This window comes from Shimazuella sp. NTD247, assembly GCF_059510415.1.
The window spans coordinates 288,358-403,265 of sequence record NZ_JCAJZU010000003.1; the positions used below are offsets into that span (position 1 = coordinate 288,358).

The window sequence follows — 114,908 nt, forward strand, 5'->3', positions numbered from 1 at the left end:
ACTAGAAGGAATGAAAGGTGTGCATATATTGGAACTTCTACAGCTGGAGTACTTTCGCACGGTAGCTCGTTTGGAGCATATGACAGAAGCCGCAGGAGTATTGCATGTTACGCAGTCATCGTTAAGTAAGACGATCCAACGATTGGAGGAGGACTTGGGTGTTCCCCTCTTTGATAGAAGCGGACGCAAGTTACGGTTAAACGAGTTCGGTCGTTCATTTCTGCAACGTGTAGAGAGGGCTTTATTTGAATTGGAAGAAGGGAAACGGGAAATTGCTGATTTGACTAGTAGCGAAAATGGGAAGTTGGCTCTGGGTGTTAACACGGCTTATATGGTGGCAGAAATTCTTCATCAATTTCGAGAAATCCGACCCAAAGTCCAGTTTCATGTTCATCAGCTCAGAACCCATGAAATGGAAATTCAAATGAAGAAGGGGGAGCTGGATTTTTGTTTGTCTTCCCCGCCAATTCAAGGAAGTGAATTAGTTTATGATATCGTTTGCCGGGAGGAAATTTATGTTGTTGTTCCAAATACCCATCGATTGGCGAACAGAGAACGAGTTCCTTTATCCGAACTGAAAGAAGAGCGGTTTGTTAGTTTAAAAAAAGGTTATGGAATTCGTGATTTAATGGATCTTTATTGTGAAAAAGCTGGATTTGTACCTGAAAATACGTATGAAGGGGATGAACCAGCAGCATTAAGTCCTCTCGTTCAAGCAGGACTAGGTATTTCCTTTATACCTCAATCTGCACTAGCCCTGTCACCAGAAAATATTGTCTGTTTGCAAATTGAAGAACCAGTGTGTATACGGGAAGTTGGACTATCAAGATATAAGAGTCGCTACTTATCTAATGTAGCAAAGGAATTTCGTCAAGTAATCATCGAGCACTTTCAGAAAATTGCTCAAAGGAATGATTTGTAGTATCTTTTTTCGTTTAGGGGATTGATGAAAGGATTAATTGAAAAACTGTCTCTTTTTATGAATAAATATCAGACAGCAAATTTATTTGATGTGAAAAAGAAAGATGATAGAAGAGTAATTAGTAATTACCTTCTAATCATCTTTCTTTGTTTTTTCGCTTTCTAATCGCTGCATGAGTGTAGAAGCAGAAGGTATATGTTTGAAAGATTCACTTGTGTAAAAATGCTCAGTCTGAAGTAGCCCCAATGTGCATACTAATCATTCCTTCTAGTCAATTTTATTATTGATAAAAATGGATTGGTATAAATGTATATTACCATTTAAAATGAAAGATGACAGTGAAGATAGCAATGAATGATGAATTTTACGAACAGCACAATTGAATTTGTTTGTCAGACGACAGCATGCAAATCGTTTAAAAAATGAACAGGAGCTGATCTTTGTGAGAACTTCTTTAAAATTACAGAATTGCATTTTCGCTAGTGATTTCGCCGAAAACCGGATTGGAGGAGGAAAACAATGAGCAACTTACAAAGCATTGTTGATCGTTTCGAGATCGAAGCGCTGCGCAGCGAGTTCACCGACACAGTGATGATGCGCGACCCCGACCGACTTGCATCGCTTTTCATGGAGGACGGCGTTTGGCGGATTCCTGAAGGCAACATCGAATTTGTCGGACGGGAGCAGATTCGCGCTGGGAGCAAGAAGTTACAGAGTCAGTGGGATTTTTTCGTGCAAACCACGCATCCGGGCACGATTCAGCTCGAGGGCGATACCGCAGTCGGCCGCGCCTACATTTCAGAGCTCATGCGCCTGCTCAACGGTAAGGGCGGGCTGAACTATGCCGTCTACCATGATCGTTACCAGCGCACAAAGGATGGCTGGAAGTTCGCAGAGCGCGTCTACGAGATCAGATACCTCGACACCACACCGCTTTCGGGCACAGCGAAGATCGATTCACATAAATAAGAGCAGATCTTCGGTGCCCTGTAGATTATCATGAATTCAATAAATAAGATTCAGATGATAAAGATAGAGTCTGAAAATATGTGTGAATATTGAGAATTATATTAATATTTAAAACTTATATTCTGCTGCTCCTTTATTTAGATCATCGGTAGATAAAAAACCTTGGCAACAATGAAGGGATGATAAATAATGTCTAATAGGAACAAAGCTGTAGTTATTGGAGCAGGAATTGCTGGACTGTTAACGGCAAGAATGCTGTCTGATTATTATAAAGAAGTATATGTTGTAGAACGCGATGAATTGCCGACTGCACCATCTAATAGGCAAGGCACTCCACAGGCTTTCCATCCTCATCGTGTACTGCCGCGCGGTCACATGATATTGGAGCGTTACTTCCCTGGTTATACAAATGATTTATTAGATCATGGTGCTTTTCCCTCGACCGCCGAAGAATATATGGTTGTCAATCCATTTGGTACCATTGTAAACCGTTCTTTAGTCGTGACTGCTTCAGGCAGCAGGGCTTTACTAGAATGGGTGCTTCGTCAACGTGTACAAAATATCCAGCATGTTCACTTCCTGTCAAATACAGAAGTTACAGGTCTCATAACTTCTGATGACCATCAAACGATTACTGGCATTTATACAAAAAAACGTAGCAAGAATAAAGAGAAAAGTATGCTTACAGCAGATATGGTTATTGATACTGCCGGACGCTCTTCAAAGGTCATCAAATGGTTAAAATTGCTCGGTCATACTGTACCAGATCCAGAGGTATTAAAGGTTTCCCTTGGTTATAGTACACAGTACTACAAAATACCAGAGGGCATGGGAGATAATTGGAAATCGATTATATCGGAAGCACAGCCTGCTAAAGGAATAAGTACTGGTATGTTGTTGCGTATTGAAGATAATATAGCTGGAACATTACTGTTTAGCGCAGGTGGAGAACATTATCCTTCCACGAAATCGGATGAATTTCTAGCGGAACTCAAAAATATCAATGCTTCTGAAATTGCTGAGATGGTGAGTAACTTAGAACCGTTGCAAGGACCTCGCGAATATCGTACACCAGAATCGATACGGCAGCATTTCGAGAAAATGGAGACTTGGCCGTCGGGACTGCTTGTTCTGGGAGATGCATTCTGTAACTTTGATCCCATTTATGGACAAGGAATGACGGTAGCTGCAATTGAAGCGGAAACGGTTGGGAATTGTCTGGAAGAGCAGAAACGCAATCCATTGCCATATTTTGAGCGGCATGTGCTAAAACGGATGCAGGAAGCCATTGAACCAGCATGGTGGCTGAGCTCTATTGCTGATTTGCGATGGAAAGGTGTCGAGCATATTGGCGTAACACCTTTAAAGGGAGTTACATTTGCTCAGAAATACATCGACTTGTTCACTAAAAAGGTGACAGAATTAGCCATGGATGGTAACGGAAAATTTTATCTAACACAGTTCTTGATGAATTCCTTAACGCTGCCTCCTAGCAAGTTCTTTAATGCGGAAATACTGACCAAGTTATTGGATGATAATGGTTCGTCAGAAGAAGAACAATTAAGAGCGGAGCTGGGTGTTCAGGATCCGAAACTATTTCAGCAACGAATTAATGAATTAATTCCGTCGTTTGATGCTGCATTTGATGAGCGTTTGAAGAACGTTCTTACATCTATCGAAGAGTAAACTAAAGTCTTGGTACAAAAAAATCCAGTTCCTCTATAGAAGAATAACAAAGACCGAGCATTTTTACTCGGTTTTTGTTTGTCGCTAGTTTAAAATGGGACTTTTGACATTCCAAACGGCTAATACCGTAGGATTCTTGGGACGTTAGACTCCTAGTTCTTCATTACCAAGTTAAACCATGAGTCCCACGGTTCTCTAAACCACACGAAATAGTTTTGACTCACAATCGATTTGTTCGGATTTCAAGTAATCCGAAAATTGTAAGTAAAAGTAGTTATCAGTAGAATGAGTTTGTAAAAAGCGTTGAACTTATTAGAGAGACAAATCATCCTTTTATTCAACTTTCTTTTTCATCTCACGATTCAAACTGAGGATTTTCTCACTCGAAATCATATAAAAATTAAGTACATCAATTTCACTAAATACAGTCTGATGAGTCACATCCGTGTTGAACCTTCTTCCAATCCACATAGAGAACTTGTTCCTCTGCTTAATCAGCTATTTATTCATAGAAAGCAAACCAGCCATAGGAAAGTTAGCATACTAGGATCAATCTTCTTTGCATTTAGCAGTTTACATGGTGAATGATGGAAGGAAAATTGAAGAGGACTATCCCGTTTTAATGAAATAGTCCTAAATTTTGTTAGATCAATCGTTCATTCTGGCTGGTTGGCAGTTTTCTTTCCTGTTTCAAAAAGAGTAGTGATTCCTTCATAGGATAAGTGCATCGTCATTCCCATTGCTGCATGCAATAAATTATGACAATGATCCATCCATATCCCAGGATTATCTGCTTTAAAAGCAACTTCATAAACTTCACCGGGACCCACATCTAATGAATCCGTCCACCAAGGGCTTCCTGTAGTTGGTTTCCCATTTTTACTCAGAACGAGCATAACATGACCATGAAGATGCATGGGATGATGATCCATACCACGATTGATAAAAGTTGTTTTTACAAGATCGCCTTCTTTGACCTTTAACATAGGAGTATTAGGAAAAACTTGTCCATTAATGGTATACAAAAGATATAACTTACCATTATAGAACCCTGCTCGACTATCTAAGACAATCTTGAAGTTTCGGTCAAATTTACTATGAAGACTGAAAGGTGTTTTTTGTTTTTTTCCATATATGCTCGGATCAAATATTGGATTGTTTTCATTTATAGCAGGAATTACATTTGTTTTCTTCTCACGAAAGACGATCCCAGGAGTTAAACCTGCATCACTTTGGCTAGTGAGCCTTACGGCTGTTTTTGGCATGGTGAATAAAATATCATAGCGTCCGCCGCCAGCGACAAAAAGGTTCTGATTTTTTATGAATGTAGGAGACACAATATTGTTTCCATCGATTGCAGCCACTTTAAAGGGAACTCCTGATAATTGGAAAGATTGTGGGGAGTTTTGAGCATTAATTAGTCGCAATCTGACAAGTGTACCAGATGGAATTGTTTGTCGATCGAGTGTGTCTTTTAATCCATATGTGGGAGTTAATGAGCCGTCATTTGACAATTGCCAAGCATGACTTAATACGGTGATGTCTTTTGTATTAGGCTGTGGCATAACTTTTGGTTCTACAATGAGGGAACCAAATAATCCTTTGATTACTTGTTTCGCTGATTGTTGGTGGGAATGGTACCAATACGTTCCTACTTGTTTTGCTTGAAAACGGTAGACGTGTGTTCCCCCAGGCGGTACCGAATCTTGTGTCACTCCTGCAACTCCATCTTCTGCATTTGGTACATTATAACCATGCCAATGTATTGTAACTCCATCTTTAATATCTTTATTTTTCAAAACAACTTCAACTATGTCCCCTTGTTTTACCCGTAATTCTGGGCCAGGAGTGATTCCATTAAAGGTCCAGGCTTCTAGGCTCTTACCAGAACTTAATTTTACTTGTTTTTTTTGTGCAACCAATTCAAAACGATGATCTACTTTCTTGGTTTGAGGACCTGTTAATGTTGATACACTTATTTCTTTATTATTCATGGAATGGTTCATCATTTGCATATTCATTTCTTTATGATGCATGCTTCCCATATTTATATGATCAGGAAGAACAGATGCATTTAAGGATACGGTGTACCAGCCACCTATGAGGATGGCAATGCAAACAAAGGAGATCACGGCGTGTAAGAGCCTTGTAGATGGATTTATGACATAATGGTTTTGTTTTAGTTTTATACTGCGTCTGTTTTGTCGAAACCATAAAGCAACTAGAACCAAAGCGAATATACTCCATAGGAGAATAGCATTTGAAATATTCAATTCAAATGGATAAACAAAATAGAAAGAATAACAATCTATGATCGCACTAATCAGTGCAGCTTGAATAGGAAGAACGAATTTAGGTGAGGTAAGCAACTTTCGATCCGAATCATCTGCGTAAGATTGTAAATCGTCTGACATTTCACTGGTGATCTTTCGCGAGATCGAAAGAGTAACAAGTGTTGAGAATGCGGACGGAATAAATATTGGCATAGACAGTAATACTTTTTCCTTCATAAATTCCCATCCATACGTTCCGAGTAAGCCTAGGATGACTAACTCTGCAATTCCCATCACTTGAGCCAAAACGTATAATATTGTAAAGCGTTTTATACTTTGTCTCAACTTCTTTTTCGTTGATCGGAAGGGAAGGCGACCCAAACGATTAGCTGTAATCGCCCATAAAACAACTAATAGAAATAAAACTGTAAAATCAGTCAAGTATAGTTGTTGATACATGATTAAAACTCCTTTCACTATATAGACAGCGAAATATTTATAGATTTCAAATCAATCTTAAGGAATAAATTACATTTATTCAAACGCATTTAAATTCATAAATTAATCGATTCAAAGGAATGGTATCTTGCTTAATTAGATAAAAAAATAGAAGGATGGATAAACAACCTTCTATTTGTTATTTTTTGGCACTCTTAACGAATCGGCGTAAATGAACTTTTACAAATCTAGGCAAATAAAATCTTGTTGATTAATTATATTTTCATACTAAAATAGTATAGGTTAGAATAAATGAGACAGAGGTATTTATTTCCTTGGCTTCTAATTTACAAAAGAATGACCTTTTTGTTCTTTATTGCAGTCTTTTTTATAGAAGAATGAATATCTCTAGGAAGAAACAAATGGGTAAGGAGAAAGAAAAATGGGAAAATGGATTATGTGTGTGTTATTGTTCACTTCCTTTTTTGTTATTTGCCTTTTTGCGTCCAGTTATTTAGATATAGATCATGTAAGAAAGGGACACGTATCAGCTAGAAGTAATTCACCTCAAAAAACACCATCAAATTCATTGAATAGTAGTTTCCAGAAAATTCGACTTGAGGCCCAAAAACTGAAACGAAAACATATTTCTGTTTACTATGTTCCTCATCCAGATGACGAACTTTTAACCTATGGAGTTCCGATTCGTAACGATTTGCATGCTGGAAAAGTTGTTTATCTTGTGTTGTTTACACATGGTGAAACATCATCTATTATAAAAAAATTAAACCAAATGGTTTATCCAAAACTAACTCCATATGAGCTTGGTTTGGCTCGGGTGAAAGAATTTAACCTTTCCAGCCAGGATTTAGGAATTGGTAATAACCATAAAGATGTTTTTGATCCTCAAAAAGAGAAACAGAGAATCGAATTGATTCGTAAAACAGCACTGTTTTTTGAACAGACTTTTCCTTATGTAACGCAAAATGGACTAAGCAGGTATGATGTCATACCTGATCATGCAATAACTGGTATGGTATTGGATCAACTATATAAACAAGGTAAAATCAAGCATAAGAAAATTTATGCTTCCATCTACATGTCTCGCTTTGCAAAACATCGACTGAAAGGTGTACAAATCTTCCTGAAAAACCAAAAAGATAGCCATGCTCTTAATAAAGCGATTCGTGATTATGACCGTTGGGACCCTCAGCATAGATGGTATGCGTGTGGCTTTATGAGTGTACGTCCTCAATTTAACAGCTTTTTTAAACATAAGTATGCTGTTTTAGTTAAAGCATAACAAGAAAACAGAGATAATCATATAAAAGAGCCTTGGGTTTGATACCAAGGCTTTTTTCAGTTTTTTAGAGGTTTATATTTCTGTTTCGTTCTCCGTTTTTCCTCCGCTGGTAAAGATAAAATCCAATTCCATTCACTATTATCAATCCAAAGAGAATTGTTCCTAATGGTCCCCAACCATTTTCACCGGTGAACAACAGGGAAAGCACTAGTTTACCTATAAGTCCCGCATTGCAAACAATCAATCCTAGTTTTAAGGATCGTTTCCAAAAAACAAAGCATAATAAGGCTACACTTACCAATATCGCCAAAATTGCGAGTATTCCTGATACGGGATGGGCAAATAATTGTTTTTCGAACATGAGTACTTCATACATTTGCGGGTCTATTTTATCAGGTGCGGGAAACCATACCATACTGCTCATCAATAAAAGAAATGTAATGACTATTCCTATCCAACTTCGTCTGTATGCAACATAAGCGAGCAGGATCATAAAAACGGGTCGAATATACCAACTCAATGGATTTAGATGCCGTTCAAACGCCCAACCAATCAATTCTTGGAAATCCATTATTCATCCCTCCTGAGTAACAAATGAAACAAAATTATAAATTCGTTTCATTTGTTATCGAATATGATACACTAACAAACAATAGGATGCAATTGATTTTAAAGAAGGTGTTAATGATGATTAAAGAACAACAAAGCAACAAAAAGAGAAATACTATCTTGGCTGCTGCTATTCGTCTCTTTAAGCAATATCACCCTAACAAAGTGAATATTCGTGATATAGCATCGGAAGCAAATGTATCTGTAGTTACGATTTATAATCACTTTCAAAACAAAGATGGACTTATTTTGGAGGTAGTAAAATTAGTGGTTTCTAAACAAGTAGATTTGTTAAAACGCATAGCTAGTGGGGATTATACATTTGAAGAAAAAATCGAGGCGATTATCTTTAAGCAAACACAATTGATAACCGAGTTTCACCCTGACTTTTTTAAACATGTTGTAATGGAAAACACTGATATCGCCGGGTATCTACAAAATACTTATAAAGATCAATTAACTGACTTGCTCTTGGAAATTATTCACCAAGGAAGGGAGGAAATGAGAGTTGACTCAGATGTACCAGATTCCTTTATTATCAGCATTTTGAATTTATTTAACCAAGATATTCAATCAGGCAATAGCCTGTTATTAGCAAATCACTCCATTGAGGAGGTACATAACAAAATTATCGAAATTGTTATTTACGGGTTATCAGGGAAAAGATGAATAATCTTTGTAATACCGTGTAGCGGGTACATGAAAAAGTGATTCCCGGAAGAAAGAAAAATGGAAAATTGATGGTATCAACCTTCCATTTTTTCTCTACAGGTCATCACATTCTAATTTACTAGTTACCTTGTGTGATTAGATCTTCCTGTTGACAACTCCATACGGCTAAAGCCGTTGGATTCTTAGGACTATAGTGGTTTTAAATGAATTATTCACTCGTTTTTTAAAAAACCTTCGTTTTGAATGTCTACATTTACATGAAATTTCATGTTTAAGTGAGGATAGTACTCTGTTCTCCAGTTTTTTAATTTTTCTCGGGGAATTTCGTTTCGGAAAAATTGACCTAAACCAAAAATATCAGCTTGCTCTTTTTTGGTTAAAGATAGTATTCGATAAAATCTATTAGTTAGAAGAGTTGCAAGTTCTTTTTTTATCTGTTTAACAGACGGATTTCCTTTTGTCTCTAAAATCGTCACTTTTAAATGAAGTTGACTATCGATGTAGGGTTTACCTTGAAGGAACTTATTCCTATTACTTCGGTTATCACTTACGATTAAAACTGTTGCACGATTCATTACTTCGACTTTTCCATTTAGTCCTTCTCCGTTAAATAAATTGAACACAAGCGATTCGTCAGGGTTAATCTGATTGACCATTTTTCCATTTTTAATGATTGCTGAACCAAGGTATTCAACCTTATTAAGTTTTCCTGATTGGAGTATGGGGACTGCAACATCTCGTGTATAGGAATGAATGCTGCGGTACATTTGCCATATACGGGTAACGGCAATTTCCGGAGTCCAACCGGCATTTTTTTCAAAAAAATGAAGTAGAGTTACACCGGTTGGCGTTTTTGAATGTTTAATGGTGTCAAAAAAATGATCTAAATTTTCGTTACATATTACAAGTTGAGTTTTAGGGGGTATATCACGCGATCTCATAAATCCAGTAATGATGTCTTTTAAACCCTCTTTTGCAAACTGTTTGTCTATTACGATCACTTCAACATGAAGCAAGTCAGTAGTCCGTTCCATATTCATGCTTAGTTTGTCGACTGCGTCTGCGATTGATTTACCTGTTCCTTTTACGAGCTGAATATCCACTTTATCTTCTTTTAGTACTGGTATTTCAAGAATGATTTTGTATTCTTCTTGTTGCTTGGAGATGCCTAGAACTCCAGGCAACAAGCGATGGTTAATATCTTTATTGTTCCAACAACCGCATAAGAAGAGTTCCAAACTCATGATAAGAAATAGTATGAATTTCCTAAGCATGGTTAGATTGTCCTCCTCTTTTAGAGCGCAGTCCTAGAAAAAGAATGGAGATAGGAACAAATAGTAAACAAAAAAATCGAAACGGAATGTTAAACAAGAATAATTTTTCTACACCATCCCAATTTGGGATTAGCAAGCAGATCAAATAGGTAATAATCGATACACTAATCGTAAGATAGAAAGGGGAAATAGTGGGAAGTACTCTATGTATGATTTGAATAAGCATCCACTCTATTAATGAAAGATAGAGAATACCAAAAGTAATTAGGCTTAATAAAAAAAACAAGGTTACTCGATCAAACATCGTCCAATTCATATGGATAGAGTCGACTGCTTCTACAAAGGGAAAATACATAGTAGAGGCTGTAGACTCGCCAAAAGTTAGGATAGGAATATAAACAGATAGCACAAAAAATGGCAGGAGAGCTAATGTAGAAAGAAAAATTTTTTTACGGTTAAATGAAAAAAGTGGTTGAATAAACCCAAGAAACAAAAAAACTCCAGCAACTGGATAAAAGCTTTCCAAGTAGGAAGGTTTATGCAGAAATAAAAAGTTGTTTTCCCCGATGAAAGGGAAGAGATAGCGCCAATCAACATTTTGAAAAGAGGCTGAACAAACGAATAGAAATAAGGGAAGAAATAAAATTCCAATTAAGATTCCTGTACGTAAAATCACTTTTATGCCTTTTAACGACAGTATAGTAGAAGTCGTTAGTAGTAAGATTTCCATTGCCCAAAGAGGAGTATTGGATAAAAAAATGATGGTAATGATTTCGGAATAAGCACGGATGGCAGTAAAAAGACTACTGAAGAAGTAAATAGCAAGAAGTGATAAAAAAAGAAAGGAAACGATTTTATTGGTTTCCAGATAAATATCGATAATATTTTTATTAGGGAAATAGCTTAGTCCTTTCATGTAAATAGAAACAAAGATGATATGAATAGCAACACCAATTAGTATTGCGATCCAATGACTTTCATTCGTGCTAGAGATAATATCATTGGGATACATAAAAAATATTAATCCTAAGTGGGTGAGGTAATAAGTAGTTATGACAGGTAAACTTTTATTCATGGTTACAATCATCCTTTAAAAATGGGAAATCAACAAATGGAATTCCATATATCTCAATACTGGCAAAATAAATGCAGATCACTACAATCCCTATTAATAGACCTAATACACCATATATAGCAGCAAGGATGACGATGAAATACTTCATTAATCGAATTACTAGGTAGTTTTGGATACCAACCACTGTGGAATTTGCAATGGTAGCAGTTGCTACTACTATCGTTAAAAGATTACTGACTAATTTTGCAGATATTACAGCTTGTCCTAAGATAATTCCACCAACCATTGTAACAGTTGGACCAATACTTTTTGGCAATCGAATACTAGCTTCTAAGATTAATTCAAGGATGATCAGCATGAGTAAGACTTCAATAAGAGCGGGGTAAGGAATCCCTTCCCGGCTTTTTGCAATCGATAGAGCTAGTTCTATTCTTAAAACTTCTGGGTTTACAGATACAAGGGCAACATATAACCCAGGAATTAGTGTGGCAGTTATGCCTCCTATAATGCGTGTCAAACGAATAAACAACATAAGGGGAATTGGGAAACTCCGGTCATTTTCTATTGCAAACATATCTAATAATGAATTAGGCAGAATAAGTCCAGATGAAAATCCATCAACAAGTAAGATTACTTTCCCTTTCTGAATAGCATGTACAATGTCGATGGGAAGTTCAGTGACTTTATATTTTGATATGATATCCCATGAATTGAAACCTAATATTTCCCCAAAATCTTGGGAGTTGTACATATCTTTATCCTTATTACTTTGCAACTGGTTTACAATTTTTTTGAGTAGTTTTTTGTTCACTTGATTCTCCATAAAAAGCAAAGAAATATTCTTTTTGTGTTCTGTTCCAATGGAAAAACTTTTTGTGTGCAAGAACTCTGTATGAAGATATTTTCGAATAAGCCCAATATTCGTTTCCAAATCCTCTATGAAGGAATTGTGAGGCCCTTGTATCACATTTTCGTTACTAGGTAAGTCAATAGACCGATTTAATGGTTTAGAAATGGGTTCTATAAGAAAGTATTTTTTATCAAAGGGATGGAAGAGAATCACTTTCCCCTCGGTGATGGCTTGTATTATTTGTTTTTTGTCTTTTGCCATGGTACTGGTTTCTATCATGTGTAGTTCTTTTGAGGTATCTATAGATATCCTTGTAGTTGTAATGTATGTTTCCAAGGCATGTTTTGTTTGTGGAAGATCAATTAAGGTTCGAATACCCAATAAAATTACAGGTTGGTCCAGAAGATAGTCTTTTTGCAGAAAAAAATCATCACTTTCCGCAAAGATTTCTTTGATCTCTTTTAGCCAATCGTCCATTTCGATAAGTCTCCTCATAACATAGCCTTTATTATCAACTTATCCATAAATAGATGTGCTTTATACTCTTGAAATGAATGTATAGAAGAAAAGAAATTATCAACTAGTTTATTTAGAACGTGGGGGAGAATGAGCAATAAATAGGTTTACTTTGATCATAGAGAGTTGAAATTCAGTGTAGAATGAGTGGGAAAAAAGCGTGTTGACGATGATTATATGTCAACACGCCTTTGAAGTTTAGTTGTTTTCATTTGAAATACTTTTTGATGTTTGCTCATCACTTACCACTTGATAAGTTGGCAGAGCACTTTTGATACCCCAGAAATAAAAGATCAATGAACATACTGTAATTAAGAGCATATCCCAACCGTAATGAATGACATTGATTCCGCCAAATTTTTCACTTCCAAGGTAAGATACTCCGATCATAAAGATCAAGTAAATAAGAAGCCATAGACCCGCTTTGAAATTTGCACCGAAACCTTGCCAATTATTTTTCGCTTGATAGTAAAAGTAAATAGGTAAACCAAGAATCATGATAAAGGTGACTTCACCTGTTAATGGCCACTTTGCCCAGTAAAGAATGAGAGAAGCAATAATAAACGCAATTGGAGCAATGATAGACATACCTTTGATTCTGAGAGGCCGTTTTAATGTATCATCTTTTATACTGCGAAATGCCATGACAGAAACTGGACCAGTAACGTAAGAGATCAATGTAGCGACAGATATGACTTCTGCCAATGTTCCCCAACCACGAAACATGAACAAGAAAATAAAAGAGACTACAAGGTTAAAGCACATTGCAGCACGAGGAACTCCGTACAGGGGATGGAGTTTTCCAAATATATGAGGGAAGTAGCCGTTACGCTCCATTCCATAAATCATTCGTGCTGTTGTTGCTGTGTACGTGATTCCCGTACCTGATGGAGAAATAAATGCATCTGCAAATAATAAGATCGCTAACCAATTCAAGTTTATTGCTAATGCTAAATCGGCAAAAGGAGAACTAAAATTAAGGACACTCCAACCGTGCTGGAGCATATCGCTTGGAACAGTACCAATATAAGCAACTTGCAGTAAAACATAAATGATTCCCGCGATGATTATAGCCCCTGTGACAGCAATGGGGACGGAGCGGCTGGGGTTTTTTGCTTCTCCTGCCATATTGATAGGACTTTGAAATCCATTAAATGCGAATACGATACCAGAAGTAGCTACAGCAGTTAACACGCTTGCCCAACCGTTAGGAGCAAATCCACCTGGAGCATGAGTGAAGTTATCTGCGTGAAATCCGGTAATGATAAGGCCCAAGATGGTTAGACCAGGGATAAGAAATTTAAAGACAGTAATGGCAGTGTTGACTCTAGCAAATAATTGAACAGTCCAAAAGTTGATGAAAAAGTAAACAATAACGAGAATGGCTGCGAGAAATAAACCAGTAGTGGTAAGTACTTCCCCATTATAGAGTTTATGTGCCCATTCCCAAGGCCAAGAACTCATATATTGGATAGATGCAATCGCTTCTACAGGAATAACAGATACAATCGCAATCCAGTTTGCCCAGCCTGAGATAAAACCGACAAAGCTGCCATGAGAGTAATGGCCATAGCGTACCATTCCGCCTGATTTTGGGAACATCGCTCCAAGTTCAGCATATGTCAAGCCAATGAACAAAATAGCGATCATTCCAACAACCCAAGCCCACACCGCTGCTGGTCCTGCGACTTTAGCAGCCTTCCAAGCACCAAATAGCCATCCTGATCCAATAATAGATCCTAGTCCTGTCATCATAAGAGCAAATGTACCGATATTCCTCTTCATTTGTCCCATCTTTTCAACTCCAATTCTTAGTTGTCTCATTTTAAAACACTGTATGACAGCGTTTTCGTTTTGAAGTCATTAAAAAATACTTAAATCACACTCACTAACGAGGTGTTCGAGCAACCTCACTCCAGCTACACTATTTCCAAGGTCATCAATGGCTGGACTATAGATTCCAATTCCACATCCTTCTGGAAATAGAGTTCGTTTCCTAGCTGGTGAAAGTGCCATGATCCCTCCAGATACTCCACTTTTAGCTGGTATTCCAACAAAAGCAGCGAATTTACCAGAAGCGTTATACATGCCACAAGTGAGCATTAAACTTTTTGTCAATCTAGCTACTTTTTTGGGAATGATTTGTTCGTCTAAAATAGGATTGTATCCATCATTCGCTAATACTAATCCTATCAAGGAAATATCTTCTGCTGTAACTTCTATGGAACACTGCTTTAAGTAAACTTCTAATGTCGCTTCGACCTCAGATTCTAAATATCCCATTTCTTTTAAGTAATAGGCGAGAGCCCTGTTTCGATTAGCTGTATGCCATTCTGATTGAAAAACACGCTCATTTATATCAGGACGTTTTCCAACCAATTTTTCTAGTAATTTATACAAAGATTCTAACTTCGTTTGAGGAGTATCTCCTTTGAGAAGGGAGGCAACTGTGATGGCGCCAGCGTTGATCATGGGATTAAATGGCTTTCCTGGTTTATGCATTTCTAGACGAATGATAGAGTTAAAGGGATCGCCAGTCGGCTCAACATCTACTCGTTCCATGACATAGGAAATACCATGTTCGATACATACAGTTATAAAGCTGATGACTTTGGAAATGCTCTGCATCGTAAAAGGAATATTCCAATCCCCTGCTTGTATCTTCGATCCAGTGGGTTCTATGATCGAAATTCCCAAGTGGGATGGATTAGCTTTTTCTAGAGCAGGGATATAGCTGGCACATTTGCCTGTTGAAGTATAGGGTTTGAAATGGGAAATTAAGTGATCTAAATATTGGAAGGTAATTTGGTTATTATTTGCTTTTTCCTCTACAATAATAGGTAGCACCTCCTTTTTACTTGAGATGGTTTTTATTCATTTTTGCAGTTAGATCCATGAAAATGAAAAGGTTTTCAACTTGTTATCTAGATAGATATGTCTTATTCTAAAACATGATCTATATAATCTGACAAAAACCTACAAAAAACCCCACAGAAAATATTTTGATGAGCAAATGAAAAAATGAAAAGTGGATTAAGGTAGTGAAGATAATGAATATCAGTGGATTATTGAAAAAAGATAATTTTATCCTCATTCTCATGATCGTGACAGTTCCATTAGCTAGCGAATTGAATTTTTATCCATTTAACGAATCGTTCCGCATAAGTTTTGCAGCACCGACCTTTTTCTTCTTTTTGTTATTGTTCCGCAAAATGCCTGTCATCTTACCTGGGTTTTTAACTGCTATATTAATTGTTGGATTTCGAATTGTTATTGATTTCTTGACCCTGCCACACTTTGATTGGACATCATCTTTGCAAAATCAATTCTCTGCTTTTTTCTATTACTTTACTTACTCTTTACTTTTTTATTTGTTTAAGGTAAATCGCTTTTATGAACGACCTTTAATTGTTGGTATGATGGGATTTTTCATCGAAATTTTTTCAGATTTATTAGAGATGACAGTACAGTATGTTGTACTAGGTACAATGATTAGTTGGACAGCATTTTATCAAGTAATGATTATTGCTATATCTCATAGTTTTATGGTTCTTAGCTTTTTTAGTATGTGGAAATTATATGAAGCACAAGTAAAATCCAAACAGATTGCAAAACAAAATGAACATATGCTAATGCTTATTTCCAATTTATATGAAGAAGCTATTCATCTGAAAAAAACATTGCAAACGATTGAGAATACAACCAAAAAATCATATGACCTATATAAAAGCCTTCATAATGTAAAAGAAGAAGGCAGCAGAGTCCAAATGGAGGAATGGAGGAGACAAGCTTTAAAGATAGCAGGAGATATTCATGAAGTAAAAAAAGATAACCAGCGTATTTATGCTGGTCTTGCGAAACTTATTTCGGATGAAGGTATGACCGATTTTTTGCATGTTCGTGAACTTCTTGAAATTATTATACGGATTAATAGGAAATATGCAGCATTGAAAGAGAAAATCATTCAATTTGATTACCAGATAGAGGGAGAGCATCCTCGCTATCACGTGTTTACGGTTTTATCGATTATCAATAACCTTGTGGCCAATGCGGTGGAAGCGATCTTTAAAAAAGGGACAATAACCCTTTGTGTTAGCCGAAATGGTGAGTTTGTTGAATTTCAGGTAATCGATGATGGACCAGGGATAGCTCCAAAGCATTCCAGTTTAATTTATCGACCAGGGTTTACCACGAAATATGATGATCTAGGAAACTCTTCTACAGGCATTGGATTGTTTTATGTAAAGGAAACGGTAGAAGAGTTAGGTGGTTCGATTCATGTTCAGTCGACTCAGGGATGTAACTTTCATATAAGATTGCCAATACAGCGTTTGATGAAGAAAGGATGATCCTATGCTATTTTATATTGTGGATGATGACGAAGCTGTTCGATCGATGTTGGATCATATTATTGAGGATGAGGATCTAGGGAGATTGGTAGGAGAAGCAGAGGATGGCTCTCAGATTGATGGACCATTATTAAATGCAAAGACCATTGATATTTTAATCATTGATATGTTAATGCCAAATCAAGATGGTATACAAACCATTCGAAAAATAAAACCCTCCTTTAAAGGGAAAATCATTATGCTTTCCCAAGTAGAGTCAAAAGAGTTAATCGGAGAGGCTTATTCACTAGGACTTGATTACTATATAACGAAGCCAATCAACAAAATGGAAGTAGTTTCCGTCATTCAAAAAGTGATGGAGCGTATTCGATTAGAAAAGTCTATCCAAGATATTCGCAAATCCCTTGGTGTTCTAGGCATGGAGCAAGTCCAAGTTCCAAAAGCCGATTTGAGAGTTTCCGGGAATAATCTTTTGTCCGAATTGGGATTAGCAGGTAAAAGTGGCAGTACGGATTTACTCGATATCATCGATTATCTCTATTACAACCACAAGGATGAATCATTGAAACAAGGGTTTCCAGCTCTTAAAGAAATTTTTCTTCATGTAGCAAAACATAAGCTGGGGGATGCTGCTCTGGATCAAGATATCAAAAAGGAAGTCAAAGCTTCTGAACAAAGGGTACGCCGGGCTATTTATCAATCTTTAAAGCATATTGCATCTTTAGGTCTTACTGACTTTTCAAATTGGAAATTTGAAAATTATGCTTCCAAGTTTTTTGATTTTGCCAGTGTACGGGAGATGATGACAGCAGAGCAAAGAAGTCAGACATTATCGAATTCAATCGTTCGAGTGAATACAAAAAAGTTTATTCAAGTTTTTTATTTTGAAGTAGTACGTTTGTATGCAGAAAGTTAGTCAAACTTAGAAAAGACTAAGTTTGACTAATATTATCGAAATCTGGAGTAAATGTAATGATAGTTTCTTTTGTGGAATTGGTGAGTAAGGAAACAGGGTATAAGTGACCGTTAATTGCAAACGTTATCTTACCTGTTTCTTCTGAAACAACTAGAACAAGCGCATCACTTTTTTCTGTCAATCCTAAAGCTGCTCGGTGACGAGTTCCTAGTTTTCTTCCATTTCCTTTTGTATGGGAAAGAGGTAACACATTTGCCGCTGAAACAATATGGTCAGAACGAATAAGGATCGCACCGTCATGAAGCGGGTTGCCTGGATAGAAAATAGATTCGATTAAGGAGTGATTGACGGATGCCCCAACATGAATACCTGGCCGAATAAGTGGAATCAATGAATCTTGTCTTTCAATGACAATCAGTGCTCCATGTCTGCGTTTGGCAAGATTTTGAATAGATAGAGATATATCATTGTAGTTTTTTGTATAAGGAGATAAGTAGCAATTTAAATAAAAAGTTGCAGCTAATGTTTCGATTTGTAAAAATTTTTCTCTTAATTCTTCCAGATGCCCCAAAAGACAATAATTATCTTCGTCTAACAAATGTATACCTTTTTGTATATCAACCGTTATATCTTGCAATTCATTGGATAATTGATTTTTTAATGGAGAAAAATCACAATTTGTTTCTTGCATTAATGAACCTCACTTTCCAGTTGAACTTTCTGCCATCTTTGTTATTATTCCCAGAAAATGGTGATTCTATTTTTTATGTGTGAAAAGAAATAACACACAAGTGAAATATAAATACTTGTGTGTTTCTATAGGAAAGATTTCTCTTTATGGACTTGGACTGAATCGAGCGATTCAGTCTCGTGATGGGGGTTTATTAGGCACCGGATGAACGGATACCCAAACCTACATCGCTTAGTTTTTCCCAGAGAAGATGCAGATCTCCGTACTCCGTTGAGAGATGACCGTCACTCCTCATTCGAATTTCATTCAACTGCATGGAAATGTCTCGAAGAAGAGAGCTGATCAGCATCTCCGCACGGTGCAGCTTGTTCAATGAAAGAGCAGAGACGATCTTCTTCAGCTTTTCCCTGAACAACTTGCGTGCCTCCTCAGGTGCACCCAAGATGTAAACGATCCGTGTCGAGGATCGGGTAGAACTTGTCATCTTTTACTCCTTAGGAATGTACATCAATTATATCAGATCCAACTGGTCTTCAAGAAGTGCGAAGCAGTTTTTTGGATTTATTCTTGTATTTCCCACTGTGGATTCCATACTACCTCCCACAAATGACCATCAGGATCTTGAAAGTAGCCGGAGTATCCACCCCAGAAGGTATCATGTGCTGTGGTAACGATGGTTGCTCCAGCTTTTTTTGCCTGCTCCATAACTATATCCACTTCTTCTTTGCTGTTAACATTATGACCAATCGTAAATTCCGTCGGATTTGGTGCAGTTAGTGGTATTTGAGTATCATAAGAGATATCTTTTCGAGTCCAAATAGCAAGCCTTAAACCTGCTTGTAGGTCAAAAAATGCTACTGCACCATGCTCAAACTCTTTCCCGATTATACCTTGTGAAGGGAAGCCTAATCCCTCTCGATAAAATTTCAATGATCTCTCCAGATCATCAACTCCAAGTGTTATGACGGTAATTCGTGGTTTCATAAGATAATGATTCCTCCAGCGTAGTTAGTATTAATTAGAAACGTTTGTTTGTATTGTAACTATTGAATTCAATTTTATCAAGGAGGAGAACCAGCTGTTTAATAGAATCTTGCTGACCGAGAGTTATGAATAAATCGTATGATAAAAGGTTATCGTTGGACTCCCTTTGAAGATGCTTAGAGAAACAATCATATAATAGACGCAACTAAAATTTTTATTTATGAAAATATATAACTATTCTGGGATATATTACTTGTATCTTTTTTCTAAAATTAAGAGATATAATTATTTAAATCAGAAGTGATAACCGAATCATCTGAATATTGCTTCTGTTATTTTAAATTTATTTTATTATTTTATTAATGGAGGGGTATGGATGAATTTGAAAAAAATTGGTGCTTCTCTCTTGCTTTCTGCTATTGCAATTGTGACACCCTTAACATCCGTATTTGCAGGTTCTTGGGATTACTTAGGTGACTTTTCTTTTCATTATAATTCGTCTGCGGGTAGGTATGTAACAAATATTGTTTATTCAACTGGAGGATATTTTAAATTTTGTACAAGTCAATGGGGAACTTCAGTAAAATCTTATACTGTATGGGAGTATGACCCAGACAATGCAGACGACAAAATAGCAAGTTTTGACTTTTTATCCAATGGCGACTGTAAAACGATTTACGTGGATAAGTATGTAGATGGAAGTAATAAAAGAGCCGAAATTTATATTTCTACAGACAGCTATTTAGCAAGTTCAACTTACGTTGAAATGTGGGATTGATAATTTTTATAATAGATATAATGACAGCGCTCTCAAGAGCCTGTCTTTTTATTATTTGAGTTATTCACTGAGTTATTTTAAAAGATGAAAAGGATTCTAGAAACGATTTTTGTAAGTAATTACAAGTTTACTTTTTCTTCTATTTTCTTGTTTTTTCTAGTTATTCAATTATATAATATTCATAATCTGAACAAATATCTTACGATATGAAATTCCGATTGAATTATGAATAGTATAAATGAAGTGGAGGAGTGAATGGATGAGCATAAAAAAACTAGCAGCTACCTTATTTCTCTCTGCTGCAACACTTTTAGTCCCCTTGTCCTCAGCATTTGCCGCAGCTGGGTGGCAAGATTTGGGTTTCGATTATTTTCATAAAAATTCAGCAGGTTACTACGTTTCTGATGTATATACTTCTGATGGCGGCTATATGAGGATTTGTGCATCTACGGTTAAATCGGTTATTTACCGAGCGTATGAGTATGATCCAGATAATGCAGATGATTATATCGGCGGAGTCGAATTGGCAAGTGGTCAATGCTATAATTTTTATGTAGAAAACTTTAGAGATGGCAGCAATAACAAACCAGAAGTATATTTTAGTGTTGGAACATATAGTTTGGCTGGCGGTCATATCTACGATTGATAAAGTTTACTAATTAAAATAGAAAGCGTTTTTATTTTATGCATAATAACATCTAATTTTTATGTATATGACTTCGAGTCACTTCCAAGTCATGAGAAAATCTTTCCTGATTGCAAGATTTACTGGTCTACCAGTTTTTCTATTAGGGAGGATTTTTTTATGTTATCAGATAGGAAGAGTTAACATATACCTGAGGAAATGAGAAGCATCACTTAGTAAACATTTGAATATTACCAGCTAAGGGATATGTCGAAAAAGGAATAAATAAAAAAGCCTTGGTGATAAACCAAGACTTTTACATGCTTTCTACATGTTTTAGCAATTTTACTTTCTGAAAAAAGCGGATCAATTTATTCCCCATAGGCAGCATCCGCAATTCGTTGTGACTTACCGTTTTGGTAACGAGCAGCAATAAGAAGTAGATGACCATCGCTACGATAATATAGATAAGGCTGATCCACATGTATCCCCAACGGTCCATGTGTTCCGCTGCGAACCAACCTTTCATTGCTTGATATGATACATAAAGTATCCCAGACATTACAACAGAAGCAAACGTTGGTTTCACAAATACATTTTTTATAGAAACTTTAATATTTGTTTTTCTGTATACCATCCAGACATTGAGTACACATACAACAATATAGGCTATGACCATCGCGATAGCAGAACCTGCGATGCCATAAATCGGAACGAAGATAAAATTGGAAATAAATTTTACCACTGCACCGATTAATAAATGGCGAACTGGAAGTTTATTGTATCCAAGACCTTGCAATATCCCAGAGCTGGTAACAGCTAATGTGCTAAAAACAGAAGAGAAAGCAAGAATCGCAAGCGTCGGAGTTCCTTTTGCATCCATGTACATGGCAATGTTAAATGGTTCTGCAAGTATACTGAGTCCCATACTCGCAGGAAGACTGATAACAAGAGTCATCATCCATGCTTGTGATATTTTATTGTTTACAGCTTCCATATTATTTTTTGCCACATATGCTCCAATTGCTGGTATAAGTGCCAAGGTCAATGAAGACGAGAAGGTGGAAATGATGTTTACAAAGGGTTCTCCTCGTGCATATATCCCATAGAGGGTACCCGTCATTGATGCCGAATTACCCATACTCATCAAGATTCTTGGAATAGTAAGAGAATCTACTAAACCAATCAAAGGCAGTACCAAGGTAGCAAGTGAAATGGGAATAGCATAAGCAATAATGGATTTGGATAATCCCCAAATCGTTTCTGTTGACGGGGTATGAACTGTTAGTGCTGGTTTTTTTTCTCTGGCATTGTACCAGAGTACAACCAAAAGTCCTGCAACCGCACCGAAAAGAGCACCAGCAGTAGCACCAGCAGCTAATATTTCTGCACCAAAACCAGTTACTTTTAACCAATAAACGAGTCCAATTACCGTTACAACCCGAACCACTTGCTCAATGACTTGTGAGATTCCGGTTGGCATCATTTGTTGATGTCCTTGGAAATAGCCGCGATATGCACCCATCACAGGGACAAATAAAATCGCGACAGCTAGTACTTGGATTGGTAAGGTATTTTGTGGACTATTTAACATGACATTGGCAACGAAATGAGCTCCAAAAAATAGGAAGAGTCCAAAGACAATCCCTGTTAAAGAAAGTATAATGGCAGCTGCTTTCTTTACTTTTTGAGCGCCTTCATAATCGTCGCGAGCAAGGCGTTCGGCGACAAATTTGGATACAGTGATCGGAATACCGGCAGATGCGATCATGAGTAGGATCGAGTAAAACGGAAAAGAAATCCGATATATTCCTACAATTTTGTCACCTGCAATGTTTTGTAAGGGGGCCCAAAAAAGACTTCCCAGTATTTTTGTGAGCAGTGTAGCAACACTGAGAATAAGGGTTCCTTTCACGATTTTGTTTGACATGAATCAAGCTTCCTTTAACCCATTATTAAAATATCTCCTCCATTCTAACAGTTTCCTGCATAAAAAACGATTAACAATGGGTGACAAATCAAAAATCATGACATTTAGCAAGTTGTGAGTAAAATATGGTGAAGTTCGTTGTAAAAACATTTTGAAAACATTATAATAGAAAATGTCCATGATAACACCTGCTCTGAAGGAGAGAGATGGAGTTTAAAGTCGTTAAAAAGGGCAATAATTTCTCACTTAAAATCACCTGCAATGGACGGGAAGTACCATCAACCTTGCAGCGGATTCCTGGTAGTCTTTCTCCAGTGACCATTGAAGCAGAGCCACATGAGGAAAGGCCGAATGGAATTCGAATTCGTGGAGGTCAGCTTTACTTGAATAGAGGAAAAGGTTTGGAACCGGTTGGTCCTAGTCAAGCTCCTCGTCAATATTCTTATCGAGATTATTTTCTGTATAATTGGGTTGATGGCAGTCTCTGGTATGAGCCTGTTGGAGCAACAGGTAATGAGTGTTTCTGTCTGAATGAGTGGATGGTAGGTAAAGAGTAAGTGAGAGGTGGGCTGGGATGATGTCTCTAGCCCACTATCCATATAGAGATAGAATAGTTATTCTTTATTATGAGCCAGTTGGAGCTACAGGTGATGAGAGTATCTGCCTAAATGAGTGGATAGCCTCACTTAGATTCGTCTACGGTGGACAGGTAATCGACTCATCATTGAACAGTATTGATCGTTCTCATCCAATCCGAATTGATGATTACAGAAGGAATGGAATAAAAATCAGCAATGGCGAACTCTGCCTGAATAGGGGAAAAGGTTTGGAACCGGTTGTTCCTAGTCAGGAAGCCTCACGCGATTATCTTTTGTTGAAGAGCGGTAATCGTTTCGAGCGAGAAAACCCACGGTTTAAATCGTGGGATGAAAGCGAGCGTTGAACGAGGGTAAGGAATTTTCCTTCACTAGTTCAACCTTTGGAAAAAAGCAAGTTTACAAACAAACATTCCCATGGTAATAGATGTATAGTTGTGACAGACGAAAACCAAGTTTGCTCGCTGCAAAGAAGAAATCAACAAACATAAACCGTGGGGCGCACGGGGTTAGCTTGGTAATGAAATAGTCATGAGGCTATCGTCCCAAGAATCCAACGGCTTTAGCCGTATGGAGTTGTCAAAGTGATTCCTATTTGTTTACGGGTCGTGACGGTCGGCTTTGGCATGAGACTAGAACTGTACCTCTTGAGTCTGTTTGTATTAATCTTTGGCTGCAAGGTAAAAGCAGGTAAGTGAGAGTTGGGCTAGGGACAATGTCTCTAGCCTGTCATTCATTTTGTTGGGCATGAGTGTTACTTGCTCCTATAGAAGAAGACATTTTAGAAATATTTTGCTATAGTAATAGGAGAAGACATATCCATCATGTAGGGGTGTGTCTCTTATTCCAAGGAGTTAACATGGCAAAAGATAAGAAGAACCCGCAGGGGAAGATAGCCAGGCGAGGAACTCGCACAGGTAAGCTGAATCTACTTCAGCCGGTTTATAAAGCATGTGATTCGTGTACCAAAGCAGGTGTGAGGTGTAATCACAGCGTTGGTGGATGAGTCCTTGGAGAAATGGCCGCAAGTGGTAACACTTGCGGCCCCGCGCATTTTTATCTTGATTATTCGCTTCTTTCTATTTACTTCCCGCGATTTTGTTGCGTCTTTTTCCAAAACCAACTACAATAGCATAGAGAGAAATATCAGCGATATTCCCAGCATGGGTGAGGAGGCGCAACATTTTGGGCATTAAATTGATTAATATAGGTTTTGGAAACATCGTATCAGCAAATCGAATCGTGTCGATTGTGAGTCCAGATTCTGCTCCAATTAAACGAATTATTCAAGAGGCACGTGATCGAGGGGTATTGATCGATGCTACATATGGACGACGAACCCGTGCAGTTATCATAACCGATAGTGATCATGTGATTCTTTCCGCAGTACAACCAGAAACAGTCGCTCAACGTCTTGCGAATGTGACGAAAGAAAGTACAGAAGAATTGGTAGATTAATTGAATTATAATTGGTAATAATTACTAAAAGATGTTACATTAGGAAGGGTAACGATGTTCATGACGAACCCCAGTTATCAAGAACGCGGTCTACTCATTGTTGTATCAGGTCCATCTGGTGTGGGAAAAGGTACAGTCTGTGGGATGCTGCGTAAACGAAATCCTGAGTTGATTTACTCTGTCTCTGCAACAACGCGTTCACCTAGACAGGGAGAGAAGCATGGAGTAAATTATTTTTTCCATACTCGGGACGAATTCTACTCCATGATAGAAAATGGTCAATTGATCGAGTGGGCAGAGTATGTTGGCAATTACTATGGAACTCCTCGACAATTTGTAGAAGATAAATTAAATGCAGGTGAAAATGTCATCTTAGAGATTGAAGTTCAAGGTGCAAAGCAAGTAAAAGAACAATTCCCTGAAGGGATTTTTATTTTTCTACTCCCACCATCCATGGATGAATTAAAACGGAGAATTATGGGAAGAGGAACAGAAAATGTTTCTACGATCCAACGCCGTCTCCACGTCGCATCTAGTGAATGCAGAGAATTAACGATGTATGACTATGCTGTAATCAATGATCAATTGGAAAGTGCATGTGAAAAGATTGAAGCGATTTTGATAGCAGAACATTGCCATACTTCTCGAGTTATTATTGATGATGATATGTAAGATATAGGAGGAATGGGTTGTGTTATATCCATCCATTGATAAGTTAATGGCAAAAGTAGACAGCAAATATTCTTTGGTAGTACTTGCTGCAAAACGTGCACGCGGACTATTAGAAGGCCAGAATGCACATATTAAAGCACACTCACACAAATTTGTAGGAGTTGCTTTAGAAGAAATCTCTTCTAATATTGTGGTAACTCCAGCAAGAGCAAGAAGACAAGTGGAAGATAAGTAAGATTTCATACCGTTATTGAAAAAATAAACAACCTGTTTGTAGGTTGTTATTTTTTTCGAGATAGGTTTAAGATGTACAAATACAATGCCGGTATTGGAGAGGGATGGAGATGGAGACAAAACGCATCTTACTGGGTATTACTGGAGGTATCGCTGCATATAAATCGGCTATTATTGCAAGTAAGCTGACACAACTTGGTATGGATGTACGTACGATTATGACAAAATCAGCAACGGAATTCATCACGCCACTGACATTACAAACACTTACTCGTAATCCAGTAGCAATAGACACTTTTGATGAGCGTGATCCCTCTCGTGTGATGCATATTGATTTGGCAGATCATGCTGATTTGGTGTTAGTAGCTCCAGCAACAGCAAATATTATTGGGAAACTTGCAAATGGATTAGCTGATGATATGCTCTCTACAACTATATTGGCGACACAATCACCCATTGTCCTCGCTCCTGCTATGAACGTTCACATGTATGACAATAAAATTGTCCAAGAAAATATGCAGAAATTAGCCTCTCATGGTGTAAAATACATCGAACCAAATGAAGGTCAATTGGCTTGTGGGTATGTAGGCAAAGGCAGATTAGCAGAACCAGAAGAAATTATTGGATGGGTACAATCTTATTTTGCTCATCAACAGGCATTAAGAGGAAAAAAAATACTTATTACGGCAGGTCCTACGGTTGAAGCGGTTGATCCAGTCCGATATTTGTCCAATCATTCTTCAGGAAAAATGGGTTATGCTTTAGCCGAAGCAGCGCTTGCTGCTGGGGCCGAAGTAATATTAATTAGTGGTCCAGTCACAATAAATCCACCGGATGGTGCGACAGTAATAAAAGTGACTAGTGCTGAACAAATGCAAGAAGCAGTGCTCACTAACCTCGATCAAGCAGATGTAATCATGAAAGCTGCTGCTGTATCTGATTATCGACCACGTGAAATATTGACACAGAAGCGGAAAAAACATACAGATAGTTGGGAAATAGAGTTAGTTAAAAATCCCGATATTGCATATGAGGTAGGGAGACGGAAACGTGCAGATCAACTTTTGATTGGATTTGCAGCAGAGACGGAAAAGTTAGAAACATATGCTAAAGAAAAGTTAGAAAAGAAAAACATGGATTTTATCATTGCCAATAATGTGCTAGAGAAAGGCGCAGGCTTTTCTATTGATACGAATGCAGTAAGCGTTTATGGCAGAGATGGATGGGTGACTTCTTATCCAGTAATGTCAAAAAAAACATTGGCTGAACAATTGATAAAATGGGTCGGAGAATTATTATGATTCAAGTTGCTAAAATAGTGGTGGATGTTCCGAGTAAAGGAACAGATCGACCATTTGATTATTTGGTTCCAGAAGATCTTATTGGAGAAGTGCAGCTAGGAAGTCGAGTAGAAGTTCCTTTTGGACCAAGAAAGATTTTAGGATATGTAATTGGGCTAAGTTTATCTTCAGCTACCCAAAAATTGAAAAGTATTATTGATGTGAAGGATATTCTTCCTCCTTTAACACAAGAGCTATTGCAACTTGGACAAGCAATGGCAGAAGAGTATTTTTGCCATACCATTACTGCCTTTCAATCGATGATCCCAGCGGTGTTAAAGGGAAAATATCAAAAAAAAGTATATATAGGAAAAACAGATACACCATTTGGCAAAGAAGCAGAAGCATTGCAACAGCTTTTGCTTGATAAAACAGTATGCAGTTGGGAAGAAGCTCAGGAATTAGTTAGTAGAGCAGCTCTGAGAAAACTGATTCAAAATGAACAAGTTCGAGTGGAAGAACAGGTGGGAGATCGGGTAACCAAAGATCGAATCGCTTGGGTGGAAATTACGGATCAAGTCAACTTACATGTTATTTCAGAACGTGCAAAAAAACAAAAAGAAGTCATACAATACTTATTAAATGAATCACAAGAAATTCCATTACCAACATTATTAGCTGCAACAGGAGCAAATCGGCAAACAGTAAAAGCGCTGGAAGAAAAGGGTATGGTTAAAATCGAGGAAAGAGAACAATATCGAGATCCTTACCGGAACACTTCTTTTGCTGCTACACAGCCGCTTGCACTTACACAAGAACAGCAAAGTGCTTATGCGACAATTGTGAAGCCGATTCAAAACGAACAGTACCAAACTATTCTATTACACGGGGTAACAGGCAGCGGAAAAACGGAAATTTACTTGCAATCGATCGAAGAGGTCTTAAAACAGGGGAAAGAAGCGATTGTCCTCGTGCCTGAAATTTCCCTGACTCCGCAAATGGTTGATCGGTTTAAGGGCCGTTTTGGAGATAAGGTAGCTGTGCTCCATAGTCGATTATCTGCAGGAGAACGATACGACGAATGGCGAAAAATTCGACGCGGGGAAGTACAAGTAGCAATAGGCGCAAGGTCCGCTATTTTTGCTCCATTCACTAAATTAGGTTTGATCATCATTGATGAAGAACATGAATCATCTTATAAACAAGAAGAAAGTCCTAGATATCATGCGAGAGAAATCGCACGATGGAGAGCGCAATTCCATCAGGCAACAGTTGTTTTAGGTTCTGCTACCCCTTCTTTAGAGAGTTATTATCATGCCAGAACAAACATTTATGATTGGGTAACCTTGCAGGAACGAGTCCAAGGCAGACCGTTTCCGACAATAGAAACAGTAGATATGAGAGAAGAACTAAAATCGGGGAACCGAACAATGTTCAGCTCTAAACTTACCAAATCCATTCAAGAAACAATCACACGTGGGGAACAAGTCGTATTATTTTTAAATCGTCGTGGTTATGCTACTTTTGTTTTATGTCGTTCATGCGGGGAAGTAGCGACTTGTGAACATTGTGATATTGCTTTGACCTACCATCATACCAATCGTACTGTCCGTTGTCATTATTGTGGGTACACAGAAAAAGTACCGACATCTTGCCCACATTGTCAAAGTGAACATATTCGTCATTTTGGGACAGGAACACAGAAAGTGGAAGAAGAATTGATGAAACATTTTCCTGGTGTTCGAGTCATTCGGATGGATATGGATACAACGAGTAAAAAAGGTTCACATGAGCGATTGCTTCGAGCATTCGGAGATGAAGAAGCAGACATTTTGCTTGGTACACAGATGATTGCAAAGGGTCTGGATTTTCCAAAGGTAACTTTAGTTGGGGTAATTGCAGCAGATAGTATGCTCCATTTACCAGATTTTCGTTCTGTTGAAAGGACTTTTCAACTGCTGACACAAGTCAGCGGTCGTGCGGGCAGGCATGAACAACCAGGTAAAGTGATCATTCAAACATATCAAGAAGATCATTATAGTATTCAAATGGTTGCCAACCATGAGTCAGAAGCTTTTTATCGAAAAGAACTGCTGCTTCGAAAACAACATCTTTATCCGCCGTTTTGTGGTTTGTTTACGATTACAGTAAGCCACACGGATCGGGTTCTGGCGATGAAGCGGGCAGTGGATATTGCAAATGAATTAAAAGGGAATAATGGGTATGAAGTACTTGGACCAGTAGCACCAGCTGTTTCTAAAATAAAGGATCGACATCGTATTCAAGTAATGGTGAAATATAATCCAAGTGTAGAGATAATACGTGAGATTCAAACGAAATGGAAGATAATAGAGGATTGGCCAAGAGATAAAGAATTACGTATACAAATAGATCGTGATGGTGAGATTGGAGTGAAGAATAATGTCCGTACGCAATATCGTGAAATATCCCGATCCCATTCTTAGAGAAAGGGCAAAAGAAGTAAAGCGATTTAATGATCGACTGGCAAAATTACTCGATGATATGGCAGAAACGATGTATGATGCACATGGTGTTGGGTTAGCAGCGCCTCAAGTAGGAATAGGGAAACGAGTAATTGTAGTCGATGTAGGGGAAGGCTTGATCGAAATCGTTAATCCAGAAATAATCGAAAAATCAGGGGAACAAATCGAACCGCCGGAAGGTTGTCTTAGTATTCCTGGATTGTTAGGTTATGTGAAAAGGGCAAATGAGCTGCGTATTAAAGGGCAAGATCGTCATGGGAACCCTATGGAAATAGAAGCTGAGGGATACTTAGCACGGGCTTTTCAACATGAAATAGATCATTTGAATGGTGTCTTATTTATTGACATAGCCGAAAAAGTGTTTCGACCGGAGGAGGAACTGGAGCAATGAGAGTGATTTTTATGGGCACCCCAGCTTTTGCGGTGCCTTCTTTACTTACTCTAATCGAGGAAGGTTATAACATTGTTTCTGTTATAACACAGCCGGATCGTCCTGTCGGAAGAAAAAAAGTGTTGACACCGCCACCAGTAAAAGAAGTTGCATTACAGCATAATTTATCTGTTTATCAGCCAGAAAAAATCCGTCTGTCAGAAGGTATTGAATATGTGAAATCACTGGAGCCAGATCTTATTGTTACTGCTGCTTTTGGACAGATATTACCCAATGAAATTTTAGAGATTCCAAAACATGGTTGTATCAATGTTCATGCATCGTTATTGCCTAAATATCGAGGAGGTGCACCCATTCACCAAGCTCTTATTAATGGAGAAAAAGAAATAGGTGTAACTCTGATGTATATGGTAGAGGCCCTAGATGCTGGAGATATGATCAACAGTAAGCGGATTCCGATTACTGAGGAAGATCACGTTGGAACCTTATTTGAAAAGCTTTCCCACATAGGGGCTGGCTTGATAAAAGAGACTCTTCCTGCGCTGATACAAGGAAAGATCACACCGATCCCCCAAGATGAAAGTCAAGCAACCTATGCACCAAATATCAAGAGAGAGCAAGAGCAGATTGATTGGCATCGCAGCGCGGAAGAAATTCGCAATCAAATACGAGGAATGCATCCATGGCCAGTAGCATTCACCTATTGGAATGGACAACCTTTTAAAATATGGTGGGCAGAATTAGAAGATGAAACAGGAAAAGCAAGTGTTCCTGGTCAAGTAATAGAGTTGAATGACTATGGAATTATTGTTGCTGCGGCTTCTGGTTATCTTCGGTTAACAGATATTCAACCGGCAGGGAAAAAACGTATGTTAGCAAGTGATTTTGTACGAGGTAGACAGATGAATGAAGGGGAAATTCTTGGAGTGGATCAGGGTGAGATAAAACAGTAATATTGCTATCATAGTCAACAAAATAGTATAGTACACACTGACATTCAGATAAATAACGAAATGTACACAAAACAACCATCTTCATGGTTGTTTTCATTTTTGAACGGATTGAATGGGATATTTGAAATTGTCTTCATTAGAAAGGGATGGAAAATAAAATGAATCGAAAAATTGTTTTATATATTGCCATGTCTATTGATGGACATATTGCTGATGATGAAGGTGGATTGGATTGGTTGCACGTCACTCCAGGTGAGAAGGATAATGGATATAATCAATTTATTGAACGAATTGATACCGTGGTGATGGGAAACAAGACATACAAAGAAATTTTAGGCTTCGATCAGTCATTTCCATATGCAGGGATGGAATGTTTTGTTTTTTCTAATCAAGATGCAGGGAAACGGGAACATATTCAGTATGTAAATGATAATGTGATTGATTTTTTGAAAAAATTGGATCAGCCAAATCGCAAAGATATTTGGTTAGTTGGCGGTGGGAAATTAATTGATGAGTTTATGAAATATCAGTTGATTGACGAGATGATTCTTACTATTGCTCCCACTGCTTTAGGCAAAGGTGTACGGTTATTTCAAGGAGAAAATTTGGAAACGAGATATCATTTACATGATATTCAGCGAATGAATCAATTTGTGCAGCTACATTACATAAAACCTTGATTTTTGCGGATGAAAATCATTTCACCCGCATAAAACCAATCAATTCAGAAATGGAATCGAAATCCGTTTATTATTGACAAGTATCTCCACTGGATTTTCTTGGTTGTGTTTGTTCAATATAATCGTTACACTCTGTGAAATAGGTTTTTGTGGCCAATATGAACCAGATGCATCCATCCGGAAGAATCTCGCTTCCCGAACGATGATTTGATCTCTCTTATCTTCTATATCATAGGTAGCAGTAATTGTTAAAGTAACTGTAACAGGACCTTTCTTAAATTTATGAGTAACAATTTGGGCTTGAACATGTTTTTTATCAATGGAGTATGTCATTATTTTGGTCAACGGAAATCCTTAAGATAGAAATCGGATTGGTTTCTATAGAAATATTAACATATTATTTCATTATAAGAGGTATATTGATCGCTCTTGTATATTTTTTCTGCGAAATATAATAGACTACAAATATATGTTTGCAGTGGAAGGTGTAACCCGGTGAAAAAAATACTTCATATGGATTTGGATGCTTTTTTTGCCAGTGTAGAACAATTAGATAATCCAGAACTTCGAGGGAAGCCGGTAATTGTTGGTGGAAGAGAAAATAGAGGGGTTGTTTCCACTTGCAGTTATGAAGCGCGGAAGTTTGGAGTCCATTCTGCAATGCCTGGTGTTATAGCTAGAAGAAAATGTCCTCAAGGTATTTTTGTACCTGTCCGCTATGAACGATACCGACAAAAATCACTTGAAGTAAAACAAATTTATACATTATATAGTGATCGTTATGAGACGCTCGGTTTGGATGAAGCATATTTGGACGTTTCGCATTATAATGATGCAGTTCCTGTTGCGAAAGAATTAAAACAAAAAATACTCCAAGAAACAGGTCTTACTTGTAGTATTGGGCTGTCTTATAACAAATCATTAGCAAAGATCGCGAGTGACCTTCATAAGCCAGATGCTTTTGTTATTATTCGTCCTCGAGATGCACTTTCTGTCCTAGAAACACTTCCAATTGGAGCGCTTCATGGAATTGGCAAGAAATCAAAGGAGAAATTAGCACAGAGAGATATACATACAATAAAAGATTTTTGGCAACTTTCTCGTGAAGAAGTTGTCATGTTGTTTGGGAAGTTTGGTTATGATCTTTATGATCGGTCAAGAGGGCTGGATAAAAGGGAAATTGTCATGGATCGGACAACGCGTTCTGTAAGCAGAGAAACCACGTTTCCGATCGATTTATATGAGCGGCAGGAGATACTATCTCATGCAAATGTATTGTTAGAAGAAGTTTTACAAGCAGTAAACCAGAAAGGTCTGCATCCGCATACCCTGTCGGTAAAGCTTCGTTTTGCTGATTTTACATCTCATTCAAAGCAACAAACGATATACGATACAACAGATTGGAATATTTTATTAGAGAATTTAATTGATTCCTTTGATTTTTCTAATGGCATTCGTTTAATATCTGTGCGATTTTCCAATTTTGATGAAGAGCAAGCAGGAAAGTATCAACAACTGACCCTTTCATGGGAATAATAGAGCACTCCCCAGTATACGCACACTGGGGAGTTTCCGTTCACAGGAGAATAGACTTTTGTGGACGAATGATCAGTGAACTGACCTCACCGATCTTATACCTTTTGCCAGACTTGTCTGTGCGTGTCCATCCAGAATGGATCTCTGCGTGTGTTACAAATCGAATCAAGGGAGTTTGCCCTTCACTAGCCCGAAACAGCTTTGCTTCCACCCTTTTCTGAAATGTGGCTTGAAAGATGTCTGCAATGCGAACAGTACTCTTTTTTCGATGAAAGCCAAACCCAAGAAATTGATATGATACTCCCTTAAAATCACTTGGAAGCAGAATATGCTCTTCGTCACACAGCTCTTCATATGTTTCTCGATCCGCAGCGTCGATTTCCCGCTCTGGATTTTTTGATTTGCGCTGTTCACAAAACCAAAAAGCAAGCTTGTTCAAGGAACTTTCAGGTAACTTGAATCGCATATCAGGGAATTTTTCAAAATCATGTGCACCAATACTGCGCAAAAATTCGAATCCCTTTCTATGTACCTGTGTTCCTCCTCCAGGGGGAGTATAAATGATCTCTCCCTTGTGCTTTAACTTTCCCTTGTTTCGCAGAAGGGCAATTTCTCCCTTTTGATTTGTGACGATTGCCAAACTGGGACAGCGAACATCGATGATGGGCATTTCTCTCCAATCGAACAGATTATTATGAATAGTATGATTATAACATATTTCAACCATATTTGGATTTTTTTTGATGCGTGTTGTCCAGATGGGCAACACGCTTTGGATGTTTAAAACAACATCCTTTACTTCAGATAGCCTTCCAGCTTACTAATTCCGCTGCTGTCTTCAAGTGAATCATAGGTAGGAAAGTGATGTGTACCATTATTATCCACTGTAAAGTTGATGTAATCATGGCTAACAGGGAATACGATTTCTACACCTTTATGAATTTTAGTAATCTCCAAAATGACTTCTGATCCCTTTGTAATCTGAAAATTCTTAATGTTACTCACTGACCAAGAGGTTTCTGATGAAACCACCCCGCCCTTTTTGGTTTCCAACGTGATTTTGATAGAACCATACACCACTTCAAGCTGGTAGTCACTGCCATTAAAACGTTGACTCTTGGTGATCCCCATTGCTTCTCCTATTTGTGTCGAATGGGTGAACGGAAACATTGTAACATATGAATGAAACAACAAGGGGATAGGAAATATAAAGATTATGTAAATAATTAATATTGTTAATAGTATAAATAGTAATAATACTCATCTTTGCCCATAATATGTTTATTTATCCTAATTTTTTGGTAATTAGAATTATATTTCTATAAAAGATTTATAATAATATTATTTACAAATAAAATGTTTAACGTTTATGCTAAAGAGAAACAAATATCAATTCTCTTACTACTAAAAGATAGAAGTGGGTAGATATTGGTAGACATGCTAATACAACTAAATTAAGAGGAGTATAAATATGAAAAAAATTCTTGCTATTTTGATAGCGCTCTCATTAGTTGTTAGTCTTAGTGCCTGTGGTTCCGCTGCCAAGGATAAGAAAAAAATTGCTATTATGACACCTTATCTTTCTTCTGTTACAACGAATCAAATGGTAAATCTACTTAAAAAACAATCGGCATCCAAAGGCTGGGAAGCAAATGTAGTAGATACAAAAGGAGATGTCGGTCAACTTGCAAGTCGCATGGAAGATGTGATTGCTACCAATGTTGATGCAATTGTTTTGGTTAGTACGGATCCAAATCAAGTAAAAGCTCAAATTCAAGAAGCAAAACAGAAAAATATTCCTGTCTTTGGATGTGATTCAGGATATATTGATGGAATGACTATGAATGCTACAAGTGATAATACTGCGATGTCAAAGATGATCACTGAGCATCTATTTAAGCAATTTGGAAATAAACCAATCAATTTAGTCGTTCTCACGTATCGCCCACATCCAGGTGTTTTAAAAAGAACATTGGAATTGGATAAATTACGAAAGCAAAATAAAAATGTGAAAAATGTGATTGAACAACAAGTAGATGTGCCAGGTCCAATTGAAAATGCACGGAAACAGATGGAAAATTTATTACTCAGTAACAAAGCGAAAGGCTCCATCACAGCAGTATGGGCAGGGTGGGATGAGCCAGCAATTGGAGCAACACAAGCAATTCAGGCTGCGAATAGAAACGATATTATTGTCACAGGAATCGATGGCAACAGTCAAGCTGTTGATCTAATTAAAAAAGGTTCTCCGTTAATCGCTACAGTAAAACAAAACTTTACAGGAATGGCTGAGATCGTAACAAAACAAATCGATCTAGTCTTCCAAGGTAAGCAGATTACCGAAAAAGAACAATATGCACCAGCTTCATTAATAACGAAAGAAAATGCTGGGAAATAAAAAGGATGCGGTTATTCCGCATCCTCCTTCACATCCATAGAAAGGGGGAAGGAACTTGCTGCAAGTAAATAATTTGGACAAACGATTTGGTTCACATTATGCATTATCAAAAGTGTCCTTTGATGTACAAGCCGGAGAAATACATGCATTAGTAGGAGAGAATGGTGCAGGGAAATCCACTTTCATCAAAATACTTACAGGAGTTTATCAGCCAAATGGCGGGGAAATCGTCTGGAATAATCAGGAGATTACTATAACAAAACCCATTATTGCTCGCAACTTGGGAATACAAGTTGTTCATCAAGACCGCCAATTGATTAATAGTTTTACTGGATACGAGAATTTATTTTTAGGAATTCCTTATCCAAAACAAAAACTAGGTCTAGGTATTCGATGGAAAACAATGAAAAAGGAAGCAGAGGCTTTAAAAAATAGTCTCGGCATCAACTTGAATTTGCGTAAGCTGGTGGAGTATATGTCACCATCAGAGAGAACGATGTTGGAAATCATGCGTGCTGCTATGATGGATTGTCAATTGCTTATTTTGGATGAGCCGACGGCTGCATTGAGTGATGAAGAATCAGAGTTACTATTTGAATTAATACACAAACTCGTTGCGAAAGGCACTGCAATTTTATATGTTTCTCATCGAATGCAAGAAATCTTTCGATTATCTCATCGTGTTACGGTAATGCGAAATGGCACGATAGCAGGAACATATCAAACGGATCAAATGAATGAAGAGAAACTGGTTCAATTGATGACAAACCAGACAAGTACAGAACAAAAAATAAAAAGAAAGAATGTGAGTGCATCACAGAAAACTGTTTTACAAGTAGATGGAGTATCCTCAAGTGATAGAAGAGTAAAAAATGTTTCTTTACATGTAAAACAGGGAGAAATCGTAGGTGTTTTTGGTTTAGCAGGTGCAGGAAGGACAGAGTTATTAGAAACCATCTATGGCACAAGGGAGCTGCATGCAGGAAAGATAGAAATACAAGGGAAATCAATCGGATCTCCTTCTCCAAAGAAATCATTATCGCATGGAGTTATTTTAATTCCTGAGGATCGAAGAGGAGCAGGATTGATCTTGGATATGTCTATCCGAGAAAATATGACGTTGTCAACAATTCAAGAATACGCATCCTTTTTTAAAATTCATCATCGTAAAGAGAAATCAGAAGTCTCCACATGGATGGATCAACTGCAAGTGAAAGCGGTTGGTACTAATCAACCCGTTAAGGAGTTGAGTGGAGGAAATCAGCAAAAAGTAGTATTTGCTAAAGCTTTATTATCTCATCCTATTTTATTTTTGTGTGATGAACCTACTCAAGCTGTAGATGTGATGACACGAGAAGAAATTCATCATTTGTTGAAAGAAGAAGCGAATAAAGCCAGTGGTGTTCTTTTTGTTTCATCTGATGTGCAAGAGATACTTGAGATTTCAGATCGTATTTATGTGATGCATGAAGGCGAAAATATCGCTGAATTAGTGAATGAAGCAGTCACTGCCGAACAGATATTGCAACTATGTTACAACCAGAGAAAGCAGAGTGATGGCTAAAATGAATAGAAATGGTGTAACTGTCTCCTTGCGAAGATGGTTTCGGTCATATGGAACACTATTCGCCGGAGTATTAATTATTTTATGTTTTAGTATACTTAGTCCAGATTTTGCTACTATTGACAATGTGATAAATATCAGTAGACAAATATCTTTCCTTGTTATCATTGCACTTGGTGCCACTTTGGTAATGGCTGTAGGCGAATTCGATTTATCGATTGGAGCGATGGCGAGTTTAGGAGGGGTAATGGCAGCAAAATTAGCGGTATCTGAGCAGCCGATGATCGTGTGTATACTGCTCCCTTTACTTGTGGCGCTTATTATTGGTTATATTAATGGCTGGGTGATTACGAAATTTAAGGTTTTATCTTTTATTACTACACTTGGGATGGGAACCATTCTTGGGGGTATTACTTTTTGGTTGACAGATGGTGCAACTATCTTTGAGCACATCCCTGAGAGTTTTCGCTATTTAGGACAAAAACTTTGGCTCACGATTCCCATTTTATCTTTTATTATGCTTTTTCTCACAGTCGTTTTTTGGTATGTGATGACTCATACTCCTTTTGGCCGAAAATTATATGCAATTGGTGGTAATGAAGTCGCTTCTCGTAACGCTGGTGTATCCGTAGCAAAAAACAAAAATTTGGCTTTTGCTCTATGTGCAGTGTTAGCATCTCTAACTGGAATTTTGATGGCTTCCCGTCTTGGCTCTGCACAACCTACTGCTGGCGATGGTTTATTTTTACCTGCTTATGCAGCGGCCTTTTTAGGAATGACTTCCTTTAAAGAAGGTGTTCCCAACATTTGGGGGACATTTGTAGGAGCTGCAATTATAGGGATATTGGCAAATGGGTTAACAATGCTGGAGGTTCCAACCTTTTTGCAAGATGTAGTCACAGGTTGCATAGTTATTGCAGCAGTTATTTTGCAAAAAATAGGGCGTGATTCTTCTTGAATTTTAACAGCGAGCGAAATCAGAGAGCATGGCAACAAATTCGAGAACAGCAAGAGGCGCTACTTATTGGTTATCTTATCGCTGGTGATCCGAATTTCGCCCAATCACTAAAAATAATTGAAAATGCGATGTTAGCAGGTCTTGATGTCTTAGAATTGGGTATACCTAGTAAAAATCCACATATGGATGGACCGATTATTCAGTCCGGTCATGCAAGGGTCAATCCATATTTGGAACAATGGTTTATTCCATTTTGTAGAAAAGTTCGCAGTTTTTTGCGTAAACCAATTTGGATGATGAGTTACAAAGCAGATTTGTTTCAGTCCAACCTGTATGAGCAGCTTATATCTGAACGTTTAATTGATGCTTTACTCGTACCAGATTGTTCTTATCAAGAAAACTATCAAATGGCATTGGATTTAAGAAACTTCGGAGTAGATGTAGTCCAATTTGTTCAACCAACGATGACTGATCAGCAAATTACAAAAGTTACAAGACAAGCCTCCATCGTCTATGCACAGACCTATGCTGGTACAACTGGTTCTAATCCTTCTAATCTAACGAATTTGCCTCATTTACAGCAACGTATACGCAGGTATACCGATGGCTTAGTAGTAGCTGGATTTGGCTTGAATACACCAGAAAAAGTGAGGACGGTAATCCAGAGCCGGTTTGATGGTGCGGTAGTAGGGTCTGCATTTGTAGAACATTGTGAGGATGCACAATTGGACGAGCTATATCAATTGGTTTCGAAAATGAAACAGAAAACCGATCTCTATGAAGTTAAAGGATGATACATGTGGGATATATCGCTTCATTTGATATTGGTACAACCCAAACAAAAGGTATCTTAGTAACAAAAGAAGCAGAAATCTCTTTGGAAAAAAATATAGATATGGTAACAGATTACCCTCGAGGTCAGAGGATGGAGCAAAATCCACACGAATGGTATCAAGCGGTTATTTCCATACTCGATCATTGGTTTCAAAATAGTATTCATCCTGCTGACATAGAGCTTGTGACTTTTAGCGGTCAAATGCAAGACTGTATTCCTGTTGATAATCAAGGTCATCCTATACGGCCTGCAATATTATATGGGGACAGTAGAGCTGGAAAACAGGCAGATTATCTACAAAATCAGTTTCCAATCATGGATATTACTGGGAATCACATGGATGGCACGATTACTTTTCCCAAAATACTTTGGTTAAAAGAGGAAGAACCGCACCATTATGCACAAACAAAATCGATTTTCATCAGTTCCAAGGATTATGTCATTCATCAATTAACTGGAGCATGGATTACGGATCCTACTTCTGCGGCTACTTCCGGGATGATGAATTTACGAGATAGAAAGTGGCAAAAGGAGTGGGTTGTTGAGTCTGGCCTAGACCCAGCAAAACTCCCCACCATTTGTGCACCAGATGATATAGTTGGAACGATTACGGATCTAGCTGCAAAGGAAACCGGATTATTATCGGGGACGCCTGTTCTGTGCGGAATAGGTGATGGTGGATCTGCGTCCGTTGGAGCTGGAATTTTTCAAAGAGGACAGACTTATGGGTATTTGGGAACTACTGGATGGATTGCGACGCCAGTTGATGAAATAACCATTCAGTCAGCTGGGGTATTCCATCTTCCTTATGTTCGCAAAAATCAACTTCTAGCGATTGCTCCTTTGATGAATGCAGGAAATGTGCATAGATGGGCACTTTCTGTTTTTGGTTCCTTCGAAGGTGCTGGCTTTGACGATTTAGAAGAGATCATGGAACAAACAGACCGTTCTACCAACTCCATTTTGTTTTTGCCATATATAAATGGCGAACGTTTCCCTATTTTCGATCCGCTTGCATCTGCATCTATTGTAGGTATACGTTCGGATACGACCAAGGCAGAACTAAGCTGTGCTGCTTTGGAAGGAGTCGCAATGGCAATGAGACAAGCAATTGAAGTTATTTCACCTTCGAACAACAATGGTTTTTTTATGTTGATCGGCGGTGGCAGCAAAAGCAAAGTATGGAGCCAAATTATGGCGGATGTGTTAGACAGAGAAGTGAAAGTTCCATTCGAATCTCAGTTTTTTCCGGCACTAGGTGCAGCGGTACTTGGTATCAAAAAATTGGGATGGGATACGGAGTTTGATCTTTTTTCTAACAGAGCATTATCGACTATCTCTATGAATACCTTTTTTCCAAATCGCAAGTTGGTAGAATACTATAATCAAAAATATGGCAAGTATAAACAACTATATCAGCAGTTGAAAGATATATTCTAAAACCCTGCCATCTGATTGATGAAAGGGTTTTTTATTGGTATGTATAGAATATTTGTTTATTTCATGCTAGAAGAATACGAGTAGAAAGGAAATAAAAGGATTTTCGTTCACTTTCAGGAAAATAGGAAAAGGAACACTCTTGAATATTGTAGAGATTCTTCTCAAAAAGCGACGGCAATGAACTGTTCACAGATGAGATCATGTACCTTGAATCAATATCCAATGAAAAATAATTTGGTATATTGAAGCGATAGAGGCAACAAATAAGAAATTAAGTGAAAAAAATGTAAGGGAATCTTTCTTCTATATGCAAATAACATGCGCTACCAGATGCCAGCTTGCAATTGGTCACGTATGTTTGGTTTATTTAAAAAAATGGAATGTAAGTGAGGTGGCTGACTATTGAACCAATAGTCAGCCACGCCTCAAAGCCTATTACTAGAAGGAACGGAAACTCGCATGAATACGTGGGAGCTCATTAATAGGCTTGCAGCCTTCGGGTAGTGGCTTGAGGCGAAGTTGGTTTGTTCCAGTCCACACGACAAAATAGTATCCCCTTTCAGGCCATTCGATTAGTTTGATGGCCTTAGGTGGGACTATCACCTCTGGGGAAAACATCTTCTTGTGACTAGGGCCATTGACTCCAAGAGTAAGACGTTCCCCATCCCACAAGAGATAGCCAGGACCCAGCAGGAGGGAATATTCCTTTTCAAATCTGATCTCTTTGTGTGCTTCGATGGGAGTAAGAACTTCCTCCTCTGGTGTGTAGGTGTGGGTGCACAAGGTGCCGTTGATATTGATGTTCACTGAAACTCTCCAGAAGTGGTGGGTGGTTTTTGAATATCTTTAGTGTACCAGATAGATATTAGTTTGAAAATTTATTTGTAAACAGGAATTAAGAAGACCTTCAAAAAAGCATTTAAAACCTATTTTAAAGATTCTACAGCAATAGCTGATGAAAACAATCGATAGACAAACAAAGGGAAAAGGGCAACAAAAAAAGATTCTAATGGGAATAAATAGGAAAACAATCTGCATGTCTCTCACTTTTCGGATTGGGATCGTTGAGACAACAGCATATAAGTACTGGATAAACGCTTATCATGTTGAACTGCTGGATTTGTTTCAAATCCAGCAGAGAAAGTTACTTTTTTTTCTTTTTTGTAACTGTAACTGTTACCTCAAAACCGTATTCATACAGTTTCATCATACCCAACATAAGGGCTTTTCTTTGTTCTGAATTCAAGAGTTTTGCATTTCTGATTTGCGGTGTTTTTCGCTGAATTTTCGGCTTCAAGTCAATAGAGAAGTTATGTTCCTCACTAATTGGTTTTGCCCACCCATCTGCAAATTTCTGCCCATCTTTCGGACTAACTTCACTTGTGTAACCAAATAGGTACATACGAAGGCGTGTTTCCCAATTAGGCATTATTACTCCTCAGGTTGAATAAATGAGACAATTTTATTATACTATTTGTTTGTATTATTTTAGCAAAATACGGTATCATATTTGCAAATATATTATGTAAGAAGGTTTAAAGATGCATAAAGGTAATACTGCACGAGATCTAGCTTTGGAAACATTGCAAAAATGGCATAAAGAAAAAGCATATAGTAATTTACTTTTAAATAAACAATTACAATATAGTAAATTAGAAGCAAGAGATAAGCGTTTGGTAACAGAATTGGTGTATGGAACAATTCAACGATTAAATACACTCGATTCGATTATTGATAGATTAGTGGAAAAAAAAGTAGATATGTGGGTTCGACAACTCTTACAACTGAGTTTGTATCAAATTCTTTTTTTAGACAAAGTACCAGAGCGAGCTGTCGTACATGAAGCAGTAGAGATTGCAAAAAAACGCGGAAATATAGGTATTGGTAAATTTGTAAATGGTGTTCTTCGAGCTTTTTTGCGAAAAAAGGAAACTTTTACTTTTTCGGCCCATTTAAAGTCTATTTCAGAAAGAGCTTATGCTTTTTCTTTTCCTGAATGGTTAGTAAAAGAGTTATCTGATGAGTATGGAGCAGATGTAGCGAACAGGGTAATGGATGTATGTAACCTTCCGCCAAAAGTTAGTATTCGCATAAATTCGCTGCGGACAACTCGTGATGAATTTTTAGCAAAACATGAAAGAGAAGGAGAAATTTTAATAGAGCCTTCTGTCATAAGTGAAGATGGCATTGTTATTGTAGGAGGAGGAAATGCAGCAAATCATCCTGAGTTCCAAGAAGGATTATTTACAATTCAAGATGAAAGTTCCATGTTAGTGGCTTCCGTCCTTGATCCAAAACCAGGGATGACTATTTTAGATGCATGTGCTGCTCCTGGCGGGAAAACAACACATCTTGCAGAAAAGATGAAGAATCAAGGTCTCATTTTTGCACTAGATATTCATAAACATAAAACCAAATTAATTGAGTCTAATGCAAATAGGCTAGGAATATCCATCATTAAGACAAAGTCATTAGATGTGAGAAGTCTAGAAAATCTAGTAGAGTTTGATGCTGTTTTGTTGGATGCTCCTTGTTCTGGATTTGGAGTTATTCCCAGAAAACCTGATATCAAATGGCGAAAATCATTAGGAGAAGTTGCCCAACTGGAAAAAATTCAAGAACAATTATTAGAAGCTGTCTCATCGAAGATCAAATCCAGTGGTATACTCGTATACAGTACCTGTACATGGACTAGACAAGAAAATCAAAATCAGGTTACCCGTTTTTTAGAACGTCATTCTGAATTTTATCCAGATCCGGATTTTCAATTGTCTTTACCAGAAAAAGTGAGAGAAACAGCTATTATTGGTGATGGATGGATTCAAATTCTCCCTCATCATTTCCATACTGATGGATTTTTTATAGCGAAATTACGAAGAAAATAGGTTTAAAGAAAACTATTATAACGAAAATTTGGAAAAAAGATTCTGTCTAGATGCGAATATTTTCCGAAACAATGAGGCTACTCTTTCCATCTAGCTTTTTTCTTTGATATAATAGGAAATGTTTTTCGTTTGATAAAGTTGCGGTTTGTTGGAGCGATAGATATGAAATCATTTGTATATGACTATGGAACAGAAGACTGGACGAAATGGATAGAGAGTCAAGGTCATCCGACCTTTCGATCAAAACAAATAATGGAATGGCTTTATTCCAAGCGAGTGACCTCTTTTGAAGAGATGACAAATTTATCAAAGGCACTGCGCGAAGAACTAGCCAGCCGGTTTGAATTCGAAACTCTGGAAACCATCACAACACAAACATCGCAGGACGGAACGGTTAAGTTTTTATTTGGTCTGCACGATAAAAATGCGATTGAGACCGTGATTATGCGACACCAATATGGAGTAAGTGTTTGCGTCACTACACAAGTAGGTTGTCGAATTGGTTGCACATTTTGTGCGTCTACTTTGGGTGGATTAAAACGAAATTTGACTACTGGAGAGATTGTGGCTCAGGTAGTGAAAGCACAGCAGCACTTGGATCAAACTGGAGAACGTGTCAAATCTGTTGTTATTATGGGATCGGGTGAGCCTTTTGAAAATTATGATGCTACTATTCAATTTGTACGTATCATCAATGATAAAAACGGCTTGAATATTGGACAACGCCATATTACCGTATCCACTAGCGGAGTAGTGCCAAATATTTATCGTTTTGCAGATGAGGATTGGCAAGTTCGGTTAGCCATCTCACTGCACGCCCCAAATCAAGATTTACGATCACGGCTTATGCCCATTAACCGCCGTTACCCTTTGAAAGACCTAATGACGGCATGCTGGTATTACCTTCAAAAAACAGGTAGAAGACTTACTTTTGAATACGCATTGATAGGTGAAAAAAATGACCAGGATGAACAAGCGCATGAGTTAGGAAAACTTTTATCTGGAATGAATTGTTTGGTTAACCTTATTCCGGTAAATTTTGTTCCTGAACGGAATTTTGTTCGCACACCTAGAAAGCAAATTTTTGCTTTCCAACGTATTTTGGAGTCTTATCATGTAGCTACGACGATAAGACGAGAACAGGGTCATGATATCGATGCAGCTTGTGGGCAACTTCGAGCTAAGCAACAAGGTTTACTAGAGAAATAAAGAAAGAATGAGAAAGGGGTAAGCCGGCATGGAGATAGCACATCGGACTCACATTGGCCTTGTTCGTGATCTCAATGAAGACAGTATTCATCTTTTCCGCACGAAATGTAGACGAGTGGTAGCCATAGTCGCAGATGGAATGGGTGGTCACCAAGCAGGTGATGTTGCTAGTCAACAAACGATTCGGATCATGGAACGATATTTAGCTCCTATTCAGTTTCAGCATACAACAGAAGACAAGAGTAATCATTTACTTCAAGCGGTTGGCAAGGCAAATGAGCAAGTTTTTTCTCTGGCGATGCGCAATAATCAATACCAAGGTATGGGTACAACCGTTGTTGGTGCTGTAATTGATTTAAAAGAAGTAGTTTTGGCTCATGTTGGTGATAGTAGAGCATATATGTTACATGATGGAGGATTGTACCAGCTAACAGAAGATCACTCCTATGTAAACATGTTGCAAAAACATGGTCAGATTACGGCGGAAGAGGCCAAAAATCATCCTCAACGTAATATGATTGTTCGAGCAGTGGGAACAAGTGATGAAGTAGAAGTTGATCTTATTACTACTCCATGGGAAAAAGATGATATTTTGCTCTTGTGCTCAGATGGATTGACTACAATGGTGAGTGAGAGAGAAATTGGTGAAGTGTTGTCACAAGCCGGAGAATCGATGGAGGAGAAAGCGGACCGCTTGTTACAGATGGCATTAAATGCTGGTGGAAAAGACAATGTTTCTCTGATTTTGTTGAAACATAGAGGAGCGTCTAGCCCATCTTAAGTGGGACTTAAGGAGGAGCGAGGTGACCATGCAGATGGAAGGGAAGAAACTTGGGGGACGTTACGAGATATTGAGTAGAATCGGCGGCGGAGGAATGGCCGTTGTATATAAAGCAAAAGATATTTTACTTCATCGAAATGTAGCGATAAAAGTATTGAGTGAATCCCTGAGTAATGATCAAGAATTTGTTCGAAGGTTTGATCGAGAAGCACAAGCTGCTGCTAGTTTATCTCATCCCAATATTGTCAATGTTTATGATGTAGGACAGGATGGATATATTCATTACATTGTAATGGAACTAGTAGAAGGTCCAACACTGAAACAAATGATTTTGGAGCGAGGCACATTATCAACAGCAGAAGCAGGCGATATAGCTGCTCAAATCTGTGATGGTCTCCAACATGCACATGATAATCAAATTGTGCATCGAGATATAAAGCCTCATAATATCTTAATTGGAACAAATGGAAGAGCAAAAGTAACTGATTTTGGAATCGCACGAGCTGCAAGTTCTTCAACCATTACCCAAACTGGTTCTGTGATGGGTTCAGTACATTATTTTTCTCCTGAACAAGCTCGTGGCGGACAGATCGGATCGAAAGCGGACATTTACTCGTTGGGTGTTGTGCTTTATGAAATGTTAACAGGTGAATTGCCTTTTGATGGAGATTCAGCGATTAGTATCGCATTAAAACATTTGCAAGAGCCGGTTATTGATCCAAGACAATTAAATGATAAGATACCAGAAAGTATGGTTAATATTGTTATGCGTGCTTTGGAGAAGGACCCTGAAATGCGATATACTTCTGTTAAAGCAATGATGCAAGATATAAACTATGCGTTGCAATTTGACAGCCGTAGAGAAAATAGATGGGAAAGATCTGCGAAAACAAGCGATATTTTCCAAACCATACCTATCTCTGCGGATGAAGAAACCGAAGCACACAAAGTATTTCAACCAAGAAATAACAAAACTACTTACCAGTCTCCAGTGCAGCGAGAAGAGATCCGCTCTCCTCGACGTTCGGAAACCAAACAGGCAACGCAAGTTGGTCAAGAAACAATGGCTGGTCTGGAACGTTTTCGAAATGTACCAAATGATAAAGATAAAACCGTATTTCAACGCACAGTTATTTGGCTGGACAATGTACAGGCAAAATTACCTTGGTGGCAGAAGTTAGTATTTAGTTTACTTACCATCGGCATCATTGTATTTATAGCCATTTATGGTTTTAGTTTAGTTTGGGGATTATTATCGGATCCAAATGACCCGGGTAATCAAACAGCTGGTAAAGTGAATATGGCTAATCTCACCGGTATGAGCAAAGATGAAGCAATAAATTGGTTTGAGTCACACAAACTGAATACTCCAACAGTGAAGTACGGGGAGAGTTCAGATGATAACCAAGATAAAGTCATTTCACAAGACCCTGCAGTAGGCACAGCAATTGATCAAGATTACAAACCTACTATTACGCTTGGTGCTGGCGGGGCAAATGAAGAATTCAAAGTAAAAGACTTTACTGGGATGTACGAAAGTAATCTTGGAAAGTATACCTCGTCTGATGAACTTGGTTATAAAGTGGACTATAACAAGAGTAGATGTTATAACGTAAATACAACCGGGCAAAATTTACAAAGAGGTCAAGTTTTAGAACAGTATCCGGCTGCAGGAAAGAATATTGAAAAAGGTGGGACGGTGTATTTATGGATATTTGCACCTGGAAGCGGAGGGTGTACCGATCTTCCACCTTCATTAGGCGGAACTGCTAAAAATGAAGATAACAAATTATTAGCTTATAATAGTGAGAAAGTTATTCTCAACGAGGAACATGCTATATCTTAATAGAAAGGAGAATGTGTGTATGCCGAATGGGCAGATCATAAAAGCGATAAGTGGGTTCTACTATGTGCGGTCTGATGACACCAACGAAATTACACAATGTCGGGCCCGCGGCATATTTAAATTTGAAAAGAAAAAAATAAAACCATTGGTTGGTGACATAGTTCAATGGGAAAGTGCGGGGTTGGATCAGGGAGTAATTACTTCCGTCCAACCCCGAACTTCTGAACTGCTGAGACCGCCTATAGCCAATGTAGAACAGGCGATTGTGGTATGTGCATTGCAGGAACCGAAATTTCAGTCTTTACCATTGGATCGCTTTTTGGTGCATGCGGAAAAAGAAAAATTACGTATTGTAATTTGTCTGACCAAAAAAGATTTGGTAATAGATCAAAATGAGATCACAGCGATAAAAGAGATGTATGAAAAAGCAGATTACCCGATTATAACTACAAGTATAAAAACGGGTGAGGGAATAGAAGAACTTCTAGATATACTAGAAGGCCAAACAACAGTATTTGCTGGTTTATCAGGTGTTGGAAAATCTTCTCTGCTCAATCACATCTTACCAAATGGCAATCAGAAAGTGGGAGCGGTCAGTGAAAAAATTGGACGAGGCCGTCATACAACACGTCAAGTAGAATTACTGCCATTAAAAGATGGGGGTCAAATAGCAGATACTCCTGGTTTTAGCCAATTGGGATTAAAGGGGATGACAGCGGAAGAATTGACTTATGCTTTTCCAGAATTCCATTCATATCTGGATGATTGTCGTTTTCGTGGTTGTTATCACCAAAATGAACCTGGTTGTGCTGTAAAAGAAGGAGTTTCAGCGGGAGAGCTAGACCCGGTTCGATATGAACACTATTTACTATTTTTAAATGAAATCCAGCAAGAAAGAAGGTATTAGTATGATTAAAATCGCACCTTCCCTTCTCTCGGCTGATTTTTCCCGTTTGAAGGAAGAAGTTCAAGAGATTGAGCAAGCAGGAGCAGATTGGTTACATATTGATGTAATGGATGGACATTTTGTTCCCAATCTAACATTTGGACCAGTTGTAGTTAATGCTATACGTCCTCATACATCACTACCATTTGATGTGCATTTGATGATAAACAATCCAGATAATTATATCCATGCGTTTGCAAATAGTGGTGCGAATGGAATAACTGTTCATCAAGAAACTTGTCCTCATTTACATCGTACCGTTTCTCATATCAAAGATTTGGGATTAAAAGCAGGAGTCGCCATTAATCCTGCAACTCCAATCACAGCGATTGAACCTATTTTGCCTGATGTGGATTTAGTATTACTAATGACTGTCAACCCAGGGTTCGGTGGTCAATCTTTTATTGCGAATGTGCTTCCAAAAATAGCAGAACTGCGAACGAAGATTGACCTATTGGGATTACCAACACAGATAGAAGTAGATGGCGGAATTGCTGTGGGCACTGCAAAACAGGTGGTTGAAAATGGTGCTTCTATTCTTGTAGCTGGATCAGCAGTTTTTGGACAAGAAGACCGCAAGAAAGCAATTGAATCCATTCGTAATGATTTTCGGTTAAAACAAATTTGATAGAATGTCTAAAGCCATGTGTTGGATGGATATCCTTGTGATAGGATAAGGTGCAGCCATGGTTTTTTTATGAAAAGTGATTCGTGGAACAGGAATATTTTGATAAAATAGCTATAGAAAATCATTATAATAGCAAATGTATTTGAGGAGGAAAATGGATTGGAACAACGACAGAAAGTTATTACATTAGTGGAAACAGCAGTTATCGCAGCATTGGCAATCGTTCTAAATTTACTTACACCATTTCAGCTTTGGCCAAACGGAGGCTCTGTAACATTAACAATGGTGCCTATTGCAATACTAGCTTTTCGTAGAGGAATTGTCCCTGGAATCACTGCAGGATTATTGACAGGCCTTATTTTACTTATTTTACCAGGTGCTTTTTATGCACATCCCGTTCAGGTGATTCTTGACTATCCTTTAGCATTTGCTCTGCTTGGATTTGCTGGAGTGCTTTCTATAAAAGGAGTAACCATACGGTCTGCACAAATCATTCGAGTGATTATCGGTTTATTTACAGCCGGAATTTTGCGCCTTCTCTCCCATTTTCTGTCGGGAGTTATCTTTTTTGCTGACTATGCCCCAAAAGGTCAGTCTGTGTATGTTTACTCATTTGTTTACAATGCCAGCTATATTTTACCGGAAATTATTATTTCTATTATTTTTGTCATTGTACTTTTGTACACGGCACCGAAATTATTTCAAGCAGAGTGAGTGTGAAACGCGTAATCGTAGTAGCTGGTGGAACGGTTACCAAGGAATTTTTACAAGCAAATATTGAGCAAACGGATATTGTCATAGGTGCGGACTATGGAGTAATTGCATTGTTAGAGGCAGGAATTAAACCTGAAGTAGCGGTCGGCGATTTTGATACAGCGGGAGAAGGAAAGTTTCGAGATTGGCAGGCATTAGGCATAGAAATTATTTCTCTTCCTGCAATGAAAGATGTAACAGATACACATGCAGCACTGGAACATGCGCTTACCTATGCACCGAGTCAAATAAGGTTGCTTGGGGCGCTTGGTGGAAAAAGAATCGATCATACCATAGTCAATATGCAATTATTAGAGTGGATGGCAATTCATGGAGTAGAGGGTATCTTACAAGATGAAACCAATCTTGTTCAATTGTTACAAGGGCCAGGGAAAGTTGATTTAGCAAACTTAGGTTATACCTATGTTTCGATATTGCCGATTAGTAATCGTATCAATGACGTGTCTACTGCAGGATTAGCCTATCCACTAACAAGGGATACTCTGATACGAGGAGAAACACGTGGAATTAGTAATCAAATCGTAGAAGAGACCGCAACCATCACTATTGCGGATGGAGTTTGTTTTGTTATTCAAAGTAAAGATTAGTACGATTACGATGTATTAAATAAGCACGGACTGCTAATTGTGAAGAGAAGAATCTTCAATATCTAATGGGAATATATTGGTGGATTTCTCATGCAGCTTTTTATACTAACTTTCGATCTTACTAAGACAGGTGAGTTCAACGACTGGCTCAAGCGTTACAGCTCATAAATAAGCAGAATTCCCCCCCTGAAAAGAGTGAATACTCATTTAGGGGAGATCGCATTTTACAATAGATAAATTTTGTTTCCCGTTCTAGGTACAAATACCCATGGGTAGAATATATATAGGATGACAAACAGGAAATGTACCGATGAAGAAGGAGGGAACTCGGTTGCGCTTTTATACGTTAAAACTTCCTAAGTTCCTTGGTGGAATGGTAAGAGCAATCCTGCATGTTTTTAAAAAGGAATAAATTGTGCGACTCCAATGGTTGGGTCGCTTTTTTTTTTTGCGTACAAATAATAGAATAGGTGTTTGGATAAACCTCATAGATAATATAATGATGGAGTTAATTATCTAAGGAGTACATTTATTAAATTTCAAAAATTATATATAATTGCAAAGCAAGGTTCTGTATCTAGAAAAAAAGGAACCAAGATGCCTGAACGCAGTATTGTGGAAAAGGCTCGCTTAGCAGCGGAGACATTCAATCCCCGACTCAAAGGGAAACAAGGTCCGCTACCGCAAAAAAATTCAAAGAGTACTGGGATGCTGTAGCGGATTATATTGAAAAGCATCCAAACAGTCCTGAAGTGAAAGAAATTTGTAAGACGTGGCCGAAAGACTGATTTCTCAAAACAAAACATAGCTGAGGAATAAAAGAGTGCCCAGTCATAGTCATTTAGACATTGACTGGGTGCTGCCTGTTTTAAAAAGAATAATTTTTTTTGATCCTACATCCGTTTTTTATTGGTTAGTTTTTTATTGTTGACAATTGTGTTAAGTTCCAAGATGGAATTGCACGACTTTTGCTTGGTTTTCCAAGAGATGTAATGTTGTTCCCTTGGATATGTGATCCAAAGGATTTTTGTAAACAGAAATTGAAGGACGATCGTTGCCAGAGAGGATTTACTCACCTAATTGTTCATGCCATCTCTCCAAATCATCTGCTTGAATGGCTTCTTCGATCAGTTGCCGCTCTTCATCCGGAAGATTGGGGATCTTTCAGCTTTTCTTCCATCTCTTTACGCCATTTTTTCCAAGCATCCATACGATTTCCCAGCTATTCGGTTTACTTACAATCAGTATACTTTTACCTTATGCCATAAAGGAAGCCGTTTAAGCATATTGTTTTTTCCGTGAAGCAGATGAACCAATGCCCATTGATTCTCTGTATTTCGTGACAGTACGGCGCGAAATAGAGATATCCATTTCTTTCAAAAGATCAGCCAGTTGTTGATCGGAGTATGGTTTGTCCATTTTTTCTGCGGATATCAGTTGTTTGATTTTTTTCTTTATGATCGAAATGGTAACTTCTGGATGTAACCCAGTCGGAAAAAAATAACGAAATGGAAAGATGCCATGTGGTGTTTGGATAAATTTATTTTTTGTTGCGCGACTAATGGTGGATTCATGCATACCTATGTCTTCCGCTACTCGCCTTAAAGTAAGCGGTTTCAAATCGCCTGCGCCTTTTATCAAGAAATTGGTTTGGTTTTGCAGTATACTATTTGTCACTTTGTACAGGGTGTGTTCCCGTTGTTCGATTGCTTTTAATAATGTTGTTGCATCCCGATAGGAATGTTCGATAAAGGAGATTTCCTTTTTTGTTAGATCCTTTTGAAGCAAAAAATGGCGATATTGATGATTGATATAAATAGATGGGCAGCTGTTTCTATTGATACATATTTCAACGCCGTTATTCGTTGTTTTTACCGTGACATCGGGTGTTATATGATGTGTGCAATCAGAACTAAATTGATTTGCAGGATATGGATTACACCGTTTTATTTCCTCGATTGCCTCCATTACTTCTGTCTTTCTCACATCGAGTTTTGTTGCGATTTTGTGCCACTCTCCATTAGCTGCTTCCGGTAAATAGTTTTGTACTATTTTCATTGCGACAGTGTTGGCAAGATTTTTGTTTTTTAATTGAATCAGTAAACATTCTTTGAAGTTTCTTGCACCAACACCAATTGGTTCCAATGATTGGATGATCGTTAAGCACTCAGTCAGTTCTAATGTGTGAAATGGAGTATGTTTCACCAAGGTTGACAGATCATCTTCCAGAAAACCTTTTTCATTTAAGCTTCTAATGAGAAAACGACAGATTTTTGTTTGTTTTTCATTTATCAATAAATAGGGAAGTTGTTCCTCCAAATAGTCAGTTAAACTCTGTGGTTTTGCAGTAAGTTCCAAAGCCGGGGAAGAGGTTGAGTTTCGAATTGCGTCATTGCTAAAATTTTGTAATTCTATTTTATCTTGTTCTTTTGCTTCGAGTAATGGATTTTCCAGCAACTGTTCATGTATATAGTTAGTTAGTTCTACACTGGAAAGCTGTAAAATTTGAATAGATTGTTTCATTGCTGGAGTTATTTGTAGTTTTGTTTGTTGTGTTTGTTGGGAATCAAGCCGGAAATTCATATTCACCACTTCTTTTTATACTGTTTATAAATATTTATTTTATCACAAAAAATAAAAACAAGGGATTTCAAAACATTCCCGAACTGTTTTGAGAAATGGGAACAAGAGAATATAATTTTCTTTAGATAGACTTTTATGTTAATTTTAGAGATATATCATCAGGATTATATGTGAGGAGAGAAACATGATTAAACGGGCAGTCTTTGCATTATGTTCCTTATTACTCATTTTTACTACACCACCTGTTTACGCAAAAAATGAACCGCAAAAAACAATCCGTATTGCAGGAGATAAAAATTTTCCTCCATTTGAATATTTGAGTGATTCTGGTGTTTATTCTGGATTTAATGTTGACGTAATGAATGCGATATCCATCCAAACAGGGATTAAGTTTGAGTTTGTACCCTTACCATGGAATCAAGCTATTCGTGCCCTGCAAGAGGGAAAAGTTGATGCAATACAAGGGATGAAATACAGTGCATCACGAGATCGCATTTATGATTTCTCCAAATCGTATTTCACAAGTGAGCAAGCCATCTTTGTTCGTAAAGACAATGTCCGCATTCGAGAAATACAAGATTTAAAAAATGCACAAGTAGCTGTGCAGAAAGGTGACATTGCTCAAACGTTATTAAAGAAGGAACAAGATGTGAAGTTAGTAGAAGTGGACAGCCAACAAGAGGCAATTACATTACTATCCAATGGTGAAGTCGATGCATTTGTTGGTAACCAGATTGCCGGAAAATACTTTGCTCAACTCATGGACAAACAAGACAATATCAAAATAGTCGGAGATCCCTTGTATCCAGAGGCATATGGTGTCGTGGTATTACCAAAAAATAAACGGTTACTTTCTACTATTAATGATGGTATCGATGCGATTAAAAAAGATGGTACGTATGACAAGATTCAACGAAAATGGTTTGGCGAACCCATTTTATCGTGGTCTACTTATGTGGAGAAATGGATTTTTTGGATAAAGATAGCTGCTTTGATAGCTGTTCTTTTATTTATCGGTGTTTTATGGTGGAATCGGCAATTAAAACGGGAAGTTGCGAAACGAACGCGGCAAATTGAACAGATAAACAAACAATTGGAAGAAAAAATGGTGCTTCTTGAGCAAAATAATTTGTTCCAACAACAGCTTCTGGATAGTGCCTACAGTTGTTTTATCACATTAGATCATAATGGAAATATTTCCATGTACAATCAAAAAGCGCAAGTGATGTTAGGAATCGATGAGACATATGTGGGAAAATCATTTTATGAATCTCCCCTTATTCAATTTATTTTACCTGAACAAATCGAACAAACATTAAATGAGTTGTATGTTTATTTACAACAAGAAGTTCATTGGCAAAAACAAAGTGAGAAATATATTATTTCCTATAGTTTATTTCCGCATAAAAATCAAGAAGGCAAAAGCATTGGTGTCATTGTGAATTTTTCAGATATAACCAAACGAAAAGAATTGGAACAGCAAATGGCACAAAGCAACCGACTTCGTGCGTTAGGGCAGCTTGTGCTTGGGATCGCCCATGAGATACGTAATCCGCTCACTTCCATTCTTACGTATGCTCAACTGTTGCCGCAAAAAATGGATAACAAAGAATTTTGTCGATTGTTTTCAGAACAGATCACAGATGAGATAACTAGGTTGAATGATTTGGTTAACGATTTGCTTCATTATGCGAAGCCCCGTAAATCAACACCTATATCTTTCCCGCTTGCTGCATTGGTGGAAAGCATTTTGTCTTTATTAAAACAAAATTATGTGGAGAAAAAAATTGCTATCAACACAAATATTTCAGATGATTGCTATGTTTTTGCTGATCGTCAGCAAGTTCAACAAATCATATTAAATATTGTTATTAATGCAATTCAAGCTCTTCCTGTTGAAGGAAATCTAGTGATTCATGGGAGAAGACAGGGTTCTACTGCTGTGATTGAAATACAAGACAATGGCTGTGGAATGGAAGAAGAAGATCTGGATCAAATTTTTGAGCCCTTTTATACAAAGAAAAATGATGGAGTTGGATTAGGTTTGGCGATAACTTATCAATTGGTAAAAGAAAATCATGGATCAATCCAAGTAAAAAGTCAATTACACAAAGGGACTACATTTTTATTATCTTTTCCAAATGATGCTGCATCTAAGGAGGGAACAACATGTATCCGGTAATGATCATCGATGATGAAGTAGCTATTTGCCAATCACTAAAATTTGCACTAGAAGACCGTTATCAAGTTTATACCTTTACTGATCCGGAGCAAGCTTTGCCATTGTTTAAGCGTATCGATTTTTCTCTAGTGCTTCTGGATTTAAAAATGGGAAAACACAATGGTTTGGATATATTGCAATCGATTAAACGTATTTCACCGAATACGATTGTGATTATGATTACAGCGTATGGAAGCATTCCTTCCTCCGTCGAGGCAATGCACAAAGGAGCTTTTTCTTATGTAACCAAACCAATTCATCTGGAGGAACTAATGGCATTATTGGATCGAGCAGAAGAGTATTATCATATGTCTTCGAAAGTTCAGTGGTTGAGCGAAGCATTAGAAAATGCGAATAATATCCACGGTTTTATTGGAAAAAGCCCTAAAATGCAGGAAGTTTTTCGGATGTTGGATAAAATTCGCAACGTAGACTCCAATGTTTTAATCACTGGAGAAAGTGGAACAGGAAAAGAGTTAGTTGCTAAGATTATCCATTATCAGAGTACTCGACATCAAAAACGATTTCAGACAATTAATTGTGCTGCGATACCGGAAAATCTGCTTGAGTCTGAGTTGTTTGGTCATGAAAAAGGATCATTTACAGGAGCTTTTGAGAAAAAGCAAGGTTTATTAGCTATTGCTGATAAAGGAACCGTTTTTTTGGATGAAATTGGAGAAATGGAACTGACTTTACAAGGGAAATTGCTTCGTGTCATTCAAGAACGAAAAATAACTCCTGTTGGGGGAACAGAAGAAAAATTAGTGAATTTCCGCTTGATAGCAGCTACTAACCGTGATCTGTGGAAAGATGTGCAAGACAAGCAGTTCCGTCAAGATTTGTATTATCGGTTAAACGTAATTCCTATCCATCTTCCTCCTTTACGTGAGAGGAAAGAAGATATTCCGTTATTAGTAGAGTTTTTGCTAAACAAATTGAGCCAACGTATGGGCAAACCAGTAGAAGGAATATCTCAAGAAGCACTGCAAGTTTTGCTGGATTATTCGTATCCAGGAAATGTCCGCGAACTGCAAAATATAATTGAACGCGCCATTGCTTTGACTTATTCCTCCGTCATACAAGTTGCTGATCTTCCTGAAGAAATGACAAGACAGCAACAAGTTTTTTCCAATCATACTTTAATCCCTATTTATGTAGGAGAAAAAATGGAGCAAATCGAGCGTAAAGTTATTCAGTATAATCTCTCTGCAATGAATGGCAATCGCCGCAAAACGGCACAAGTCATTGGTATTAGTGAAAGAAGTCTCAGAGATAAACTGAAAAAATATGCAGCAGAGTAGGCAAAAATCGCCGGCCGGCAAAATCTGCCGCTTTTTCAGACGGAAAAACCCTTATGATAAGGGTTTTTTGTTTTGGCATGCTTCTTGCTTCTTATAATAGTGACAAACTCTAGGAGGGATTAATTGATGAAATTATTTCGCAAAGCTTGTTGGATGATTGTTGCCTTGGTGCTCGTTTTCGCTGTGGCTGGTTGTAGTTCAAGTGAAACGACTTTAGAAAAAGTGAAAAAGGAAAAAGTGCTAGTTGTTGGAACAGATCCTACCTTCCAGCCATTTGAATTTAAAAATGCGAAAAAAGAATACGATGGTTTTGATATTGATATTATCCATGCTGTAGCCAAAGAGATGGGGGTAACGAAAGTACAATTTGTTGATACCGATTTCAAAGGCTTGATTCCTGGGTTACAAGCGAAAAAATTCGATGCCATTATCTCTGGTATTTATAAAACAGATGAACGTGCAAAAGTAATTGGGTTTTCAGACACCTATTATCCTGGTGGATTGGCGATTATGGTGAACGAAGATAACAATTCTGTCAAAAGCATTAATGATTTGAAGGGGAAAGAAGTAGCCGTGCAAATCGGTACCAAATCAGTGAGTTTCCTCAAAGAGAATTATCCACAAGTGAAAGTCAAAGAAGTTGAAAAAAATGCGGATATGTTTTTGGAATTAGAGAGTAGACGAGTAGAGGCAGTTGTGACAGGTCAGCCTGCTGCTAAAGTTTATGCAAAAGAAAAAGGCGGCGTAAAAGTACTGGACCAATTGTTAACACATGAAGAATATGCGATTGGGACAAGAAAAGAAGATGACAATCTAAATAAAGAATTTAATGCTGCATTAAAACGTCTAAAAGGCAATGGCGAATATGCAAAAATTGTTAAAAAGTGGTTTGGAGAATAAAAGGAAAGGGAGTTTTCACTCTCTTTCCAGCAGAAAGGATGGATAACTAATGATGGCACTCGATTTTGGTGTTTTATTTCAAGATGGAAATCTACCGCTGTTAATGCAAGGTTTATGGGTCACCATTCGGATGACATTTTTAGCACTTATATTAAGCAGTTTGATTGGTCTTATTATTGGACTTGGTGCTATGTCAAAAATAAAATGGATTGCTGCACTCAGTGCTGCATATCTGGCATGGTTTCGTGGAACTCCCTTATTGGTGCAATTGGTTCTGCTCTATTATGGTTTAGCAATCAGTCTGCATATTGATTTTACGGCATCTGTTGCAGGTGTATTGGGTTTAGGTATGTACAGTGGTGCATATGTGTCTGAAATTGTGCGAGGCGCGATTCAATCGATTGATCGAGGGCAGATGGAAGCAGGGCGCTCGCTCGGTTTAAGTCATTGGCAAACCATGTTTAAAGTTATCTTGCCTCAGGCGATTCGACGTATGCTTCCTCCTTTAGCCAATGAGTTTATCGCATTGACGAAAAATTCATCCTTGCTATCTGTTATTACTGTTGCAGAATTAATGCGTGCTGCAAACACGATTGTTGCTGATAACTATAAATACTTTGAAATTTACCTAACCATTGCTATCCTTTATTTTGTTGTTAATTTCATGATTTCCACCTTAATTCGCTTACTAGAACGAAAACTAAATGTGGAAGGAGTACGCTCATGATCGAAATTAGCAATCTAGAAAAATATTATGGGGCACATCATGTGCTTAAAAATATAAATCTGACCATACGAAAAGGGGAAGTAGTAGTAATCATTGGGCCCAGCGGTTCAGGAAAAAGTACATTACTGCGATGTATGAATTACCTTGAACCAATTCAGAGCGGACAAATTAAAATGGAAGATCAACCGATTGGGATGATCGAACAAAATGGAAAACAGAAAGAAATGCCCCAAGATCAACTTAATAAAATGCGAGAAAAAGTAGGGATGGTATTTCAAAACTTTAATCTCTTTCCACATCTTACTGTTCGCAATAATGTTACTCTTTCTCCCCTCACACTTGGAAAGATGAACAAAGAAGAAGCAAATCGTACAGCGGAAAATCTTTTAGCAAAGGTAGGGCTATCTGATCGTGCTGATGCATATCCAGATAATTTGTCTGGCGGGCAAAAACAACGAGTAGCAATCGCCCGAGCATTAGCGATGAAACCGCATGTTATGCTATTTGATGAGCCAACTTCTGCTTTGGATCCAGAGTTGATAGGAGAAGTGCTTGATACGATGAAAGAATTGGCAAGAGAGGGCATGACGATGGTCGTTGTCACCCATGAAATGGGTTTTGCTAAAGATATGGCAGATCGTGTTGTAGTGATGGATCAAGGACAGATTATTGAAATCGATTCGCCAGATGTTATTTTTTATCAACCAAAACAAGAGCGGACCAAGGTATTTCTTCATAAAGTACTCACCCATTCGTAATATTGGAAAAAAGGAGAGTCACTATGAAAGCTATTTCAACAATCAATGCCCCTGCATGGCAGTTTTCAGGAGGCAAAAGTGATCCGTATGTTACTACATTAGCAGAGTGGATAGAACAACCAACAGATAATACCAATTATGACCTCTGTCTTCTTGGTGCACCGCTGTCCAAAAGCTCTATCTCTTTTTCTGGAGCACATCTGCACCCTCAGACATTTCGTAAACTTTGGTCGAATTTTACAACCTACCATTGGGATTTGGATGTCGATTTGACCACATTACGGGCCGCAGATTTAGGTGATATAGCGATGCATGTTACAGATATTGCAATTTGTCATAAAAATATTCAAAAAGCGATGCAAGAGGTAACGTTACAATTTCCAAATTCCTTTCCTATTACAGTAGGCGGTGACCACTCTATCACTGCACCTCTAATCAAAGGAAGAAAAGCAGCAAACGGAAAACGAATCGGCATTATTCAATTCGATGCTCATCTCGATGTTCGTGATCTTGATTACGGTGGCCCGTCAAATGGCACACCTATTCGGAATCTAGTAGAATCACAAACAGTGAACGGCGAAGATATTGTCACTATTGGAATTCGTAACTTTGCAAATTCTCGTTTCTATCGAGAATATACACAAGAAAAAGGAATTCATGTTATATCTGCGAAGCATGTTCATACAAGAGGAATAGACAGTATTTTAGCAGAGGCGATGAATCGATTGGAGAATTGTGACGAAATATATGTTACCTTCGATATCGATGCATTGGATCAATCCATCGTCCCTGGTGTTCCAGCGATTGGGCCACAAGGGCTGAACACGGATCAGATGTTTTCTGCTGCTTCTACACTTGGGGCTTGGTCAAAAGTAGCGGCAATGGATATGGTATGTGTTGATCCGTCGGTTGATTTTAGGGATGTGACAAGTCGTGTTTCCCTTCACTTATTTTTGCAGTTTGCATCGGCGATGGCTGGTAAAAAAAGTAGATAATGTTTGGTTGCGGCTCCATAGGTTGGGTCGCTTTTTTTATGTGATTTAAGCTGCAGAAGATACTTGAAAGGGGGTGAAACTGGAGTTCTTTGGTAAGTGAGCATTTTTGATAAATGAAATAGCACCCAGTCTTTGTCATTAAGACATAGACTGGTGCTAATTTACTAAATTGTGAATATAGGATTTTTTATTTGTCCCAAGGATTTTTCCGAGTTGATTCCAATGCCTTATCAGGTTTTGCCTCTAGGTATTGTCGCGGAATACCATCATAATCTCCCTTTGGCCCTTTTACCCAGCTTGATTTTGGATTAGCAGGTTTAATATCTGGATTTGCATTTAACCAATCAGTCATGATCATTCACTCCTAAGTGTGTTCTTTTTTTATCCGCAGTGAGAGATATATTTTATGTTTTTATATTTTTCGTCATCATAAAAAATAATCCTGTTCCTGTTGGAATGGATTTGGGCGGTTAGGACAAAATTTTTTCTATCCTAACCGCGAGTAATCATTACTCTTTATGGGATTCTCACAGGATTAATCAACATTGCGTGTGATTTTTACCAATACTTGACCATAAAGCTTTACTTCATGGAAGTCTCCAGCACCAAGGATGGGAAAATTAGCAGATGGGTTGCTGAAGTCTTTGCTATAACATCCATCAATGATCCTCTTGTTATTGGTCATAAATCTAACGTTCACATACTTTGATGTAATTTTTACCAGAAATCTCTGATTGCCGATCTGGACATTGGATGTATCTTCTGAAGGAACATAGTTGATAAACAAAGCCTCCCCTTCCACCAAAGGCTCAATAGTCCAAAGTTTCTTATGCGCTGGAGGAAGGTCATCGATGATCTTACCCATGAGAATGCCTCTCTATTTGTAGAGTAATATTTTATCTTGCCCATTATAATACGAATATGGCGATTTTTATGTAAAGTCTTTATGTTTTTTAAAAATTATTTTATTATATAACCTTATTTAAAGGATAGTTTACATTCTCCAAAATATTTTTTCTGGGAAAGTAAATGTGTGAAGCTTTTCTATAAGTGTTTCAGGATTTTCTTCGATTAGTAAGATGCGATCATAACCACTTCGGATAAAGCCATCTTGGGCTGCTCGAACAATCATTTCGACCATAGAATCATAGTAGCCATCAATATTCAACAGGCCGATTGGTTTGCGGTGAATTCCTAAGTATCCCCAACACACCACTTCCAAAATTTCTTCAAAAGTCCCATAACCACCGGGAAGGGCGATAAATGCATCACTTAGTTCTGTCATTTTTGCTTTGCGTTCATGCATGGTATTCACTTCATAGAGTTTAGTTAAATTTTGATGAACGATCTCCTCGTGTGACAGTCCAGAAGGAATGACACCGATTGCTTTCCCTTTGTTTTCTAGTACAGCATCTGCTGTAACTCCCATTAATCCAACTTTTGCTCCCCCATAAACAAGTTCTAATTTATTATTTGCAATAACATGTCCAAGTTGTTTTGCTAGATCGGTATATTTTTGATGATTTCCCATACTGGATCCGGAGAAAACACAAATTCTTTTCATTTGCTGCCATCCCTTCTCGATAGAAATATTACTAGTATCATAACAAATTTATAGTTTAAATAATGTTTCTCTGAAATATAAAAAATGAATATGCTACGATCAATAGAAGATGGTTTGGTTTATTTGGGATAAAGTTTTTGATAATTCCAATCATATGGAAGGAGGAAGCTTCATGGCTTCGGAAGATTTAACTGTAAATTTTTTTGCTAAAGATTTTAAGAAACGAGCACATATCACTTATAAGAAGTTGAGAAAAGAATATCCCATCTATCGAATGACAATGCCGAATGGAAAAACTGCTTGGGTTGTAACACGTTATGATGATGTGATGAAAGTATTAAAAGATACAAGATTTTTAAGAGATTCTACCAAATTTCATTCGGAACATAATCGAGATATCGCTCCTGGTTTGGAAAGAAGAGTTCTATTAACAAATATGTTAAGTTCAGATCCTCCTGATCATACGAGGCTGCGATCGCTTGTCCAAAAAGCATTTACCCCAAAGATCGTTGCTTCCTTGAACGAAAGAATTCATAAAGTGACAAATAAACAAATCGATAAAGTTCAACAGCAAGGTCAAATGGATATCATTGAAGATTTTGCTGTTCCTATTTCGATTCATGTCATTTGTGAAACATTAGGTATTTCAGACAAAGACCATAAGTTGTTTCGTGATTGGTCGCTTGCGTTTAATCAAGCTTCGAATAATCCGCAAAAAATGGAACAACTCCGTACCAATACACTTGCATATGTTGCCTATATGAAAGAACAATTTGTCTTTCGAAAAAAATACCCTCAGGACGATTTGTTGACCCAATTGGTACAAGTAAAGGATGGGGATGGATTAACAGAAGATGAATTATATTCGATGGTATTCTTATTGTTATCTGCAGGTCATGAAACGACAGTAAATATGATTGGAAATGGTATGCTTGCTCTGTTGGAAAATCCACAACAACTTACTTTATTGAGATCTAATCCATCTATTATTAGTACGGCACTTGAAGAGCTGCTTCGTTATTATAGTCCTGCAGAAGTCAGCACCAATCGTTATGCAGCAGAAAATATCTCTTTGTATCATGCTACGATTCAAAAGGGAGATATTGTATTAGCAGTTTTAGCATCCGCCAATCGTGATGAAAGAAAATTTAACAATGCTGATCAACTGGAACTTATGCGAAAACCAAATCATCATATTGCTTTTGGTTATGGAATTCATTATTGTATCGGTGCACCTGTTGCTCGTTTGGAAGGAAAGATAGTTATTCCAACGTTACTTAATCAGCTAAAAGATATCCACCTGCAAAACAATGCAGATTCATTAGATTGGAATGATACTTTTATCATGAGGGGACTGTCTGCCTTACCAGTAACGTTTTCAAATAAATAACAGAAAAAATATTAAATGTAAAAATAAATTCATTAGAAAAAATTTAAAAAATATGTTGATTGAAGATTAAGATCATGGTATATTATTAACAATAAATCACAAGAAACAAAATGATCGGAATAGAATTATTAAATCCTAAAGGACTGTAAATCCTAAGGGACTGTAAATCCTAAAGGACTGTAAATCCTTAAAGGACTGTAAATCCTTAAAAGACTGTAAATCCTTAAAGGACTGTAAATCCTAAAGGACTCAAAATCCTAAAGGACTGTAAATCCTAAAGGACTCAAAATCCTAAAGGACTGTAAATCCTAAAGGACTCAAAATCCTAAAGGACTGTAAATCCTAAAGGACTCAAAATCCTAAAGGACTCAAAATCCTAAAGGACTGTAAATCCTAAAGGACTCAAAATCCTAAAGGACTCAAAATCCTTAAAGTTATCCTAATCCATCATCGATGGACTAGGATAACTTTTTTTACTTTCTAGAATCAATATATTAGCAATACCTACGACCTTCGCCATTTATTTTTTCTATTCTCGTGTTTTATTTCATGTTGTTAAAAGAGTGGAAATGCGAATAAATGGGCACAATCGGTAATGGATGAGAATAGTTTGCTATATTTGCTTTTGCCTTTGCAAACTGGAGTCATACCACATAGTAAGTAAAATGTATTCAGCAAAAAGAATTCAATAAATGAGCATAGTCAATCATTACCAATCATAAATGACTAGAAATGATAAAAAACTATTATATAATGAGTAGTAGGTAAGTATTTCGTATTAGGAGAAAATTATGTTTACAGAGGAAAGACATCAACAAATTTTAGCTTATTTAAACAAATATCATCGTGCTTCTGTTCCAGAATTAAGCCAAACGTTTCAAGTATCAGAATCTACTATTCGAAGAGATTTAAGTGAATTGGAACAAAAGGAAAAGCTGCGTCGAACACATGGAGGGGCTGTTTCCATTGATTTTGTTCGCATGGAGCCAACGGTAAAAGAGAAGCAGACAACAAATTTATCAGAAAAGGAGAGAATAGCGAAAACAGCCAGTGAATGGATTAAGGAAAAAGAAACGATTTTACTTGATTCTGGAACAACAACACTGCAACTTGCGAAACACCTCCATTCTTTGAATCTTACCATTGTCACGAATTCTGTAAGCGTTTTAACAGAATTACAGGATGAACAAAACATAGAGCTGCTCAGTACAGGAGGAACCGTTCGTTCGCAGATTGGAGCTATGGTTGGTCCTTACGCAGAGGGTTTTATAAGAAGGATAAAGGTAGATAAATTGTTCTTAGGTATGAATGGTGTAGATGTGAGAAATGGATTGAGTACTCCTAATGTGCTAGAAGCGCAAATGAAAAAGGAAATGATATCAGCTGCCAGGCAAGTTATTTTGTTATGTGACCACAGTAAAATCGGTAAAATTACACTTCATCAGGTTGCTTCATTGTCTGAAATTGATAGGATCATTACCGATAAAAGCGCACCTATATCCTTTCTAGAAGGATGTGAACAATTAGGAATCGATGTGATTACGGTTTAATTATGTGAAAGAAGGTTCTTTTTGATGAGAGTCGCAACAGTATCTTTAAATCCCGCAGTTGATCAAACCATTACGATCGAAAAACTACACATCGGACAAAAAAATGTGGCCATGAATACTCGTTATGATTTTGGTGGAAAAGGTATTAATGTTGCTCGGGTACTGGCTCATTTTGGCATACAGCCCACTGTCACCGGATGGCTTGGAAGAGAGGCTGAGCAATACGAAAAGAAATTACATGATATGGAGATTCACTCTTCTTTTGTATTTACAAATCAGCGAATTCGAACAAATATTAAGGTTTTGGAACAACAAACAGGCAAGATGACGGAATTAAATGAAGCCGGATTTCCCATTAGTGAAATGGAGAAAGACCGCTTTATTGAGCACTTTACTGACCTGCTTTCCAAGATAGATGTCGTTATTCTTGCAGGCAGTTTACCTCCAGGTATAGATCCAGCTTTTTATAGCTTTTTAATTGAACAAGCTAATAAACATCAGGTGTTGTCTTTCTTAGATACAAATGGATATCTGTTAAAACACTCGATTAGAGCTGTACCATATGCAATAAAACCAAATCAAGAAGAACTAGAAGAATATTTAGGTTATAGAGTAGAAAAGGAACAAGATGTGATCAAGGCAGGTCAAGCGCTCATTCGTCAAGGAATCTCATTAGTAGCGATTTCTTTAGGAGCGAAAGGTGGTTATTTTTTCAAACAGGGACAAATAGTGAAATCAAAACCTCCCCATATAGAAGTGAGAAGTGCTGTAGGTGCAGGGGATTCCATGTTTGCTGGAATGGTTATTAGCGTGATGAATAGCTGGGAACTAGAAAAGATTGCAAGATTCTCCACTGCTTTAGGATCAGCTACTGCTTCGAAAGTCGGTACACAATTAGGCACACCAGAAGATATAGATAAATTACATGATTTCGTTGAAGTTGAAGGAGTGAATGGGAGATGAAGAAAAAAATACTTGCTGTCACCGCCTGTCCCACTGGTATTGCTCATACTTATATGTCAGCAGAGGCACTATCAGAGGCTGCAAAAAAGAAAGATATTGATTTTAAAGTAGAAACACGAGGAGCTTCAGGAATTGAGAACCAACTGACTAGAGAGGAAATTGATCAAGCAGATGCAATCATTATAGCTGCTGATGTAGATGTGGAGGAAGAGCGTTTTCACCATAAATCTATCACAAGAGTGAAGTTAAGTGAGGCGATAAAAAAGCCAGAGCAAGTAATTGATCGGGCATTGGAAGAGGCTCAAAATTTTAAATCCCACAAAATAGATAAAACCGAAGTTGCTCCAACAGACACAAACCAAGCAAAAGGTTTGTATAAGCATTTACTCAATGGTGTATCTTACATGTTGCCATTGGTTGTAGTAGGCGGTATTTTGATAGCGATTTCATTTGCCTTTGGGATTAAAGCGTTCGAACAAAAAGGAACGTTAGCAGCAGCCTTGATGGACATCGGAGGAAATAGTGCTTTTGCATTAATGATCCCTATTTTAGCTGGATTTATAGCTTTTTCGATTGCGGACAAAGCAGGATTAACCCCAGGTCTTATTGGTGGTATGCTAGCCTCTAAAATCGGAGCAGGATTTCTTGGAGGGATACTTGCAGGATTTCTAGCTGGTTATGTGGCCAAAGCGGTAAGAGATTATATTCGTTTACCAAAAAGCTTTCAAGGCATCCACACAATTGTTATTATCCCTGTCGTTTCCTCTCTTATTGTTGGGTTACTCATGATTTTTGTCATTGGCACACCAATCAAATTAATCATGGATGGACTCGCCGCTTGGTTAAAGACACTAGGCACCACAAATGCCATTTTACTTGGTCTCCTCTTGGGAGCAATGATGGCAAGCGATATGGGTGGTCCGATCAATAAGGCCGCCTACACATTTGGAGTAGGACTGCTTGGAAGCGGAGTATATGGACCGATGGCTGCAATTATGGCTGCTGGAATGACGCCTCCTCTTGGAATCTGGCTGGCTACGCTACTAGCTCGAAACAAATTTTCTACGGATGAACGAGAAGCTGGGAAAGCAGCTGGAATACTAGGTCTATCCTTCATTACAGAAGGTGCAATACCATTTGCTGCAGCTGATCCTATTCGTGTTATTCCTTCTCTCATTGCTGGATCGGCTGTAACAGGTGCTTTGTCTATGGCATTTCATGTGACATTAAAAGCTCCACACGGTGGAATCTTTGTTCTCGCTATTCCAAATGTAGTTACCAACATAGGGGCATATGTGATTGCCATAGCAGTAGGTACGATTGTGACAGCTGCCTTACTCGTATTATTAAAAAGAAATAAAGAAACGGAGATAGCAAGATGATAGCAGAGTATTTACTTCCAGACTTAGTTCAGTTGGATGCACAGGTGACATCACGTGAAGAATTGATGGAATATCTAGTAGACTTAATGGCTTCCAAAGGGTTGGTAACAGATGCCAAAGTATATTTAGAAGATCTATATTCGAGAGAGAAACAAGGTTCCACCGCAATTGGTTTTGATGTCGCTACCCCGCATGCAAAATCCAAAGGAGTCGCCAGACCAGCAATTGCACTAGCTCGTCTCGTCCAGCCAATACAGTGGGATGAAGAGGAAGAAGTATCATTGGTATTTTTAATTGCTGTACCAGAAGCACAAGCTGGGGATGTACATCTGAAAATAGTAGCAAATCTTTTCCGTAAACTGATACATGAAGATTTTCGTCAGTCTTTAAGAACGGCAAATTCAGTGGAAGATATCCTAAATACTATTCAAGATTAAGGGGAATAAATCCATCGGAAAGGATATAGAGGGAAATGATAAAAAAAGAGATAAAAGTAAATCTAGAACATGGATTGCATATTCGACCTGCGAAAGAGTTTGTGCAAGTAGCAACCAAATTTCAAAGTGATATTGATGTGATCAAAAATAGCCAAACTGCAAATGGGAAAAGTATTTTAGGGGTCGTATCATTGGGGATTGTAAAGGGAGAAATCATTACCTTGAAGGCTGATGGTTCAGATGAAAACGAAGCGATTGCTAGGTTGAAAAAACTTTTTATTGAAGATGAAGTATAATTTATTCACCGTTGTATTTGGTGTAACGGTTTGGTCACAAACGAAGGATATAGTGACAGAAAACAAATCCAGACTAGGGATTAAACCAGGCTGGATTTGTTTTTTGCATCTAGCGTCATTGGGTGTTGGGGTGAAGGATTGGTTTCACCCCAACAAACTGGAACCGATAGTGATCTGTTTTCTACCGCCACCAACTCCTGATCTCAATAGCAAGTGTAGTCAAATATCGATGCAGGGAGACTATTGTACTCCAACTTATTTTCGATTCGCTTAATTTTACCAAGGCTCACCTTCACCATCGTATTGGGGTAACCAAAACGATGGTCGATTTCTTCAGCGACTTGTTTGAGATAGGTGCAGAATTTTTTCACAATATCGAGTGTAGCCAGCGAGTTTGCATCCTTTTTATTAAGAAACTGCAGAAATTCACAAATTTCCTCTGTGTGATTGCTACCAACGATCTTGGCGAGCTCCTGCAAGCTAGAAGTGAGCACCATTGTATGGATCTTAACCAAATTGTTGGAATAATCGAGTCTACGATTGCGGCTGTGGATATTGTCAAATGGCCTGCTGGTAGTTCATTTTTTACTCCTTAGGTCCAGTTGTCCTAAACACGTTTGTGTTAGTTCATATTTTACTATAAGAAATTAGTTTAAGAGAAAAATCACGCATGCTAAACATTTTTTGGAAATATTTGTTTGTAAATTGCATATTTTCTCGCTGATCGTTACAATAAAAAAGGGTCTAATCGCAAACAGCTGAGATAATCCGTTTATTTTGATAGATTCATACAATATGTTCACTCTGTGGAAATAAAAGATTGGAAGTATGGGAGAGAGGTAACGAAATGCTAAAAATCGGGTCCCACGTATCCTTTTCAGGGAGAGGATTGTTAAATGCAGCTGAAGAGGCTGTTTCTTATCAATCGAGTACGTTTATGATTTATACAGGTGCTCCACAGAACACGCGACGCAAAGCGATCGAAAAACAGTTCATCGAAGAAGGCAAGGCAATTATGGATGAGAATGGTATCAACGAGATTGTCGTTCATGCCCCTTATATCATTAATTTAGGAACGTATAAAGAAGATAAATTTGAGTTTGCAGTGCGCTTTTTACAAGAAGAAATTCGCCGGACAAGCTATCTTGGCGTGAAAAATATTGTGCTTCACCCTGGAGCATTTACCGAAAAAGATGTGGAGTATGGGATTAATCGCATAGCAGAAGGTCTGGATCTCGTATTAAAAGGAACAAATGATACAGAAGTTAACATTGCTTTAGAGACAATGGCAGGCAAAGGAACAGAAGTTGGCAGAAATTTTGAAGAGATTGCCAAGATTATCGATCAGGTGGAAGATAATCGGAGGCTGACTATCTGTATGGATACTTGTCACCTTCATGAGTCTGGCTATGATATTATCCATGATTTTGATGGGGTATTGGAAGAATTCGATAAAATCATTGGAATCGATCGTCTAGCGGTTGTCCATCTCAATGACAGCAAAAACATGCGAGGAGCAGGGAAAGACCGCCATGCCCCAGTAGGCGCTGGTTTGATTGGATTTGATGCGATGAATTATATTGTACATCATGAAAATATCCGTCATCTCCCACTTGTATTAGAGACACCTTGGATCAGCAAAGAAAAAGGCAAAGAACGTCCCATGTACAAAGCAGAGATCGCCTTATTGCAGGGAGATATAGAAGCTCGACTAGGAGCGGATTACCTCGATCATGTCGAGCGGTTGGAATTTTTCTTTCGCAAAAACGAAGTTGAACCTCGCGATTTTGTCGTCAAAACGTGGGAATTATTGAAGACAGATGCCAAAGCGAAGAAAGCAGATGGCAGAGAGCCTATCACTCGTTTGTACGATATGGTAAGAGAAGAACGGTTATTTCCAGAACTCAGTGAAGAAGAAGTCAACCATCGAATCATAGGATGGTTTGCGGGTAAACATGCATTTCAGTCAGCATAAGAACGAACTCCAGTGTCCGCTGGAGTTTTTTTGTAATGGGAATAGATATAAATCAGGGCTCTGATAATGGAATATCAGAGCCGCAGCTGGTATTTGGAATCAGAAGTACTCCAACTCTGGATTGTCGGGGTAGAAATGATCACCGAAGATTTCCCAGAGAACATCATGCTCTGCCGGTTTGGTAGAGATAATCACTCCTTCATTATTCTCCCCTAGGTAAACGTGAGCAACTTCTGTATCTGTAGAAAGTTCCCAGTCCCATTCTGCATTTTTTGGAGCCGGTTTTACGTCAACTTCCCAGGCTCCATAGCGTGGGTCTTGAACAAGCAGGACAAGTTTCTCTTTTACCGCAAGAAACCACTGAGGGGTAAGAATCAGTTCTGCAGATTTAACCAGAAAAGCTCCTCCGTCACCTTCGAATTCGAAAGTTGATTCGGTATTCGAAATGAGCAGAGGCTCGTCTGCCGTTCCGGCTCGCTTGAAAGACAGAGCACGAATCATCAAGGATGGAGCTGCATAAAGACCGCTCATTTGTTTCCCTCTGGATTCAATAGCAGTTGTATGGATACTTGTTTTTAGTTTATCGAATGAAACGAACTTTTTCTACACTAAGGTTTTATTAAAAAATGGAGGCCCTGATTGGAGATCAGGACCACAACTGTTGCAGATTTACTGGAAAAAAGCAGGGTTTTTTTGTTTGAATTCGTTCGTTTCACTGAAAATACAATTGGGATCACCTGTTACGATGAGTTTCTCTCCGTCGATAGTGATAGTGAAATCACATTTGTAACTTTGATCATCTGTGTCCCCATCAAAAATCTCCCACGTCTTGCCGTTTCGCTTGATCTTGACGGTCCACTGCTCTGTATCACCATCAATACAGCCTTCCACAACAAGGAATTGTCGATCAGTGACAGCACGAAACCAAGCGGCATTCATCACTAGTTCTGGACAAATTGGCTTACATCGCCCTTCTCCAAGATGCCGAAAGGAAGTGTTTGCCGGAAAAATGTACTTATTTTTCTTCGTGTCTGTCTCACACGGCAAAGCGTGAATCGTCAGCGCGTCAACGGAAAATGACTGTTCTGTCATTATTATCCTTTCATCTGCTAGTAACAGTTGTTTTCTTTTTTATATTTTATTTGAATTGCTTTTTAAATTCCACTGAAGCAACTTATTTATTTTGATTTTTTATAGCACTCTTCAGTGATATTATTCAAGTAGTATGAAGAATGAAATGATTTGATTATAAAAAAATCAAGGGCTGCTGTAAAAAAACTTCGCACTAGCTTTAATGTTATAGAATAAAGGAGTAAGTTAATTTTTGAATATTAGGAAGGGTGGAAAAATGAAACTCAACCATCTTAATTTAACAGTCACCGATGTGATTACTGCTCGAAAATTTTTAGAAACTTATTTTGATATGACAAGTAGAGCTGCTCGTGGGGACAATTTTGTAGTGATGTCAGATGATGACGGTTTTGTACTTACCTTAATGAAGGGGAAAGAGGTGAATTATCCAAATACGTTTCATATCGGTTTTCCGCAAGCTAATGAAGAAGATGTAGATAAAATGAATCAACGTTTAAAAGAAGATGGATATGATGTGAAATCACCTATCCATGCTCATGGTTATACTTTTTATGTGAAAGCACCTGGTGGGTTTACTGTTGAAGTAGTATGTTAATAAAAAGGGCATAAAGCCCTTTTTATTTTGCGAAAATACCATGTGTGCAATTCTATTATTTTTATCATAGAGCTGGATTTCATGTTGAAAAAGTTACAAAAAATTGACAACCTATAATATCATGTAGGGGTATATAACTATATGTCAAACAGTATGGAAAAGGGTGAAAGTCCTTTCAAATGTATGATGAATGTAAGAGTGTTTATTCTCCATCTTAGAGGAGATAGTACCTTTCAAGCTACTTCTGTTTGAAGTGAGAGAAGGGAGATTATTCATTTGTTATTAGAATGTTATATTGAACGTGTGGAAGATGAGGAACCTTTCGATGACATTGAACTATCTCGTTCCCTTGTTGCCTTGGATAGATCGAATTTTGTTGTATCTGGAGAAAGAGGAGCCATTGTATTTGCCTTTCACACATTTATGGAACAAGAGAAGATGAAGAAATACTTTTCTGTTATCATTCATGCTTTACGTTCCAATGGCGGGCATAATGAAATAGAAGTAGACAAGTGTCATTATGTCGATTTTCAAACGTGTTATGAAGTTCGATCGGAAGAACTGGCTCTTCGAATGGTGGAGAGACTGGAAAAAGACCACCAGTTTGATCAAGATCATCTTTTTCAAGAGCTGATTACACTGTATACCTATCTTTTTCTTGCGGAGTAACGTGTAGCAATAAGGTTATTTTTGATATCGTAAGCTCGAATGCATAAATCTCACAAAGGAGAGTGTATATGAGTAAAGAACACTGGGGACACTTGACCTCTGAAGAACTAAAAGAACTTTCATTAGCTGTTGATTTGCTTTATTCGGTTTCCAAAGATTTAGAAGCTCCTTCAGGAAGAGTGGAAACAATCAACAAGCTGCATGAAAAGATCAGGAATGCATATAAGGAAAGATTAGAAGCAGATTTAGACAAAGAATTGGAGTTTATCCAAGAGTTAGCAGAAGATCCTGTGTGGTCTTCGCAAGAATAATCGGAAAATATTTTTTAAAAGTATGAGAAGCAGGATTACCATTATCTTGCTTCTCATACTTTTAATATGTTATAAAAATATGATACACTTGCAAAGTTCAAAAATTTATTTTATTGAGGTTAATTATTATGATCATTCAATTCATTCGTTTTCGTTAAGAAAAGGTACAGAAAAACTGCTCATCCATTTTTTTGAAAAATATGTTGAGCTTATTTAACTGTGCCTTTTTTCATTTATCGATTATGAATGAATGGGGTGTCTTTTTTATGTCTAAAAACAAGAAGACAATACAAGCGAAGTTTATTTCCAAATATCAAAATATATTCCGTTGTCCGTTGTGTTTTAACCCAATGAAAATCGTGAATCTAGCAAGTTTGGTATGTTCTAAAAATCATTGTTTTGATTTATCACGTAGAGGATATGTGAACTTTCTAAACCATTCTTTAAAAACAAAATACGACAAGGCCTTGTTCGAATCGAGACAGATGATTTGGGAGAGTGGATTTTTTGAGCAGTTGAACAAAGAAATCGCCCAAAAAATGAAGAATGAACTGACACACAAAAACAAACAAATAAACATTCTTGATGCAGGATGTGGCGAAGGTTCTTTTTTATCAGGGATAAACAAAGAGTTTATCGATCATCCCACGTTTGAGCTTTTGGGAATTGGTATGGATATCACAAAAGAGGGAATCAATATCGCTGCTAGAGATTATTCCGATAGTATTTGGTGTGTTGCGGATATAGTTAATTGTCCTTTTAAAGAAAAGCAGTTTCATTTTATATTGAATATTTTATCCCCATCTAACTATGGTGAATTTAAGCGATTATTAGTTGATGACGGCATAATCGTAAAGGTAATGCCTGAGAGATACTATCTTAAAGAATTGAGAGACGTATTTCATGAGTACACAAATAAAAAAATCTATTCCAATCAAAAAACAGTAGATCATTTCAGCAAACATTTTAAAGTCATTGACGCAAGCAGGATTCGATATGAGAGGACTTTAAATAAAACACTACTAACCTCTCTTATCCAGATGACACCTTTGTCTTGGGGAGTACCAGATAGAAAGATACAACAGTTTTTCAATAGAAAAGCCCAAAAGATAACGGTTGATCTTACAATACTTGTTGGAAAACCTTATTGATATGTGAGTCAAACCATGAAAGCCGGTTTCCTTCTTAGAAGGAACCGGTTGATTTTCTGAGGATTTTCCGAACGTTCTCAATCCTTATTTTCTACAATGGCACGATTGATGAAGGATAGGAATGGTTTATTTTTCAAGTAGAAAATGTTAATCGCTTTAGAACGAGTTTCAGACAAGACAATCCATTCTTGTCTGAAACAGGTTCACCTAAGAATGAAATTATTTGCTTGATGTAGCATTGTTGATAAAAGTTACTCCATAAACCAAAATATTTAATCTATTTTTACTTAACCTGCAAAGGTTCATCTCATTTGGATGTATTTCATCATTGCGGCGATAGCTTCATATTGTTTTACTAATTGATCATTTAATTTTTTAAAAGCACGTTGAAAGGCGGTTTCCACGCTTTTCATGCTTCTTGTGTCCAGATCATCAAGCAGCTGTTTCATGTTTTCAATAGAATAAACAGTTTTTCTTAAACTGCTGATCACGAGAATCTTTTTTAATTCACGGGATGTAAATATCCGATATCCATTCTGTTTATTTCTTTCCGATTGAATTAATCCTTCCTTTTCCCAATGCCGGATGGATGAAGCATTGATACCGCATATTTTTGCTACTTCCCCGATTGTCATCTCATCTGTGACCTTATTATTGTTGTATTTCGAGAAGTCGGTTTGTTGGATCATCATTAAGATCGATTCCACTCTTTGTTTCTCCATATGCATATCGTGTAATTGTTGATTGATGAGCCAAAGGCCATCTACGCTATTCCCTTGTTTTATTTTTTTCATTACTTCATAAGCAGTAGGGATGCTGTATCCCTTTAACAGTGCTCGAATGGTTACAAATGCTTGCAAATGTACAGAAGTATAATATCTGCGGTTACTTTTTGTTCTAGGGACACCAGGTATTAAGTCCAGCTCTTCATACCTTCGTAAGGTTGTCGTGCTTATATTCAGTTGTACAGCAATTTGTTTAGGAGTATAAATTATATTCATCAGTTACCCAATTCCTTAAAGTATAATCTTAAAGTTCGGCAACAATATTAAACGAAATAACTACAGGTTAATCAAGTGTTTTTTGTTGATAAACCGAAAGATTGCGTAAATGTTGTACGATATTTAATATGAATATTCGAGGAGTGATCAGATACAGAAAATAGTCAGTTTATAAATAGATAGGGATATCTTTGGAAAAAGGAAGAAATCGTTTTCTGAATAACCATTGGAATAATTTGAATTTAATAAAGGGAAATAGGAGGTAGCCAAGTTGATAGAGCAGTTTCTGAGCGCAATTCCTGGTGATCTCATTACTTTTGGGACTTATCAACAGACGGCGGCTGGTGATGACAGAACGCCGATAAAGTGGCGCGTACTGCAAAATACCGAGAGAGAGATGTTCCTTTTAAGTGAATATATTTTGGACTGTAAGCAATATCACCATGAGTTTGTGGATACTGTTTGGCATGATTGTGATTTGCGCAAGTGGCTCAACGATGAATTTTATCATGCTGCATTCAATGATTCTGAGAAGAAGCATATCAAGACTACTCACTGCACAGACAATGGAGAGGGCAGTCCAGACACAGATGATAAGGTTTTTTTGCTCAGTGTTTCAGAAGTGAAAGAACTAATAAGTAATAGTGATGAAGATTCATTCGGTACAAAACGACGCGCAATCGGAACCGAATATGCCAAGATTAGAAAGAGTGATGGCTGTCACTTGTATGTGTATGATAAAAAACAAAAATATAATTATATAGTCGAGCATGGAGAAGCGTTTGGCTGCTCATGGTGGTGGCTGCGAACACAACGTGATAGGGCTGGCAGTTCACGTGCGTATTTTATCGGTCCACGCAGCAGTATTCGCAGTTATGCACGTGTCAACTTGGCTCGTGATGGCGTGCGGCCTGCAATAAAAATTGATTTTCGATGAAAAATGCCAACTACTTATTATAGCACATAAGTAGTTGGTTAGATGATCACAAAACTTAAGATATGGAGTTGTTTTCGTCATAAATAAACATCAAAGAGAAGTTATGGATTATTAATAAAGTTAAATCCAAAGCATTAGCAAAATTTGTGGTGGTAGTTTGAAAGTTAGTTTTTATTGTCTATTTGTATCCGCTGCCACACTTTTTTAGCATATTCTACAAAAGAAGGAAGACAATCAGGTTCGCAATCGATTGCCCATCTGAGTTTGTCACATGCATCGAGTAATAATAACGTGTTTATGATTGGTTGCATGTTTTGATAATCGGAAGCAGTAACCCCATATCCTCGAAGGAATGCATGCAATTCTTCTATAGTTGGACTACCGATGTCCAGCTGAGATTTGTGTAATTGAATTAATTCCCAATAAGGGACAATATGAACTTCTGCACATCCCCAATCCAATAACGTAACGCTTCCTTTGTCCGAAACAATCGTATTTTTTAACGACAGATCGCCATGAATAAGACCAAAAGCAAAACGAATTGGTAATAAGCTTTCAAACTTTTGTTTTACTATTTTTGCTTCCTCATAGGTGAAGACCCCTAGTTCTATTAATGGATCATTTTTCGTTAAGCTTTTGATGTTATAACGAACAAAACCATGCCATGTGCCATCAAAACCATCATGGGTAGATGCAGTGAATTTTCGGTGAACAGGATCAGCCAATATTTCTCCAAAACCATTAACGGGAATCATGTGAGTTCGTTTGCTATATTTGCCTAATGCCTCCCAAATCGTTTTCTTGTCAATGAAACTGTCCTTGCCATTGTCTCCTGGAACAAAGGCCTGAATCATATAGGTAATTTGTTTGATTCGACCGACAGCAATAACTCCAGGACTTGGTATATGGTGGGCAGCCGCTTGCTCCATACACCACTTTTCTTTTTGATATATGTTTAAAGCATTTGTAGCATCATTCATGCGAATAATAAAATCAGAAGTATCTGTTTTTATATGATAGACTTGGTTAACGGCGCCTTTTCCTTCAATTTGTTTGATATGCCGAACTATTTCTCCTGTCTCTGCGAAGATGATTTGCTTGATAAAAGGATTATCATTTATTGGCGTTGACATATGTTTCTCCTAAAAATTGTAGTTGTAATAATGACAAATCCAGTTCAGTTGTTTTCTGACTGGATTTGGTTAAATTTTATAGATAGAATAGTGATTACGTTTTTGATTTAAATTTAAAAATAATATAATTATCATTGTCATAAAATTAGTGTTATTTAAACTTCGGGAGGCTCAGCTTCTAGATATTTAAGTACATTCAATCTTTCATTGAACGTCATTTTCTGCTCTTCTCCCTTCCATAATTTTAAGGATAGTTGATGAAATTGTTCTACATATTTTCCATAGAGGTTAGGATTGTCCTGCTTACATGTTACTGCTAGTTTCATCAGGATATCCCATTCGTGTTGTGTATATGAGTGTTTTTGAGCGATTGACAGTGCAGATTCGTACTGCTTTTTCGCTTCATTTAATTGATTTTGGTTAAGGAAACAATCACCCAAAGCGATTAAGGCAATCATGAGACGTAGATTATCATTGGTTTTTTTACCTAGCTTGATCGCTTTTAATAACATTATCTGTGATTTCTGAAAATCAGTTAATTCTAAGTATAACAAACCTAGTTGTGTGTAGGTAGAGATAGCAATAGGGAGATACAAGATTTTTTTCTCTAATTTTAGCGCTGTTTTAAGACAATGCTTGGCGTTGACGTATTTCCCTTTTTTGCGGTAACTTTCTCCTTGAGTTGTCCAAAGTTCAAATGTTCGATCATATAATTTATCTAATCTAGCAAGTAAAATCCCTTCCTCTGCTATTTGAATTGCTTGATCATATAGTCCAAATTTATTTAATAATGTTGCTTGTAGCTGTGAGAGATTTGTCTTTGCTTCTGTACTAGAAACTAGAGTATAATTTTGTTTTAATTCTTCAGTAATACGAAATGCCTCTTCATTTTGATTGAGTTTTTCTAAATAAACAGCTTGGCTCAATTGTAAACTGTATTTTAGGTATTTTCGTTCTCCTTTATCTGAGAAATATTCTTCACCTTTTTTTACCATTTCTAATGCTTGTCTTAATTTACTTTGTTTCCCAAATAATCGACCCAAAACGTAATAACTAATTGTTTTTAAATTAGTATATTTTAGATTAGGAAATAGATCTGCTTGATGTATTGCTTTTTCATAGAATTCTTGTGCTTTTCCCCAACTTCGATTTGCTTCATAAACTCTCCCACATAAAAGATAATACTCCCCAATTAGAGGATCATTCGACTTTAAATTGATTTTACTTAGTTCTTTCCAAGCTTCATTTGTATCAATTAGATTGATATCATGTTCTATTGTCTTCAATAACAATCGTATATCCACTTGCTGGGTTTCTTCTTTGTTATTCTCCAACAGTTCCTTCAGCTTGAACCCTAAAAAACTACAAATTGCTTCCAGATTATCCTCTGCTACTTGGTAAGCACCACGCTCGATTTTACTGATTAACGAGGGAGAGAGGTCGAGTGACAAAGCTAAATCTTCTTGGGTTAATTTTTGTTTTCTTCTCGCCTTACGAATTTTTTCTCCCTGTTCACACGGTACAAAAACAGTTGCTTTCATTCGTTTCCTCCTGACTAAATCTGTAATCAAGTTTCTGTTATATAGAAATAAAAGGATATATTTCGTTAATAATTGTGAATATTGGTAAAAATTATTGTACTACCTTATGCTAGAGAAAGAAAGAGTTTTGTCCAAAGAGGGGGAAAGTCAGATGGATTTATCACTAAAAATCGCTGGAAAGGGAGAAGCAGTTCGTGATTTTATTCGTTTTATGAAAACGGATCAACGTTATGCGATTTATGCTTCTGCACGCTACTCACTTTCTCAAGAAAGAGATGTAGTAGAGTTTGTTTTTGAACAAAGAGAGGGTATGAAAAGTGGAAAAGACACAAATGACCCAAATTGGCGAAGAAGTAGCTAACTATTTTGTTTTGTATTGTGAAGGAGTGCAGTATACAGCATTGATGGAACAATTTCGCCAAGCGAGATCCCGAAAGATGCTGGTTGATGTGATTCATTTTTTCATTTATTTAGGAGAGTCACTCAAAGTCAAACAAAAGAAACTGCAAGTTGCACCAACAAAATGGGGAGCAATCTGCCAGTTTATCGAGCATGCTCCCATTCAAGACGTGAAGCGACTTCACCTTTTGATGATCAAAGCAATCGCTCGCTTAGAAATAGACAAAATCCGCGAAACACAGCACTATCTTGATCAATTATTCCAAGAATAAAATGGAGGGATTTCTTTGTTAACCATGTTGCTTAGTGGAGAAAGCCACTGTGTCCAAGCATTTATCACACATCTAAAAGCACAGCCATTTTTTATTTTACTCAGTGAAGATCAGATGAAAACAGGAGAGCGAAAATTGCAATTTACGACCAATCTGTTCAAGCCCAGTTTACCTGAGATAGCAAAGGTAGAATTGGTGACAATGGATAAGCAATTGATCCAAATTGAACTTATGTATGCAGTAGAGACAAGGATAGGCGAGAATATAAGACAAATAGCAGGTGCAAGCTACGATATTTTTGCTGCACCAAATATAGAAAATCCAATATAAATAGAAAAAATCCAGATAGTTTGTCTGGATTTTTTCATGTGTGCTTGTTGCTGGATATCAATTCATATCATCATTCGATTCTGTCACATCTGCTAGTTGATGCAAAAGATAAAGCAAATGGCTGCGGCTTTCTGCTGGGAAGGAAGTTAATACTTCGTTTGCTGCTTTGACCATTGCATCTCCGGTTTTTTTTATGAGAGGAGCGGCAGTCTCCTTTATTTGAATTAGTGTAGCACGCCGGTCATTTGGATCAGGAATCCGTACTAGTATGTTTTCTTTTTCCAATGCATCGACAAATTGCGTAACAGTACGCTTTTTAATTCCTATTTTTGCTGCTAGATCACTCATTCGAATTTTTCCAGCCTCAGAAATATATTGGATAAAACGCATCCTTGGCCCAGTCAAAAAAGTAGGTATATCTTGTGCAGACAGAGAAGCTTCAAATTGAGAATGAATATAATGTGTAGTCTTAAACAATGTCATTAAAAGATACGCAGGTGTTGGGGTTGAAACAGGGGGGGTTGATTTCTTCATATAATCCTCCTTGACGATCTGTATTTTAGTGTGTATACTCACATTATATTCATTTAGTGAGTATACACACTGTTTCTATCCTCACTAAATTTAGTTTATATTATCATGTTATCGATGAAAAGAGCAAAATTTGGAAGGAGATTCAAAAAGATGAAAAAAACTCAAACCCCAGTATTAATTGTAGGTGGTGGATTGGTAGGTTTAACCGCAGCTCTTTGTTTGGAAAAGCATAAAATTCCTTATTTACTAATAGAACGACATGCTGGTACTTCGATTCACCCGCGAGCTAATGGAATGAATATGCGTACAATGGAGATTTTCCGGGAACTGGGAATTGAAGAAGAAATTCGAGCAGCTGGGAAAGTACTGAAAAAAAGCAATGGTGCCATTGAAGTAGAGGTGCTAGCTGGGACTGATTTAAGTAGTCTCAAACGAATAGCTCCAAATGGACATGAATTAGAAGAAGTGCTTGGAAAAATTACGAAGGAAATTAGTCCTGCAATGTCTTGTGCTTGTTCCCAAGATCAGTCAGAACCTGTTTTACTAAAGAAAGCACAACAGTTAGGAGGAGGAGAGTTTCGCTTTTACACGGAGCTTATTTCCTTTGCACAAACAGATACCGGCGTTCAAGCTGTGATAAAGGATCGAAAAACAGGAAGAGTAGAAACAATATCTGCAAAATATATGATTGCTGCCGATGGAGCAAAAAGCCGAGTGCGGGAAGCCCTAGGAATTGAGTTTATAGATGAAGGCTCTTATGGACATCACATCAATATTTATTTTCAAGCTGATTTAAGTAAATTGATAGAAGGAAATGAATTTATTGTATGTAATATTACCAATCCTGAAGCTCTTGGAAATCTAATGGCTGTTAATAACAAAGATCGTTGGTGTTTTCATGTTCTCTATCATCCTGAGAGAGGGGAATCACCCAATGATTTCCCAGAGGAACGCTGCATAGACCTTATTCGTAAGGCGATTGGTTTATCAGATTTAAATATTTCCATACTAAGCATCCTTCCTTGGGAAGTTGCCTCGCGAATTGCAAATCATTATCAAGTTGGACGTGTTTTCTTAGCAGGAGACGCTGCACATGTCATGCCGCCAAAAGGGGCATATGGTGCAAATACAGGGATACAAGATGCTCATAATTTAACTTGGAAACTAGCGGCTGTATTACGGGGTGAAGCAAATCAAGATATTTTGGCAACTTATGAACAGGAACGAAAACCAGTAGCCCAATTTGCTACGAATCAATCTGTTTTAAATGTCACGAAAGCAACAGGACATGTGCATTCTCTTATTCCTGCTATCGGGTATCACTACCAATCAGATGCTATTGTCACAGAAAAAAATTTTAAAATAAACCTAGATGAATTGCGTTTAAATGGTGTACCTGGCAAACGCGCCCCGCATATCTGGTGCACTTACAAAGGACAACGAATATCAATCCTTGATTTATTTGGAAAAAGCTTTGTGTTGCTCACAGGAGATAAAGGAGAAAAATGGTTGGATGCTGCTGCTCATGTTTCTTCAAGTTTGGGAATTACCATACATGCGTACAAAGTAGGTGCTGATGGAGACCTAGTTGTTACAGATAATAAGTGGCAAGAAGCTTATGGAGTATCGTCTGAGGGGGCTGTTCTCATACGACCTGATGGTTTTGTCGCTTGGCGATCAAAAGAAGAGATAGAAAATAAATCGGAAATTTTAGAAAATATATTTCGCCAAATTTTATTTCAATAGAAACCATGAATAAATCAGGATCGAGTATCAGTTCTATATTGGGATTATAATCTCTTCGTATCCAAAAAACCAAATAGGAAGCATAAACAATTGGAGCAAAGAAGAAGGTTTTCTATTATGAGAAAAATGTCAGATAATCCTGTATCATCATCGGAAGAATCAGTGATTCAGTGGATCAGAAATCATGCTCATCCGCTTTCTACCATTGACCCCCGAGATCCACTAACAGATCTATCGGAACTTACAAGCATGTTTCAAGATACAAAAGTTGTTGGTTTGGGAGAATCAACCCGTGGCGCTCGCAGTTCTCATCAAATGAATCTAATCAAACATCCTTCATTTTGTGTAGGAAGGTGATTCTGATGCCGTTTTTCACAGTGCCAGATGGGACACGTCTCTATTATGAGGATGTGGGAGAAGGCGAACCACTTCTATTGGTCAGTGGACAAGGATTGGATCATACATTTTGGGATCATATGCGAGATGATTTCACAGATAATTATCGTGTGATCGTTTATGACCAACGAGGGACAGGTCAAAGTGATAAACCATCCACTCCACCTTATACCACTAGTATGTTTGCTCAAGATATAATTGCGCTGCTCGATCATCTAAACATTGAGCGAACGCATGCATATGGCATTTCGATGGGTGGGCGAATATGCCAATGGTTAGGTATCGATCATGGAGATCGTATCGGTTCATTGATATTGGGTGCGACAACGCCAGGGAACTCTCACGGTGTTCGTAGACCAAAATACATTGATAATCTGCTTTCGCAAAGTAATTCGCAGAAAACATGGCTCAATATGTTATCTTTGCTCTACTCTCCTGAGTGGTTAGAATCCAATATGGATATAGTAAAAAAAATGGCCATAAGTTCACCTATTCCCGAATATGCACGAAAATTACATTATCAAGCTAGTGAAGGTCATGATGCCTGGGCACTTTTACCTAATATAAGTGTTCCTACACTTGTAATTCATGGTAGTGAAGATGAAATGAACCCGACTGGCAATGCGTATTTACTTGCTGATCGCATTCCAAATGCTGAGCTGTCTATTATTAATGGCGGGCGGCATGGATATTTTATTGAATTTCAGGAAGAGGTTACTTCAAAGGTTATAGATTTTCTAATGCGTCATCCTTTGTAATGCTGTAGTTTATGAAGCTAAGTAGTCCTATATGACTTTGATTCAAATCATAGATTAAGAAAAGGCAATTTATTATAATAAACAAAAGGTGTAACAAGCTTCTCTACTGAAAGGATTTCCATCATGACCAAAGCCAAGCTCAATGAAAAACTTCTCGAAATTTGGGACGCTGAGCTTCATCTTCCTTTGGTTCGGGAGTATGATTCCGGTCCATCTTGCCTTGAAACGATTTGTATTGAACTTCAAGGTGGATATTCTATCCTGGTATCCCCTGTTGGATTTGAGGTTTTCAATTGTCAGCGAATCCGCCTTAGCGGAGCTAACATCAACCGATCCATAAGCCTTCAGGTCGGAAAGCCAAGGGTAGTGAGGACTGAGGGAATCACGATGGGTGATCCAGTTTGTACAATTACGCTGCTTAAGAAGTAGCAATCGTCCGAGTAGCATCATGCTACTCAGACACACTAATTTAAAAATGTTGTGTGATATTTTAACTAGTGAAATTTGTTTAGAAACTCGATTACCCTATAGTAAAGGAGAAGTACATCAAAACGAGGATTACAAAAAATGAAATAGATGTGGAAACAGCATAAAAGCGAATTTTTCTCATCCAAGGTTGAAACTCGTATTTACTAGGCGTATGTATATAATGGCGGAGATAATAACCAAACATGCCCCCAAAGGCACCAATTCCGAGAAATACGATGACATTAAGCGATGTCCAAAGCGTAGAGTACTGTCCTTGTGAATACAAGTACCCTCCAGTTAACAACTGAGCAACAAGAATCCATTGCAGGATAAAATTTGCCCGATACAGAAGTTGAAGAACGATTCTTTTTGCAAAAATTTTTCTTGTACAAAAAAAGGCAGCAGGAGAAAAAATCCCATTCCTACAGCACCTAGTATATGGATAAAAAGAAGAAATGTAACATTCATAGTATCTCCTATTGATAAAAGAATCTTTAGGAAAGGGAGTTTGTAGTAAAGGCTCCTTTGTCTATTTAAAAGTAGTTATTTTCGGCGGGCAGGTTACTAAGAATAGATTTCTAGCAACCTACCCCAACAACAACGCCGCCACTGCTGGCGAAGAAGCTCTACGTGAAGCTCGAATTAGAATCATATGATTTTAATTTTTCTCTCCGAAAAATACCCAACGATTTTCGCGGGCAACGCATTGAAAATATGCCAAAATATTAATCGGCATCAACCCGTTGAAGTTGTTCTGCTGATTCATTAATCATCTTTTGATAATTTCGACCCCAGACTCGCATTATATCAAAGATGGGTCTTAAGGTATCGCCCAAATCACTTAGTTTATATTCAACTCTTGGAGGAATTTCCGCATAGACCTTTCGGGTAATGATACCGTCTTCCTCCATAGCCCGCAGGTTTTGGGTTAATACCTTTTGACTAATTTCAGGTATTCCTTTTCTTAATTCTCCGAAACGCTTAGAGCCCGTCAACAGATCTCGAATGATGAAGAGCTTCCACTTATTGCCGATCAATCCGATGATCGTCGCAACTGGGCAGACGGGTAATTCCTTCTTCGGTATCATTCCATTTTTCCTCCATTAGTTACCATTTGGTTCCTATATAATAAAAAGGTGCCTACTTTCAAAACGGATATATTGCTTTTATTATAAATCTATCGACATGAAATACAATACTCTTAGAACGAAGGATGATAAAGCAATGAAAAAACAAGTTTATATTGTACATGGAGGCTATGCTTCACCTGCTAAACATTGGTTTCCATGGCTAAAAGAAAAATTAGTAGCAGATGGTAATCAAGCTTCGGTTCTTCACATGCCAAATTCGTCTGACCCCAAGAAAGAAGAATGGGTGGGGGCATTAGCCGATGAGATAAAGTTTTTAGATACCAACACGTATTTTGTAACACATAGTTTAGGGTGTATTACACTATTGAACTATTTAGATGGACTAGATCCATTAACAAACTTTGGAGGTTTTATTCTTGTATCTGGCTATTCTGAACCATTAGCAGCCTTTCCTACACTAGATCCTTTTACAGCTAAAAAAGTGGATTATAGAAAAATAATTTCTGCAACTAATTCACGTGCTGTTATTGCCGCAAAAGATGATTATATGTGCCCTTTCGAACTAACTAAAAAGCTATCAAAACAACTGGATGCTTCCTTCTATCCTGTTGAAAAGGGCGGTCACTTTCGAGGTGTTGATAATTTCATTACTTTTCCATTGGTTTATGATATTTTAAAAGAAATGATGCAAACTTAAAAATATGATTACTCGACTTTGGGCAAATTCGCTAACATTACACCACAACAGCGACCCTGAAACAATAATTGTTATTATATAAATTCTTGTACCCTAAAAACGACGTGAAAAGGATATTTTCACGTCGTTTTAGCGCTATAATGGTTTCGTGAATCCGCTTGGTAACTGAAAGGATGAAGGAGCTAATGGGTGAAAAATATGTCGTGAGAGTCGTTAAAGAGTTTGTTCTGGATCAACAAGACAAAAGAAGAGTATGCAAACCATTAAGAAGTATAGACGTATCATACAAGAATTCATCAACTGGTTAAAACAGACGAATGGAGATGTTGGAAATGTTGACCATTTAACTCGCATGGATATTCAACAATAAATCAATCATTTAGAATCCAAGGGAATCGTGCGCCCGCTATAGAAAACAAGTTCACTGTTGTATCCGTTTTCTGTCAATATCTCGATCAATCAAGCATTCTTTTAGCGATTCGTCATCCTGAATCTCGGAAATTCCGACATATTGTCCCCTCTTAAGCAACTAGTTTTTAGATCGATAGGAACGAAATCGGGTGCTCCGAGAAGTAGAAAGATCCAAACATCTATGAAACATCGCTATTGTCTATCTGTTTCTCTTCACAAAACGCTTGAATCACTTGTGCTTTTATCTCTTCAATAGGAAATTGCTCTGGGTACGTAGCGATCATCAACATGATGCCTTGAAGCGTCGATGAAAAGTACAAGGATCGTTTTATTGGATCTTCCGCCCCTAATTTTGTAAAAATTTCACACTGGAGTTGAAATTGTTTACTATATTCCTCGATCAACTGTTTTCCATATTTGGCTACGACTTCATCTGCTTCTGGATGAGTCTGCAAATGGAGATAAAAGCGAAATATCTCTGGTCTTTGGTGGACGTTATCAATTGCGCCCTTGATGATATATCGCAATTGTTGTACAGGTGTTTTTTGAGAAATCGATGACTGCATCACTTGATTTATTTCTTCGATTCTAGTTTCAGTCATGACTGCAAGTAAATCTTCTTTTCCTTTGAAGTAATTGTAAAGTAATCCTTTGGAGACGCCAGCATGTTTCACGACATCATTTGTTGAAGTAGCATGATATCCTTGTTTTATAAACAGTTCCATTGCAGCATTTTGAATTTTTTCTTTGGCTATTTGTCTGATACGTTCATTTTCTTTTTCTGTACGAGGCACGATTTTATTCCTCCAAAAAATGGGTAATATGCTGATAAAGTTCATGAGGATGCGTTAGCGTCAACATGTGATCAGCATCATTTATATGGACAAACTGAATCTTCGGCACTCTTTGAAAGCATTCCGCGACACGGTGGTTATCGGGAAGTTCTACGTCACCGATGATAAACAGCGTTGGGACTGCTATTTCTTCTAATCTTTTGATAGCTGGTGGCTGTGGCCAAATCGATTCAAATGTATGCCATTCACTTATTTTCATTAAATGATGTCGCATCATCTCAACTAATAAATCACGATGGGGACTATTCATGGTGACCTGATAGAGAGGAGCACACAAAGACAGCTCTATCACTTTTTCCAAATCAGGAAAAGCAGCATTCACTTTTTCCATCCAATTTGTAAATGCTAGTGATCGCTGAAAGCCGGATAATTCCGGGGCAATGAGCACAAGTTTTGCTACTCGCTCGGGGTATTTCAATGTGAAATCTGTTGCTACTTGGCCGCCCATAGAATGTCCGATGATGGTTGCTTGTTTAATCTTAAGATGATCAAGCAGATCGAGCAAGTCTTGAATATAATCGGCAGGTGTTATTGGAGAGGGTGACTTTCCTGCACCGCGTCCGTCTAAGGAGATCACTTGAAATTTTCCAGCTAAAAGTGGAGCAACAAAAGTCCAATCCCGTAAATCGGCACCACCGCTATGCAATAAAATGATCGGGTTTCCTTTGCCGCAGATTTCATAATATAGATCCATTGAAGTCCCTCCATGTATTCATCAATATTAGTTGCATTCTTATTTTATTATTGGTTGGGAGTTCGGTCAATATAAAAATAAAAAAGTATTGATGTACATGAGATACAATGGAAAAAATCCCTTGCCGCATCGGACAGGGGATTTTGACCAAAGAAATTACGAAGGATCTACTTCATCATAGGATAAAGTTACAACTTTGGTATAATCACCTTTTTTGATTTCTTTTTCTGATGCGTTTTGATTTAGTTCTTCTTGATCATCCATCCCGTTTGCAATGGTAGGTTCTTGTTTTTTCTTATCTATTTTGCTCATTAAGACAACTCCTTTTATCTTTAGCTTATCCATTTATGCTTGATTTATCGAAGTTTGAAAAAAGAAAATTGCTATATTTAAAAATCCGATTTGGAGTCATCCCAAGGAGAAACTTTTGTGTCGACTCCTTTTCCGGATTCGATCTGATCGGATATGCCTTTTCCATCTTGCCATTCGGTAACTTTTTCTCCACCTGATTTTGACCAAGGGTTTTGTAATATGTCATCAGAACTGCTCACATTTGAAAACCTCCTATCACCATATTATTTTATTATGAGATAATAGTATTCGAAATGGACAGATAGAGCGGCTTCAATTTCTGCATGCTATGTATTAGACGAGGAGATAGAAATGAGTTATTCGATGAAGGGCTGTACACATTTTTGATCGGGATCTGGTTGTAAAATAGGATTCTTGTGGGATATCTATAGATTACAAGTGTAATTAAGTAATTACTACAAAGGAAAATAAAAAAGGACCCCATTAATAGGAAGTCCCTTTTACGATAAATATATTTATAAATTACAGCATGATTCATATTGGTATTAATTTAACGGACAGCTTCTCTCATATACTCATCAACTTGATCAAAAAAAGACTGAAATTCCGATGCCATGTCTTTCCAACCATTACATATCATCCATTCGGTTAGATTCGCCATATGTGGACGTTTATTTGGATGGTCTTCTTGGAATCCTTGCTCAAGAAGCGGTTTCATTCGACCAATCATTTGAAATCCCAAAGTAAGGATATCAAATTGGCTTTTTGCAAGCGGTATCAAATATTTTAAGCTATTACATTCACGTGTCCATGATTTGAGTATTCGGCGTTTGGTGAAGGATATTTTCTTCATAGTAATTACAATTTTTCACCTCTTTGTGCGTATTTTGGGAGATATTATATCATTTTGCCACAAATCGTTGTTTTTTGTCGAATGATTTGTAATACAAAAATAACTTTTTTATTATTTAACTGAAATATACAAATTTATATTTTGCAGGAATGATAAGGAGCAATATTCTTTTTGAATGATGAATTTAATAAATAAGTCTTTTGTTTCGATAATAATTATTCGATGGATTTTTTTATGATTAGCATTGGAAGTACGTACGGGGGATTGCAAGTAGTATCTGCATGGAAAGGGGGACCTTGATAGTCGAAAATGGATTAGAAAACAACTTGACGAAAGGAGGAAGAAGTAGATGAGAGATCAAAAAAGCGGGTATGGATCTTGTCCAAATGACTAAGGTTGTCCAGCAGGGTTTACATTAGATGTTATAACATGCGAGCGAGAAAACCCACGGTTTAAATCATGGGATGAAAGCGAGCGTTGAACTAGGGGAAGGAATTTTCCTTCACTAGTTCAACCTTTGGAAAAAAGCAAGTTTACAAACAAACATTCCCATGGTAATATATGTATAGTTGTGACAGACGAAAACCAAGTTTGCTCGCGGCAAAGAAGAAATCAACAAACATAACCGTGGGGCGCACGGGGTTAGCTTGGTAATGAAATAGTCATGAGGCTATCGTCCCAAGAATCCAACGGCTTTAGCCGTATGGAGTTGTCAATGGCGGCAAAATATCATTTAATGGTCGGTCCAAAACGTTTTAATGCGTTTCGCAGGATATGCCCAATCATTACTCAGCGGATGCTCACTTTGCAGTTGCGTGAGTTTGAGAAAGACGGTATTGTGCATCGAGAAGTTTTTAATCAAGTTCCACCCGAGGTGGAGTATTCCTTAACAGACTTTGGCAAACTTTAATTCCTATTATTACTGCGATGAAAGAATGGAAGAAACGTATAAGAAAATCCGAAGTTCATCTGAACAACAATCATCTGCGAAGCAAGCACATAGTATGGAGAAAAATGGTCACACTTCATAAGATAATCTACTTTTGTTGTTGAACCTGTTTTGTCCAAAAGTGACTTATTAAGCTGACTTTTGGACTGTTTTTGTAATTCCTATAACAGAACGGAAAATTCCTATACTTCAATATTTGATTGTTGCAACCAATTTTCTAAATGTATTAGTTGGGGATTTATTTTGCGTAGAACTTCCATATCGGAATGATAACCATTTTGAACAAAAAATTGCGTTGCTTTTATTCCATCATGTTCGTGTTCCGACTTTGGTGGTTCAGTCGGATACTGAACTAGAACTCCAAAATGGCTGCTAATTTTTTTTGCAAGTTGTTGTACAGTAAGTTCATCTCCAGCGATATCAAGGGATTTTCCTATGAATGAATTTGGATTTTCAAATGCTTTCCGAACAAATACTCCAATATCTTCTGTGGCAATCATTTGGACTTTTGTTTCTGGAGTCCCTTTGTAAGGCAGCATTATTTTCCCTTCTTCCCTCTTCAGTGTAAATTTGAAATTTTCCATAAACATTACTGGACGGAAAATGGTTGCTGGGAGATCCAGTAATTTGATGTACTGTTCGATTTTATTTTTATTTTCAAATGCTGTTATTCCTATGTTTCGATTAGCGCCAGCAGCAGAACTATAAACAAAATGGGATATGCCTAGCTCTTTCGCGCATTTAGCAAGATTTTCTCCATGTCGTATTTCTTTTTCCAAATCATGAATATCCAATGCTTGAACGCTGAATACCCCATAACTATCTTTCATCGCTTTTAAAATCGAGGATTTGTCATCCAGATCTCCTTGAATAATTTCCATGCCTTGTTTGGCGAGTGCTTGGGAAGAGGACCTTTTCGGATCGCGTACCAATGCACGAACCTGCCATCCATGTGTGTTTAATTGTCTAGCAACTGCTCCCCCTTGTTGTCCAGTCGCGCCTATTACTAAAATTTTTTTGGATAGAGTCATATTGTAATCTCTCCTGCTCTTATATTTGAAGAATATGTATTGATAGTGTAATTGCTGAAGAATATTATTTAAAGAAGGCAATATTTTTTTACCTTGTTTCCAAAAGGAAACTTACTATCTTTTTGTAAGGGTGAATAACATGGAGACAAATGCAGTAGAAGAGCAGTGTCTTTTTTCTATTCTTCAAGCTTCTCAGGTTCTTGGCGGAAAGTGGTCATTTTTAGTGTTAGGTCAACTTTTTTGTGAGGATTATCAGCGTTTCAATCAACTCCGCAGAAAATTGGACAACATCAGTACAAAGTCTTTAACAGATACACTGCGTCATTTGGAACAAAATGAAGTCATACAACGCAAAGTGTACCCGACGGTCCCTGTCACTGTAGAATATTCATTAACTGACAAAGGAAAAGATTTTCGAAATGTGATTATGGAAATGCGTAAATGGGGAGAAAAATGGGCAGGAAAATAGGTGAACCAGTTACAATGTTGTAACTGGTTCATTTGATCTTAGTTGTAACTAGAAAGTCGAGGTTTTCGGAAGACAGTATAGCTGTTTTTCGTATGCAGATTTGTAATGGTTATGGTTTTACCATTGTGAACTTCCTTGAATTGACGATTATCTGGAAAATGAAGATATGTTGTATTGTTTTCTACCCAGCATTTAACCCCTTCTCGTATATAGGAAGGCTTTCCGTTTGGAAAGTAAAAGTTTTCATCCATTATGCCTCGATTTCCAGTAGATCTTCAGTAGATTTTATTAAATATAAGGAAGAAGGTAAAGGGAAGTTTGTAGCTGGTTCTATTACTGTAAATAATGAGATTTGAAGGTTACTAGTAGGCATCTTAGATAGTCAGAAAACCAATCACGTATGAAAAAGGAACAGTTGCATGTCCAGAATAATGACATCGTCTGTTCCTTGTTCTTATTTAAAGTGGATGGCTTAGATCGATTCAAGTTGACTTATATCCAGCTTTTTCATCTTTAAAAATGCTTTCGTAAGTCTGTCTATTGTATCTTGATCACTGGAAAACATCATTTCGTCCATTTTTCGAGGCACGATTTGCCATGAAACTTTAAATTTATCCTTTAACCAACCGCACTGTTCAGCTTCTGGTACTGCAGAAAGTTTTTCCCAATAATAGTCGATCTCCGCCTGATTTTCACAATATACTAAGAACGAAATTGCTTCGTTAAAGGAAAAATCATGGCTATGGGCACTATCCATCGCAGTAAATTTCTGACCTTCCAGCGTAAAGGAGGCATGCTTTACTGCTCCTGCTGTATCAGGTTCTTCTCTTTCTCCATAGTGCATGATGTGTTCTAATCTGGCATCTTTAAAAACAGAAAGATAAAAATATATTGCCTCTTCTGTTTTGCCACACTGATCACCTACAAATAGAAGGGAAGGGGTGATTTTTTGGGTTGTTTTCTCGTTACTGTGCATGATTTGCCAGGAAAGCCCATATTTATCTTGAAGCCAACCAAATCGATCGCTAAAAGGATAAGAGCCTAGTGGCATAAGTGTTACTCCATCTTTCCCTAGTTTACTCCACAAAGAATTAATCTCTTCTATATCGCTAGATTGGACTATAAAGGAAATTGAAGGATTAAAGGAGAACAAAGGTCCAGCATTAATCGCTTGAAATGCCTGTCCAGCAAGTGTAAATGAGACTATATCTGTATCACCAGACGGTGTGTTATGCAAGGTTGCGGTGTTGGTGATTTTTGAGTTTTCACCAAATATAGATGTATAAAATGCAGCTGCTTCTTTGGCTTCTTTGTCAAACCACAAGTGTGGAACAATTTTTTGCATTTTCCATCCTCCTTAGTTGTATTGTATCATGTTTATACACACATGGAAAAATTTACCGATAAGGAATGGAAATGATTGAATAAATTAGTATATATAAGTGCTATTTGGCGGAATAGTAATACTATTAGAGGATGTGGGATTGATTTGAAGTATTATGAAACAAAAAATCCAGATCAGGTTCTCCCGACTGGATTCGTTTGCATATATCCAATTAAACACGAGTTACTTTGCCGGATTTAAGAGCCTTTGTACTTACATAAACACGTTTTGGTTTTCCGTCAACCAAAATGCGGACTTTTTGTACATTGACGCCCCATTTTTTACGGCTTTTACGATTGGAGTGACTTACATTATTACCTGCATGTCCTTGTTTTCCTGTGATAAAGCAACGACGAGCCATTGATACACCTCCTAACACTAACGCTAGCCATTGTAGCATATTCTAGGGTCTTCTTGCAATGTACTTTCCTTCTTCTAGCCGTTTATTGTACAATGTACAAAAGCAAACATAGAAATATATTCAATTTCAGGGGATTTGTTTTATTTGTTCCCATTAAACCAAAAATACTATTATGTCTAACTGATTAAGGAAGGTTGATGAAATGAGTTTACAACTTACGAACCAACTCGGTCACATCAAAATTTCCAATGATGTGATTGCAACACTTGCTGGAGTTGCTGCAATGGAATGTTACGGTTTGGTAGGAATGGCTTCCCGAAGTCAATTGCGTGATGGTATTACAGAATTACTCGGTCGAGATAATTTGGCTAGAGGTATTGAAGTACATACAAGTCAAGATTTGGTTACAGTTGATATGCATATTGTTGTAGGATACGGTACGAAAATCTCGGAAGTAGCAAAAGGTGTTCAATCCAAAGTGAAATACACACTACATGAATTAGTAGGTATAGAAGTAGAGCATGTGAACGTGTTTATACAAGGTGTACGACTGGTAAATGAAGACTAAGGAGGGCCTCGGTTGGAACTAGCAAAGATTAACGCACAACTCTTTCTCTCTATGATGAGAGCTGGGGCAACAGAACTGACCAATAATGTAGAAAAAGTAAATGCACTCAATGTTTTTCCAGTCCCAGATGGAGATACCGGAACAAATATGAATTTGACGATCACATCAGGGGTCGCAGAAATGGAAAAGAAAGCTGACGTGCCTACGGTAGGAAAGTTGGCGGAAGCGCTTTCAAAAGGGCTTTTGATGGGAGCAAGAGGAAATTCAGGAGTTATTTTATCTCAGTTATTTCGTGGATTTTCAAAATCAGTTGCTTCCTATGACGTGATTGGTGCCAAAGAATTGGCGGAAGCATTCCAAGCAGGTGTGGATACTGCCTATAAGGCGGTTATCAAGCCAGTGGAGGGAACCATTTTAACAGTTGCAAGAGAAGCAGCAGCTGCTGGTATGTTTCGTGCTCGTGCTGCCAATTATCCCATAGAAGTTTTAGAAGCAGTGATAGAAGAAGCCAAAAAATCACTGGCAAGAACCCCAGACTTTTTACCTGTATTGAAACAGACAGGGGTGGTCGATGCCGGAGGACAGGGGCTATTATTTGTATATGAAGGAATGAGAAAAATATTGTCAGGAGAACAATCTTCTATCGAATTAAAGCCTGTTTCTCATCTACCAACTTTAGAAGATTTGGCTCATGAAGCTCATGCAGGAGCGAATATCGATCCAGCAACAATCATTAATGGATATTGTACTGAATTTATGATACTGCTGACTACCAGCAGAAGATCGACAAGAGACTTTCATGAAGCTCATTTTCGTGAAGAGATTTCGCAATATGGAGACTCCGTACTGGTAGTTTCAGATGATGAATTGGTCAAAGTACATATACATGCAGAGCATCCTGGCGACGCTTTAAACTATGCATCAAAATATGGAGATTTAACACGGATAAAAATCGATAATATGCGAGAGCAATTTGAAAACGTTACCGGAGTGACAGCAATCCATCAAGACCCAAAACAGAAGTCTCATCAAACGAATTCGAAGTCATCTGCAAAAAAAGCTTATGGAATTGTTGCTGTAGCTACTGGTCAAGGGATCAGCGATATTTTTGAAAGTATAGGAGTAGATGTTGTAATAACAGGTGGTCAATCGATGAATCCGAGTACAGAAGACTTAGTCAAAGCAGTGGAGTCTATTTCATCGGAACATGTTTTGATTTTACCCAACAACAAAAATATCATTCTCACTGCAGAGCAAGTAAAAGATGTTGTAGATGTTCCAGTTACTGTTATTCCTACAAAAACAATTCCTCAAGGTTTATCCGCATTACTCGCTTTTGATGAAGAAAAAGAGATTGCTGAAAATGAAAAGAAAATGAATCAGGCTCTTACTTCTGTACAATCGGGTGAGGTAACGTATGCAGTAAGAGATACTGTTGTAGATGAGGTGAATATCGAAAAAAATGATTTTCTTGGTATTCGGGAAGGGAAAATTATAACTGCTGGTAAAAATATGTTGGAAACAGCATATGATTTGTTGTCCAATATGATGACATCTGAAACAGAAGTAGTTACTTTGTTATTCGGTGAAGACGTATCGGAAGAGGAAACCGATGAGCTTGTCCATAAATTAACAAAGGCTTATCCAGATGTGGAATATGAAGTATATGAAGGTGGACAACCGTTATATTATTTCTTGTTTGCAGTGGAATAGACACTAGGAGGAACCGCATTGGCTCGAGTTCATGTTTTTACTGACAGTACAGCAGATATCCCCAAAGAGCTTCAAGAAGAGTTACAAATAAACGTCATTCCCTTAAAAGTTCATTTAGATAATCAATCCTATTTGGATGGTGTAACCCTAACTCCGGAAGAATTTTATAAACGACTAGAAGTAGCAGAAAAATTGCCAACTACATCACAACCATCTCCAATGGATTTTTGCGATGCTTATAAAAAAGCTGTGGAACAAGGGGCAGAAGCAATTATTTCTATTCATTTATCTTCCGCATTGAGCGGTACATATCAGTCTGCCGTTTTAGCCAAAGGAATGCTTGAGGAAGATACTGATGTCCCTTTAACGGTAGTTGATTCAAAGTCAGCATCTTATGGAATAGGAGTAATTGTTTCAGCGGTTGCTCGAGCAGCAGTAGCTGGAAAGAATTTGGAAGAATGTGTTCAAGTAGCAGAATACTATATTCAAAATCAACAAATTTATTTCCTTGTTGATAACTTGGAGTATTTGAAAAAAGGTGGACGCATTGGCAAAGCAGCTGCGGTGGTAGGTTCATTATTGAATATAAAACCTATTTTATCTATCAGTAAAGATGGCGAAATTTACGCAGTAGAAAAAGTACGTGGAAAAAATAAAGCATTTGGTCGTATACTAGAACTAATAAAAGAAAACATTCCAGCAGGACCTATTTCTGCTACCGTCATCCATGCAGATGCAAAAGAAGAGGCAGATCGTTGGATGCAGGTTTTGGATGATTTACCTGAGTATGAAATTCAAGAAAAAGTAATTTCTTCTATCGGTCCGGTTATCGGAACCCACACAGGAGGAGCAACAGTAGCATATATTCTTGTACCTTTGAAGAAAGAATGATGTGAAATGAAGTATCGTACTGTATTTGACATAATTGGTCCAGTAATGATTGGTCCCTCTAGTTCTCACACAGCAGGAGCAGCAAGAATTGGAAGAACCGCAAGAACGATCTTTGGACGTACTCCAAAAGATATTGTCATTACTTTGTATGGTTCTTTTGCAAAAACCTATCGAGGACACGGAACAGATATTGCACTAGTTGGTGGTTTATTAAACTTTGATACGTATGATGAACGTATACCTCATTCACTGCAAATCGCAGCAAAAGCAGGAATAAGTGTTCGATTTGTCGAATCAGAAGAAGTAACCGATCATCCAAATACAGCTCGTATTCATCTTTCTGATGAGAAAGGGCAACTGGAAATAGTAGGTATTTCCATTGGCGGAGGAAAGACAGAAATTATTGAACTAAATGGTTTTGAGTTAAAATTATCTGGTAACGCTCCTACTCTTCTTGTGCTGCATAAAGATCAGTATGGTGCTGTGGCAGATGTGGCGAGCCTTTTAGCAAAACATCAAATAAATATTGGATACATGCAGGTAGCTCGAAAGGAGAAAGGCTTGGAAGCTCTGATGTCTATTGAGACTGATCAGCCTATTTCACAAGAGTTATTAGAAGAGATACGCCAAAAGTCTGGTATGTACTCTGCTACGGTATTAAATAATTAGAACCACCGCTTCCGTCGGTGGTTTCTGATTGATTTCTTTCACACAAAGATCTTGGAGAGGAGTGGATACACATGCAATTTCGGAGTGTAGCAGAATTAGTAGAACTAGCTGAAGGGCAAGGACTAAAAATATCAGAAGTTATGCTTCAACAAGAATCCGATGTAATGAACCGTTCCAAAGAAGAAATTTGGGAAGAAATGGGCAGAAATTTAGATGTGATGGGGCAAGCAGTTGAACGTGGATTGTCTGAAGAAGTTCGTTCATCGAGCGGTTTATCAGGTGGAGACGCAAAAAAGATTAAACAATATAAGGAGCGTTCCGAAATTATTCTCTCTGGAGAAACCGTCTTGGATGCCGTTGCAAGTGCAACCGCTGTGTCAGAAGTCAATGCAGCGATGGGGATTATTGTAGCAACTCCTACCGCAGGAGCATGTGGGATTTTACCAGGAACGATTTTTACTACTGCGAAAAAATTTAATCTAAATCGAGATGAAATGATAGCAGGATTATTTGTATCTGGTGCAATTGGTTATTGTATTGCAAATAATGCTTGTATCTCAGGTGCAACAGGTGGATGCCAAGCGGAGGTAGGAAGTGCAACCGCGATGGCAGCTGCTGCGGTTGTAGAGATGGCAGGGGGCACTCCTGCTCAATCAGCAGAAGCAGTAGCCATTGCCTTGAAAAATATGTTGGGATTGGTCTGTGATCCGATAGCTGGCCTAGTAGAGGCCCCTTGTGTTAAAAGAAATGCGATGGGAGCAGCAATTGCCATGGTTGCAGCAGATTTGGCACTTGCCGGTGTAAAAAGTATCATACCTACCGATGAAGTAATTGGAGCAATGTATAAAATCGGACAGGAAATGCCGGTAGCCTTACGAGAAACAGCACTTGGTGGTTTAGCAGCAACTCCTACAGGTCGATCTTTGGAAAGACAAATATTCAATATACAAAGGGAGAAGAATGAATAATCCATTGAGTAGCCCCGTATCTGTATTACCTGGAGTAGGACCAGAACGGGCATTGAATTTATCAGAGATTGGTATCTATACGATTTTTGATTTGTTGACTTATTATCCGTTTCGATATGACGACTTTCGTGTCGTTTCACCTGTCGATGCACCACATAATGAAAGAGTAACGTTTAGAGGTGTTATCTCCAGCAATCCAAGTATTCGCTGGTATGGAAAAAAACAGTCCCGCCTTACACTGAAACTAGAAGTAGAAGGGATTCCAATAACAGTAGCTTGGTTTAATCAACATTTTTTAAAATCAAAACTTTTGGTTGGATCAACAATCATGGTTACAGGAAAATGGGATCGAGAGAAACTGCAAATAATCGGAGAGAGAACATTTGTTAGTGAAAAGGAACAAGAAATGCATCAGAATCAGTTAGAGCCTGTCTATTCTGTTACCAGTAAAATTCGGATATCATGGCTTAGGAAATTGATTTATGATGCCTTTACGGAATATGGCAAACAAATAGAAGAAGTTCTTCCAGAGACTCTCCGATCCAAATATCGATTAATTCCTAGAGCTAAAGCGATGTATCTTCTTCATTTCCCGAAAGATCTACAAGATGGCCATCAAGCAAGACGTACAATCGTTTACGAAGAATTATTTTTATATGAATGTCGTTTGATGTGGACAAGATTACAAGATCGTCAGGAAAACGCAGGAATTAAAAGAGAGATACCAACAGAAAAATTGGAAGCAATGTTTCATAGTTTAGCTTTTCCATTGACATCTGCACAGCAAAGAGTAGTAGAAGAGATTTGCCATGACTTACAAGCTCCTTATCAGATGAATCGATTGCTGCAAGGAGATGTTGGTTCTGGAAAGACGGTTGTAGCAGCTATAGCGCTTTATGCCAATTACTTATCAGGTTATCAAGGTGCATTGATGGTGCCGACTGAAATATTAGCAGATCAGCATGCAGCTTCTCTTGGTTCACTCTTAAATCCTTTTGGGATACAAGTCGTCACTCTTACAGGAAACATGACTGCCGCGAATCGTCGGGAAGTTTTAGGCCAGATACAAATGGGATTAGCTGATATCGTGGTAGGCACACATGCGTTGATTCAAGAAAAGGTTATTTATCGTAGCCTTGGTTTAGTAATTACCGATGAACAGCATCGTTTTGGAGTGAAACAACGAGCTTCATTACGAGAAAAAGGAGAAACACCAGACGTACTAATGATGACTGCTACACCTATTCCTCGTACATTAGCGATTTCGGTTTATGGTGAAATGGATGTTTCTATCATTGATGAAATGCCTGCAGGAAGAGAACCCATCACTACTTATTGGGTAAAAAAAGAATCTTGGAAAAGAATCATTTCTTTTGTAGAAAAAGAATGTAAGACAGGTAAACAAGCATATATTATTTGCCCGCTTATTGAGGAATCGGAAAAACTAGACTTGGCAAATGCAGTGGAGTTATTTGAACAAGTGACAATGGAGTTATCTCCAATTCGTGTTGGATTGTTTCATGGAAGAATGAGTTCACTTGAAAAAGAAGAAATAATGGGACTATATGAGCAAAATGAAATACAAGTCCTCATCTCTACAACTGTCATCGAGGTAGGAGTTAATGTTCCAAATGCCACTGTAATGGTCATTTATGATGCTGATCGTTTTGGTTTAGCTCAATTACATCAATTGCGGGGAAGAGTGGGTAGAGGAGGTGGAGCTTCTACTTGTATTCTTGTAGCAAATCCAAAATCAGAAACTGGGAAAGAGCGAATGGAGATTATGACCGAAACCACTGATGGATTTGTGATTTCTGAAAGAGATCTCAAAATGAGAGGCCCTGGTGATTTTTTAGGAGTAAAGCAGAGTGGCCTTCCGGAGTTTCGATTAGCTGATCTAACGCGAGATCAACATATTTTAGAGGTAGCAAGAGAAGACGCGAAAGTGTTTATTTATGATGGAGATTGGAAATCCCATCCATTGCTAGTGGAACAATTAAGGAATAATGTGGACATGTTATTGGACTGAAAATATAGAATACAATTTCAACAAAGAAGCAGAATTATGCTTCTTTTTCTTGCATTTTAAGGGAATTGAACGAAAGTTACAACTAATTGATGGGCATCGGAATTCAATTGACAAAACAAATATTTTCCTTTTAATATATTAAAACAAGCTATTAATTTTCAATTATTTATTCCTTTTCACAAATATCAATCAGGACTCATTTAAGTCGAATTTCTATTTGAGCAATCCGAAGATATGTTTGATTTTGACTTCTTTGTGTTTCTATTAGAGGAACAAAAGATATACATATCGAGCCGAATTTTCCATTGCTCATATGGAGTTGTAAGTATTTTCAACATCTAGAAATGGGGAAACCAAATGACAATCCTAGTATTAAATCAAAATCCATATGAATTTTTCCCTTACAAAGAATGGTTAAAAGAAATGGAAAGTGATGTATTGTTTTTAACAAGTGCAAAAGTTGGGCAGCAATATTCTGATAATAATTTCCTTTATTTTGAGATTTTTGAGAACTATGAATCGGCGATCGTAGATTTTAGAATTATGCAATTATATGAGAAATACAAATTTGAATTAATTATTGTACTCCATGAATATGATATATTACGAGTCGCAAAACTGCGAGATAAATTAGGAATAAAGGGACAATCTTTTGAACATGCATTGCAATACAGAGATAAAATAAACATGAAAAGCATGGTAAAAAAGAATAGCAGTGTAAAAATACCTGCCTATACAAATGCCAGTTATCCGACTGATATCGTTCAATTTGTTGAACAACATTCTTATCCTATCATTATTAAACCTGCGGATAATGCAGGATCACTTGGAACAACAGTGATCAAAGATGAAGAAGACTTGCAACGTTTCTTCAATCAAATGAGTATGTTTCAATGGGCTACTGTACAACCTTCACATCACTTAATTATAGAAAAGTTTATAGATGGTGAAATGTATCATGTGGATGGCCTGATTCAGAACAATGAATTGAAATTAATCTGTGCATCCAAATACTTAGAAAAATCTTTGATTTACTTAGATCAAAATGATATTTCCGGCAGTTACATGCTTTCTTCAGACAATCCTCTGCAATCCAGATTAGTAGAAGAAACAAAAAAAGTACTAGGTGCTATGCCGCCAACTACGAATATGATTTTTCATGCTGAGTTTTTTCATACGCCACAAGATGAGATCGTTTTTTGTGAGATTGCAAGTCGTCCTGGTGGAGCGAGGATCATTGAGATGATTGAAGTTGCTTACCAGTATAATATAACGGAAGCATATGTCAGAACAGAATGTGGATTGGATACTAATCAGCCTTCACATCCTATTGGCAAAGTAGTGGGACATGCTGTTCCTGCACCAAAGAATGGAAAATTAATAGATGCACCAACGAACAGTCCGTTTCCTTGGGTGAAACGTTTCCGTCTAAACACCGAGTTAGGTACAACTTTTCATGGAGTGGAAAACAGCTCGCAACACATTGCTTATATGATTGTAGAGGCGAGTAATGAAGAGCAGTTACAGGAACGATTATACGAAGCAAACAATTGGTTTTATCAAGCTTGTGTGTGGGAAGTGTTATAACTAGGATCTTGGGGTGAGACATGATGAGAAAGAAAACTATATTTCCGAGATATCCTAAGTTAGTTTGGTATTTTGCAAGTATTAACTTCATCACACGATTTATAACGTTTATGATGTTACCCCTTACCATTATTTATCTTAGTAAAATCGGATATGATGAAACAGAAGTAGGCTCTATATTAGGTATTGGTTGGATACTAGGCGCATTTGGAGGTCCAATCGTTGGATATTTAGTGGATAAATTTGGCACGAAAAAAGTTTACGCTTTGATTCTTACATTATGGATTATTTCTTACATCGGATTTGGATTTTCCCAGCAATTTACTATATTGATGGCATTATCTATCGTAAATGGATTTTGTCGCAGTACAATTGAAGTAGTAATACTCAGTGGGATGTTTGCTTCTGTTCCAAAGGAAAAGCAAGCAGACATTAACAAATTTCAGTATATATTACTCAATTGGGGTACGATTATGGGTACTGCTTTTGGAGCATTCATGGGAACTTATGTGGAGCAAAATTGGTTTATTTATATTGGTTTGTTTTTTATCCTTTTACTCGTATTGGATCGAATTGTTCCCTTCCAAAATGGTAAAGCAGAAAAACAAGAACATGTACCTTTTCGGAAAGTTGCAAAAATTATCTCTCGAGATCGAACACTTCTCTTGCTCCTTTTTTCGGGTATTTGCTATATGACAGGTTATATCCAATTGGATTCTGCCATCCCAATTGCGTTAAATAATGAAAATCAAATGCATGTATATGCATTCCTCAATATTGAGAATTCTATACTTGTTGTATTACTAGCTGTGCCAGTGATGAAATTAGCCGAAAAATGGAGACCATCCGTTGTTATTTTTACGATGACTTTCTTTGTCAGTGCTTCTCTCCTTTGTTTTATGTTTAATTATGCCCCGCTATATTATATTGGCGTTTTCTTTTATACAATTGGAGAAATTGCGTTTGTTCCCTTATGGAGACAAAAAGTTGCTGAATTGGGAGGTTCCATGCAAGCTACTTATTTAGGATTGACTAATATTTCTTATTTAGGCTTTTTCTTTGGGAGCTTTTTAGGGGGCATGTTTTATGATAAGGGAGGCAGTATGCTTGTTTTTCCAGTGATGGCAATCATTGTTCAGTTTACATTTGTATTTTATATTTTTGCCGTCCAAAGCAGAAGCAAGCAACCAGAAGAAATTGTTTCTGAAGAAAAATTGGTATAAAAAAAGCAGCAACCCAAAAGGTTGCTGCTTTTTTTATTTATTAATGAGTTACAGGAGCACTTGGTGCATAAGCATGTAACATCATATTGGTAGTCTGCTCATCATATTGTGGTACTTGATAATAACCATTTTTGTTTTGCCATAAAAATAACTCATAAGCCATTTCTATTCCATTAGGAATACTATCTGCGATAACTCTGCGCACAACTGGATTGGTCACCTCTGATGCTGCAAGAGCTTTCGTAGATTGCATGCCTTTGATCAAGCTGAGCATAAAGCCAGCATAACAACCATCGTTGATCGCGTTAACTGCTTGTTTCGGTTGTTTTGGAGGTGTTTGTTTCAACCCATATACAATACTTTCATTGTTTTGATTGGCCATTTGGTATCGGTTGGTTCCATGGGCTGGATCTTGTCCTGAAGAAAATGCTTGCACTAACATGTTATATTCATCCATCATAAATTGGTATTGATTATTAGCAATTTGGATTAATTCTTGATCTTGTAAGTTAGGGCGGAAGATTGCATATTGTTCTAATGCCCCAATCACACCACTTAATATTTCATGAACATCGTTTAATTCATGACCCCCATGATTGTACTGAACAGCACCGTTTTGCATATTTTGTTGAAATCCTTCTTGTGAAAAAGGCATACATGTACCTCCTAAAATTTATTATCCTTACTTTGTCCAATTTTTAAAAGGATATGTGAAAGGAATAAGATTCTCATAAAAAAGGCGAAGTCAAGACTTGAAATAAGTATTATTTTATAATTATTATTATGTAGTAACGATAATCAATTACAGATAGGAGCATATCTTTATATGAGTAAACGCTTAACGACAAACCAAGGTTCTCCAGTAGGAGATAATCAGCATTCACGTACGGCTGGTCAGCGCGGTCCTACTTTGTTAGAAGATTATCATTTACTAGAGAAATTAGCTCATTTTGACCGGGAAAGAGTACCGGAACGTGTTGTTCATGCACGAGGTGCAGGGGCACATGGTATTTTTACCGTTTTTAATAGTATGCAAACCTATACAAAAGCATCTTTTTTACAAGCAAAAGGGAAAGAAACTCCTGTTTTTGTTCGATTCTCTACTGTTATTCATCCTGCAGGTTCGCCTGAAACTGCCAGAGACCCTCGCGGCTTTGCTACCAAATTTTACACAGAAGATGGAAACTATGATTTAGTGGGGAATCATTTACCTATTTTCTTCATTCGTGATGCGATGAAATTCCCAGATATGGTACATTCTTTAAAGCCTGCACCAGATACAAATATTCAAGATCCAGATCGATACTGGGATTTTATGACCCTTTCACCTGAATCTACACATATGCTTACATGGGTATTTTCCGATTATGGAACTCCAGCAAATTATCGTGAAATGAATGGATTTGGTGTTCATACGTTTCAATGGGTGAACAAAGAGAATAAACGCTTCTATGTGAAATACCACTGGAAACCATTACAAGATGTCAGGAATCTTACAGCAGCTGAAGCAGCAGAGGTACAGGCAAAAGACTTTAACCACGCTACCCGGGATTTGTTTGATCATATTGACAAAGGAAAATTTCCTGAGTGGGATCTATACGTTCAGTTGTTTCCAGTAGAAGATGAAGATGCATTTATCAAGAAATATGATTTTGATCCTCTTGATCCAACAAAAGTATGGTCAGAAGAAGATTTTCCTCTTCAATTAGTTGGACGCATGACACTCAATCGCAATCCTCAAAACTTCTTTGCAGATGTAGAACAATCAGCATTCTCACCAAGTGCACTTGTACCTGGAATTGAACCATCAGCGGATAAGTTACTACAAGGAAGGTTATTTTCCTATCCAGATACACAACGTCATCGCATTGGCCCAAATTATTTGCAATTGCCTATAAACTGCCCATATGCAAGTAAAGTAAATAATTATCAAGTAGATGGAAATATGCAGACGAGAACAAATATATCAACGGTAAATTATGAACCAAACCGTTATGATGATACACCAAAAGAAACAACCATCGATGTGGAAAGCGAAACACCTTTATCCGGTGCAGCTGGCAGAAAACAGATTGCGAAAACTTTAAACTTTCAGCAAGCTGGTGAATTATATCGTTCTTTTACGGAACAAGAACAAAACAATCTCATTTTGAATTTAACAAATGACCTTTCTGGTGTAGCTGAACAGACAAAACTGCTTGCTATTTGTAATTTTTACCGTGCGGATAAAGAATATGGAGAACGTCTGGCCAAGGCCTTGGGCATAGATATTGCACCATATGTGGCGAAACTATAAATAAAATTTATATCTAAAAGATGGAATCCGCTTGGAATCCATCTTTTTATTATTTGTATATGACCAATCAGGAGATCGTAATAGCTTGGACTGGGTGATTTTTTTTAGTTATTCCATGTAATTTATCTCATTTATTTAAAATTAATGTTAATAGTAATAAATATCAATATATTAGAGTATACAATATATTAATAATATATATAATTAAATTTATAAAAGAAAGGGATGATCTAGAATGAGTGTTCTTGTTTTGAATAGGTTCCCCTATATTTGGAATACTTATAATAATTTTAATAGAATTTCAAATAAAGTTGTCTTTATTAGCGATCAAAAAGTAATGGAACCATATTTTGCCGATTCATTTGCACATTATGAAGCATTTGCTAGTTTTCATAACAATGATACGGTTTCTTTGCGTGCAATTGATTTGCATAGAACCTATCAATTTGAACATATTGTTGCTGTATCAGAGTACGATTTGGTTCGAGCAGCTGAATTGAGAGAACACTTAGAAATTGATGGTCAAAAGATACACAGCGCACTACAGTTTCGCAATAAAATAAAGATGAAAGAAGCCTTAGGAGCAAAATGCCAGAAAATACGTATTCCAAAATTTAAACAAGTGGAAGATATCTTTGATCTCCTTCATTTTATAGATGAAGTTGGCTACCCCATCATTTTGAAGCCGATCGATGGTGCAGGAGCAGCAGGAATCACTGTATTGCATACGGAGGCAGATCTTTGGAAATTTGCCAAAAGCGGTCTTCACCACAAAATGGATGCAGAACAATTTTTTGATGGAGAAGAATACCATATTGATGGTGTCGTGGAAGATCATGAGTTGAAATTGATATGTGCTTCAAAATATTTAGAGCCGATGTTTCATTATCATGATCAGGCATTTATTTCAGGCAGTTATATGCTGCACAAAGATAATCCATATAAAAAACAAATAGAAGAAGCGATGGAAGAAGTCATAAGCATATTGGATTTTCCTGCTCATGCAGTGTTTCATGGAGAATGTTTGATTACACCGTCAGAGGAAATTATTTTTATTGAAATTGCATGCCGACCCGGCGGCGGACGCATATCAAAAACAATGGAAGTGGCTTATGGAAAAGATTTATTGCTTGTATCAGCAGAATTACAAGCTGGTATTGCTTACGGGCAAAATTTGCTTGGACAAGCTCCCGCCAGGCTAAGCGGTTCCGTACAGGCGATGTCAAAACAAGGAACATTGGTATCATTCCCTAAGTGTGAACCGCCGGATTGGGTTTTTGAATATATGCAAGATGTAACTGAAGGAACGTCTTTCGATGATCCTAAGAATAGTTGTGATTCAGTAGCCTCTTTTGTAGTAATTGGAGATACAGAAGAAGAGGTAAGAACACGATTACAAAACGTTCTTGAATGGTTTGAAACAAATACATTATGGGTGGCAGCAGACAAACGATCAAAAGGAGAAACGAAAGAATGACCATACTCATCCTTGGAAATTTACCTTACTTTGCTTGTCCTTTAAAACAAGTATTTTCTGATACAACAGAACATTTAGTCGTTTTGGCCTCTGATCATGTTGAGCATACGTTTGATAGAAAGGATTATCGCTACATTGAATTTTTCTCAAATTTCACCTCAAACGATCAAGTTATGCTCCGTGCCATTGAATTGCATCAAACGTATCATTTTACTGCCGTTATTGCTTTACAAGAATTTGATCTGATAAGAGCTGCAAAACTGAGGGAATATTTAGGTATTCAAGGACAAAGCGTCGCAAGTGTGATGGATTTTCGCAATAAGTGGATCATGAAGCAAAAATTACGAGAGAATGGTATCCCAGTTGCAGAAATGACCTTAGCTCAAACCGGATTAGATATTTTTCGATTTGTTGATCAATATGATTATCCGATCGTAGTCAAACCCATTGATGGTCTTGGTTCCGTATCCACTTATGTTTTGCATCATCGGGAAGAACTTGATATTTTTTTAGCAAATGAACAATTTTCGGAAGTACTAGTCGAAAAATATATTGTAGGAGATTACTTTCATATTGATGGTTGGGTGGAGAATGGGATCATTCAATTAATTACTGTGTCCAAATATAATAATGCACCACTGGCTTCGAGTTCGATGACATATCTAGGTAGTACGATGTTACATCCTCAGAATCCTTTGAGTCAGCGATTAGCTTTGGGAACCAGAAAAGTATTGGAGATTTTAGATACTCCAGTCAGTACCACATTTCATGCGGAATGGTTTCACACTCCAAATGATCAAATTATTTTTGGGGAGATTGGCAGCAGAACAGGAGGTGCAAAAGTATCTGATGCACATAAACTTGCATTCGATGCACCATTATTTGATATACATGCCAAAATTTCAGTTGGGATTTCAGGACCGGTATTGAAAGAAGAAGTGAAAATGAATCCTTCCTATCTAGCTGGCTGGCTATTGGTCAACACCAAACATGGATTATTGCATGTAAATTCTACCGCATTTCCAGAATGGGTGAAAGTTGCACAAATTACTGGGGAAGATGGCAAATCATATGATCAAGCACAATTAAGTGTTGATTCCATCGCTCAATTTGCTTTTGTCGGGAGAAGCGAAGAAGAATTGTTACATCGGTTGGATCAGCTTATTTCTATTGTTGATGGAATTTTTCGATGGGAAGATGAAACATAAGAAAAATCCCTGCTTTAAACAGGGATTTTGCCTTAAAAAATAATAAAATCTTGTATTGTTGTATCACGAATTGAGGGCAAGAGAAATTTCCTTTTTATTTTCCAATTCGTACTATTATAAACACCAATGAGTCCTTGTCCTGTATTTGGAATTTGAGAAAGAATATAAATTTCATTATTCTTTTTCTTTATTTTAAAGACAGGTTGTGGCAACTCAATTTCACGTAATATGGAAGCAGTTCTGCGATCTATTTCGGTTATATGATTACTTCCTTGATAGGAGATAAAGATGGTACGAGGAGTTATAATCAAATATTCGGGTCGTACTTGAGAGAGAGTAAGATACTTTATGGCTCTTGTTCTACAATCTATAATTGCTATTTGCTTTTGATTTTCAGTAGAAGTTAGGAAAATACGATTGTCTATAATTTGCATATCGTTTGGTTGATCTGTTTTTAATAGTAATCGGGTGTCCATTTTTCCAGAGTTACGTTTGATAATGTACACATAAGGCTTTTTTTGCTCAATGACTGTAGCAAAGACATAGATATATGTTTGGTCATAGGTTGCTATTCTTGGAAATCCTGCAACTGTTACTCTCTGTGTTTTTTTTCCATCATTCCACTCTACTGTTCCACTATGTAGACTACTGTTGTATGTGGTAACGCGAAAATTTTTATCTGCCTTTTCATAAATAGGATAAGGGAGTGTTTGGATTGCTTTTGGGTTTGAATCAGAAGCAGATAGTTGATATTTTTTATCTTCATATTGAACTGGAAGAGTGATGTTACCTGTTTTTTCCCTAATGATTTGAAATATCCCCATTGCTGGAATGTCCTCTTGAGCTATTATTTTGCCATTTTCATCGAAACGGACAAATGCACTGTCCGGCATGGTAGCATTTGTGTAAATTACACCAAAGAGACTGGGAGAAGAACTGGAAAGACTGCATCCAGTCAGTAAGAAGATTAAAATTAACCAAGGTTTGACGAAATATCGCATAACGAAATCTCCTTTAAAAAAACGATCATTTTCTTCTAACTTAGCCAGAAAATGACCGTTGGTTAGCCTTGTGAGTAATAGGCGATAGTATATGGACTTTTGATTAAATCGACTGGCCAAACGGCAGAACCACCATAGTTGAGGTTCCATCCTCTGTTATACCAGGCTCTCCATACAAGCTGTGAACAATAAAAGCGACTTGTTGTAGTAATATTAAAAAAATTATAGTTATATGACTTACCGATTTGATTGCGATTGTATTTTGCCACATAGGCGTAATCGTTGGCTGTAGCTCCTTCTACCCATAAAGCTTTCACTTTTTTAAAGCGAGTTTTCCAATCATTCACCCAGTGTCTAACTCCATTTAAACCAAGTTTTTTATTTCCAAATGACTCCACAACATAGCCAGGTACATCAGATACGATTCCCGCATGGCCCCCTGCCCATTCAAATCCCGAACTTGTTCCATCTAATGTTACTAAAATATCTCCAGGTTCACCGATTGCATTCCCTGAGACAAAGAGTGATGCCATCTGTTTGTCTTCCACTTTTACTTGTTTTACAGCAGCTTCTTTTTTTATTCGATCGAAGGGTAAGTTATTGTTCCAATGATACCGCTGTAAATATGTTTCTTTCTTCGCTTGAAGGGACAATTTAATTTTGTTAAAGTCAATAGTGGCTGCATTACCTTTGGATGGCAGCATAAATGTAAATAAGGTGATCAAAATCGCAAAAGAAAACACATATATTTTGCGCATGAAAAACACCCCTTTCCCTATTATTTTAAATGTATATTCACGAAATGTTCAATGTTTATTTTTTATTTAGGGAATAGTCATTTTCCTTTTCCGCTACTGGGAGAATATGAATAGACTAAACAAAGATTATTAGGTTGGAGGTGAGGACAACATTGCGAGAACAGGAATATAAAGACATTGCGGATTCCATCAATCAATTGGTAAATCGTCAGGCGGTAACACCAAAGAAATTAAAGAGTATTGTGAGAGAAGCAAAACATATAAGGAAGACTCAAGGTACATCTGGTTTGCTGCGTTTTGCAACTGCACTGCCCTATCAATTTTTTACCGCAAAAGAATTGGAGCATATTCAGAGCACACCACAGTATCGTGAATTATCCAATCGATTGATTGATTTATTAGTTGCAGAAGGAGTTATTTCGGCATTTGAGGCCATGTTTTTACGCAGACAGGTGTGACAAAAATAAAAAAGAAACCCACTCTGAGTTGGGTTTCTTTTATTTCGATGATTTTCAATAAATAAAATCCAAAAACTCTTCTTTGCTAATATTTCCAAAATAATGTTTCATGTTAATATCTTTTAAAGCCAGATCAAGCTGGTGGTAGTCATATAAAATTCCTTGTAAACGAACTTCGATATCGCGAATGTCTCCGACTCCAAAAAAATCACCATATATCTTACAGTTTTTAATCAATCCGTGTTCGCCAACATCCATTCGCACATCAATAGAACCAATTGGAAAGCGTTTGGTGTGCTGAACATTAAATGCGGGTGACTCCCCAAAGTTCCAGTCCCAATTCTGATATCTTTCTTTAGATATCTGGTGAATGATTTCCCAGTCATGATCCGTTAATACATACTCTGGAATCGGATGTTGACCCTCAAATATGGATGTAAGTAATTGGCTGCGGAAATCCGGCATGGGAATAGGTTTTACAAGAAATTCAGAAATATTGGCAACACGGCTGCGAACGGATTTTATTCCTTTGGATTGGATTTTTTCTTTTTTTACTTGTAATGCCTGTTCTACTCGATCGAGATTGACATTCAACATGAGTGTTCCATGACTAAACATTCTTCCTCTTTGAGAGAACTGGGCATTTCCTGATACTTTTCGACCATCTACTTCAATATCATTTCGTCCGCTTAGTTGCGCATGAACCCCCAGTTTGTGTAAAGCTTGAATTACTGGTTCCGTAAATTTACGGAAGTTAGCAAAGCTTTTTCCATCATCTTTGGTTAAAAAACTAAAGCTCAAATTACCCAAATCATGGTAGACTGCTCCTCCGCCAGATAGACGTCGAACGACATGGATGCCATGTTGACGAATATAATCAACATGGATTTCTTCTACTGTATTTTGATGTTTTCCTATAATAATTGAGGGCTCATTGATATAAAATAATAAGTAACTTTCGGTTTCGATATCCAGATGTTTGAGTACGTATTCTTCAATTGCTAGATTGATTCTTGGATCGGTTATGTTTTGATTATCGATGAACAGCAACGGGTATTTCCTCCTGTATGAATGTAAATGCTTTATTTATATGGTTATAGTTTTCCCTATTTTTTCAATCTTATCTCAGAACGAAGATCGAGCTTATGTAAAAAAAGGGGTATTTTCTCTCTTTTCCGAAATTCATCCAAAGTTAATAAATGAGAAGTGAACTTCTTTCGAAAACATGGTATTCTTAGGAAGAGTTTTACAACATAATTATAAATGAAAAAATGTAGAAACAATAGAGTATTCTATAAAGAGGTTGTGCTCGGATGGAAGACAAGAAAAAAAATAAATGGACGAACTGGTTTCTGCAAATTCCTCGTGCCATTCGTTACAATTATCTCAAACTTCTCCGTTCGCCAGAAGGAGTAAAAAAAGTTTCGCTTGGTTTCGCACTAGGTTTCGGGCTGGAGATGATTGTTTTACCTACTGCTTCACTCATCTATGTTTTATTTTACCCCATTGTTCGTTTGTGCAGAGCATCCTTTCCTGCTTCAGTTATCGGCAATGTCATCGGAAAATTAACCTTTTTGCCTGTTATTTTGCTGCCATTTTCCAAAAAGATCGGTGAATTGGTTTATCCTACACCATACAAAGATCATGTAATTCATTTTCATGAGATTTATCGCCAGTTACTCCACGGGAATTTCCATGTGTTTGGAAAGATTTTCCGCGGTGGTTTACACATTTTGATCGGACAAACGATTTTTGGTGCGATTTTAGGGTTTATCTCTTATTTTGTTATTTACCATTTGTATGAAAGACGTCGCAATAAAAGGGTAACGGACTAAGATCTCGTTAGTAGTTGTGAAATTCCTGATAATTTAATATTCTATATAAGAAAGAGAAATCGTGAATTCAATTCGAGGAGAAACCATGAGTAGTAATTTTCTTTTCCAAGGGAAAAAAATTTACTTTTCGAGGATTCCTGATTCCGATGGTTATTTCAGTGCTGATACCTGCAAAAAGATCGTGGAAGGGTTGAAAAAAGGGGATTCTCCTGATATGAAGCGAGCAGTTTTCGACTTGGAGAGTCGTTCCCAAAATCGACTTTTCAAACTTGTTCATTTCTACGATGCTATCTACGTTCGTTTTGACGATCGATCTCCGTTGAGTGATAAGGACAAGAAGATTATGGCAGGCTTCGCCTCACTGGATGAAAGAATTCGTCTGCTGTACGGTCAGTGGCGAAATGAGTCGCCTCAGAGTGCTGATCATTTGGGTTTCTAGTAGGAGAGATTGAATTCAACACTGGGGGATTCCGACCGGATTTCCCCAGCTAGAAAATAATCCTAATTTCACATAAAAAAATGACTCGCGAAACGGTCGCGAGTCCATGGTATTTTCACCAAATGGGAAAATACGAAATGGGAGAGGAGAAACCGGAGGAAGAGCTTATGGGGAAACGTAAGTCTTCTCCGCGGTTAGACAGACCTTATCGGGTACTGTCTTTATTTATTGTTGCCAAAGCTTGATTGTTTATTCAAGTTTTTGATATCTTTTATCAAGAAATATAAAAAATCAAAGGTGTAAACGATGCGAATAATAGCTGGAAAAGCAAAAGGAATACGTTTGAAAATGGTGCCAGGAAGTCATGTTAGACCAACTACTGATCGAGTGAAGGAATCACTCTTCTCAGTAATTGGTCCCTTTTTTGATGGTGGAAAAGTACTCGACCTTTTCGCGGGAACAGGTTCACTCGGTTTGGAAGCTGTCAGCAGGGGCATGGATGAGGCGATCTTTGTAGATCAGTCGTTTCCGAGTTTGCGCATTGTCAAAGAGAATGCACAGAAATGTCATCTGATGGAACAATCTACTTTTATACGAAAAGACGCTCGGACTGCATTAAAACAATTTGCAAATGAGGAAATTCGATTTGATTTGATTTTTTTAGATCCACCTTATCATCAGAATTTGCTTTTTCCTGTATTGGGTATTATCGAAGAGCACCCAATCTTAAGTGAAAATGGTTTGCTGGTTGTGGAACATCCATCTTCTTTGCAAATTACATCAGAAACAAGTAAGTTTGAATCGGTAAGAGAAATTAGTTATGGAGATACTATCATCACATTGTTGCAGCAGAAGGGAGATATCTCAAGATGAAAGTAGCAGTATATCCTGGTAGTTTTGATCCAATTACATATGGTCATCTCGATATTCTTCAAAGAGGAACGAAGGTTTTTGATAAGGTAATTGTTGCAGTATTGATCAATTCTGCAAAAAAAACATTGTTTTCGATGGAAGAACGCAAAAATATGATTGAAATTGCCATAAAGGAAATGGGTTTTGATATTCCGGTTGAAGTTGATAGTTTTGAAGGGCTGTTGGTCGATTATTTACGAAAAAAAGATATTCATGTCATTTTAAGAGGTTTACGTGCTATTTCGGATTTTGAATATGAACTCCAAATTGCTTCGATTAACCGGAAATTAGCGAAAGATATTGAAACACTATTTTTGATGACAAACAATATGCATTCTTTTATCAGTTCAGGTAATGTAAAAGAAATCGCAAAATATGGGGGGGATATATCCGATTTAGTACCTCCGCATGTTGTGAAAGCATTGCAAGCCAAACGGGAGCATATCATGATGTAGTCAACTGTCGGACGGTTTTTTGTAATAAATAACCTAACCAGATCAATACAATGATAAGCGTGAATTCTTGTAAGTAGTGCCACCAATTGTTGTTTGGTGTGATTGGAATTGCCGACCAAAGATTCAAGAAAGAAGATATATTCATTTGTTGTGGTTGGAACGTGTTCCAAAATACAAAAGTGAGAATAAATGCTAGTATGCCATGTAAAAATCTACCCAATAAATATGGTCGATAGCGAATGTCGCTTTTACTTAGAACACTTGCTACTTGAGCGTGTATAGAAAGCCCGTTCCATCCAAGAAAAAGTCCTACGAAAGCAAGTTGTATGAGAAGGGATGTATTCGGAGTATATTCGCTAATCATTTGAGAACCAATAGTCATCTCTAAAATTCCAGCTACAATGGGAATTGATAATAGATCAGAGAGGTGCAGGACGTGCAAAATGGGATGCAATACTGATGCGAGCAGGGCGGTTACCCCTACATACGTAAAAACATGAATCAGTACAGAGAAGATGATAACAAAACCGCCAATCATTAACAATGTCTGTACCGCAGATGTTACAGCTTCTCCAAGTAATTGTCCGATGGGGCGATTATCAGTTAGACGCGCTTGATGCATTGCTTGGAGGGCACGAATGATTCTTTTTCCTCCATGATTTTGGATGGGAGTTAATTTTTTGTCTCTCGCATGAAAACGCATGGATATTGCAACAATAAAACAACTGACATAGTGAACGACAGCAATGAGCATTCCAACAGAAGGGTTTTCAAAAAATCCTATCGCTATTGCACCAAAAATAAATAACGGGCCGGCTGTACAGGCGAAAGAAACAAGACGCTCTCCTTCTTCTCGTGTAATGAGATGTTGTTCCCTTAATCGAGTAGCAAGTTTTGCACCCATTGGATTGCCTGATATCAAAGCTACTGCCATGACAAATCCGCCAGAGCCTGGTACTCGAAATAGTGGTCTCATAAACGGTTCAAGAAGCACACCGATCAGATGAACAACACCAAATCCCATCAAGAGTTCAGCAGTGATGAAAAAGGGAAGCATAGCTGGAAAAACAACATCCCACCATATTTTTAAGCCTCGGAGGGAGGCTTTAAAAGCAATTTCGGGATACAATACAAGAGTGACAGCAAACAAAAGAGCAAATGTACCTAAAAAAATAGTTTTTAATTGACTTTGGTAACGGGTAGAAATCATGCCCATCGGTGTTCGCCCTCACTTTTTTCTATCGTTAGTTCATCATACGCGGTTGTCCGATATTTTATGAGTTGTCTGTCTTTCGTTTTATAGATAAAGTGAGATATAAATAGGAACATTTTTTCCTTCTAGAAAACTTGGTGGTGATATGGTGAGTCGACCTAAAATAGGCATTGCCCTGAGTGCAGGAGCAGCAAGAGGTTTCGCTCATCTAGGAGTTTTACAAGTTCTGCAAGAGGCAAATGTACCTATTGATTACATAGCTGGCAGTAGTATGGGGAGCTTTATTGGAGCTTTATATTCCAATGGTTTGGATCTAGAGATGGTAAAACATTTAGCAATGCATTTAAAACGGAAGCATTGGATTGACGTAGCTTTACCTGGATTGGGCTTTATTACTGGGGATAAAATGCAGGCGTTGACTCGATTGCTTACACATCATAAAAACCTAGAAGATCTACCGATTCCGTTAGCCATTGTTGCGACGGACCTACTCAAAGGGGAGAAGGTAGTTTTCCAAAAAGGTTCTATCGCAGATGCAGTTCGCGCAAGTATCTCTGTACCCGGAGTTTTCGAACCAGTTCCTTACAAAGATAAACTATTGGTTGATGGGGGAGTGGTAGATCGCCTTCCTATTTCTGTTGTTCGGGATATGGGGGCAGATTTTATCATCGCTGTAGATGTGCTGACCAAATCACATGATGTACAAGTGAAAAATGTGATAGATGTGATTACCCAAGCAATTACGATAATGGAAAGACAAATATTAGAAAAACAAGATCTTACGGCTGATTTTCTCGTCTCTCCTGAAGTTGGAGATATTGCGCCTACTGCATTTCATCGAGTAGAAGAATGTATAAGGAGAGGGGAACAAGCAATTCGTCCTCGCTTAGAGAATTTATTAGAAAAGTTAGCTGATTGGCAAGGGGATAAAGAACATGAGTGATTACTCAAATAATAAAACTGCTTACAGATTTTTATGGCTCTCCATTCTATTATTGATTATTGGTATATGCTTTATCATTCATGTACCATATTATGCCATGCAAGCAGGAGATGCGATTGACACAGGGGATGTTATCTCGGTTGATGGCGGATATGTAGAAAAAGGCGGGGATTTCTTCCTGACCACCGTCGCGATGAAACAAGCAAATGTATTCGACTATCTTTTGGCAAAGGTCAGTGATGATATCGAACTAGTGCCTGTTACCGAAGTTTTAGCAAAAGATGAGAATGATAAGCAATATGAACAACAGCAAGTAGAAAATATGGTTGAATCCCAACATAGCGCAGTTCTTGCCGCTTTTCATCAAGCGAAAAAGCCTGTACGTGTTACATATGAGGGCGTAGAAGTGATTGGTGTTACCACTGGCGCCAAGCATCATCTGCAGAGAGGAGATATCATCCAATCGGTTGATGGAGAAGATACACGTACAACAACAAAATTAATGGATTATTTTAAAACAAAAAAAGCAGGGGATAAAGTAAAAGTAACTGTTTTGAGAGGAAAAAGAAAAGTAGTTGATCAAGCTACGCTTATTTCATTGGCAACAGGTAATAATAAAGACAAACGGGTAGGATTAGGCTTTTTACCTATGGATCGATTACGCTCTCTAGCTTCTACGCCAAAAGTAAACTTTAAAACAAATAATATCGGCGGTCCTTCTGCTGGATTGATGTTTACATTGGAAATTTTAAATCAATTAAATCCTAAT

123 protein-coding genes and 2 pseudogenes (1 of these 125 running past the window's edge) are annotated in these 114,908 nt (G+C 37.6%); 82 read left to right on the forward strand and 43 right to left on the reverse strand.

From position 1 onward, the window contains the following. Positions 1-28: 28 nt before the first annotated feature. The 3 genes from AC5WOC_RS09825 to AC5WOC_RS09835 all read left to right on the forward strand — a co-directional run bounded on the left by AC5WOC_RS09825 (position 29) and on the right by AC5WOC_RS09835 (position 3,577). Positions 29-922: a LysR family transcriptional regulator gene (locus AC5WOC_RS09825; RefSeq protein WP_496055234.1), complete on the forward strand. Its 894-nt coding sequence runs from the start codon at positions 29-31 to the stop codon at positions 920-922. A gap of 519 nt (positions 923-1,441) precedes the next feature. Beyond that, on the forward strand, positions 1,442-1,891 hold the full coding sequence (locus tag AC5WOC_RS09830; RefSeq protein WP_496055235.1) for a nuclear transport factor 2 family protein: 450 nt from the start codon (positions 1,442-1,444) through the stop codon (positions 1,889-1,891). 189 nt (positions 1,892-2,080) lie between these two features. After that, complete coding sequence (locus AC5WOC_RS09835) at positions 2,081-3,577, forward strand: FAD-dependent oxidoreductase (protein WP_496055236.1); 1,497 nt, start codon at positions 2,081-2,083, stop codon at positions 3,575-3,577. A 656-nt stretch (positions 3,578-4,233) separates the two neighbouring features. Here the strand turns inward: AC5WOC_RS09835 and AC5WOC_RS09840 are convergent. After that, positions 4,234-6,309 carry a multicopper oxidase family protein gene (locus AC5WOC_RS09840; RefSeq protein WP_496055237.1) on the reverse strand — a complete coding sequence of 692 codons (2,076 nt, stop codon included), beginning with the start codon at positions 6,307-6,309 and terminating at the stop codon, positions 4,234-4,236. A 421-nt stretch (positions 6,310-6,730) separates the two neighbouring features. Here AC5WOC_RS09840 and AC5WOC_RS09845 point away from each other — a divergent pair, with 421 nt between their 5' ends. Continuing rightward, entirely contained in the window at positions 6,731-7,591 is an 861-nt protein-coding gene (locus AC5WOC_RS09845; RefSeq protein ID WP_496055238.1) for a PIG-L family deacetylase, read from the forward strand. A gap of 64 nt (positions 7,592-7,655) precedes the next feature. Here AC5WOC_RS09845 and AC5WOC_RS09850 read toward each other — a convergent pair whose 3' ends face one another. After that, positions 7,656-8,162: a hypothetical protein gene (locus AC5WOC_RS09850; protein ID WP_496055239.1), complete on the reverse strand. Its 507-nt coding sequence runs from the start codon at positions 8,160-8,162 to the stop codon at positions 7,656-7,658. A 113-nt stretch (positions 8,163-8,275) separates the two neighbouring features. On the opposite strand from AC5WOC_RS09850, the gene AC5WOC_RS09855 reads away from it, so the two are divergent. Beyond that, the gene (locus AC5WOC_RS09855; RefSeq protein ID WP_496055240.1) at positions 8,276-8,869 is read left to right on the forward strand and encodes a TetR/AcrR family transcriptional regulator; all 594 of its coding nucleotides are present in this window, start codon (positions 8,276-8,278) and stop codon (positions 8,867-8,869) included. A gap of 215 nt (positions 8,870-9,084) precedes the next feature. On the opposite strand, the gene AC5WOC_RS09860 is transcribed toward AC5WOC_RS09855, so the two are convergent. The 5 genes from AC5WOC_RS09860 to AC5WOC_RS09880 all read right to left on the reverse strand — a co-directional run bounded on the left by AC5WOC_RS09860 (position 9,085) and on the right by AC5WOC_RS09880 (position 15,425). Next, the gene (locus AC5WOC_RS09860) at positions 9,085-10,146 is read right to left on the reverse strand and encodes a Ger(x)C family spore germination protein (RefSeq protein WP_496055241.1); all 1,062 of its coding nucleotides are present in this window, start codon (positions 10,144-10,146) and stop codon (positions 9,085-9,087) included. Next, positions 10,139-11,221 carry a GerAB/ArcD/ProY family transporter gene (locus AC5WOC_RS09865; protein ID WP_496055242.1) on the reverse strand — a complete coding sequence of 361 codons (1,083 nt, stop codon included), beginning with the start codon at positions 11,219-11,221 and terminating at the stop codon, positions 10,139-10,141. Before AC5WOC_RS09865 ends, AC5WOC_RS09860 begins: the two co-directional genes overlap by 8 nt. Then, the gene (locus AC5WOC_RS09870) at positions 11,214-12,548 is read right to left on the reverse strand and encodes a spore germination protein (protein WP_496055243.1); all 1,335 of its coding nucleotides are present in this window, start codon (positions 12,546-12,548) and stop codon (positions 11,214-11,216) included. Before AC5WOC_RS09870 ends, AC5WOC_RS09865 begins: the two co-directional genes overlap by 8 nt. 237 nt (positions 12,549-12,785) lie before the next feature. After that, positions 12,786-14,381 (reverse strand): APC family permease, encoded by a 1,596-nt coding sequence (locus tag AC5WOC_RS09875; RefSeq protein ID WP_496055244.1) that lies wholly within the window; start codon positions 14,379-14,381, stop codon positions 12,786-12,788. Between the two features lie 69 nt (positions 14,382-14,450). Beyond that, a complete protein-coding gene (locus tag AC5WOC_RS09880; RefSeq protein ID WP_496055400.1) occupies positions 14,451-15,425 on the reverse strand; it encodes a glutaminase in 975 nt (324 codons plus the stop codon). A gap of 203 nt (positions 15,426-15,628) precedes the next feature. Between AC5WOC_RS09880 and AC5WOC_RS09885 the strand changes: the two genes are divergently transcribed. Together AC5WOC_RS09885 and AC5WOC_RS09890 are read left to right on the forward strand one after the other, a co-directional pair. Further along, complete coding sequence (locus AC5WOC_RS09885; protein WP_496055245.1) at positions 15,629-16,936, forward strand: ATP-binding protein; 1,308 nt, start codon at positions 15,629-15,631, stop codon at positions 16,934-16,936. A 4-nt stretch (positions 16,937-16,940) separates the two neighbouring features. Then, positions 16,941-17,852 carry a response regulator gene (locus AC5WOC_RS09890; RefSeq protein WP_496055246.1) on the forward strand — a complete coding sequence of 304 codons (912 nt, stop codon included), beginning with the start codon at positions 16,941-16,943 and terminating at the stop codon, positions 17,850-17,852. 16 nt (positions 17,853-17,868) lie between these two features. Here AC5WOC_RS09890 and cdaS read toward each other — a convergent pair whose 3' ends face one another. The 3 genes from cdaS to AC5WOC_RS09905 form a co-directional block, all read right to left on the reverse strand. After that, complete coding sequence (cdaS, locus tag AC5WOC_RS09895; protein WP_496055247.1) at positions 17,869-18,543, reverse strand: sporulation-specific diadenylate cyclase CdaS; 675 nt, start codon at positions 18,541-18,543, stop codon at positions 17,869-17,871. A 193-nt stretch (positions 18,544-18,736) separates the two neighbouring features. Next, entirely contained in the window at positions 18,737-18,958 is a 222-nt protein-coding gene (locus AC5WOC_RS09900) for a hypothetical protein (protein ID WP_496055248.1), read from the reverse strand. A 146-nt stretch (positions 18,959-19,104) separates the two neighbouring features. Continuing rightward, the gene (locus AC5WOC_RS09905; protein ID WP_496055249.1) at positions 19,105-19,527 is read right to left on the reverse strand and encodes a VOC family protein; all 423 of its coding nucleotides are present in this window, start codon (positions 19,525-19,527) and stop codon (positions 19,105-19,107) included. A 376-nt stretch (positions 19,528-19,903) separates the two neighbouring features. On the opposite strand from AC5WOC_RS09905, the gene AC5WOC_RS09910 reads away from it, so the two are divergent. Both AC5WOC_RS09910 and AC5WOC_RS09915 read left to right on the forward strand, forming a co-directional pair. After that, a complete protein-coding gene (locus AC5WOC_RS09910) occupies positions 19,904-20,305 on the forward strand; it encodes a YndA family protein (protein WP_496055250.1) in 402 nt (133 codons plus the stop codon). 259 nt (positions 20,306-20,564) lie between these two features. After that, positions 20,565-20,951 carry a YndA family protein gene (locus AC5WOC_RS09915; protein ID WP_496055251.1) on the forward strand — a complete coding sequence of 129 codons (387 nt, stop codon included), beginning with the start codon at positions 20,565-20,567 and terminating at the stop codon, positions 20,949-20,951. Between the two features lie 295 nt (positions 20,952-21,246). On the opposite strand, the gene AC5WOC_RS09920 is transcribed toward AC5WOC_RS09915, so the two are convergent. Then, positions 21,247-22,860, reverse strand: coding sequence for a putative polysaccharide biosynthesis protein (locus tag AC5WOC_RS09920; RefSeq protein ID WP_496055252.1), 1,614 nt, complete (start codon positions 22,858-22,860; stop codon positions 21,247-21,249). Positions 22,861-23,066: 206 nt separating this feature from the next. Here AC5WOC_RS09920 and AC5WOC_RS09925 point away from each other — a divergent pair, with 206 nt between their 5' ends. From AC5WOC_RS09925 to AC5WOC_RS09975, 11 genes are all read left to right on the forward strand, one after another. Continuing rightward, on the forward strand, positions 23,067-23,417 hold the full coding sequence (locus AC5WOC_RS09925) for a hypothetical protein (protein ID WP_496055253.1): 351 nt from the start codon (positions 23,067-23,069) through the stop codon (positions 23,415-23,417). Between the two features lie 17 nt (positions 23,418-23,434). After that, positions 23,435-23,803 carry a hypothetical protein gene (locus tag AC5WOC_RS09930; RefSeq protein ID WP_496055254.1) on the forward strand — a complete coding sequence of 123 codons (369 nt, stop codon included), beginning with the start codon at positions 23,435-23,437 and terminating at the stop codon, positions 23,801-23,803. Positions 23,804-24,466: 663 nt separating this feature from the next. Further along, complete coding sequence (locus tag AC5WOC_RS09935; protein ID WP_496055255.1) at positions 24,467-24,652, forward strand: hypothetical protein; 186 nt, start codon at positions 24,467-24,469, stop codon at positions 24,650-24,652. Then, positions 24,642-24,914, forward strand: a complete 273-nt coding sequence (remA, locus tag AC5WOC_RS09940) for an extracellular matrix/biofilm regulator RemA (RefSeq protein ID WP_240874994.1) — start codon at positions 24,642-24,644, stop codon at positions 24,912-24,914. Before AC5WOC_RS09935 ends, remA begins: the two co-directional genes overlap by 11 nt. 60 nt (positions 24,915-24,974) lie before the next feature. Further along, positions 24,975-25,586, forward strand: a complete 612-nt coding sequence (gene gmk, locus AC5WOC_RS09945; RefSeq protein WP_496055401.1) for a guanylate kinase — start codon at positions 24,975-24,977, stop codon at positions 25,584-25,586. 19 nt (positions 25,587-25,605) lie between these two features. Continuing rightward, positions 25,606-25,821 (forward strand): DNA-directed RNA polymerase subunit omega, encoded by a 216-nt coding sequence (gene rpoZ / locus AC5WOC_RS09950; protein ID WP_496055256.1) that lies wholly within the window; start codon positions 25,606-25,608, stop codon positions 25,819-25,821. A gap of 109 nt (positions 25,822-25,930) precedes the next feature. Then, positions 25,931-27,121: a bifunctional phosphopantothenoylcysteine decarboxylase/phosphopantothenate--cysteine ligase CoaBC gene (gene coaBC, locus AC5WOC_RS09955; RefSeq protein WP_496055257.1), complete on the forward strand. Its 1,191-nt coding sequence runs from the start codon at positions 25,931-25,933 to the stop codon at positions 27,119-27,121. Beyond that, a complete protein-coding gene (priA, locus tag AC5WOC_RS09960; RefSeq protein ID WP_496055402.1) occupies positions 27,121-29,565 on the forward strand; it encodes a primosomal protein N' in 2,445 nt (814 codons plus the stop codon). Before coaBC ends, priA begins: the two co-directional genes overlap by 1 nt. Further along, positions 29,522-29,995: a peptide deformylase gene (def, locus tag AC5WOC_RS09965; RefSeq protein ID WP_496055258.1), complete on the forward strand. Its 474-nt coding sequence runs from the start codon at positions 29,522-29,524 to the stop codon at positions 29,993-29,995. The genes priA and def overlap by 44 nt, the downstream gene beginning before the upstream one ends. Beyond that, the gene (fmt, locus tag AC5WOC_RS09970; RefSeq protein ID WP_496055259.1) at positions 29,992-30,948 is read left to right on the forward strand and encodes a methionyl-tRNA formyltransferase; all 957 of its coding nucleotides are present in this window, start codon (positions 29,992-29,994) and stop codon (positions 30,946-30,948) included. The genes def and fmt overlap by 4 nt, the downstream gene beginning before the upstream one ends. Before the next feature lie 158 nt (positions 30,949-31,106). Further along, positions 31,107-31,628 (forward strand): dihydrofolate reductase family protein, encoded by a 522-nt coding sequence (locus AC5WOC_RS09975; RefSeq protein ID WP_496055260.1) that lies wholly within the window; start codon positions 31,107-31,109, stop codon positions 31,626-31,628. Between the two features lie 39 nt (positions 31,629-31,667). On the opposite strand, the gene AC5WOC_RS09980 is transcribed toward AC5WOC_RS09975, so the two are convergent. Next, on the reverse strand, positions 31,668-31,973 hold the full coding sequence (locus AC5WOC_RS09980) for a hypothetical protein (protein ID WP_496055261.1): 306 nt from the start codon (positions 31,971-31,973) through the stop codon (positions 31,668-31,670). Positions 31,974-32,123: 150 nt separating this feature from the next. On the opposite strand from AC5WOC_RS09980, the gene dinB reads away from it, so the two are divergent. Continuing rightward, positions 32,124-33,164, forward strand: coding sequence for a DNA polymerase IV (dinB, locus tag AC5WOC_RS09985; RefSeq protein WP_496055262.1), 1,041 nt, complete (start codon positions 32,124-32,126; stop codon positions 33,162-33,164). A gap of 40 nt (positions 33,165-33,204) precedes the next feature. Here the strand turns inward: dinB and AC5WOC_RS09990 are convergent, their stop codons facing one another. Together AC5WOC_RS09990 and AC5WOC_RS09995 are read right to left on the reverse strand one after the other, a co-directional pair. Further along, positions 33,205-33,834 carry an SMODS-associated NUDIX domain-containing protein gene (locus AC5WOC_RS09990; RefSeq protein WP_496055263.1) on the reverse strand — a complete coding sequence of 210 codons (630 nt, stop codon included), beginning with the start codon at positions 33,832-33,834 and terminating at the stop codon, positions 33,205-33,207. Positions 33,835-33,959: 125 nt separating this feature from the next. Beyond that, positions 33,960-34,295: a hypothetical protein gene (locus AC5WOC_RS09995; RefSeq protein ID WP_496055264.1), complete on the reverse strand. Its 336-nt coding sequence runs from the start codon at positions 34,293-34,295 to the stop codon at positions 33,960-33,962. Between the two features lie 340 nt (positions 34,296-34,635). Here AC5WOC_RS09995 and AC5WOC_RS10000 point away from each other — a divergent pair, with 340 nt between their 5' ends. The 5 genes from AC5WOC_RS10000 to AC5WOC_RS10020 are packed head-to-tail and all read left to right on the forward strand — an operon-like array spanning position 34,636 to position 40,359. Continuing rightward, complete coding sequence (locus AC5WOC_RS10000; RefSeq protein ID WP_496055265.1) at positions 34,636-35,562, forward strand: sugar ABC transporter substrate-binding protein; 927 nt, start codon at positions 34,636-34,638, stop codon at positions 35,560-35,562. A gap of 55 nt (positions 35,563-35,617) precedes the next feature. After that, a complete protein-coding gene (locus AC5WOC_RS10005; RefSeq protein WP_496055266.1) occupies positions 35,618-37,126 on the forward strand; it encodes a sugar ABC transporter ATP-binding protein in 1,509 nt (502 codons plus the stop codon). Further along, positions 37,119-38,084 carry an ABC transporter permease gene (locus AC5WOC_RS10010; RefSeq protein ID WP_496055267.1) on the forward strand — a complete coding sequence of 322 codons (966 nt, stop codon included), beginning with the start codon at positions 37,119-37,121 and terminating at the stop codon, positions 38,082-38,084. The genes AC5WOC_RS10005 and AC5WOC_RS10010 overlap by 8 nt, the downstream gene beginning before the upstream one ends. Further along, positions 38,081-38,878 carry a tryptophan synthase subunit alpha gene (gene trpA, locus AC5WOC_RS10015; RefSeq protein ID WP_496055268.1) on the forward strand — a complete coding sequence of 266 codons (798 nt, stop codon included), beginning with the start codon at positions 38,081-38,083 and terminating at the stop codon, positions 38,876-38,878. Before AC5WOC_RS10010 ends, trpA begins: the two co-directional genes overlap by 4 nt. 5 nt (positions 38,879-38,883) lie before the next feature. Then, complete coding sequence (locus tag AC5WOC_RS10020) at positions 38,884-40,359, forward strand: xylulokinase (protein ID WP_496055269.1); 1,476 nt, start codon at positions 38,884-38,886, stop codon at positions 40,357-40,359. A 438-nt stretch (positions 40,360-40,797) separates the two neighbouring features. Here the strand turns inward: AC5WOC_RS10020 and AC5WOC_RS10025 are convergent, their stop codons facing one another. Continuing rightward, on the reverse strand, positions 40,798-41,166 hold the full coding sequence (locus AC5WOC_RS10025) for a hypothetical protein (protein WP_496055270.1): 369 nt from the start codon (positions 41,164-41,166) through the stop codon (positions 40,798-40,800). A 337-nt stretch (positions 41,167-41,503) separates the two neighbouring features. Then, the gene (locus AC5WOC_RS10030) at positions 41,504-41,788 is read right to left on the reverse strand and encodes a hypothetical protein (RefSeq protein ID WP_496055271.1); all 285 of its coding nucleotides are present in this window, start codon (positions 41,786-41,788) and stop codon (positions 41,504-41,506) included. A gap of 112 nt (positions 41,789-41,900) precedes the next feature. On the opposite strand from AC5WOC_RS10030, the gene rsmB reads away from it, so the two are divergent. The 9 genes from rsmB to spoVM all read left to right on the forward strand — a co-directional run bounded on the left by rsmB (position 41,901) and on the right by spoVM (position 50,427). Next, positions 41,901-43,244 (forward strand): 16S rRNA (cytosine(967)-C(5))-methyltransferase RsmB, encoded by a 1,344-nt coding sequence (gene rsmB, locus AC5WOC_RS10035; protein WP_496055272.1) that lies wholly within the window; start codon positions 41,901-41,903, stop codon positions 43,242-43,244. 162 nt (positions 43,245-43,406) lie between these two features. Further along, entirely contained in the window at positions 43,407-44,453 is a 1,047-nt protein-coding gene (gene rlmN, locus AC5WOC_RS10040) for a dual-specificity RNA methyltransferase RlmN (RefSeq protein ID WP_496055273.1), read from the forward strand. Positions 44,454-44,481: 28 nt separating this feature from the next. Next, on the forward strand, positions 44,482-45,234 hold the full coding sequence (locus AC5WOC_RS10045) for a Stp1/IreP family PP2C-type Ser/Thr phosphatase (RefSeq protein WP_496055274.1): 753 nt from the start codon (positions 44,482-44,484) through the stop codon (positions 45,232-45,234). A gap of 34 nt (positions 45,235-45,268) precedes the next feature. Then, positions 45,269-47,080 carry a Stk1 family PASTA domain-containing Ser/Thr kinase gene (gene pknB / locus AC5WOC_RS10050; RefSeq protein WP_496055403.1) on the forward strand — a complete coding sequence of 604 codons (1,812 nt, stop codon included), beginning with the start codon at positions 45,269-45,271 and terminating at the stop codon, positions 47,078-47,080. A gap of 19 nt (positions 47,081-47,099) precedes the next feature. Then, positions 47,100-47,987, forward strand: a complete 888-nt coding sequence (gene rsgA / locus AC5WOC_RS10055; RefSeq protein ID WP_496055275.1) for a ribosome small subunit-dependent GTPase A — start codon at positions 47,100-47,102, stop codon at positions 47,985-47,987. A 1-nt stretch (position 47,988) separates the two neighbouring features. Continuing rightward, positions 47,989-48,654: a ribulose-phosphate 3-epimerase gene (gene rpe, locus AC5WOC_RS10060; RefSeq protein WP_496055276.1), complete on the forward strand. Its 666-nt coding sequence runs from the start codon at positions 47,989-47,991 to the stop codon at positions 48,652-48,654. Positions 48,655-48,813: 159 nt separating this feature from the next. Then, complete coding sequence (gene thiT, locus AC5WOC_RS10065) at positions 48,814-49,368, forward strand: energy-coupled thiamine transporter ThiT (RefSeq protein ID WP_496055277.1); 555 nt, start codon at positions 48,814-48,816, stop codon at positions 49,366-49,368. A 2-nt stretch (positions 49,369-49,370) separates the two neighbouring features. Next, positions 49,371-50,015 carry a thiamine diphosphokinase gene (locus AC5WOC_RS10070; RefSeq protein WP_496055278.1) on the forward strand — a complete coding sequence of 215 codons (645 nt, stop codon included), beginning with the start codon at positions 49,371-49,373 and terminating at the stop codon, positions 50,013-50,015. 310 nt (positions 50,016-50,325) lie between these two features. Then, complete coding sequence (spoVM, locus tag AC5WOC_RS10075; RefSeq protein ID WP_496055279.1) at positions 50,326-50,427, forward strand: stage V sporulation protein SpoVM; 102 nt, start codon at positions 50,326-50,328, stop codon at positions 50,425-50,427. Positions 50,428-51,293: 866 nt separating this feature from the next. Here the strand turns inward: spoVM and rpoN are convergent. Then, positions 51,294-52,598: an RNA polymerase factor sigma-54 gene (gene rpoN, locus AC5WOC_RS10080; RefSeq protein ID WP_496055280.1), complete on the reverse strand. Its 1,305-nt coding sequence runs from the start codon at positions 52,596-52,598 to the stop codon at positions 51,294-51,296. Positions 52,599-52,782: 184 nt separating this feature from the next. On the opposite strand from rpoN, the gene AC5WOC_RS10085 reads away from it, so the two are divergent. From AC5WOC_RS10085 to AC5WOC_RS10110, 6 genes are all read left to right on the forward strand, one after another. After that, complete coding sequence (locus tag AC5WOC_RS10085; protein WP_496055281.1) at positions 52,783-54,780, forward strand: transporter substrate-binding domain-containing protein; 1,998 nt, start codon at positions 52,783-52,785, stop codon at positions 54,778-54,780. Beyond that, positions 54,768-56,120 carry a sigma-54-dependent transcriptional regulator gene (locus AC5WOC_RS10090; RefSeq protein WP_496055282.1) on the forward strand — a complete coding sequence of 451 codons (1,353 nt, stop codon included), beginning with the start codon at positions 54,768-54,770 and terminating at the stop codon, positions 56,118-56,120. Before AC5WOC_RS10085 ends, AC5WOC_RS10090 begins: the two co-directional genes overlap by 13 nt. Before the next feature lie 126 nt (positions 56,121-56,246). Continuing rightward, positions 56,247-57,020 (forward strand): transporter substrate-binding domain-containing protein, encoded by a 774-nt coding sequence (locus AC5WOC_RS10095; RefSeq protein WP_496055283.1) that lies wholly within the window; start codon positions 56,247-56,249, stop codon positions 57,018-57,020. Between the two features lie 49 nt (positions 57,021-57,069). After that, on the forward strand, positions 57,070-57,747 hold the full coding sequence (locus tag AC5WOC_RS10100) for an amino acid ABC transporter permease (RefSeq protein ID WP_496055284.1): 678 nt from the start codon (positions 57,070-57,072) through the stop codon (positions 57,745-57,747). Continuing rightward, positions 57,744-58,505 (forward strand): amino acid ABC transporter ATP-binding protein, encoded by a 762-nt coding sequence (locus AC5WOC_RS10105; RefSeq protein ID WP_496055285.1) that lies wholly within the window; start codon positions 57,744-57,746, stop codon positions 58,503-58,505. Before AC5WOC_RS10100 ends, AC5WOC_RS10105 begins: the two co-directional genes overlap by 4 nt. A 23-nt stretch (positions 58,506-58,528) precedes the next feature. Then, complete coding sequence (locus AC5WOC_RS10110; RefSeq protein ID WP_496055286.1) at positions 58,529-59,500, forward strand: agmatinase family protein; 972 nt, start codon at positions 58,529-58,531, stop codon at positions 59,498-59,500. Positions 59,501-59,687: 187 nt separating this feature from the next. Here the strand turns inward: AC5WOC_RS10110 and AC5WOC_RS10115 are convergent, their stop codons facing one another. The 3 genes from AC5WOC_RS10115 to AC5WOC_RS10125 form a co-directional block, all read right to left on the reverse strand. Next, a complete protein-coding gene (locus tag AC5WOC_RS10115; protein ID WP_496055287.1) occupies positions 59,688-59,852 on the reverse strand; it encodes a hypothetical protein in 165 nt (54 codons plus the stop codon). A gap of 183 nt (positions 59,853-60,035) precedes the next feature. Next, entirely contained in the window at positions 60,036-60,365 is a 330-nt protein-coding gene (locus AC5WOC_RS10120; RefSeq protein WP_496055288.1) for a hypothetical protein, read from the reverse strand. Between the two features lie 129 nt (positions 60,366-60,494). Beyond that, entirely contained in the window at positions 60,495-61,064 is a 570-nt protein-coding gene (locus AC5WOC_RS10125; protein WP_496055289.1) for an LOG family protein, read from the reverse strand. A 172-nt stretch (positions 61,065-61,236) separates the two neighbouring features. Here AC5WOC_RS10125 and AC5WOC_RS10130 point away from each other — a divergent pair, with 172 nt between their 5' ends. The 6 genes from AC5WOC_RS10130 (at position 61,237) to AC5WOC_RS10155 (ending at position 67,082) form a co-directional block, all read left to right on the forward strand. Beyond that, a complete protein-coding gene (locus tag AC5WOC_RS10130) occupies positions 61,237-62,454 on the forward strand; it encodes a cytochrome P450 family protein (protein ID WP_496055290.1) in 1,218 nt (405 codons plus the stop codon). A 791-nt stretch (positions 62,455-63,245) separates the two neighbouring features. Beyond that, positions 63,246-64,004 (forward strand): DeoR/GlpR family DNA-binding transcription regulator, encoded by a 759-nt coding sequence (locus tag AC5WOC_RS10135; RefSeq protein ID WP_496055291.1) that lies wholly within the window; start codon positions 63,246-63,248, stop codon positions 64,002-64,004. A 24-nt stretch (positions 64,005-64,028) separates the two neighbouring features. After that, complete coding sequence (gene pfkB, locus AC5WOC_RS10140; protein WP_496055292.1) at positions 64,029-64,967, forward strand: 1-phosphofructokinase; 939 nt, start codon at positions 64,029-64,031, stop codon at positions 64,965-64,967. Continuing rightward, positions 64,964-66,349 (forward strand): fructose-specific PTS transporter subunit EIIC, encoded by a 1,386-nt coding sequence (locus tag AC5WOC_RS10145; RefSeq protein ID WP_496055293.1) that lies wholly within the window; start codon positions 64,964-64,966, stop codon positions 66,347-66,349. Before pfkB ends, AC5WOC_RS10145 begins: the two co-directional genes overlap by 4 nt. Next, positions 66,346-66,786, forward strand: coding sequence for a PTS sugar transporter subunit IIA (locus tag AC5WOC_RS10150; RefSeq protein WP_496055294.1), 441 nt, complete (start codon positions 66,346-66,348; stop codon positions 66,784-66,786). The genes AC5WOC_RS10145 and AC5WOC_RS10150 overlap by 4 nt, the downstream gene beginning before the upstream one ends. 35 nt (positions 66,787-66,821) lie before the next feature. Beyond that, the gene (locus tag AC5WOC_RS10155; protein ID WP_496055295.1) at positions 66,822-67,082 is read left to right on the forward strand and encodes an HPr family phosphocarrier protein; all 261 of its coding nucleotides are present in this window, start codon (positions 66,822-66,824) and stop codon (positions 67,080-67,082) included. Positions 67,083-67,285: 203 nt separating this feature from the next. Here the strand turns inward: AC5WOC_RS10155 and AC5WOC_RS10160 are convergent, their stop codons facing one another. Then, a complete protein-coding gene (locus AC5WOC_RS10160; RefSeq protein ID WP_496055296.1) occupies positions 67,286-67,579 on the reverse strand; it encodes a hypothetical protein in 294 nt (97 codons plus the stop codon). 350 nt (positions 67,580-67,929) lie between these two features. On the opposite strand from AC5WOC_RS10160, the gene AC5WOC_RS10165 reads away from it, so the two are divergent. Beyond that, positions 67,930-69,057, forward strand: coding sequence for a deoxyribonuclease IV (locus tag AC5WOC_RS10165; RefSeq protein WP_496055297.1), 1,128 nt, complete (start codon positions 67,930-67,932; stop codon positions 69,055-69,057). Between the two features lie 99 nt (positions 69,058-69,156). Here AC5WOC_RS10165 and AC5WOC_RS10170 read toward each other — a convergent pair whose 3' ends face one another. Continuing rightward, a complete protein-coding gene (locus tag AC5WOC_RS10170) occupies positions 69,157-69,588 on the reverse strand; it encodes a hypothetical protein (protein WP_496055298.1) in 432 nt (143 codons plus the stop codon). Between the two features lie 138 nt (positions 69,589-69,726). Beyond that, positions 69,727-70,149, reverse strand: a complete 423-nt coding sequence (locus AC5WOC_RS10175; protein WP_496055299.1) for a hypothetical protein — start codon at positions 70,147-70,149, stop codon at positions 69,727-69,729. A 256-nt stretch (positions 70,150-70,405) separates the two neighbouring features. Here AC5WOC_RS10175 and AC5WOC_RS10180 point away from each other — a divergent pair, with 256 nt between their 5' ends. From AC5WOC_RS10180 to AC5WOC_RS10200, 5 genes and pseudogenes are all read left to right on the forward strand, one after another. Next, complete coding sequence (locus tag AC5WOC_RS10180; protein WP_496055404.1) at positions 70,406-70,744, forward strand: VOC family protein; 339 nt, start codon at positions 70,406-70,408, stop codon at positions 70,742-70,744. A gap of 276 nt (positions 70,745-71,020) precedes the next feature. Continuing rightward, positions 71,021-71,413, forward strand: coding sequence for a hypothetical protein (locus AC5WOC_RS10185; RefSeq protein WP_496055300.1), 393 nt, complete (start codon positions 71,021-71,023; stop codon positions 71,411-71,413). A 68-nt stretch (positions 71,414-71,481) separates the two neighbouring features. Then, complete coding sequence (locus AC5WOC_RS10190; RefSeq protein ID WP_496055301.1) at positions 71,482-71,724, forward strand: hypothetical protein; 243 nt, start codon at positions 71,482-71,484, stop codon at positions 71,722-71,724. Between the two features lie 266 nt (positions 71,725-71,990). Next, positions 71,991-72,146, forward strand: a pseudogene (locus tag AC5WOC_RS10195) (putative RNA methyltransferase); the annotation flags it as partial. A 93-nt stretch (positions 72,147-72,239) separates the two neighbouring features. Beyond that, on the forward strand, positions 72,240-72,875 hold the full coding sequence (locus AC5WOC_RS10200) for a class I SAM-dependent methyltransferase (protein ID WP_496055407.1): 636 nt from the start codon (positions 72,240-72,242) through the stop codon (positions 72,873-72,875). 302 nt (positions 72,876-73,177) lie between these two features. Here AC5WOC_RS10200 and AC5WOC_RS10205 read toward each other — a convergent pair whose 3' ends face one another. Continuing rightward, positions 73,178-73,876, reverse strand: coding sequence for a MerR family transcriptional regulator (locus AC5WOC_RS10205; protein WP_496055302.1), 699 nt, complete (start codon positions 73,874-73,876; stop codon positions 73,178-73,180). Positions 73,877-74,273: 397 nt separating this feature from the next. Between AC5WOC_RS10205 and AC5WOC_RS10210 the strand changes: the two genes are divergently transcribed. Beyond that, positions 74,274-74,813, forward strand: a complete 540-nt coding sequence (locus AC5WOC_RS10210) for a DUF6273 domain-containing protein (protein WP_496055405.1) — start codon at positions 74,274-74,276, stop codon at positions 74,811-74,813. Between the two features lie 164 nt (positions 74,814-74,977). Here the strand turns inward: AC5WOC_RS10210 and AC5WOC_RS10215 are convergent, their stop codons facing one another. Together AC5WOC_RS10215 and AC5WOC_RS10220 are read right to left on the reverse strand one after the other, a co-directional pair. Continuing rightward, complete coding sequence (locus tag AC5WOC_RS10215; protein ID WP_496055303.1) at positions 74,978-75,946, reverse strand: aminoglycoside phosphotransferase family protein; 969 nt, start codon at positions 75,944-75,946, stop codon at positions 74,978-74,980. 155 nt (positions 75,947-76,101) lie between these two features. After that, positions 76,102-77,487 carry a helix-turn-helix domain-containing protein gene (locus tag AC5WOC_RS10220; protein WP_496055304.1) on the reverse strand — a complete coding sequence of 462 codons (1,386 nt, stop codon included), beginning with the start codon at positions 77,485-77,487 and terminating at the stop codon, positions 76,102-76,104. A gap of 151 nt (positions 77,488-77,638) precedes the next feature. Between AC5WOC_RS10220 and AC5WOC_RS10225 the strand changes: the two genes are divergently transcribed. Genes AC5WOC_RS10225 through AC5WOC_RS10235 form a run of 3 tightly spaced genes read left to right on the forward strand, consistent with a single transcriptional unit; the run spans position 77,639 to position 78,488 of the window. Next, complete coding sequence (locus tag AC5WOC_RS10225) at positions 77,639-77,848, forward strand: hypothetical protein (RefSeq protein ID WP_496055305.1); 210 nt, start codon at positions 77,639-77,641, stop codon at positions 77,846-77,848. After that, positions 77,805-78,158, forward strand: coding sequence for a hypothetical protein (locus AC5WOC_RS10230; RefSeq protein ID WP_496055306.1), 354 nt, complete (start codon positions 77,805-77,807; stop codon positions 78,156-78,158). The genes AC5WOC_RS10225 and AC5WOC_RS10230 overlap by 44 nt, the downstream gene beginning before the upstream one ends. 15 nt (positions 78,159-78,173) lie before the next feature. Continuing rightward, positions 78,174-78,488, forward strand: a complete 315-nt coding sequence (locus tag AC5WOC_RS10235; RefSeq protein WP_496055307.1) for a hypothetical protein — start codon at positions 78,174-78,176, stop codon at positions 78,486-78,488. A gap of 57 nt (positions 78,489-78,545) precedes the next feature. On the opposite strand, the gene AC5WOC_RS10240 is transcribed toward AC5WOC_RS10235, so the two are convergent. Continuing rightward, on the reverse strand, positions 78,546-79,022 hold the full coding sequence (locus AC5WOC_RS10240; RefSeq protein WP_496055308.1) for a MarR family winged helix-turn-helix transcriptional regulator: 477 nt from the start codon (positions 79,020-79,022) through the stop codon (positions 78,546-78,548). A gap of 150 nt (positions 79,023-79,172) precedes the next feature. On the opposite strand from AC5WOC_RS10240, the gene AC5WOC_RS10245 reads away from it, so the two are divergent. The 4 genes from AC5WOC_RS10245 to AC5WOC_RS10260 all read left to right on the forward strand — a co-directional run bounded on the left by AC5WOC_RS10245 (position 79,173) and on the right by AC5WOC_RS10260 (position 82,351). Continuing rightward, a complete protein-coding gene (locus AC5WOC_RS10245; RefSeq protein ID WP_496055309.1) occupies positions 79,173-80,768 on the forward strand; it encodes an FAD-dependent oxidoreductase in 1,596 nt (531 codons plus the stop codon). A 117-nt stretch (positions 80,769-80,885) separates the two neighbouring features. Continuing rightward, positions 80,886-81,125 carry a hypothetical protein gene (locus tag AC5WOC_RS10250; protein ID WP_496055310.1) on the forward strand — a complete coding sequence of 80 codons (240 nt, stop codon included), beginning with the start codon at positions 80,886-80,888 and terminating at the stop codon, positions 81,123-81,125. A 5-nt stretch (positions 81,126-81,130) separates the two neighbouring features. Further along, positions 81,131-81,922 carry an alpha/beta fold hydrolase gene (locus AC5WOC_RS10255; RefSeq protein ID WP_496055311.1) on the forward strand — a complete coding sequence of 264 codons (792 nt, stop codon included), beginning with the start codon at positions 81,131-81,133 and terminating at the stop codon, positions 81,920-81,922. A gap of 123 nt (positions 81,923-82,045) precedes the next feature. Continuing rightward, positions 82,046-82,351 (forward strand): hypothetical protein, encoded by a 306-nt coding sequence (locus AC5WOC_RS10260; RefSeq protein WP_496055312.1) that lies wholly within the window; start codon positions 82,046-82,048, stop codon positions 82,349-82,351. Positions 82,352-82,442: 91 nt separating this feature from the next. Here the strand turns inward: AC5WOC_RS10260 and AC5WOC_RS10265 are convergent, their stop codons facing one another. The 3 genes from AC5WOC_RS10265 to AC5WOC_RS10275 form a co-directional block, all read right to left on the reverse strand. Then, positions 82,443-82,676: a hypothetical protein gene (locus AC5WOC_RS10265; RefSeq protein WP_496055313.1), complete on the reverse strand. Its 234-nt coding sequence runs from the start codon at positions 82,674-82,676 to the stop codon at positions 82,443-82,445. Positions 82,677-82,687: 11 nt separating this feature from the next. Continuing rightward, complete coding sequence (locus AC5WOC_RS10270) at positions 82,688-82,858, reverse strand: hypothetical protein (RefSeq protein WP_496055314.1); 171 nt, start codon at positions 82,856-82,858, stop codon at positions 82,688-82,690. 257 nt (positions 82,859-83,115) lie between these two features. Further along, a complete protein-coding gene (locus AC5WOC_RS10275; protein ID WP_496055315.1) occupies positions 83,116-83,478 on the reverse strand; it encodes a winged helix-turn-helix transcriptional regulator in 363 nt (120 codons plus the stop codon). A gap of 136 nt (positions 83,479-83,614) precedes the next feature. Here AC5WOC_RS10275 and AC5WOC_RS10280 point away from each other — a divergent pair, with 136 nt between their 5' ends. Beyond that, complete coding sequence (locus AC5WOC_RS10280; RefSeq protein ID WP_496055316.1) at positions 83,615-84,178, forward strand: RBBP9/YdeN family alpha/beta hydrolase; 564 nt, start codon at positions 83,615-83,617, stop codon at positions 84,176-84,178. Between the two features lie 590 nt (positions 84,179-84,768). Here the strand turns inward: AC5WOC_RS10280 and AC5WOC_RS10285 are convergent. The 5 genes from AC5WOC_RS10285 to AC5WOC_RS10305 all read right to left on the reverse strand — a co-directional run bounded on the left by AC5WOC_RS10285 (position 84,769) and on the right by AC5WOC_RS10305 (position 87,302). Further along, entirely contained in the window at positions 84,769-85,383 is a 615-nt protein-coding gene (locus tag AC5WOC_RS10285; protein WP_496055317.1) for a TetR/AcrR family transcriptional regulator, read from the reverse strand. A gap of 4 nt (positions 85,384-85,387) precedes the next feature. Further along, a complete protein-coding gene (locus AC5WOC_RS10290) occupies positions 85,388-86,137 on the reverse strand; it encodes an alpha/beta fold hydrolase (RefSeq protein WP_496055318.1) in 750 nt (249 codons plus the stop codon). Positions 86,138-86,293: 156 nt separating this feature from the next. Beyond that, on the reverse strand, positions 86,294-86,449 hold the full coding sequence (locus AC5WOC_RS10295) for a hypothetical protein (RefSeq protein ID WP_496055319.1): 156 nt from the start codon (positions 86,447-86,449) through the stop codon (positions 86,294-86,296). Between the two features lie 77 nt (positions 86,450-86,526). After that, positions 86,527-86,688, reverse strand: a complete 162-nt coding sequence (locus AC5WOC_RS10300) for a hypothetical protein (RefSeq protein WP_496055320.1) — start codon at positions 86,686-86,688, stop codon at positions 86,527-86,529. Between the two features lie 311 nt (positions 86,689-86,999). Then, positions 87,000-87,302, reverse strand: coding sequence for a hypothetical protein (locus AC5WOC_RS10305; protein WP_496055321.1), 303 nt, complete (start codon positions 87,300-87,302; stop codon positions 87,000-87,002). Positions 87,303-88,029: 727 nt separating this feature from the next. Here AC5WOC_RS10305 and AC5WOC_RS10310 point away from each other — a divergent pair. Beyond that, positions 88,030-88,355 (forward strand): annotated as a pseudogene (locus AC5WOC_RS10310) (winged helix-turn-helix transcriptional regulator); the annotation flags it as partial. Between the two features lie 78 nt (positions 88,356-88,433). Here AC5WOC_RS10310 and AC5WOC_RS10315 read toward each other — a convergent pair. Next, positions 88,434-89,282: an NmrA/HSCARG family protein gene (locus tag AC5WOC_RS10315; RefSeq protein ID WP_496055322.1), complete on the reverse strand. Its 849-nt coding sequence runs from the start codon at positions 89,280-89,282 to the stop codon at positions 88,434-88,436. A 139-nt stretch (positions 89,283-89,421) separates the two neighbouring features. Between AC5WOC_RS10315 and AC5WOC_RS10320 the strand changes: the two genes are divergently transcribed. Then, entirely contained in the window at positions 89,422-89,751 is a 330-nt protein-coding gene (locus AC5WOC_RS10320; RefSeq protein WP_496055323.1) for a winged helix-turn-helix transcriptional regulator, read from the forward strand. 472 nt (positions 89,752-90,223) lie between these two features. On the opposite strand, the gene AC5WOC_RS10325 is transcribed toward AC5WOC_RS10320, so the two are convergent. Together AC5WOC_RS10325 and rpmB are read right to left on the reverse strand one after the other, a co-directional pair. Next, positions 90,224-91,096: a VOC family protein gene (locus AC5WOC_RS10325; RefSeq protein ID WP_496055324.1), complete on the reverse strand. Its 873-nt coding sequence runs from the start codon at positions 91,094-91,096 to the stop codon at positions 90,224-90,226. Between the two features lie 211 nt (positions 91,097-91,307). Beyond that, complete coding sequence (rpmB, locus tag AC5WOC_RS10330; protein WP_028778351.1) at positions 91,308-91,496, reverse strand: 50S ribosomal protein L28; 189 nt, start codon at positions 91,494-91,496, stop codon at positions 91,308-91,310. A gap of 202 nt (positions 91,497-91,698) precedes the next feature. Here rpmB and AC5WOC_RS10335 point away from each other — a divergent pair, with 202 nt between their 5' ends. The 8 genes from AC5WOC_RS10335 to AC5WOC_RS10370 all read left to right on the forward strand — a co-directional run bounded on the left by AC5WOC_RS10335 (position 91,699) and on the right by AC5WOC_RS10370 (position 101,144). Beyond that, the gene (locus AC5WOC_RS10335) at positions 91,699-92,064 is read left to right on the forward strand and encodes an Asp23/Gls24 family envelope stress response protein (RefSeq protein ID WP_496055325.1); all 366 of its coding nucleotides are present in this window, start codon (positions 91,699-91,701) and stop codon (positions 92,062-92,064) included. A 12-nt stretch (positions 92,065-92,076) separates the two neighbouring features. Next, positions 92,077-93,777 carry a DAK2 domain-containing protein gene (locus AC5WOC_RS10340; RefSeq protein ID WP_496055326.1) on the forward strand — a complete coding sequence of 567 codons (1,701 nt, stop codon included), beginning with the start codon at positions 92,077-92,079 and terminating at the stop codon, positions 93,775-93,777. Positions 93,778-93,795: 18 nt separating this feature from the next. Further along, entirely contained in the window at positions 93,796-94,668 is an 873-nt protein-coding gene (locus tag AC5WOC_RS10345) for a DegV family protein (protein WP_496055327.1), read from the forward strand. Positions 94,669-94,674: 6 nt separating this feature from the next. Beyond that, positions 94,675-95,337 (forward strand): L-serine ammonia-lyase, iron-sulfur-dependent subunit beta, encoded by a 663-nt coding sequence (sdaAB, locus tag AC5WOC_RS10350; RefSeq protein WP_496055328.1) that lies wholly within the window; start codon positions 94,675-94,677, stop codon positions 95,335-95,337. 71 nt (positions 95,338-95,408) lie between these two features. Further along, positions 95,409-96,305 carry an L-serine ammonia-lyase, iron-sulfur-dependent, subunit alpha gene (sdaAA, locus tag AC5WOC_RS10355; protein WP_496055329.1) on the forward strand — a complete coding sequence of 299 codons (897 nt, stop codon included), beginning with the start codon at positions 95,409-95,411 and terminating at the stop codon, positions 96,303-96,305. Continuing rightward, positions 96,298-98,334, forward strand: a complete 2,037-nt coding sequence (gene recG, locus AC5WOC_RS10360) for an ATP-dependent DNA helicase RecG (protein ID WP_496055330.1) — start codon at positions 96,298-96,300, stop codon at positions 98,332-98,334. The genes sdaAA and recG overlap by 8 nt, the downstream gene beginning before the upstream one ends. A gap of 357 nt (positions 98,335-98,691) precedes the next feature. Continuing rightward, on the forward strand, positions 98,692-99,921 hold the full coding sequence (locus AC5WOC_RS10365) for an ATP-grasp domain-containing protein (protein ID WP_496055331.1): 1,230 nt from the start codon (positions 98,692-98,694) through the stop codon (positions 99,919-99,921). A 20-nt stretch (positions 99,922-99,941) separates the two neighbouring features. Beyond that, positions 99,942-101,144, forward strand: coding sequence for an MFS transporter (locus tag AC5WOC_RS10370; RefSeq protein ID WP_496055332.1), 1,203 nt, complete (start codon positions 99,942-99,944; stop codon positions 101,142-101,144). A gap of 40 nt (positions 101,145-101,184) precedes the next feature. Here the strand turns inward: AC5WOC_RS10370 and AC5WOC_RS10375 are convergent, their stop codons facing one another. After that, entirely contained in the window at positions 101,185-101,799 is a 615-nt protein-coding gene (locus AC5WOC_RS10375; protein ID WP_496055333.1) for a spore coat protein, read from the reverse strand. A gap of 171 nt (positions 101,800-101,970) precedes the next feature. Here AC5WOC_RS10375 and AC5WOC_RS10380 point away from each other — a divergent pair, with 171 nt between their 5' ends. From AC5WOC_RS10380 to AC5WOC_RS10390, 3 genes are all read left to right on the forward strand, one after another. Further along, on the forward strand, positions 101,971-103,440 hold the full coding sequence (locus AC5WOC_RS10380; protein WP_496055334.1) for a catalase: 1,470 nt from the start codon (positions 101,971-101,973) through the stop codon (positions 103,438-103,440). Positions 103,441-103,675: 235 nt separating this feature from the next. Further along, on the forward strand, positions 103,676-104,917 hold the full coding sequence (locus tag AC5WOC_RS10385; RefSeq protein ID WP_496055335.1) for an ATP-grasp domain-containing protein: 1,242 nt from the start codon (positions 103,676-103,678) through the stop codon (positions 104,915-104,917). After that, positions 104,914-106,125, forward strand: coding sequence for an ATP-grasp domain-containing protein (locus AC5WOC_RS10390; RefSeq protein ID WP_496055336.1), 1,212 nt, complete (start codon positions 104,914-104,916; stop codon positions 106,123-106,125). Before AC5WOC_RS10385 ends, AC5WOC_RS10390 begins: the two co-directional genes overlap by 4 nt. Before the next feature lie 32 nt (positions 106,126-106,157). Here AC5WOC_RS10390 and AC5WOC_RS10395 read toward each other — a convergent pair whose 3' ends face one another. After that, positions 106,158-107,126, reverse strand: coding sequence for a YncE family protein (locus AC5WOC_RS10395; RefSeq protein WP_496055337.1), 969 nt, complete (start codon positions 107,124-107,126; stop codon positions 106,158-106,160). Positions 107,127-107,188: 62 nt separating this feature from the next. Further along, entirely contained in the window at positions 107,189-107,884 is a 696-nt protein-coding gene (locus tag AC5WOC_RS10400; RefSeq protein WP_496055338.1) for a YiiX/YebB-like N1pC/P60 family cysteine hydrolase, read from the reverse strand. A 152-nt stretch (positions 107,885-108,036) separates the two neighbouring features. Here AC5WOC_RS10400 and AC5WOC_RS10405 point away from each other — a divergent pair, with 152 nt between their 5' ends. Continuing rightward, positions 108,037-108,342 carry a hypothetical protein gene (locus AC5WOC_RS10405; protein ID WP_496055339.1) on the forward strand — a complete coding sequence of 102 codons (306 nt, stop codon included), beginning with the start codon at positions 108,037-108,039 and terminating at the stop codon, positions 108,340-108,342. 54 nt (positions 108,343-108,396) lie between these two features. On the opposite strand, the gene lplA is transcribed toward AC5WOC_RS10405, so the two are convergent. Further along, positions 108,397-109,392: a lipoate--protein ligase gene (gene lplA / locus AC5WOC_RS10410; protein ID WP_496055340.1), complete on the reverse strand. Its 996-nt coding sequence runs from the start codon at positions 109,390-109,392 to the stop codon at positions 108,397-108,399. Positions 109,393-109,655: 263 nt separating this feature from the next. Here lplA and AC5WOC_RS10415 point away from each other — a divergent pair, with 263 nt between their 5' ends. The 4 genes from AC5WOC_RS10415 (at position 109,656) to coaD (ending at position 111,983) form a co-directional block, all read left to right on the forward strand. Further along, positions 109,656-110,177 (forward strand): DUF2062 domain-containing protein, encoded by a 522-nt coding sequence (locus AC5WOC_RS10415; RefSeq protein ID WP_496055341.1) that lies wholly within the window; start codon positions 109,656-109,658, stop codon positions 110,175-110,177. An 85-nt stretch (positions 110,178-110,262) separates the two neighbouring features. Further along, positions 110,263-110,616 (forward strand): hypothetical protein, encoded by a 354-nt coding sequence (locus AC5WOC_RS10420; protein ID WP_496055342.1) that lies wholly within the window; start codon positions 110,263-110,265, stop codon positions 110,614-110,616. Positions 110,617-110,922: 306 nt separating this feature from the next. Next, complete coding sequence (gene rsmD / locus AC5WOC_RS10425; protein WP_496055343.1) at positions 110,923-111,489, forward strand: 16S rRNA (guanine(966)-N(2))-methyltransferase RsmD; 567 nt, start codon at positions 110,923-110,925, stop codon at positions 111,487-111,489. Continuing rightward, positions 111,486-111,983, forward strand: a complete 498-nt coding sequence (gene coaD / locus AC5WOC_RS10430) for a pantetheine-phosphate adenylyltransferase (RefSeq protein WP_496055344.1) — start codon at positions 111,486-111,488, stop codon at positions 111,981-111,983. The genes rsmD and coaD overlap by 4 nt, the downstream gene beginning before the upstream one ends. Here coaD and ylbJ read toward each other — a convergent pair. Continuing rightward, positions 111,973-113,199 (reverse strand): sporulation integral membrane protein YlbJ, encoded by a 1,227-nt coding sequence (ylbJ, locus tag AC5WOC_RS10435; RefSeq protein ID WP_496055345.1) that lies wholly within the window; start codon positions 113,197-113,199, stop codon positions 111,973-111,975. The genes coaD and ylbJ overlap by 11 nt on opposite strands. A gap of 142 nt (positions 113,200-113,341) precedes the next feature. On the opposite strand from ylbJ, the gene AC5WOC_RS10440 reads away from it, so the two are divergent. Together AC5WOC_RS10440 and AC5WOC_RS10445 are read left to right on the forward strand one after the other, a co-directional pair. Then, complete coding sequence (locus AC5WOC_RS10440; RefSeq protein WP_496055346.1) at positions 113,342-114,139, forward strand: patatin-like phospholipase family protein; 798 nt, start codon at positions 113,342-113,344, stop codon at positions 114,137-114,139. Then, on the forward strand, positions 114,132-114,908 hold the 5' portion of the coding sequence (locus AC5WOC_RS10445; protein ID WP_496055347.1) for a SepM family pheromone-processing serine protease. 264 nt of this gene lie beyond the right edge of the window; the window shows 777 of its 1,041 coding nt (coding positions 1-777); its start codon is at positions 114,132-114,134; its stop codon lies off the right edge, out of view. Before AC5WOC_RS10440 ends, AC5WOC_RS10445 begins: the two co-directional genes overlap by 8 nt.

What these genes read in the sequence shown, in the direction of transcription:
- AC5WOC_RS10105 (WP_496055285.1), top strand. Translation starts at nt 57,744, where the DNA reads ATGATCGAAATTAGCAATCTAGAAAAATATTATGGGGCACATCATGTG.
- AC5WOC_RS09995 (WP_496055264.1), bottom strand. Translation starts at nt 34,295, where the DNA reads ATGGGGATCACCAAGAGTCAACGTTTTAATGGCAGTGACTACCAGCTT.
- AC5WOC_RS10085 (WP_496055281.1), top strand. Translation starts at nt 52,783, where the DNA reads ATGATTAAACGGGCAGTCTTTGCATTATGTTCCTTATTACTCATTTTT.
- AC5WOC_RS10220 (WP_496055304.1), bottom strand. Translation starts at nt 77,487, where the DNA reads ATGAAAGCAACTGTTTTTGTACCGTGTGAACAGGGAGAAAAAATTCGT.
- recG (WP_496055330.1), top strand. Translation starts at nt 96,298, where the DNA reads ATGAATAATCCATTGAGTAGCCCCGTATCTGTATTACCTGGAGTAGGA.
- AC5WOC_RS10180 (WP_496055404.1), top strand. Translation starts at nt 70,406, where the DNA reads ATGAAACTCAACCATCTTAATTTAACAGTCACCGATGTGATTACTGCT.
- AC5WOC_RS10290 (WP_496055318.1), bottom strand. Translation starts at nt 86,137, where the DNA reads ATGGATCTATATTATGAAATCTGCGGCAAAGGAAACCCGATCATTTTA.
- AC5WOC_RS09920 (WP_496055252.1), bottom strand. Translation starts at nt 22,860, where the DNA reads ATGTCAAACAAAATCGTGAAAGGAACCCTTATTCTCAGTGTTGCTACA.
- AC5WOC_RS10320 (WP_496055323.1), top strand. Translation starts at nt 89,422, where the DNA reads ATGGAGACAAATGCAGTAGAAGAGCAGTGTCTTTTTTCTATTCTTCAA.
- rsgA (WP_496055275.1), top strand. Translation starts at nt 47,100, where the DNA reads ATGCCGAATGGGCAGATCATAAAAGCGATAAGTGGGTTCTACTATGTG.
- AC5WOC_RS10120 (WP_496055288.1), bottom strand. Translation starts at nt 60,365, where the DNA reads ATGGGTAAGATCATCGATGACCTTCCTCCAGCGCATAAGAAACTTTGG.
- AC5WOC_RS10415 (WP_496055341.1), top strand. Translation starts at nt 109,656, where the DNA reads ATGGAAGACAAGAAAAAAAATAAATGGACGAACTGGTTTCTGCAAATT.
- AC5WOC_RS10000 (WP_496055265.1), top strand. Translation starts at nt 34,636, where the DNA reads ATGAAAAAAATTCTTGCTATTTTGATAGCGCTCTCATTAGTTGTTAGT.
- AC5WOC_RS10150 (WP_496055294.1), top strand. Translation starts at nt 66,346, where the DNA reads ATGATAGCAGAGTATTTACTTCCAGACTTAGTTCAGTTGGATGCACAG.
- AC5WOC_RS10165 (WP_496055297.1), top strand. Translation starts at nt 67,930, where the DNA reads ATGCTAAAAATCGGGTCCCACGTATCCTTTTCAGGGAGAGGATTGTTA.
- AC5WOC_RS10205 (WP_496055302.1), bottom strand. Translation starts at nt 73,876, where the DNA reads ATGAATATAATTTATACTCCTAAACAAATTGCTGTACAACTGAATATA.
- AC5WOC_RS09910 (WP_496055250.1), top strand. Translation starts at nt 19,904, where the DNA reads ATGAATTTGAAAAAAATTGGTGCTTCTCTCTTGCTTTCTGCTATTGCA.
- AC5WOC_RS10305 (WP_496055321.1), bottom strand. Translation starts at nt 87,302, where the DNA reads ATGAAGAAAATATCCTTCACCAAACGCCGAATACTCAAATCATGGACA.
- AC5WOC_RS09875 (WP_496055244.1), bottom strand. Translation starts at nt 14,381, where the DNA reads ATGGGACAAATGAAGAGGAATATCGGTACATTTGCTCTTATGATGACA.
- AC5WOC_RS10095 (WP_496055283.1), top strand. Translation starts at nt 56,247, where the DNA reads ATGAAATTATTTCGCAAAGCTTGTTGGATGATTGTTGCCTTGGTGCTC.
- AC5WOC_RS10390 (WP_496055336.1), top strand. Translation starts at nt 104,914, where the DNA reads ATGACCATACTCATCCTTGGAAATTTACCTTACTTTGCTTGTCCTTTA.
- AC5WOC_RS09860 (WP_496055241.1), bottom strand. Translation starts at nt 10,146, where the DNA reads ATGCTTAGGAAATTCATACTATTTCTTATCATGAGTTTGGAACTCTTC.
- AC5WOC_RS10130 (WP_496055290.1), top strand. Translation starts at nt 61,237, where the DNA reads ATGGCTTCGGAAGATTTAACTGTAAATTTTTTTGCTAAAGATTTTAAG.
- AC5WOC_RS10215 (WP_496055303.1), bottom strand. Translation starts at nt 75,946, where the DNA reads ATGTCAACGCCAATAAATGATAATCCTTTTATCAAGCAAATCATCTTC.
- AC5WOC_RS10250 (WP_496055310.1), top strand. Translation starts at nt 80,886, where the DNA reads ATGAGAAAAATGTCAGATAATCCTGTATCATCATCGGAAGAATCAGTG.
- AC5WOC_RS10440 (WP_496055346.1), top strand. Translation starts at nt 113,342, where the DNA reads ATGGTGAGTCGACCTAAAATAGGCATTGCCCTGAGTGCAGGAGCAGCA.
- AC5WOC_RS10125 (WP_496055289.1), bottom strand. Translation starts at nt 61,064, where the DNA reads ATGAAAAGAATTTGTGTTTTCTCCGGATCCAGTATGGGAAATCATCAA.
- sdaAA (WP_496055329.1), top strand. Translation starts at nt 95,409, where the DNA reads ATGCAATTTCGGAGTGTAGCAGAATTAGTAGAACTAGCTGAAGGGCAA.
- AC5WOC_RS09830 (WP_496055235.1), top strand. Translation starts at nt 1,442, where the DNA reads ATGAGCAACTTACAAAGCATTGTTGATCGTTTCGAGATCGAAGCGCTG.
- AC5WOC_RS09890 (WP_496055246.1), top strand. Translation starts at nt 16,941, where the DNA reads ATGCTATTTTATATTGTGGATGATGACGAAGCTGTTCGATCGATGTTG.
- AC5WOC_RS10240 (WP_496055308.1), bottom strand. Translation starts at nt 79,022, where the DNA reads ATGAAGAAATCAACCCCCCCTGTTTCAACCCCAACACCTGCGTATCTT.
- rpe (WP_496055276.1), top strand. Translation starts at nt 47,989, where the DNA reads ATGATTAAAATCGCACCTTCCCTTCTCTCGGCTGATTTTTCCCGTTTG.
- AC5WOC_RS10375 (WP_496055333.1), bottom strand. Translation starts at nt 101,799, where the DNA reads ATGCCTTTTTCACAAGAAGGATTTCAACAAAATATGCAAAACGGTGCT.
- AC5WOC_RS10380 (WP_496055334.1), top strand. Translation starts at nt 101,971, where the DNA reads ATGAGTAAACGCTTAACGACAAACCAAGGTTCTCCAGTAGGAGATAAT.
- AC5WOC_RS10260 (WP_496055312.1), top strand. Translation starts at nt 82,046, where the DNA reads ATGACCAAAGCCAAGCTCAATGAAAAACTTCTCGAAATTTGGGACGCT.
- AC5WOC_RS09840 (WP_496055237.1), bottom strand. Translation starts at nt 6,309, where the DNA reads ATGTATCAACAACTATACTTGACTGATTTTACAGTTTTATTTCTATTA.
- AC5WOC_RS10190 (WP_496055301.1), top strand. Translation starts at nt 71,482, where the DNA reads ATGAGTAAAGAACACTGGGGACACTTGACCTCTGAAGAACTAAAAGAA.
- AC5WOC_RS10045 (WP_496055274.1), top strand. Translation starts at nt 44,482, where the DNA reads ATGGAGATAGCACATCGGACTCACATTGGCCTTGTTCGTGATCTCAAT.
- AC5WOC_RS10365 (WP_496055331.1), top strand. Translation starts at nt 98,692, where the DNA reads ATGACAATCCTAGTATTAAATCAAAATCCATATGAATTTTTCCCTTAC.
- AC5WOC_RS10160 (WP_496055296.1), bottom strand. Translation starts at nt 67,579, where the DNA reads ATGGTGCTCACTTCTAGCTTGCAGGAGCTCGCCAAGATCGTTGGTAGC.
- AC5WOC_RS10400 (WP_496055338.1), bottom strand. Translation starts at nt 107,884, where the DNA reads ATGCGCAAAATATATGTGTTTTCTTTTGCGATTTTGATCACCTTATTT.
- AC5WOC_RS10175 (WP_496055299.1), bottom strand. Translation starts at nt 70,149, where the DNA reads ATGACAGAACAGTCATTTTCCGTTGACGCGCTGACGATTCACGCTTTG.
- AC5WOC_RS10030 (WP_496055271.1), bottom strand. Translation starts at nt 41,788, where the DNA reads ATGCCTAATTGGGAAACACGCCTTCGTATGTACCTATTTGGTTACACA.
- AC5WOC_RS09905 (WP_496055249.1), bottom strand. Translation starts at nt 19,527, where the DNA reads ATGAAACCACGAATTACCGTCATAACACTTGGAGTTGATGATCTGGAG.
- AC5WOC_RS09925 (WP_496055253.1), top strand. Translation starts at nt 23,067, where the DNA reads ATGGAGTTTAAAGTCGTTAAAAAGGGCAATAATTTCTCACTTAAAATC.
- def (WP_496055258.1), top strand. Translation starts at nt 29,522, where the DNA reads ATGTCCGTACGCAATATCGTGAAATATCCCGATCCCATTCTTAGAGAA.
- AC5WOC_RS10115 (WP_496055287.1), bottom strand. Translation starts at nt 59,852, where the DNA reads ATGACTGATTGGTTAAATGCAAATCCAGATATTAAACCTGCTAATCCA.
- AC5WOC_RS10325 (WP_496055324.1), bottom strand. Translation starts at nt 91,096, where the DNA reads ATGCAAAAAATTGTTCCACACTTGTGGTTTGACAAAGAAGCCAAAGAA.
- AC5WOC_RS10255 (WP_496055311.1), top strand. Translation starts at nt 81,131, where the DNA reads ATGCCGTTTTTCACAGTGCCAGATGGGACACGTCTCTATTATGAGGAT.
- sdaAB (WP_496055328.1), top strand. Translation starts at nt 94,675, where the DNA reads ATGAAGTATCGTACTGTATTTGACATAATTGGTCCAGTAATGATTGGT.
- AC5WOC_RS09915 (WP_496055251.1), top strand. Translation starts at nt 20,565, where the DNA reads ATGAGCATAAAAAAACTAGCAGCTACCTTATTTCTCTCTGCTGCAACA.
- AC5WOC_RS09865 (WP_496055242.1), bottom strand. Translation starts at nt 11,221, where the DNA reads ATGAATAAAAGTTTACCTGTCATAACTACTTATTACCTCACCCACTTA.
- AC5WOC_RS10100 (WP_496055284.1), top strand. Translation starts at nt 57,070, where the DNA reads ATGATGGCACTCGATTTTGGTGTTTTATTTCAAGATGGAAATCTACCG.
- gmk (WP_496055401.1), top strand. Translation starts at nt 24,975, where the DNA reads ATGACGAACCCCAGTTATCAAGAACGCGGTCTACTCATTGTTGTATCA.
- AC5WOC_RS10110 (WP_496055286.1), top strand. Translation starts at nt 58,529, where the DNA reads ATGAAAGCTATTTCAACAATCAATGCCCCTGCATGGCAGTTTTCAGGA.
- AC5WOC_RS10315 (WP_496055322.1), bottom strand. Translation starts at nt 89,282, where the DNA reads ATGACTCTATCCAAAAAAATTTTAGTAATAGGCGCGACTGGACAACAA.
- AC5WOC_RS10370 (WP_496055332.1), top strand. Translation starts at nt 99,942, where the DNA reads ATGATGAGAAAGAAAACTATATTTCCGAGATATCCTAAGTTAGTTTGG.
- spoVM (WP_496055279.1), top strand. Translation starts at nt 50,326, where the DNA reads ATGAAGAAGGAGGGAACTCGGTTGCGCTTTTATACGTTAAAACTTCCT.
- AC5WOC_RS09975 (WP_496055260.1), top strand. Translation starts at nt 31,107, where the DNA reads ATGAATCGAAAAATTGTTTTATATATTGCCATGTCTATTGATGGACAT.
- AC5WOC_RS10225 (WP_496055305.1), top strand. Translation starts at nt 77,639, where the DNA reads ATGGATTTATCACTAAAAATCGCTGGAAAGGGAGAAGCAGTTCGTGAT.
- fmt (WP_496055259.1), top strand. Translation starts at nt 29,992, where the DNA reads ATGAGAGTGATTTTTATGGGCACCCCAGCTTTTGCGGTGCCTTCTTTA.
- AC5WOC_RS10420 (WP_496055342.1), top strand. Translation starts at nt 110,263, where the DNA reads ATGAGTAGTAATTTTCTTTTCCAAGGGAAAAAAATTTACTTTTCGAGG.
- AC5WOC_RS10275 (WP_496055315.1), bottom strand. Translation starts at nt 83,478, where the DNA reads ATGATACCGAAGAAGGAATTACCCGTCTGCCCAGTTGCGACGATCATC.
- rlmN (WP_496055273.1), top strand. Translation starts at nt 43,407, where the DNA reads ATGAAATCATTTGTATATGACTATGGAACAGAAGACTGGACGAAATGG.
- AC5WOC_RS09845 (WP_496055238.1), top strand. Translation starts at nt 6,731, where the DNA reads ATGGGAAAATGGATTATGTGTGTGTTATTGTTCACTTCCTTTTTTGTT.
- AC5WOC_RS09870 (WP_496055243.1), bottom strand. Translation starts at nt 12,548, where the DNA reads ATGGACGATTGGCTAAAAGAGATCAAAGAAATCTTTGCGGAAAGTGAT.
- AC5WOC_RS10170 (WP_496055298.1), bottom strand. Translation starts at nt 69,588, where the DNA reads ATGAGCGGTCTTTATGCAGCTCCATCCTTGATGATTCGTGCTCTGTCT.
- rpmB (WP_028778351.1), bottom strand. Translation starts at nt 91,496, where the DNA reads ATGGCTCGTCGTTGCTTTATCACAGGAAAACAAGGACATGCAGGTAAT.
- AC5WOC_RS10385 (WP_496055335.1), top strand. Translation starts at nt 103,676, where the DNA reads ATGAGTGTTCTTGTTTTGAATAGGTTCCCCTATATTTGGAATACTTAT.
- coaBC (WP_496055257.1), top strand. Translation starts at nt 25,931, where the DNA reads ATGGAGACAAAACGCATCTTACTGGGTATTACTGGAGGTATCGCTGCA.
- AC5WOC_RS10155 (WP_496055295.1), top strand. Translation starts at nt 66,822, where the DNA reads ATGATAAAAAAAGAGATAAAAGTAAATCTAGAACATGGATTGCATATT.
- AC5WOC_RS10335 (WP_496055325.1), top strand. Translation starts at nt 91,699, where the DNA reads ATGAGTTTACAACTTACGAACCAACTCGGTCACATCAAAATTTCCAAT.
- AC5WOC_RS10270 (WP_496055314.1), bottom strand. Translation starts at nt 82,858, where the DNA reads ATGAATGTTACATTTCTTCTTTTTATCCATATACTAGGTGCTGTAGGA.
- pknB (WP_496055403.1), top strand. Translation starts at nt 45,269, where the DNA reads ATGGAAGGGAAGAAACTTGGGGGACGTTACGAGATATTGAGTAGAATC.
- AC5WOC_RS09850 (WP_496055239.1), bottom strand. Translation starts at nt 8,162, where the DNA reads ATGGATTTCCAAGAATTGATTGGTTGGGCGTTTGAACGGCATCTAAAT.
- AC5WOC_RS10145 (WP_496055293.1), top strand. Translation starts at nt 64,964, where the DNA reads ATGAAGAAAAAAATACTTGCTGTCACCGCCTGTCCCACTGGTATTGCT.
- AC5WOC_RS10245 (WP_496055309.1), top strand. Translation starts at nt 79,173, where the DNA reads ATGAAAAAAACTCAAACCCCAGTATTAATTGTAGGTGGTGGATTGGTA.
- AC5WOC_RS09990 (WP_496055263.1), bottom strand. Translation starts at nt 33,834, where the DNA reads ATGCCCATCATCGATGTTCGCTGTCCCAGTTTGGCAATCGTCACAAAT.
- AC5WOC_RS10090 (WP_496055282.1), top strand. Translation starts at nt 54,768, where the DNA reads ATGTATCCGGTAATGATCATCGATGATGAAGTAGCTATTTGCCAATCA.
- coaD (WP_496055344.1), top strand. Translation starts at nt 111,486, where the DNA reads ATGAAAGTAGCAGTATATCCTGGTAGTTTTGATCCAATTACATATGGT.
- rsmD (WP_496055343.1), top strand. Translation starts at nt 110,923, where the DNA reads ATGCGAATAATAGCTGGAAAAGCAAAAGGAATACGTTTGAAAATGGTG.
- rpoN (WP_496055280.1), bottom strand. Translation starts at nt 52,598, where the DNA reads ATGAATTTCCGGCTTGATTCCCAACAAACACAACAAACAAAACTACAA.
- AC5WOC_RS10280 (WP_496055316.1), top strand. Translation starts at nt 83,615, where the DNA reads ATGAAAAAACAAGTTTATATTGTACATGGAGGCTATGCTTCACCTGCT.
- AC5WOC_RS09930 (WP_496055254.1), top strand. Translation starts at nt 23,435, where the DNA reads ATGATGTCTCTAGCCCACTATCCATATAGAGATAGAATAGTTATTCTT.
- cdaS (WP_496055247.1), bottom strand. Translation starts at nt 18,543, where the DNA reads ATGCAAGAAACAAATTGTGATTTTTCTCCATTAAAAAATCAATTATCC.
- pfkB (WP_496055292.1), top strand. Translation starts at nt 64,029, where the DNA reads ATGAGAGTCGCAACAGTATCTTTAAATCCCGCAGTTGATCAAACCATT.
- AC5WOC_RS10135 (WP_496055291.1), top strand. Translation starts at nt 63,246, where the DNA reads ATGTTTACAGAGGAAAGACATCAACAAATTTTAGCTTATTTAAACAAA.
- AC5WOC_RS09835 (WP_496055236.1), top strand. Translation starts at nt 2,081, where the DNA reads ATGTCTAATAGGAACAAAGCTGTAGTTATTGGAGCAGGAATTGCTGGA.
- AC5WOC_RS10295 (WP_496055319.1), bottom strand. Translation starts at nt 86,449, where the DNA reads ATGAGCAAAATAGATAAGAAAAAACAAGAACCTACCATTGCAAACGGG.
- AC5WOC_RS10210 (WP_496055405.1), top strand. Translation starts at nt 74,274, where the DNA reads ATGTTCCTTTTAAGTGAATATATTTTGGACTGTAAGCAATATCACCAT.
- rsmB (WP_496055272.1), top strand. Translation starts at nt 41,901, where the DNA reads ATGCATAAAGGTAATACTGCACGAGATCTAGCTTTGGAAACATTGCAA.
- AC5WOC_RS10395 (WP_496055337.1), bottom strand. Translation starts at nt 107,126, where the DNA reads ATGCGATATTTCGTCAAACCTTGGTTAATTTTAATCTTCTTACTGACT.
- AC5WOC_RS09855 (WP_496055240.1), top strand. Translation starts at nt 8,276, where the DNA reads ATGATGATTAAAGAACAACAAAGCAACAAAAAGAGAAATACTATCTTG.
- ylbJ (WP_496055345.1), bottom strand. Translation starts at nt 113,199, where the DNA reads ATGGGCATGATTTCTACCCGTTACCAAAGTCAATTAAAAACTATTTTT.
- AC5WOC_RS10010 (WP_496055267.1), top strand. Translation starts at nt 37,119, where the DNA reads ATGGCTAAAATGAATAGAAATGGTGTAACTGTCTCCTTGCGAAGATGG.